We start from the raw sequence: 92,874 nt of genomic DNA on the forward strand, positions 1-92,874 counted from the left end.
AGGCGCACTCCCAGATGAACGTCCAGGAGCAGGCTGGGGGCGAGACAGACATAAACGAGGTTGCGCCGACTGTCCACGGTGTCGACCAGCTTCGCCAGTCGGGCGAGCTGCCGGTGCGCGGAGTCGCCCTGCGTCCGGATTCTTTCGGCCTGCGTGTGAAGCGCGGGAGCGGTCATCGGCCAGGTCGCGAGCTGCCGGAGCTGGGGGACGTAGGCGGCGAGAGCTGGGCCCATCGCCTCGACGTCCTTGAAGTCCGACGCCAGTCTCGCTGAGACCTTTCGCAACAACCAGAGTTGGCCGAGTCCCGGGAGGATCCACAGCGGCGGCGCGCCCAGGAACACGTGCCAAACGATGGCGACGATCAGCGCGACCGGGAGTGTGAGGGCCGCAGCGCGGAGCCACGACGTTTCGAGTGTCCACGCCTCTGCCTTCGCCCATCCGAGGAATCGGTCCAACGCCAGTGGGTCTGCGGCCGGTGCGTGGCGCCCGTGCGCGGAGAGTGTGAGACGGTCCTCGAGCATGTCCCTGAGCTCGCGAGCGGCCTCCGCCCGAGCCATGGCGACGGACGGAGATGCTGGCCCGAGCAGCCAAAGCAAGAGCGTCCGTCTTCCCGGCTCGGTCGTAAGCGGTCCGAAGAGGCGACGCAGAGACGCGTGCCCCTGGACGGCCAAGTCATGTGCGTAGGGGTGTTCCGGATCGACCGGGTACGCGCGTGACTCTCTCTCTGGCAGCATCTCGTCGAGGTCGTCCCACGCGCGATCGATTCTGGCGATGCCTTCGGCGCACAGATCCCTGAGAGTCCCATGCCAGCGCTCCTGTCGACGCACTCGGCGATGGATCACGACTTCGGCCACGAAGGCTGCCAGCAGAAGCAGACCGAGTCCGAGCGCGACGCTCGCGGGCGCACCGTCCAGGATGTCCCACAGGATCAGAGCCGTGGCGATGGCGACGAAGGTGGCCGCGCGAACGGTACCCAGCCGCAGCGAACGCGCCCGCGCGTCCTCATGCGCACTTGCGTGCAGTGCCCCGAGCTCGACGTACCGTGCCCGCGGGGTCATCTCATCCCCCTGGAACGCTGCTGAAGTCAGGTGATCGGGTGTTGGCTCGCGAGCGCGAAGAGAAGATCGATGTAGGCACGCTCGATCTCACGCAGCCCCGAGATCCTCGAACCCTCTTTGGGCGTGATCACCATGTACTCGTTCGGTGCGTGCGCCCCCGAGCCGTGCCCAAATCCGGCGAATACGAGCGGTAATCCGAGCCGTTCGGTGAATTGGTAGAAGGGCGCGCTCCCCGCCAGACGCGGGGAAATCTCAGGAGTCTGGCCGTACTTGTTGAAGACCCCGATGGCTGCCTGCACGAGGGGTGTGTCGACGCTCGTCTGCGCTGCCGGGTATCCGGCGAGCTTCCGTATCGTGATGTCCGAAAAGCCCTCGGAGTCGAGGTGCCGGCGGATCATCGCAAGCGCCGAATCCGGGTCGAGTCCGTACGGGAGACGCGAGTCGACTTTGGCGGTCGCTCGGTGCGGCAGGATCGTCTTCACGCCCTCGTCGATGTAGCCACTCCATATGCCGTCGATGTTCAGCGTCGGGTGGTACAGATACCGCATGATCGCGTCGCGCCCGGTCACTCCATCGATCCACTTCCTGACACCCAGGCTCGCTTGCTGCTCCTCGTCGTTCCATGTGTCTGCCATCGCATTGATGAGACGCTGTTCCTCATCGGTCGGTGGGCGGATCGGATCGTAGTAGCCCGGAACGAGGATCGTGTTGCCGTCCTTGGATACCAGCGAGGAGAGCGCCTGGACGAGGCGTAGAGTCGGGGAGTCCACGATCGCTTTGTAGGAGCCGTGGATCTCCGCCTGCGTCGGGCCTCCCCAGTCACCGCCCGTGTACTCGATCTCGATATACAGGATGCCCTTGACCCCGAGGCTCAAGCTCACGTTGCCAGCCGGGCCCTGCGAGTTGAACGGGAAGAACGCACCGTCGGCGGTCTTGAGCCGATCCTCGAACTGGTCGACGAGCTGACCGTAGTGCGGTGACCCCAGTTCTTCCTCGCCCTCGGCCAGAACCATCAGGTTCACCGGAAGCGTCCCCTCGACCGCGATGATCGATTCGATCGCGTTGAGGAAGGCGCGCTGCGGCCCCTTCTGATTCGTGGCGCCGCGCGCCATGAGGATCTCACCGAGCTCCGATTCGATGACGTTGGCTTCGAACGGGTGAGACTCCCAGTCCTCCGGGTTCACCGGCTGCACGTCGTACATCATGTAGACCATGAGCGTGCGTTCGGCGCCGGCGTCGTAGTAGCCCCAAACGCCGGGGTGGCCGTCCGTGGGCACCACCGCGGTCTCCGCGAAGCCGAGATCCTCCAGGTCGCCGCGCAGCATTTCCGCCATCTCCTGGATGCCGTCGTTCTGCGCGCTGACCGAGGGCTGGCGGAGCCACCGCTGCAGGTTGGCCAGATGCTGTTCGAAGTGCTCGTCGACATACGCGTAGATGGCGTCGTGACTGCCGGCGTAGGCAGTCGTCTGGGTGGCGTCGAGCTTCTCCTCGGTCGTGAAGCGGAAACGCTCGTCGTTGAGCTGCCCCGCCGCCGATCCGCCCATGAGCAGCGTGGCGAGGGCGGCCAGTCCGAGAGGGGTCGAAGGCTTCTTCATTTGGATCTGATCTCGTTGTGGAAAAACGAAGCGGCCCCACTAGGCCGAGCGGGCCGAGGGATGCCCGTCCAGTCTAGGAAGCACCCGCCGTCGGGGACAGGCGGGGGCGGCACCTCGTAGATACGAGCGAGTCGCCCCACATCCACATGTAAGACCAGCCCCCAACTACCACGCGTGCGTAAAGCGTGAGATGCGCCCTTCACGGCACCGCGCATCGAATTCCTCGGCGAGATCTCCCAGCACCGCTTCCCGGTATTCGGCGGGCAGCAGGAGCGTAAGTAGCCGAGACGCGAGTCGAGGCGGGCGGCGTGGGCGCTCGCTCATCACGCCGAGCTCGGGTCAAGCGCGGTTCCCACCCCCTGCCACATCCGCTCCAGGGTCGCCTTGGCTTCGCGGAGGGCTTCCGTTCCCGCGGGCTCGAGCTGGTAATACTTCTTGGACTTGCCGCCTCGTACCGGTGTCGGACTCGACATCCACGACCGCACGAAGCCACGGCGCTCCATTCTCGACAGAGCGACGTAGATGGTGGCCAGGCCGATCCGTTCAATCCCGGGCGCAGAGAGCACAGGGACCCCCGCACTGGCGGACCGGGGTCCAGTCGGAGAGGTCAGTCGGCGCGAAGTGCGACGGTCGGGTCGACGAAAGACGAACCGGGCCGCTACGGACTGCTCGAACGCCACATCACCGATGACATTTCGGCGGTCCTTCCGGACAACCTGCACCCGGCACGACGAGGTCGACATGGTCGGCCGGGGCCCGGCTGGGCGTCGACAAGCCGTCGCGCACGCACTGCGTCCGTGGACAGTACGCTACACCTCCCCGAACGCCCTTCGCGACAGGCTTTGTCGCTCCCCGCGGCCTCCTATCTCCTTCGGTGAACTCGACAAACCCCTGTCAGACGGCCACTTTCAAGTCTGAAATGGGGGCTGCGTCGGAGTGCTCGGCATTATCTCCCACTCGGCACTACCGAGACTGCTGGTGACGGCACGAGCCTTGCACCAGTACCCGCGTAGCTGCGAACGAACCACTTAGCGTAAGGATGACATCAGAATGAAGCGGCTGTGCGGGATGATTGGAATCACAGGCACTTTGACCTTGTTCCTCAGCGCACCGGCGTCGGCCCAGGAGACCGTTGTGGACTTCGAGTCCCGGGGGGCAGGCTGTAGTGCGGCGATCCCCAACGGATATGCTGGCTTCAATTGGACTGGGTGGGGCACCTGTGACACGACACTTGGCACCCCGGGGACGGTTGCCGCCATTATATCGGGGGAAATCGGGGCCTTTAATTTCAATGGCGGAAACACAGTCATCTCGGGGTCGCCCTTCAACTTCATTCGTGCGTATCTCAATTCCGGGTGGCTGACCGATCTCAACATCACGATCGTAGGGAAGCTGGGCGGGAATTCCGTCTTCGAGAAAACACTCCTTGGACTCAACGCAGCAACCTCGGGCGCGTGGTATGAATTCGGATACAAGATCGATGAACTTGCATTCTCCGCCGAGGCGGGGGGCTCAACATTCGAATCAGCATTCCCCAGCCTCTATGGGGGGTATGTCGGAACAGAGTTCGTGATGGACGACTTCACCTTCACCCACACCCCGGAACCATCGACTGTCGTGCTGTTGGCCACGGGTCTGCTCGGGCTGGGATTGTACCACCGGCGGAGGAAGCGAGACCTCGAAGGGTAGAGGCTACCGCCGTTATTCAGGTAGGGAAGCGGCGCCGGTGTTCGGCGCCGCTTTCTTAGTTGGTGACAGCTCCGGACCAGCTTGACCTCGTCTCCCCAACGGTTTCCATTCACGTTCCGACCGAGTCGGACGAGACGCGTAGACTCGATTCAGCGTGTCGGCCGTGGCACCTTGGACTGAACCGTGTCCGGCGTGGTATCCCCCGATCGTGGGAAGCGAGCACGAGATGAATGAGGAACTCCGAGACCGATTCAGGTCCGTCGCACGGGCGGTGTATCTCGTAGCGATCCTGCTCGTCGTGGGGCCCTTGCTCGACCTCGTGGCTTCGGTTTGGCCGCTGAGCCCGACCTCGGTGGCGTGGCGCTTCGCGGCGACGGGGCTGCTTTCCAAGGCCCTACTGGTACCGTTACTCGGATCCTTGGCCGCGGTGGTTGCCGCGCTCGTGCTCGAGCATCGCCGGTTCTTGCGGCTGCTCAGCTACGCGAATGCCGGAATCGCGATCCTATTGATCGGTGCCACCATCGAGTTCGTGCTCGATACCGTCCAACTTCGGAGCGGAATCGCTCCCGAGGTCACGAGTGAGTATGACGTGGCGGCTGTGAGGGCCGTGGTGAATCTCGTGTTGGTAGGAGCGGCGTTGGGCGGGCTTGGCATCAGCGGGTTCAGAGCGTCCAGGAGGACAGATAGGAAAAGGAAATGAGGACGGATGGGAAATCCATTGCAGGGCTGGCGCGAGGCCATGGGGACTCCGGGCGTAAAGCGGGTAAGCAAGCGTGTTCCCGGTAACAGAATCGCGAAATATGTCAGAGGGCTTTCACGCAGAGGGTAGGATCGTGACCAACGCCAACGTGGTTCGCTCGTCGATCCTGGTGACTCTGCTTCTTTCGGTTGCCACGGGTGTCCTGGCGCAAGAAAAAGTGCACACCGTGGAGTTCTACAGTCCGGCTGTGGAACGGACGATGAAGTACAACATCGTTCTGCCCGCGGGCTATGAGACCTCAGACGAGAGCTACCCGGTCCTCTATCTCCTTCACGGCCTGACGAGCAACTACACGGCCTGGGGCAGGATGGGGTCGGCGTTCTACGCCGGGGTCGCCGGGGACCTGATCGTCGTCATGCCCGACGGAGGGAACTCCTGGTACGTCAATTGGGCGGAGAACGCCGAAGGTCAGCGGAATGACTGGGAGGACCACATTGTTCGGGACGTGATCGGTCACGTCGACGAGAACTACCGGACCATACAGCGGCGAGAGGGCCGGGCGATCAACGGGCTCTCCATGGGGGGCTACGGCGGCATCACGCTCGGCCTACGCCATCCTGAGCTCTTCGTGTCGATTGGCAGCACCAGCGGCGCGCTCTCGTATGCCCGCAGCGCGGCTGCCCGGGCAAGGGGTGAGGTTCCACCCCGAGCGGCTCCTGAACGTACGGCGGAGGAGCAAGCAGCCCGGGACGCTCGTCAGGCCCGAAGCAACCCGAGCATCGGCATCGAAGGATTCAGCAGTCAAGCGGAGCGCTCGCCAGCCGGGCGGGCGTTCGTCACCGCTGAGGGTGCGGACGCCTACGACCCCTTCAAGCTGGTCCTTCAGGTCCCTCATGAAGATCTCCCCCACATCTATCTGGACTCGGGGACCGAGGACAACCTTATTCGCGTTGCCAGGGAGTTCGCACAGGTGCTGTTCGAGCACGACGTACCGTTCGACTTCATGCAGATGCCCGGCAGGCACAACGGGGACTACTGGATCCAGTCGCTCGGTCACATCGTTTCGATCCAGTATGAGGTGATGCGCCGGGCGCTCGGGGAGAGGCCAGTCCGTAGATAGCGAGACTGTCTTCATTGGGATCTGATACCGCTGTCTGAGAGTGAAGCGAGCAAGTAGAACGCGTCATCGTGCGTCATCAGAGGTACCCAACGGATCGGCCCACCGGCGTGCGGGAAGTTGTACCTGGACGGTCTACCCGTGCCAACCGAACACATTGACGCGCTCGACATGCAATCGGATCGCTGTGGTCATGACATTCCTGAATCCCCGGCAGTCCACCTGTTCACGCGCACCTTCGAGTGGTCGGAACGACCTTCGCGGTAATCGTGCACGCAATGGCCGCCGGCTTTTCCGCTGGGCGGGGCCCGCCAGGAGCCCAGGGCGTCCTCGGAACGCCACGTGGTGAGGTCCCCTCGGCTCCGCAAGCCCCCCGCTTGGCATAGTTCATCGGTGGCGACTCCGGGTCGCGGGCGTGTCATCACCATCATGTGGCGAAGCCCGGAGCTATGCACCAACGCCCCGAACTGATCCCGAGAACTGGAACATTTCGCCGCCGGGGGAAGAACTGATGCAGAAGATCAGGCCGCTGACGCGCAAGCGCAGGGCTGCCCTCGAGGACTTCATGGACCGTCCGGGGCACCCCGAGGGGACGCTGTCCTACCGGGAGATGCAGGGCTTCCTCTTCACCGTAGCCTGTGCGCCGGAGATGGTGGTGCCATCGGCGTGGTTGCCCAGGATCTTTGGAGAAAACGAGCCACCGTTCAACACGTCCAAGGAGGCCGAGGCCGTGATGGGCGGGCTCATGGCCCTCTTCAACGAGTTCGCCCCAAGAGACGGCGGGGACGACGCCCGTCTGCCGGAGGACTGCGCGTTCCGGGAGGATCCTTTGGCGAACCTGGAGCCGGATGCGCCCGTCGCCCAGTGGTGCCGGGGGTTCCGGCTCGGCCATCTATGGTTGGAAGAGAGTTGGGACGCGTCTCTCCCGGAGGAGCTCGAAGACCACGTTACAAACACACTGGCAGTGCTGTCGTTCTTCGCTTCGGGCAAAGCGGCGGAGGCCTTCGCCAGCGAGTTGGCCGCCGCCGGGCGTACGTTGGAAAGCCTGGCGACTGACTTTCGCGAGTTGTTCCCCAGGGCGCTGGCCAGCTATTCCCACGTCGGCCAGTCACTTTTCAAGGCCTCGATGGAGGCCGGGGCCGAAGCACGGGGCCCCGCCGTCGCAACGCGCGGCCCCGGCCGCAACGATCCCTGCCCGTGCGGCAGCGGTCGGAAGTTCAAGAAGTGCTGCGGGCGGCAGGTGCATTGAGGTCGTCGCCAACCCTTCTTTCGCGCCGACATCGAACCGCTGCTTTGTTCGGGCGTCGCGTGGGACTTCGATCTCGCGCTGGACGCCGTGCTCGAGCCCGTGGTCGCCGGCCGGCCCGGCGACGGATGGAAGGGTAGCTGAGCATCCGAGGGGCCTCCGCCGGTTCCCGCCGTTGCTGGCGCGTCTCCGAGTGCCCGGCCATTATCTCCAGGCCGTGTAGGCTTTGTTGCCCGACGGTGGGTTGGCCGCTCCGAAACTGGGGACGTGATCCATGGTGACCTTTACGCTGAACGGACGGCCCCACGAGGTCGAAGTGCCGGATGATACTCCTCTCCTGTGGGCGCTGCGGGACACGCTCCACCTGACCGGAACCAAGTTCGGATGCGGGATCGGTCAGTGTGGTTCTTGCACGGTTCACGTAAACGGGTCGCCGGTCCGCTCGTGTCAGTTCCCGGTGAGCGGTGCCGCAGGCGCCGAACTGACCACCATAGAGGGCCTCTCGCCTGATGGGTCCCACCCGGTCCAGCTGGCCTGGGTGGAGGAGCAGGTGCCGCAGTGCGGGTACTGCCAATCGGGCCAGATCATGGCCGCAGCGGCTCTCCTTGCCGTGGATCCCGAGCCGTCGGACGAGGCCATCGACACCGCTATGTCCGGCAACGTCTGCCGCTGTGGTACCTACGTGGCGATCCGGCGCGCGATCCATCGGGCTGCCGAGATCCAATATCAGATGATGTCCACAGATGATGCCGGTGGAGGTGACCGATGAGCGGGCCACCCCTCGACACGGGTCAGGACGCAGGCTCACGCGAAGCCGAGTCCAACGGAGCGGCCTCCCGCGTCTCGCGCCGCACGTTCGTGAAGATTGCGGGCGTGGCCGGAGTAGGGCTGACGCTCGGGGTGACTTATAAGGTGATGTCGGGTCCCAAACCGCCCTTCACCGACGCGGTGTTCGCGCCCAATGCGTTCCTGCGCATCGATACCGACGGATCGATCACCGTCGTGGTCGGCAAGTCCGAAATGGGGCAGGGCGTCTCGACCGCGCTGCCCATGCTCCTAGCCGAAGAGCTCGAGGTCCCGCTCGAGCGTGTGGCCTTCGAGTTCGCGCCGGCGCACCCTGCGTACGGCGCTGCCTTGGGCATGCAGGTCACGGGCGGCAGCACGAGCGTCGTAGAATCGTGGATCCCACTGCGAGAGGCCGGTGCAGCCGCGCGTTTGATGCTACGTGAGGCGGCTGCGCGCGCGTGGAGCATACCGGCCTCGGACATCGAGATGCGCGACGCGATGGCGCATCATCCTGACGGGTTGACGCTTGACTACGGGGAGCTCGCGGCCGCGGCGGCGGACGTGGACGTGCCAAAAGATGTTCCGCTCAAGGACCCGTCCGACTTCCGACTGATCGGCACACCCCAAAGGCGACTGGACATTCCCGTGAAGACGACCGGGGAGGCGGTATTCGGTATCGATGCCGGGCCGAGTGACGCGCGCGTCGCTCTGATCGCACGTTGCCCCGTCTTCGGCGGTTCGGTCCGCTCCTTCGATCCCGGGCCAGCGCTCGCTGTGCAGGGAGTCGACGAGGTGGTCGAGCTGAGCAACGGTGTGGCGGTGGTCGCCGACGGCTACTGGCCCGCGAAGAAGGGGCGTGATGCGCTCGTCATCGTGTGGGACGAAGGACACGGGAGCACGCTGAACGACGCGGAGATCACAAGGCGCTTCGAGTCTGCGATTCAGGCGGGAGGAGGAGTCGCCGAGGAACATGGTGACGTGGACGCGGCCTTGGCAGCCGGCTCCGATCCGATCCGGGCCACCTACGCTCTGCCGTACTTGGCCCACGCGACCATGGAGCCGATGAACTGTACCGCGGTGGTCGAGGACGGCAGGTGCACGGTGTGGGCACCGACCCAGTGGCAGAACGGCCCGTCATTTCTTGCGGGTGGGGCGCGGCAGGTTGCGGGGAAGATGTCGGGCGTGGGCGCCGACGACACCGTCGTGCATACGACGTTCCTCGGTGGGGGCTTCGGACGGCGCGCCGAGACGGACTTCGTCGCCGAGGCGGCCGAGTTGGCTGGATTGGTGGAAGGCCCCGTGAAGGTCATATGGTCCCGCGAGGACGACATGCAGCACGATTTCTATCGGCCTGCGTCCCACCACGAGTTTACGGCGCTCCTGGATGATGACGGCATGCCCGCCGCTTGGCGCCACGACATGGCGTCGCAGTCGATCTTGCAGCGACTCATGCCTGGATGGTTGCCGGCCTTCATTCGGAATCGCACGATCATGCCCAACGGCGTGGACCCTACCGCAGTTGAGGGCGCGTCGAACCATCCGTACCACGTGCCGAACTTCCGGATGTCGGCTGCCACGGTCGACCTCCCGATTCCAGTCGGGTTCTGGCGTTCCGTGGGGCATACGCACTCAGCGTTCGTGGTGGAGTCGTTCATCGACGAGCTGGCACACGCGGCAGGAAAGGATCCCTACCAGTACCGCCGCGACCTACTCGGCGAGCACCCTCGCCACCTAGCGGTGCTCGATGCCGTCGCGAAGGCGGCGGCTTGGGGTTCGACTGTGCCCGAGGGCCGGGCGCGGGGGATCGCGGTCGCTGAGTCGTTCGGCTCGTACGTGGCGGAGGTCGCGGAGATCTCTCTCGAAGATGGTCGGCCTCGCGTACACAAGGTGTGGTGTGCCGTGGACTGTGGCGTCATCGTGAATCCCGCGATCGTGCGGGCCCAGATGGAGAGCGGCATCATTTACGGCCTCACCGCCACCCTGTACGGCCGGATCAACATCGAAGGTGGCCGTGCGGTGCAGAGCAACTTCGACGACTACCAGATGGTGCGGATGCGGGAGGCCCCCGAGATCGAGGTTCTCCTGGTACCGAGTGGGGATGCGCCCGGTGGGGTAGGTGAGCCCGGTGTGCCACCGATCGCGCCGGCGGTCACCAACGCGCTCTTTGCACTGGAAGGTCGGAGGGTTCGGGAGCTACCTGTGCGATCGGCATGACTCCTGTGTTCAGCCTCTCACAGCCCGCTTCACCAGATTCTCCATCAGCGGAATCTTGAAGTGGTTGTAATCGAGTGGCTCGGCTTCCCGCACCGCCTCCGCACCGGCTAGGGACGCCGTTTCCTCACTGCGAGGCCGACCTCTTAGCAGAGCTTCGACATCGTGCAGGCGACGTGGAACGCACTGGACGGCTCCGCACACAATGCTGACGTCGTCGATCTGGGCTCCGCTCGTTCGGAAGGCTGCGGCAACGCTCACCAGCGCGAAATCCCAGCTGTTCCGGTCCGCGACCTTCTCGAAATAGAAGTCGGCATCGGCCCAGCTTGCGGGCAGGCGAATCGTCGTGAGCAGGTCATCCGGGTCGAGCACGGTCATGCGTTGGATATCTACCGAGGGCTCCATGAAGAACTCCTCAGCGGGAATGACGCGCTCGCCGCGCACGCTGCGCACGACCATCTCCGCGTCCAATGCTACGAGCGCGGGCGCCGTGTCCGAGGGGCTGACCGCTACACACCGGCTGGCACCGAAGAGAGCGTGTTCCCGGTTCATGGCGTCGGGTGCCGCGGCGTAGCAAGTGTTGCCACCCGCTCGGTAACAATCCACGCCGTAGCGGTAGTACCAACAGCGTGTATCCTGACACACGTTGCCGCCAAGCGTGCCTGCGTTGCGGATTTGAGGGCTCGCGACCCTGCGCGCGGCGTCGGCCAGCAGCCCATAGCGTTCACGCAGAAGAGGACTGCGCTCGACTTCGGTGAGTGTGGTCAGGGCGCCGATCTCGACACCGTCCGCGGTCTCACGGATTCCCTTGAGCGCATCCAGACCTTCGAGGTCGATGACTGCCTCAGGGCCCTTTCCACGGTTCTTGAACCAGTCGAGGGAGTCGTAACCACCAGCGAGTTTCCACCCGCGACTGCCGTATTGGTCGATCAGTTGGATGGCATTGTCCACGTCGGCCGGCTGGTAGAGCTCGAAGCCCGACATCATATCCTTCATCATGGGCTTTTCCTCACTGGGTGTTGACCTGGAGCGGGCCATGCGACTGCGACCGCTGCGAAGCGACGTTGATGATCATGTCGGCCACCACCGGTGTCCGATTGAAGTAGTGCCCTCCGAGCGCGTCCGAGATCGCGCACAGAAGCGCTGCGGCCGCGCATCCCATTACGGGCTCACCAATACCTTTCGCACCGACCGGATTATTCGGATCCGGCTGGTCGACCGCGTGCCAGTGCATCTCGGATGGCACGTCCAGGTACGAAGGCGGTTTCGCCTGATAAAAGCCGACAGACGCCGGCAGGCCCCAGTGCCGGTCGTAGATGTGGCGCTCCGAGACCGCCATGCCGAACCCCATTACGCCCCCGCCCTTGATCTGAGTCGCCAGCCCCTGCGGATGAAGAACGGTTCCGCAGTCGGCTACGCCGAGGTAGTGGAGGATCTCGATTCCGCCGGTCTCCAGATCGAGCTCGATCTCGATGAAACCGGCTGCGAGCGCGGGCACCATCCCGCTCTGCTCGAGGTTGTCTCGGGCGACGCCGATCAGGCCGGTGCCGGCCAGTCCAGCAACGGCGCGTCGTGTCAGTGAGTTGATGTCCTCTGGCGGCTCGTGGCCGCTGAACTCGCCGCCGATTTCGATGGCGGCCTGGGCGGCTTGCGCGTAGGTGAGCCTCCTGCCGGGGTTGCCTCGAGCGAAGACGGTCTCGTTGCCGATGTCGTAGTCGGACGCGGAGCCACCGAGTCGGCGCGCGGCGATCTCCTTGAGCTTTCGAACCGCGTCGGTCGCGGCCGCGAAATTCGTGCGCGTCATCGTGAACGATGTGTTGCTGCCGAACTGTCCGAGCGTCCAAGGCAGCCCTCGGCTCGAGTCACCGCGGACGATCTCGCAGTTCTCCCAGCGGCACTTGAGCACTTCTGCAGCGACCCGCGACGTCGTCGCGTACGAGTAGGTGCCGAGGTTTCCGACGCCGGAATGGATGTGCAGCTTGCCGTCCGGCGTGAGAACGAGCAGGCCGTCGAATCCGCTCGAGCCCGCTGAGTGGAACGCCTGCCCGACGCCGACGCCCCGGACCTTCGATCCGTCACGTTGGCCGCTCCGTGCGCGGCGCTCTTCCCATCCGAAGAGCTCGGCACCCTGCTCCAGGGCCTCGCGCATATAGGCGCTCGTGATCGCGCCGCGGTTACCGCCGTAGAGGGAGTCGTGGGTTGGCGCGTTGATGTGCCGAATCGCGACCTGGTCGAGACCGAGCTGCCTCGCTGCCTTGTCCAGCAGCGGTTCGACCGCGGTCGCGATCTGGTTCTGACCCGGGCCCCTCTGCGCCCCTCGAGGCGGCGTATTGGTCAGAATCGAGATCCCCCGATATCGCATGTTCAGAGGTGTGTATACGATGGAGATCGCGCTCGCCGCGGCGCCCATGTCGCCGCCGCCCTGGTTGGGCCCGTTCTCCTGCACGATGTACACGTCGACGGCCGTGATTCGACCGTCGTCCCGGAATCCCATCTTGATACGACCCTGGAAGCCGGGCCGAGCCGAGCCGAGGAAGTACTCCTCCGCGCGGCTGATCCTCATGAGCACCGGCCTCTGCGTCTTTCGCGACATGTGCGCCGGAATCGAGAGCAGGGGGTACGCCCCGCCTTTCGATCCGAAGCCGCCACCGCAGTACTCGGCGATGTAGACCAGGTCCTCCGGCTCGATGCCGATGTACGCGGCGATGGCCGGATGCACGAAGCTCTGGCTCTGGGTCGAGGCGTGCAGGTAGCACTTCCCGTTCTGCCAGTACGCCATCGCCGTACGCGGCTCCATCGAGTGATGCGACGTGCCCGCGGTGACGAACGTCTCATCCAGGATGATGCTCGCTTCGGCGAAGCCCGCCTCGATGTCGCCGTACGACCATTCGGTGCCGGGTTCGCCCATCGGCAACTCGCCCTCTCCGGCCGCCGCGAAGTCCTCCTCGGTCCACTTTACCTCTTGAACGCCTTCGCCCCGCACGACGGTGTTTCCGTCCGTGCGCGCGTTGGGGCCGCCCGGTCGCAGGCTCTCGAGCGGGTCTACGCAGAAGGGGAGCGGCTCGAGGTCGAGCTCGATGGCCTCGATCGCGTTTTGGGCGATGGTCTCGGTGACCGCGGCGACCGCCAAGATGGGCTCGCCGACGAAGTGAGGCTCGTTGGTCAGGATGTTGTTGGCCGGGCCGGGCTGCTCCGGCACCTCGTCCGCGGTCAGGATCGCGACCACACCATCCATGGCGAGCGCCGCGGACGAGTCGATGCCCAGCACACGACAGTGCGGCATCGGGCTCGTCAAGAGCCGGCAAAAGAGCATGCCGTCCATGCGGAAATCTTCCGCGTATTTCGCGCGACCCGTCACTTTCCCATGGATGTCGGGTGGCGTGAAGTTCTTCCCGAGTAGGTCAGCCATCTTATGCCTCCCTCGCGGCACGCATCACGCCGTTCAAGTAGTGATCGTAGGCGCCGCACCGGCACAGGTTGCCCGACATCGCTTCGCGGGCCTCCTGTCGGGTCGGATTCGGATTCGCGCGCAGCAGCGCGACCGCGGACATCACCTGGCCCGGTGTGCAGAATCCGCACTGCGGACCTAGCTCGTCGATAAACGCCTGTTGCACCGGATGCAGGGTGCCGTCCGGACTCTCGAGTCCCTCGACCGTCGTGATCTCTCGATTGCGCACCCGATGTGTAAGCGTCGAACACGAGTAGTAGTTCACGTCGTCGATCAGCACCGTACAGGCACCGCACTCGGCGCGATCGCATCCGAGCTTCGTGCCGGTGAGGCCGAGCTTGTAGCGCAGCGTCATCGCTAGCGTTTCACCCGGCAGAACATCGACGCGGCGCACCTGACCGTTCACGGTCAGGGAGAGTAGCCGCTCTACGCCGCCGGTTTGGGCTGGCAATGGTGTCGTACAACCAGCTCCGAAGTACGACATGCCAGATACGGATACACCGGACGCGATCACTCCCTTGATGAAGTCCCGACGCGACCAGCTCGATGGCGTGGTCGGGAGGGTGACCGTTGCGCCCGGTGCTTCTGACGAGTCCATCTCGCTCACGTTGCTACTCCCGTCTGAGGCACTAGGTGCATGGTACGCTGTGTCGTGAGAACGGACAACAGCGGCCGCGGGTGGTTGCCTGGCATGCTGACGGAGGCTCGGACACGCCAAGGCGACTGCCGATGGCCGGTGACATGGCTTTGCTCCTCGAGCGCCCGGCATAGGCCGACCGGGACCGTCCGCCGCTTCCGGCCCACGTCGAGTACTCGGCCCCGAGCGTCGTGGCTCATCACAACCGGCCCCGCATCGCACACAAGCCCCGCGACGTCTCCGCGGAAACGTGGAGGCCGCCTCCGTGGCGCGCGTCACCCCCCAAGCGCAAGACTACCTGGAAACGGTCGGCGCGTCTGCGGTGGCCTCTGACCAGGGCGCGCTCGTGGTCGAGTTCGGGCCAAAAGAGGGCCACGACGCGGTCGCGCCGGACGAAGCCGCCTGGCGCGGCATAGTGACAATCGACCCTTGCCGCGTACTCGAGCGCGACCCGGAGCCTGAGGGCGGCTACTTCGCCAACGCGCAGGCTGAGCGACGGAAGGAGTGGCGTCGCCACATCGGAGGACTCATCCTACTTGGCAACTGGGCGACTCCCCGCGAACCCACGCTGCGAGCATCTGCCACTCCGGATCGTCCTGAGACGTCCAGCGCCGCCCACCACCGTGGTATCCGTCTCCTCCCGCCTCGGGTGCGAGCGGATGCGTGAGGAAGCGGCTCGACATCGGCCAGCCGGGCTCCACGTAGCGCCGAATGATTTCGAAGTTCTCTTGCGACTCTTCCAGGTTCCAGTAGTCCCGGCCTTCCGGAAGCGCCTGTGCGAATCCGCGCCCGCCACGACTGTGGCAGTGCACGCACTCCATGCGGCCCTCGCGCTTGCTCTGGAAGATCTGCTGCACACACGTTCGGAAGAACTCGAAGTCGAGAGTCTGGGGCGGCTCCTCCGCGACCGGCGCGGCCGCACCGACCCAGGTCGCCATCGTCTGCCACTGAGGATCCGACTGGTTCTCGAAGAACTTGCCACCGACGTGGAAACGCGCTCCTCCGGAGCCCATTGCGAGTGCCTTGAGGAGGAGTCGGCTGCGCTCGGGATTGCCCGGGACTACCAAGCGCGACACCACCTCGAAATTCTGTCGCGACTGCGCCTCCGTCCAATACACGCTCCCGTCCCCCGCCTCTTGGAGTGGCTGGAGTCGGAGCGGTGTTCCGCTATGCACGTGGCACGTGACGCAGGGGGAAACGCTCGGTCCGTACCCGCCTCTCGGTGCGTAGAAGATCGGTTCGACTTGGCTTCGATAAACATCGAAATCCAGTGCCTGCGCCTGGGCTTGGCTCGGCGCCGACGCGAGTGACGTGACCGCTAGCGCGGCAGCCCACATGCCGGCGAACCGGCTGGGCGGGACCGAGACGCTGCTGCGTGATCCTACCGCGCTCATCGGGAGCCTCCGGGCAGGATCGCCGTGTGGTTGCGTTTGGGCACCTGTCCGACCGGAATACGCGCGACCTCCATGAGCGTCTGCGTGTCGACCGCCGATACGCTGTTCGAGCCCGCGTTGGCCGAGTAGATGTAGCGCCCGTCCGGGGTCATCGTGAGCCAGTCGGGGTCGTGGCCGACCTCGACGCCACCCAGGTACTCGAGGTCGGGCAGTGACCATGCATACAAGTGGCTGTTGGGTTTGCTCGTCGACCAGAGCTGAGAGCCGTCAGGTGAGACGGCGAGGCCGTGTCCCGGGGATCCTTGCATGGCGTCGTGGTTGACTCGTGAGAGCGGAAGCTCGGGCATCGTGAGCTTCTGCACGAGCTCGCGCCGGGCGAAGTCCACCACGTAGACGCCGTGGAATCCGGAGATCTGAACGAAGATGCGCTTGGTCGAGCCATCCGGGTTCACCTCGAACGTCATCGGACGCACTCCACCGTCGAACTCCAGCGACCAGGCGAGCTCATCAGTTTCTGTGTCGAAGACAGACAGGCTCCGGGCTCCGATCATCCCCGCGACCACATACCGGCCGTCCGGGGTGACGTACACGTTGTGTACCCCCCCCAACGTCGGGATGCTGCGCAAGCGTCTCTGAGCGCGCACGTCGATCACGTCGACCAAAGCGTCCCCCGCGATCGCGACGTACAGCTTGGAGCCGTCCGGCGTGATCGAGATGTTGTTGGGCCGGTCCGAGAGCGGGATCTGTTTGGTCACCTTCAGCGTCTCGGTGGAGACGATGTCGAGCGTGTGCTCCACTTCGTTGCTGAAGTAGTACTCGCGTCCGTCAGGGTGGGAGGTGACGCCGTGCGGGATCGGAATACCCGTGATGACGCCCACCACCGTGTTGGTGGCAGGATCGATGATGTGGACGTTGTCGCCGGCCGCGTTCGTCTGGATGATGCGCACCCTGACGTCTTGTGCCGCCACAGGGTTGGCGAGCAGCAGGACGCCGAGTGCGACGGGGAGAATTCCCAAACGATAGGCGCGTATCATTTTCAACCTCCGGGTTAGGCTCTGAATCGAAGCGCTGGTCGGGGCGGACGCAATGGACGAACCGCGGTGGAGCCCTACCTTCCACCACATGACTGAGTTCTTCCAGATCGAGTGGGTACAGCGGACCGTCCTCGTCGTTGGCGGTGCGCTCGTCGGCCTCCTTCTCGAACTCGTCGTTGTCGCGCGCGCCCACCGCATCGCACTGAAGACGCGCTTCAAGTGGGACGATCTGATCGTCGAGTCGGTCCGAGGCGTACCGACCGTCTGGCTCACCTGCGCGGGGATCTACCTGGCACTGAGTGTGGGAACGCTCGATGCGCTGCTCCTGAGCACGATGGAGAGTGTGCTCACGGTCATCCTGATCGGCTCCGTCGCGATCGCGGGCATGCGCGCGACGGGGGGCGCGGTCGAGATGCTCTCGGGCCGCGCCGAAGGAGTGATCGGATCCCCGACGCTCGTAGTGAACATGGCCCGACTCGCCGTGGGCGTGCTCGGCGTCTTCATCATCCTGCAGAACCTCGGCATCAACATCACCCCGCTCATCACTGCGCTGGGCATCGGTGGTCTCGCGGTCGCGCTCGCGCTGCAGGACACCCTCGGGAACCTTTTCGCGGGCGTTCAGATCATTCTCTCGAAGCAGGTCCGTCCGCGGGACTACGTGCGGCTCGACTCGGGCGACGAGGGGTGGGTCACGGACGTGAAGAGTCGCAATACGACGATCCTCACCTTCCCTGACGGCAACCTCTTGGCGGTGCCGAACACACTGCTCGCGTCCTCAGTGGTGAAGAATTTCAGCTTGCCGCGGAAGGCTCTTTGGGTCAGCGTCGAGGTTGGTGTGAGCTACGACAGCGATCTCGGGCGTGTGGAGCAAGTGACGCTCGACGTCGCGCGTCAGGTCCTCTCTTCCGTGGATGGCGGCGTCTCGGACGAGGAGCCGGTCGTGCGCTATCACACATTCGGTGACTCCAGCATCAACTTCGAGATTCGCATGCTGGTGCGGGAGTTCGAGAGCCAGGGGCCCGTCCGACACGAGTTGATCAAACGCCTGCACGAGCGCTTCAACGAAGAGGGGATCGAGATTCCGTTCCCCATCCGGACGGTGTTCATGAAGGGCGCCGAGGGAGCGTAGTTCTTCTCACTTGCTCCCCGTCACGCGGGGATCTATCTGTACCGTCCTAGAACCCTTGCCGAGGTTAGCGGGTTGGCGAATCAGCTGCGGCTCGCCACGGAGTCGATCGCGGGCCGAAGGCCGTATCAGGAAGACACCGTGCTCGCGCGGGCGCTCTCTGACTCACGCACGCTCGTTGCCGTCGCCGACGGGATGGGTGGCCACGCTGCTGGCGACGTCGCCAGCGCGCTGGCCATGGAGACCCTCGTAGCTGCGGTCGAGGAAGGCAAGAACCTGGCGGCGGCGTTCACGGCAGCGAACGAACAGGTGCATTCGAAGTCGAGGGAACCCGGGAAGCATGGCATGGGGACGACGATGGTCGCCGTGGTCGTCGAAGGAGACGAATTCACGGTGGCCAATGTCGGCGACAGTCGCTGCTACCTGCTCACCGACGACGGGATCAAGCAGCTGAGCGAGGACCACTCGTTCGTCGCCGAAGCGATCAAGCGCGGCCAGTCCGAAGAGGAAGCGCAGGCCTCGAAGTTCCGGGACGCGCTGACTCGATCCATCGGGATCGACGAAGAAGTCGAAATCGACACATTCGGTCCGTTTCCGGTCGAGAACAATACGGCGCTCTTCTTATGCTCCGACGGCCTCTACAAGGTCATGAAGGACGCTCGCATCCGTGAGCTGTTCGGTCAGTCCGGCAGCCCTAGAGGTGCGGCACAATCGATGGTAGCCACGGCGTACGAAGACGGTAGCGATGACAACATCACTGTGGCGATCGCCGAGTTCGGCGAGTTGACGCGCGACCGTGCCATGGGCACGGTCCCGATGGACTTCGAGCCACCTCCGGCCGAGCCCGCCGCCGGCGCGGGTGCGGACCGCGGTGGTGACGGGGTCGCAGCCTCTTCAGCGCAAGAGCCGCCGGCAAACGCGCCGGTCGAAAGCTCGCACGACGCGGCCGCTGGGCCGGCCGACGCGCGGGCTCTTGCGATGTCCAAGCCTCGTACTCGGGTAGCTACGATCGTGGTAGGCGTGACTGTCGCGAGCGCGCTGCTGTACTTCCTGTTGATGCGCTAGCAGCAGTAGGGCCCACCGCGGTCGGGTGGTGCTAGCCAGCGTAGGCTACGCGCCGCGCGCGGCCGGCAGCCGGGTCTGGACTTGAGCGCCCCGCTGCCCGACAGTGCGTGCCATGAGACGCACAGCCGCCATCGTCGTAGCCCTCGTTCTCCTGCTTCCGTCCTGGCCGGAGGCGCATGAGATCCCCGCGGACGTCACCGTGCAAGCGTTCGTCGCGCCGGAGGGCGGCACGCTGCGGTTGCTGGTACGCACTCCGCTCTTCTCGATGCGTGAATTCGATTTCCCGGTGCGGGACCCGGGTTACCTACGGATCGCGGAGTCCGAATCGCTGATCCGGGATGCCGCGATCCAGTGGATCGGGAACTACATCCGGCTGTACGAAGGCGCGGAGGCATTGCCCGCACTCGAGCTCGTCGCGGCTCGGATCGCTTTGCCCAGCGACGGCTCCTTCGCCAGCTATGAGACCGCGCTGGCGGGCGTGAGATCACCACCGCTGGCAGAAGACGTGGACCTCCCGCCGGCACAGGCGCTGCTCGATGTACTCTTCGAGGTCCCGATCGCATCCGATCAGTCGGATTTCTCGATCGATCCGCAGTTGGCCCATCTCGGCCTGCGTACCGTCACGGTGCTGCGATTCGTGCCCGCGGGAAGGCCGGAGCGCGTCTACCAGTACACGGGCACCCCGGGGCTCGTCCGACTCGACCCGCGTTGGTTCCAGGCCGCGTTCTCATTCGTGGCTCTCGGCTTCGAGCACATTCTGGACGGCATCGACCACCTCCTCTTCCTCCTCTGTCTGGTCGTGCCCTTCCGGCGCTTCTGGGCGCTCGTGCCCATCGTCACTTCGTTCACCGTGGCGCATTCGATCACCCTGATTGCCGCCTCGCTCGGCCTGGCGCCCAACTCGCTCTGGTTCCCGCCACTCATCGAGACCCTCATCGCGCTCTCGATCGTGTTCATGGCCTTCGAGAACATCCTCGGTGCGAAGCTGAATAGGCGGTGGCTCATCGCGTTCGGCTTCGGACTGATCCACGGATTCGGTTTCTCGTTCGCGCTCTCCGAGTCGTTGCAGTTCGCCGGCGCGCACCTGTTGACCTCGCTCCTTTCCTTCAACATCGGTGTCGAGCTGGGTCAGCTATTCGTGCTCGCGATCACCGTGCCGGTCCTGGCTCTGCTCTTCCGGAAGGTTCTGCCGGAAGTGGGAGGCACGGTCGTGCTCTCAGCGGTACTAGCCCACACGGGGTGGCACTGGATGACCGAGCGAGGCGGGCGGCTCTTGCGCTACGACTTCCGCGTGCCCGCGCTCGATGCCGCGTTCGGCGCGACACTCCTTCGGTGGATGATGTTGCTGCTCATCGTGGGCGGCGCAGCGTGGCTGCTGCGCCTCTCCTTCGACTGGTTGAACACTCGCCAGCCGGCCTCGACGTCTAGCAGCCCGTGAGAAGTACAGAGGGCCGCGCTCCGACTGCACCGCAAGGCCATTCCGAGGCAAGACCAACGTAGTCTGGCCCGGAATCGGTCTGATCATGCCTTGGGGCGCGGCTGCGCCGCCACCAGGTGGGGATCTCGTCTCCGACCTCCAGCCTTTGGCCCACCGTCGCTGGCCGGGATCGGCTCCCGAGACTCGAATCTGAACCGGGCCCTCGAAGCTGGCGAGCAAAGCCGTCTATTTCTCCAGCAGGATGTCGATTCCTTCTGCGGCCGCTTCCATCTCAACGGCACACCCTCGAGAGAGGGCATCATCGCGGACGCGGTTCACGATCTCATCCAACTCGTCGTCCGAGCGGGTGGGGTCGTGGTGGAAGAAGAGCAGCTTCTTGACCTCTCCTTCCTCGGCCAGTCGTAGCGACTGGTTGAACGTCGAATGTCCCCAACCGATTAGGGTCGGGTACTCGTCGTCGGTATACATCGAATCGTGAATGAGCAGGTCGGCACCACGCACGAACTCGACAAGCCGCTCGTACCAGCCGTCGTCCACCTCGTACATGTCGCCCTCGAGCTCGTTGTCGGGGACGAAGCAGATGACCTTGCCACCTACCTCGATACGGTAAGCGATGACGTACGAAGAGTGCTTCACCCTCATGGTGCGCAGCGTCGCGCCCGCCACTTCGAGGGTGCCCTCGTTGAGGTGATCGAACGACATCGTTGCGGCGACGACACTGAACGGAACGGGGAAGTAGATCGGACCCATCTGACCTGCGAAGAGGCTCCGCACGTCGATGTTGTTCTGCCTGGGCCCGACGATCTTCAGGTCGATCTCGGGATTGTACAGCGGGGCGAAGAACGGGAAGCCCTGGATGTGGTCCCAATGGAAGTGCGTCAAGAAGATGTGGCGGAATTCGCCACCGTTCTCGAGCAAGTCCAGACCGAGCGCTCGCAGACCGGAACCGGCGTCGAAGATCAAGCGTTGTTCGCCATGTCGAACCTCGAACGACGTGGTATTGCCGCCATAACGCGCTGTCTGGGGGCCGGGGCTCGGAATGGAGCCACGCGTTCCCCAACAGCGTGTGGTGACAGCGGCAACAGTGCCGGCGACCTGCGGGGCCGATGGCGACACGTCGGTCGCGGGATCCAAAGGCTACGTTCTCCAGAAGCTCGAGGGATGCGCGGACAGGTTCGCGCCCGCTTCTAATGTACATGTCAACTAGGAGAGATCGCGAGGATTTGTGACGACGACCTGAATGGCATTACGACGGCGTGGATCAATTCATCCAGATGGGTGTCCTGGTCGTGCAGGCGGAGGGCCTGGAGTGGGGAGGCGCCGGCCTGATCCTCGGCGCTGCCGACCTGCTCGCGCAGCTCCATGCGTGTGGAAGCACTAGCCGCTCTAAAGGGGGAGCGAGAAAGATGGCAGTGACAGAAAAGGACGTTCGCAAGGCGCTCAAGGCGGTCAAGGATCCGGAGCTCGGGCTGGATCTGGTGGTGCTTGGGTTGATCTACGACATCGAGATCGAGGATGCCGAGGTCAAAGCCACGATCTCGCTCACCTCTCCGTTGTGCCCGGTCGCGGGTCAGATCGTTGACGACGTGAAGACAGCGATCGAGGGGGTCGATGGCGTCGACGCCGTGGAGGTGGAGCTCACCTTCGATCCCCCCTGGACGCCGGAACGGATCGCGCCGCTCATCAGGGCTTCACTCGGTCTTTGAAGTAGGTGGTGTCGCTCCGTGACCATTGCCAGCCGCCTGGCATCTCATAGACTTATTACACTCTAGCGTTGATCGGAGTGAAAGTGTCATAAACAAGAGGGACCCATGGCGCCGTTCACCGAAGACGAGCTGAAACGGAAGGTCCATGAAGGCTACATCGTCGAGTCCTCTGAGGAGATGACCGAGGGGTATAGGAAGGCGTTGGTGGTTCAGCTCACCGTTCAGGCCGACACCGAGCTCATGAGTGCCCCGGCCTATTGGATGGCGGCGCGCCACGCACCGTCCACCAACACCCAGGTGAGCGCCCACGCGATCATTCAGGACGAGTTGGCCCACGCGAACATCGCGTACAGGCTGCTTGAGGATGTCGGCGAGTCCAAGGAGTACCTCGTCTACGGCCGTCAGCCCCACGAGTTCAAGCATCCGTACGGCTTCGACCAGCCCCTGGACAACTGGGCGGAGCTCGTCGTGGCTACCGGGTTCTTCGATCGGGCGGGCATCACTCTGCTCTCCGACGTTCACGAGAATACGTCGTACGGACCGTTGAAGCGCGCGCTCGTGAAGATCGGGATGGAGGAGACCTTTCACCTGCGCCACGGTGAAGTCTGGATGCGGAGGCTCACGAAGGCCGGGGGTGAGGCGAAGGAACTCGTGCAGCGGGCGGTGGACTGGATGTTCCCGATGACTATCGAGTGGTTCGGGCTTCCGGACGACCTGAAGCGTCACTCGGGTCAGCTCGAGTATAAGCTCAAGGGGCTTTCGAATGACCAGCTCCGGCAGGTTTGGATGTCCTCCACCGTTCCGCTTTGTGAAGAGCTCGGGCTAGACGCTCCGGCTCATTGGGACGAGCAGCGGGGGGAGTTCGTTCTCGAGTACCCGTTCCCGTGCCAGTACGATGCGGTCGACAAGCACTGGGCCTTCGACGAGGGCGAGATCTCGTGGGATGCCGTGTTCCAGCGGTGGAAAGGCCGCGGTCCCATGAACGAGATCTATGTCGAGTCTCTGCGGCGCTCCCGCGGTGATGTCGAGCGGTGGCTGAACGGCAAGGTTGCCTGACTGGAGTGAGCGACTCGACTCCCCTTCCAGTGCTGGGTGGACGCGGCGCCGGCCTGCCCACACATGTCTCGATTCACAAGAGCGGCGGCCGCGACGTGTGGACCGGACCCCTGGAGTCGGTGCCTGCTGATCCGCTCGCGGCGACCTGGGCTGCGCTCGACGAAGTTCTCGACCCGGAGATTCCCATCAGCCTGGTCGAGCTTGGACTGATCTATGGGGTGGACCTCCTCGACGGAGTCGTGATGGTCCACCTGACCTTCACCGCCACGGCGTGCCCCTGCATGGAGTTCATCCACGAGGACATCAGGGACCGCTTGGCGCCGGAGCCGTGGGTCGAGGGGGTCGAGATCGTGGAGGTGTGGGATCCTCCCTGGACCAACGACAGAATCACCGACGAAGGGCGAGCGAAGCTGAAGGAGCTCGGCGTCGGCGTCTGACCGACTTCGGTGACCGATACGGATCGATGATAGAGATCACCTACGACGTCTTCGCGCGTAAGAACCGAGGGGACCAGCTCTCACACATCGGCTTCGTGGACGCCCTCGACGACGAGACGGCGAAAGTTCATGCCTGGACCACGTATTCTGAAGAGAACTGGTTCGAGATGTGTGTGGTGCGGCGCTCTCAGATCATCCCAGTGAACCGCGACGATGGCCCGTTCGCGAAGGCTCGCGGAGGTGCGGCATGAGTGACGCGATCAGCGTCGAAGCGCTCACCGACGTAGGCCGAGCGGCGCTCGAGCGGCTCATCCTTTCCCTTGCGGACAGCAAACGGCTCATGGGGATCAGGTACTCGGATTGGATACTCGGCTCCCCGTCGGTCGAGACGGGGATCGCGACCTCGTCCATGACTCAGGACGAGTGGGGGCACGCGCGCTTGTTGTACGCGATGCTCAAGCAGCTGAACATCGATCCCGTCCAGGTCGAGCACGACCGGTCAGCCGAAGCGTATGCCAACCTGAGCGTGCTCGACGAGCCGTTCGATGACTGGGCGGCGCTGGTCGCTGCGATGGTGATCGTGGACGGAGCGCTTTCGGTCGCGCTGCGTGCGTTCTCCGAGGGTGCCTTCGAGCCCGCCCGGTCGCGCGTTCCGAAGATGCTCGCAGAAGAGCGGTTCCACGTCAGCCTCGGTGTCGCATGGTACCGGCGGCTCGCGGCCGCGTCGCACGACGCGCGGTCGTTGCTACGCTCGGCGACGGACCGCCAGCTCCCGGCCACGCTGGCTTGGTTGGGGGCAGACGATGCGGCCTCCCGCGAATTGGTCGAGCTCGGAGTCATGTCGCCGGGAGCGTCTCTCACGACCGCCTTCAAGGCGTCTGTGCGGGACGTCTTGTCGGACAGCGACGTGGATGTCGACGTGGTCAGGCCTGCTTCGGACTGGGACTCGGCGCGCGGCCGTGCACCGGGTCAGCCCGACACTGATTCTGTCGACCGCGCCCGGGGCGCCAAGAACCGCGCTCTGTTCGTCGAGTAGTGGCTGTCGAACCACCGGTCGGACGTTCCGACCCTTCGCCGGACCCTTCGCAGGAGCAGCAGCGCTCCTACGGCAGGGAGGCCCGAGAAGGGGAGACCCCTGGCATGATGCCGCGAAGCCCCCAATGCCCGTTCTGCGGAGGACGAGAGACGGAGATCATGAACGCCTTCGGGGCGCATGCCTCCGTCAGCTCATACTGGTGCCGCGCGTGCCGGTCGCCCTTCGAGATGATGAGGTGGAGGCCGTAGAACACGAGCTACAACCACGGGCTGCTAGGCCTCGATCAGCTCCACGTCTTCCAGGAAGTCCTTCAGCGGATTCGCGACAGCCACGGCCCGCTCGCGGATCGCCTCGGGCAGCGCGTCATCCGTGGGCTCCTCGCCCTTGAGGTGTCGAGAAACCGCTTTACCCAAGTGGCCGTCGGATTCCGCGGCGGCCTGGTGATACTCCGCGTACCGGGCGCTCACGCGCTGCTCGAAGAGGGGTAGCTGCGACTCGGGCGTGCCGTGCTCGACCATGTCCTCGAACACCGCCCTGTGCAGCGCGTCGAGCCCCTCGCGTATTCTCTGATCCGGGGCGCGGCCGAGAAACGCCAACTGCACTCCTCTCGTATGCGCCCACATGAAAAAGATCAAAGCCTCTTCGGCTGTGCGATGCGTGGCGCTTCTGTCGTCTGATAGCGTGTCGACGTCGGGCAGGGGCGTTTCAACGTCTTCCCGGGAGACGAAGTCGGAGAAGCTCTCCCAGACCAGGCGCGCCAGGCTGTCGCCCAACTCGCCGGGAGTCATCGTTTGAGGGGCCCTGAATTCGTGTATGTCGTCCATAATCGTGCCCGGGACGGCTCGTTCCCTTTACCTTGTTCGCAAGTAACCCATAATTCCGAGTCAGGACCGGGGAGTGTCAAGGTTTAAGATGATGAGGCCGAAGAGATAGATGACACTTCATTCATTGGGAGTCAGCGTGGACCATAGACGATCGGCCGCCCGGATGGTGGCCATTGGCATCGTGACCGTCCTCGCCGGCTGCGCCGCAGTGGGGCCTGAGATAGCCCCGCCGCGACCGATCATCATTCACTCGGGTGCGCGGCTTCGCGTCGAGCACGAGCGGATGATGGAGGTCAACGAATGGTTCACGCGCGAGCAGGAGAACATCGTCGAGGACCCCACGTTCATGATCGAGACCCCACCTTCCACCAACGAAGTCTACATCTGGGACGAGCTCGAGATCGTCGAGGGTGACACGGTGCGCACGCCCGTGAACGCCGGAGCCCCGGAGTCCCGGTTCGTGCACGAGATCTACGCGCACCTCCACTTGATGGTGGACATGGGGCGCCAGGACGAGTGGCTTCCCGAGGCGCCTGATGCGGTGGAGTACGCGCTCGAGCGCGCGATCCTCGCGCGGGTTTCCGACGCGTGGCTGCTCGGGCGCACAGTGTTCGACGTGGCCCCGTACGGACCCCTCGACGAGTTGATCTACGCGAACGAGGCGGGCTTCCTGGACGCATTCGTCTTCACCGCCCGGCCCTCGGAGTTCGCCCTGGCGCGCGCTGAATGGGCGAGGGCGAACCCCGGCGAGTCCGACCGCTACCGCGACTGGTTCCTGGAGACGTTCAACAGGGATCCTCCGGGGCTACGCTCGCGCTGAAGTGAGGGGAGCGGCGAAGCGTTTCCGGCTCGCCGCTCAAGAGGGGGTGACTTCCCAGCGCAGGCCGATAGGGCCGCCGTCGATCTCCTCGATGTGCACGTCGATGCGGCCGGTGCGCGCGAGCCGCTCGTCGCTCGGTTTCCCGCCGAAGAGCGCAAATCCCATCACTCTCAGCCGGCAGCTCTCTCCGTCGGGGCCCGTCGCGCGCAGCTCGGCGTTTCGAAGGGACTTGATGGACGGCGCTTCACCCGACTGGAGTCGCAGCCGTAGAATACGTCCGGAATGCGGGGCATCCATCGCGTCGAGCACGCGAAAGACCATGCCCTGGCCGGTGGAACCATCTGCAGACATGGAAGGAAGATTATCCGCATGACGTCCACCACGGAAGGCGGTGCTCGCAGCGAGCTCCACATGAAGCCAGACGAGATGTTGGCGTTGGCCCAGAGGGCCGCTGAACTCATCGTGGCGCGAATCGAGAACTTGCCCAATGAGCCGGCATGGAGGGGAGGGTCGCGCTCGGAACTCGAGCGGATCATGCGTGAGGATCCACCGGAAGAGGGACGTCCCGCGGAGGAAGTCCTCGAGCGCGCTGCGAGGGAGATCCTGCCGGTGGCGGGTCGCGTCGACCATCCGCGCTTCTTCGCCTTCGTTCCCTCGTCTCCGACTTGGCCGGGAGTGCTCGCGGACTTCATGGCCGCCGGGTACAACATCTTCCAGGGGACGTGGCTCGGAGCGAGTGGACCGAGCCAGCTGGAAGTGGTCGTCCTCGACTGGTTCCGCGACTGGATCGCCTACCCCGAGACCGCCGGCGGAGTCCTCACCAGCGGAGGGTCCGCGGCCAGTTTGGACGCCTTCGTCGCGGCACGGGAGGATGCGGGCGCCCCGGAACGCGCCACGGTCTACATGAGCGATCAGAGCCACACTGCGTTGAGCCGTGCCGCGACAATCGTCGGTGTTCGACCTGAGTGCGTGCGGAGAGTGAAGAGCGACGAGCACTTTCGAATGGACATGGACGATCTCGCCAGCATGATCGACGAGGATCGTGCCGCCGGGTTCAACCCGATCTCGGTGTGCGGAAACGCGGGGACAATCAACACCGGCGCCGTGGATCCGCTCGACGCGATGGCCGACTACTGCGAAGCCGAGGGCATCTGGTTTCATGTCGATGCCGCATACGGTGGTTTCGCGGTCCTCACCGAGCATGGGAAGAAACTGCTGAAGGGCATGGAGAGAGCCGACTCGATTGCGATGGATGCACACAAGTGGCTCTTCCAGCCCTTCGAGGTCGGATGCCTGATGGTGAAGGACGTGCGCAAGCTCGAGGCCGCGTTTTCGGTCCAGCCTGAGTACCTGCAGGACACCCAATGGGGTGCCGACCACCCGAACTTCGGGGACCGAGGCCTCCAACTGAGCCGTTCGTTCCGGGCGCTCAAGATTTGGATGTCGATCCAGACCTTTGGCATGGCGGCCTTTCGGCGAGCCGTGGGTCGCGGCATCGAGTTGGCCGCGCAGGCCGAGGCGTACGTCCGCGAGTCCGTCGTCCTTCAGATCGCGAACCCAGCGTCGTTGGGTATCGTATGCTTTCGGGTAAACCCGAGGGGCAGCGACCTCAGCGACGATCGACTCGAGAAGGTCAACGAGGCCGTTCAGGCGCGGGTCATCGAGAGTCAGGTCGCGATGATGTCGTCCACGCGCCTGCGCGGCCTCTATTCCCTTCGCCTGTGCATCTTGAACCACACAACCACGTGGGACGACGTGCGCGAGACGCTTCGCTCCATCGAGAAGTTCGGACGAGAGGCTCTCTCGGCATGAGTCGACTCAAGGACCTTCCTCCCCGCGTAACGGGCGTGCTGTGGCTTGGGGTGATCATGTTCTGGGCAGTGCAGCTCTCGCTCTACGTGCTCGCCGGCTTGCCGCTGTCGGATACGATCCTGCTTGCGACTCTGCTCATCGCGATGCCGGCGCTCGCGGTTGCACAGGTCCCACTCACGGCGGAGAGGCGGATTGAGCGGTTACCGGCCTACTGGAGCTCGATCGCCACGTTGTGGATCCTCGGCACGATCAGTTGGCTGGTCGGCACGCGCACCGACGGGCTCGCCGCGATCGGCGTCACGCTTCTCGCTCCGGCGCCATTCACCGCTTGGACGCTCGGTCTCACCGCGGCGGGGTTGGGCGTCATCGTAGTATTCCGACAGATCGCCATCGCGCTTCGCCTGCGCGAGAGTCCGCTGCTTCGAGATCTGATTCCGCGGACAGCCGACGAGCGCGGCGTCTTCGCGATCCTTTCGGTAGCCGCGGGCGTAGGTGAGGAAGTCGCCTATCGCGGCTACGCGATTCCAGTATTGATCCCGGTCGTGGGCTCTGTTGGCGCGCTCTTGCTCACCTCCGTCGTGTTCGGAGTGCTGCACGTCTATCAAGGGGCGCTCGGAATCCTCCGGACGACCGCGATGGGCGCGACTCTCGCCGGTGGCTTCCTGCTCTCGGGCTCGCTCCTCCCGGGGATGATCGCGCACACACTCATAGATCTTCTGGCGGGCATCTTCATGGCTGATAAACTGCTGCTACCTCTGACCGGCACCGGGGTAGAGAATGAGAACGTACCCCACTAGGAAAGCTGAGCATGGAAGTAGATCTCGCACTAATCGCTGACGCCGCGACGATCGATAACTCGGGCAAGCTCAGCATCCTCGGGATCTTCGATCGGATCGGGACGTCGTCGTTTCCTGCGAGGCATCCTCGTATGGTGCTCGTCCTCCGGTTCATCGCTGCGTTGAACGAGACCGGCAAACATCGAATCTGGATTACCTTGAGGGATCCCGACGGGAAAGAGGTTGTGGGGGTAGACGGGGAGATGCAGCTAGGTCCGGGACCGGCGGGTGATGGTGGTGGGATTCGGGTTCCTCACGTGCTGCACTTGGACGGCCTGGTTTTTCCCGTACCGGGCCAGTACGCCTTCGACGTGCGCGTGGACGGGCAGCATCATGCCTCGCTGCCCCTGACCGTGTATGGACCGGAGTCCTCTGCCATGGCTTGATCTAGATGGGGCGTGAGCGCCATCTCGAACTGCTTGCAGAAACACTCTGGAGTGCCGATATGTAGATATAGGGAGAGGCCGTGCCATGGGGGCGCGGATCACCCTTCGGAGAGCACCGTGATCTTGCACTTCTCTTATGAAGAGCTGATGGCCCTGCGGGCGGGCGCTGACGTTTTCCTGGAAGGGGAGGGCGCGGCGACCGGCCGGGTATTGGCGCCTTCGGAGAGCCGCGCGCGTGTCGAAGCGCTGCAGCCGCTCCTGCACGGTGACCTGTCGCTGTCGACGCTCGATGAGTTGTGGGGTGTCCAGACGGCGGTGACCGCCATCGTAGAATGCCTCAGAGCAGAGATGGAATCCCTCATCGTGGTGATGCACGCCGCGGACGAGGGTGCCGTCGCCGCCTACTTCGACTTCGCCCACGCCTTCATCGTCTCGCACCGCATCGGCGAGCTGGCGAGTGAGATGACGGCACTCATTGAACTCGTGACGGGGTCTCCCCCGTCGAACGAGACGGCGCGCGACTTCCAGTTCCCGGACTGACTTCAGCGTGGCCCCGAACCGCGCGATAGCACTCGAGAAGATGCTCGAGCGCAACCCTGAGGATTCTCGGCTGCGCTTCGGCCTGGCGCTCGAGTACCTGCGCGCAGGCAGATCCCAGGACGGCGTCCGGGAACTTCGCGCGTACCTCGCCGCTTCAGACGACGAGGGTAACGCCTGGGGCCGCTTGGCAGCGGTGTTGCACGAGATGGGAGAGCACGAGGAGGCTAAGGACGCCTACCGTCAGGGGATCGACGCTGCTTACGAGCACGGCCACCCGACCATGGCGGAGGAATTCGAGCAGACACTGGCAGGCTTGGACTCGTGATCGAGCCGAAAGAACTGACTGATTCGTCTGCGGACTTCGAGGCGGAGGCGCTCCCGCATTTGGATGCGGTGTATCGCTTCGCTCTGAGACTCTCCGGCGCGCCGGACCAGGCGGAGGATCTGGTCCAGGAGACGTTTTTACGGGCGTACAAGGCCTGGGGGCAGTACACCCGGGGCACCGCGGCCAAGAGCTGGTTGTTCACGATCTGCCGCAACGTGTTCCTCCGAGGGCGAGAGCGGCGCCAGCGACACGACGAGATCGTGACGGAGAACGTGGGGCGGGATGGTCCGGGGCCGAACCCGGTGAATCCGGTGTGGGTCTCGGTCCTAGGAGTGGACCCCGAGGGTGACTTCTTCGAGTCGATCGTGGACGAGCGCATCATCCAAGCGATCGACGATCTGCCCGAGGAGTACCGAACGGCGGTCGTGCTCTCCGATTTGGAGGGGCTTCCGTATGCAGATATCGCCGAATTGATGGAGGTTCCCGTGGGGACGGTGAAGAGCCGACTCTTCCGGGGGCGCAGACAGCTTCAGAAGGTATTGTATGACCATGCGGTCGAGATGGGATACATCGCGGCGCGCGCTGGAACGGATGAATAGCATCGATGTCATTCTTGGATAAACTCAGGTCGCTTTTCGTGGACACGCCTCAGGACGGTGGCGGTTCGGCGACGCCTATGATCCCTTGTGAAGAGGCGCTCAGCGTCGTTCACGACTTCTTGGACGGTGAGTTGCCGGGCGTGTCACACGAGCAGGTGAAGGCACACTTCGACGCTTGTCAGCGTTGCTATCCACACCTCCGTCTAGAAGAGCTGTTTCGGGAGGCGATCCGTCGCGCGGGGACCGAGGAGCGGGCTCCCGCCGGGCTCAAAGTGAAGCTGATGGAACTTCTTGCGGAGGCCGACGCCTAGCACCACGGGGTGCTACTCCCACCTCGGACCCACGCCGCTTGCGGCCCCCCCGGGAAGATGAGAACCTTGGGGCCGCGGAGCGGCCCCTCCCCGTTTTCAAGGGGCCTCCTATTGCCCCGGAGACGGAATGGCCACGGCCTCCAAACGGGAACGGATTGTTCCCCGCCTCCTCGAAGAGGAGATGCGGGAGTCGTTTCTCGACTACTCGATGAGCGTGATCGTGCAGCGGGCTCTTCCCGACGTACGGGACGGGCTCAAGCCGGTGCACCGCCGGATCCTGTACGCCATGTACGAGCTCGGATTGAACCCGGACCGACCGTACAAGAAGTGCGCGACCGTCGTCGGCGACGTGCTCGGCAAGTATCACCCGCACGGAGACTCCGGCGTCTATGACGCGCTCGTGCGCATGGTGCAGGAGTTCTCGCTGCGCATGCCCTTGCTGGACGGACAGGGCAACTTCGGGTCAATCGACGGAGATTCGGCCGCAGCGTACCGCTATACCGAGGCTCGACTGAAGGCGCTCGCGGTCGAACTTCTCGACGACATCCACAAGGAAACGGTCGACTTCCAGCCCAACTTCGACAATCAGCTCCGAGAGCCGGTCGTGCTGCCCGCGCGCTTTCCTAACTTGCTGGTCAACGGCTCCTCGGGCATCGCTGTCGGCATGAGCACGAACGTGCCGCCGCACAGCCTTCGGGAAGTCGCGGCGGCTGTTCGGCAGCTCGTCGTAGACCCTGGCTGCTCCATCGACGACCTCATGCGACACATGCCGGGACCGGATTTTCCCACGGGCGGGTTCATCGTAGGGACCGAGGGCATCAGAAAATTATACCGGGAGGGCCGCGGGAGGGTGATCATGCGAGGCCGCGCCGTGAAGGAGTCGCGCCGCGGCGGAAAGGAACAGCTCGTCGTCACCGAGCTGCCGTACACGGTCTCGAAGACCAAGATCATCGGGCAGATCGCGAAGCTGGCGAAGGCTGGGCGGGCCGAGGACATCTCGGATATCCGCGACGAGAGCGACCGCGACGGAATCCGTCTCGTGATCGAGCTCAAACGCGGCGCCGATGCCGCGACCGTGCTGCAGATGCTGCAGAAGCGTACCAGCCTTCAGACCACGTTCGGCGCTCATCTGCTGGCGCTCGACAAGGGACAACCGAAGGAGTTCGACCTCAAGCAGATGCTCGAGCGCTTCCGCGACCACCGCCTCGAAGTCATCCAGCGGCGCTCGAGACATGAGCTCGAGAGGTCCGAAGCGGAGCGCCATATCGTAGAGGGGCTGCTCGCGGCGCTCGAGCACATCGAAGAGGTCATCAAGATCATTCGCGGTTCGACGAACCGTGCACAGGCCTCGGAGAAGCTCCAGGATCGCTTCGGGATGAGCGACGTTCAGGCCGATGCCATCCTCAACATGCGGCTCGCCAAGCTGACGGCGCTTGAGCAGTCCCAGCTCAAGAATCGGATCGAAGAGCTCGAGGCGACGATCGAGGAACTGAAGGAGCTCCTTGGCTCTGAGGAGCTTCAGCTCCAGGTCATGCTCGACGAGTTGGCCGAGGTCGTGAAGAAGTTCGGCGATGCGCGGCGCACGGTGATTCTCGACGACAAGGACCAAGGGGTCGAGACCGCGTCTGTCGAACAGCAGCTCGCGGACGAGGACGTCGTGGTCACGCTCTCGCACAAAGGCTTCGTGAAGCGAATCCCGATGCACCTCTACCGCCGTCGTGAGGGCTCCGGCAAGTCGCTCGCGGGCATGGAGCGGTACGAGGACGACTATCTCGAACAGATCTTCGTCGCGCGTACTCAAGGTTGGGTCCTCACGTTCACCGCGGGTGGCCATTGCCACTTCCTGCCTGTGGCGGACGTGCCGGAGAGCGCGCGAGCGTCGAGAGGCCAGTCGGTCTACTCGCTGCTCGAAGGCGCGGACCGAAAAGACCGCATCGTGTCGATGATTCCGGTGGACGATCTCAGCGTTCCGGATCGCTTCCTGGTCTTCCTCTCCCGACAGGGAGTCGTGAAGCGAACCCCGGTCTCGGAGTTCGCCAACGCACGGGCTGGGGGCGTTAAGGCTGCAGGGGTGAAGACCGGGGACGTCATCCTCGATGTCGCTCTGTCAGATGGGACTGCGGAGGTCCTGCTGCTCTCCCGGTCAGGGAGGGCGATCCGATTCCCCGAGGACGAGATCACCGTCGTCGGCCGCAGCGCACAAGGCGTGAAAGGCATGACCCTCAAGGACGATGAGGTCGTGGGCATGTTGATGATTCGCCGCGACAGCACCGTGCTCACCGTGAGCGAAGACGGCTCGGGCAAGCGCATGCCGGTGTCCGACTTCCCGCTTCAAAAGCGTGGCGGCCTCGGCACCCTCGCGGTCTCGCGTGGAGCAGACGTTTCGCCGCTCGTGTGCGCGCTCGAGGTGCTGGAGGCGGACGAGGTCATGATCGTCACGGCGAGCGGGCAGGTGACGCGGGCCGCGGCGAACTCGGTGCCCCTTCAGGGCCGGCGGATGCAGGGCCGGAGCATGACGCGGATCGAAGCGGGAGACCGAGTCGTCGAGGTCACTCGCGCACGGGGGCGCGGCGGAGCGCCGGCGCGCGACGAAGTTCCTATCGATGCAGATGGACAGCTCGAGCTCCTCGGATCAGGACCGCCGGACCTACTCGAATCATGACCGGCACATGGCTGCCCAGGCCGGGTAGGCTGGCCGGCGGAATCGCACATCTCTGAGACGAGAAGGGAGAGTTGATGAAGTTCTTGGTGCTTGGTGGGGGCGCGCAGGGCTCCGCATGCGCGTTCGATCTAGTGCGTCGGGAAGGGGTGGAGCACGTCATTCTCGCGGACGCGGACGCAAGCGGCCCCAAGGACTTTCTGATGCCGTTTGTGGGGGGGAAGCTCGAGCTACGTGTCTTGGACGCGAGGGACGCCGACCAGGTGCGCAGCGCGATGGACGATGTCGACGCCGTCGCGTGTGCGCTGCCGTACTACTTCAATCTGGATATGACGCGGCTCGCGATCGACGTGGGCGCGCACTTCTGTGACCTCGGCGGCAACACCGAGATCGTCGACCAGCAGAAGAAGCTAGCGGACCTCGCCAAGCGAGCGGGCGTGTGCGCCGTGGCTGACTGCGGTTTGGCACCGGGTATGGTGAACGTTCTCGCCCAGGGCGGAATCGACGTGATGGACGAGACCGAGTCGGTTGAGATTTTCGTGGGTGGCCTACCTCAGAATCCCAAGCCGCCACTCAACTACCAGGTCGTCTATTCGATGGAGGGGGTGCTCGACTACTACACGACGCCCGTGCTCGTGCTCGAGAACGGCCAGGTGGTCGAGAAGGAGCCTCTCACCGGAACGGAGACCGTGACGTTCGAGGCCCTGGGGGAGCTCGAGGCGTTCTTCACAGCGGGGGGAATCTCGCGCATGCCGTACCGCTATCAGGGCCAGGTCACGTCGATGTCGTACAAGACGCTTCGCTACCCAGGACACGCGGCGCTCATGAAGGCGATGCGGGACCTTGGGCTCATGGACCTCGAGCCCCGCCAGGTGAGCGGCGTATCGGTCGTGCCGAGGGAAGTCTTCATCGACATTTTGGGGGAGCAGCTCCGCAACCCGGAAGGCGACGACCTGGTCGCCATGCGGGTCATCGTGAAGGGCACGAAGGGTGGCGTACCCAAGACCGTCACATACGAGCTGGTCGACTACCACGATGAGGATAACGGCATCACCGCGATGATGCGCACGACCGGTTACTCCTTGGCCGCCACCGCGTATCTGCAGGCCTCCGGCGTCATAGACCCGGGGGTGCATACGTGCTCTGAGTGCGTGCCCGTCGATGACTACGTCGCGGACCTGCGGGGACGCGGAGTGATGATCGAGCGCGCGGAGAGTTAGCCGATCGGCCTCTTGTGTGGTTCCCGCACCGGGACATCGCGATGAGTCCACGCCCCCTTGGATACGCCACGCTCGCCGTCTTGCAGGCGCTCTCCGACGGTTATCAGTACGGATTCGACGTGATCGACCACACAGGGCTACCTACCTACCTTAACTAGTCGACGTCGCCGTGGACGCTGTCCTGCGCGGGCGCGTCGACGCCGCCATGTCGCTCGTCGACCGACTGATGGAGAGGGCCGGCGTGCAGCCGATCGTCGACGCCGACCCCGCCATGCGCCACAACGGTCAACTGATGCTCGGCGGTGTGCCCGAGTATCAAGTCGGCCTGTGCTCCGATCAGACGGCGGCCCTGGCGTCCGTCATGCGGGAGGTGGGCCGTCGCTTCGGCTTCGACGTGCGCGTCATCCACGGCCGAAACATCGGCGGCGGCGGCCACAACTTCATGACCGTCCGGCTCGCGAACGGCACCCGCTACCTGATGGACCCGTCCCGGCACGGCCAGGACGCCCAGAGCGCTCCCTGGTCCGCCTTGGAGAACATCGACTTCTCGACCTTCGACTCGCGCTGGTGGCCCAACCGCGAAATCAACCGCTGGGGCGAACCGGTCAGCCACCCGATCACACTCCGCGGTCGAATCGGGTAGGGCGTAGCGGCGGCGGCCTGTAGGTCCGTCCCCTTAGGCAGTGTCCACCGTTTCCGGTTTCGTGCCCGTATAGGGTTCACCGTGGGTCGGCTCACCGCTACAACCCTCCCACACCACCGGACTTACGGTTCCGTATCCGGCGGTTCACGAGGAGCGCGCAAGTCTCCATTGCTCTTGCAAAAGGCTCACGAGGCCCATCTGGCTCAACAGTGTGGTCGGTACGGCCTGGTTCATGTTTCTCGAGCCCGCGTTCCACCGCTTGGCTTTCGCCGCACGGTTATATCGCCCGCCATACGGCGGGCCGCGCCATGCCTGGCGCACATCGGGAGAGCGATTCGCGGGGCGACCCGCTCGCTGGCAATCACCGAGACCAAGTCTCGAATGAGGCGCCTGCTTTCAGGACTGCGCCGGCTTCGCCCCGGGGTGCGCTTCGGCGTCCGCCTCAGCCCCCCTCTGACGCGGAGCGCCGAGCTGTGCAGGCGGTACGCACCCCGCCGTGGTCTGGCCGGGGTGCTCGGCCGCACTCGGGGAGGCGAAACCGTCGGACAAGCAGCCATGCGCGAAGCCGAGCGCGGGCGCGTTAGCGAAGGCCTTCCGCACCCAGGGAGGCGCCGGCCGAGGTGCCGTCAACGCACCACAATTCCCCAGCTCCCCAGCTTCGTTGAGGTGCTGAAGAATCGCTGCCTCACCTTGTCGATTGTTCCCGTGCCCTCCACTCGTCGAATCTCCACCAGACGGTCCACGGGCCGTAGCGGTCGCGCGGTAGATCTCGCCAGGGGCGGTCTTGGGAAGAGCTCCCGAAGCAGCAGCCGCTGCTCATTCGTTAGCTCGTGGCGCCCAGTCTCCTCAGCCGCTCTGTGGTCCCAGCGCGCCGAACCTTCGATTCCTAGCGTCATGGCGCCGAGCATCCCCCCCAAAGCAGGGGACACGCAGCGAGCCGGGATCTGGTCCAACCACTGGGGCAATGGCATTATGTGAGGGATGGCGTCCTCCCCTCCCTCGTCGAAGCCTCAGCGGCTCGTGCCCAAGGCGCCGCGCGAGACTACCGTCATGGTCATCGCAGGAGGCGTTTGGCAGGTCGATCTGATTCAACGTGCGAAGGGTCTAGGCTACCGAGTCGTCAACACCAACCTCTACCCGGACTCGCCCGGCTTTGCCCACGCCGACGTGGGCGTGGTTGCCGACGTCCTCGACCGCGAAGCGAACCTCGCGATCGCCCGCGAGCACACGGTGGACGCCGTCGTGACCGACCAGAGCGACATCGCGGTGCCGACGGTGGCGTTCGTTGCCGCAGAGCTCGGTCTGCCGAGCATTGGCCCCGACGTCGCAGCCCGCTTCACCGACAAGGGGTTGATGCGCGAGTTGACTCAGCGGGCTGGGTTCCCAACGCTCCCGTTCGCGCTGTGCGCCAGCGTCGGCGACGCGAATCGAGCCGCGGCGGCCATCGGCTTTCCCCTTGTGGTGAAACCGCCGCAGAGCCAGTCGAGCCGAGGCGTCACCATCGTCCGACACCCCGACGAGCTCCCCGCGGCGGTCGACGGCGCCAGGGACTTCGCCGGCGGGCGCCCCATCCTCGTGGAGCGCTTCATCGCCGGTACCGAACACACCGTCGAGGGGGTCGTCGTGGCGGGTCGCCACCACACGCTCTCCATCTCCGAGAAGCTGGCCTTCCCCGACCAGCCCACGATCGCGCGGCGCCTGACCTATCGCCACCGACACCCGGGGCGTGAGCTCGAGACGTTGCGCGCCCAACACGACCGGCTGGTGGAGTCTCTCGGCCTCCCGTTTGGCCTTACACACGCGGAGTACATCGACTCGCCCGACGGCTGGATCCTCATCGAGGTCGCGGCCCGTGGAGGCGGCACGCGCATCTCCTCTCGCGTGGTTCCCGCCATGACGGGAGTCGACACCCAGAGGCTCCTGCTCTCCATGAGCCTGGGCTACGAGCCGGAAGATCCCCAGCCTACCGAGTCCACTCCTGAGGTCGTCGCGCTCGACTTCCACGCCTTCGTGCCCGGCGTCATAGCGGATATTCAGGGCGTCGAGCGTGCGCGCGCGCTGCCTGGAGTGCTCGACCTCGAAGTCAACATGGCCCCTGGGGACGAAGCCCGCCCGGCGGAAGACGACCGCAGCCGCCACGCCCACGCGATCGTCCACGCGCGCGACGAGGAGCAACTCCAGAAGACCCTCGAAGAGGTGTGGGAAACCCTCGAGGTGACCTATGTTTGAGCACGGGCTGTTCGACTCGCTGACCCATCCGTCTCCGACCGGCGGTTGGCTCGATGACCGTTCGGACGGCAGCAACGGATTCGACGCCCTCCTGCGTGAAATGGACGCCGCTCGAGTTGACTGCGCCCTCGCAGTCGGTCTCGGACCTCGGCATGACGGCTACGACGAAGCAAGCTACGCGGACGCGGTGCGAGCGGCATCACCGCGGTTTTTTCCCGTCACGTTCTTCGATTTCGAGAGGGCGCAGGAGGTGGGCGACGCAGGAAAGTACGCACGTACCCTGCGGGACCATCAGTACGTCGCCGTAAAGATCCACCCCCGCCTCTCCGGGGTGAGCTACCTCGACCAACAGGTCGCAGCGTCGGTCACCGCAGCCGCAGACGCCGGCCTCCCGACCCTACTCTCCACCTACTGCTACGCCCGTGGGCGCCCCGGCCCCGTGGGCAACGAGCTCGACGTGGTTGCTGAGCTGCTCGAGCGCGTGAACGGAGCACCCGTGGTGCTCATCCATGGAGGGGTCCTGAGGGTCCTGGAGCTCTCGGGGATCGCTCGAGCATTCCCCAACGTCCTCCTCGACCTGTCCTTCACCCTGTGCAAGTGCGAAGGGAGCTCGATCGACGACGATCTGAGGTTCCTCTTCCGTCGCTTCGACCGGCGCGTTTGCGTCGGGTCCGACAGCCCGGAGTTCTCGCCGAGGACCCTGCGTCGACGGTTCGACGAGCTGACCGAAGGACGGGACGCCGGCCGAGTGCAACGCATCGGCCACAGCAACCTCGCAGAGTACCTCGGGTTGGCGGCAAGTTGAAAGCGCTCCCCGAAGAAGACGTCGAGCTGACGCGACAGCGCTACAGGCAGCGCTACGAAGACCACGGATACTCCCCCCGGACGCTGGGCTGGAACAAGGATCGGCAGGCGATTCGCTTTCAGTCGCTGAGCTCACTGTTTGACCTGAAGGACGCGAGCGTCCTGGACATCGGGTGTGGCTTCGCCGACCTCTACACCTTCCTGAAGGACAACGACCAGGCGCCGGCCGACTACCTGGGCATTGACCTCGTCCCCGAGCTGACCGAGGAGGCAATTCGGCGGCTCGCGGGCGAACCGATCTCGGTGCGGTGCGGCGACTTCCTTGCCGAGGACATACCCCCAGTCGACTTCGCCTTCGCGTCCGGCGTCTTCAACCATCGCTTCGCGCAGGGAGACAACGAGGCCTTCATCGAGGCCGTCATGCGCAAGGCGGCGAGGGTCTGCCGACAAGGTTTCGCGTTCGACTTTCTCTCCGACCGCGTCGACCGTAGGCTGGAGCACACCTTTCACTCCAGCCCGGAACGCATTCTGGAGATCGCCCTCAACCTGTCTCGACGCGTCGTGCTCCGGAACGACTACCTCCCGTTCGAGTTCAGCATCCACGTCTTCCTCGAAGACGGTTTTGATCCCGAGCGCGCGGTGTTCCGCAAGCCTCAAGAGAGAAGCACGCGATGAGCGAAGCGACGGCAGCTCTTGTCGATTACATCCGACGCAACCGAGTCTCCTCCACGGAGGTGGCCGATGCCCTCGGCAAGACCGGCGCTTTGCCCGGAATGACCGCTGTGACTCGGGGACACTTCCGAGTCGGCGTCGTCGAGTGGATCTACGCCTACGAGGAGAGCAACTGGCCCGTTCACGAGCAGATCCAGGACATTCCCGAGGCCAGCATCGTCCTGATTGAGGCCTTCGACTGCGCCGGCCGCGCCATCTTCGGCGACATCGTGGCGAAGTACATGCTCCTCTACCGCCAGGCCTCGGCGCTGGTCGTACAAGGCGCGTTGCGAGACGCGCACCGCTTGATCAAGGAGGGCTGGCCGATCTGGTGCACCGGTTTCAACCCCGTCGGATGCTTCAACCGCAAGCCGTCGGCGCCCCTCGATCCCGCTGTGGTGAAGCAGCGGCAGGAGACGCGACAGGGGGCCATCGCCGTGTGCGACGACACGGGAGTCGTGGTGATCCCCCCCGATCGGCATAACGAGGAGTTTCTCGAGCGCCTGCAGTTCATCGAAGAGCAAGAGGACATTTGGTATGAGTGCATCGACCGCAAGAAGTGGTCGACCTTTCGCACCATTTGCCTCAAGGACTACGAGAGCAAGGAGTAGGCGTGCCGCACCTCTCCGTCGTGGTTCCGGTCTACGAGAGCGAGGGGGGTGTGCAGCGAGCTCACCCGACAGCTCTTCGAGGCCGTATCTGCGATTTCGGAGGACTTCGAGATCGTGTACGTCGAGGACGGCGGCACGGATCGTTCGTGGGAGCTGATCGAGGCCGAGGCTGCCGCCGACCCTCGAGTGCGTGGCTTCCGCCTGAGCCGAAACTTCGGCTAGCATCACGCCATCACCGCCGGCCTGGATTTCGCGCGCGGCGATTGGGTCGTCTTGCTGGACTGTGATCTTCAGGACAGCCCTCGCTACATTCCCGAAATGTACGCGAAGGCGACCACGGAGAAGTACGACATCGTCCTGGCCCGGCGGACGGTACGGAAGCACTCTTGGCTCAAGAGCGCCTCGGCGAAGGTGTTTCTACGGCGCGTTCAGCTGCCTACCTAGCGGCACCGTCTATCCGGCGTTGTCGACCCTGACTCGGAAGGGACTCCTGGAGTCCCACTGGGAAGAGGAGGGCGTCGCGCACGCGGGCGGCGGCCCCAGGAGGAAGTACTACGAGGTCACGCCGCGCGGGTCGATCCGTCGACAGCGCTGCGGGACGAGCGCTGAGAGCGCGCTGCGAGCTGCTAGTTCCGTCTGCCCATCGTCACCGTCAGGGTGACCCGCTCGCCGTCGCGCTCCACGACCATGTCCACGACGTCGTCCGGCTTGGTGTCTTGCAGGGCATAGGTGTATGCGTAGATGTCGCCGATCGGCTTCCCGTTGAACTCGACGACCACGTCGCCGGCGCGCAGGCCGCCCTTCTCGGCGGGGCTTCCTTCGCGCACTCCGTTCAGTCTCAAGCCGAAGTCGCGGGGGGTCATGTCGGGGATCGACCCCAAGTACGCGTCGCCGTAGCCGCCACTCGACGATGAGCCCCCCGGTGCGGAGGGCTGGTCCTGCTCGAGAAACGTCATGCGCACGGTCTGCGCTCCACCGGCGGCGAGACGGCCAGCCACGAGGGCCGTGAGCTCGGCAACGCGGTGCAGACCGTCGGCGTTGATGAGTGGCCAGTCGTCCGACGGCCGGTGGTAGTCCGCGTGCGTGTTGGTGAAGAAGTGCAGGACCGGGATCCCCTCCAGGTAGAAGGACTGGTGGTCCGAAGCGCCGTACCCGTCGGGAGCCCGGGCGATCTCCAGGGGGTGGCTCATGTCCGCGCTCGCCAAGTCCACGATCCTGTCCCACTCCTCCGCGGTACCGAAGCCGAAGATGGTGACATTGTCTTCGGTCATGCGCCCGACCATGTCGAGGTTGAGCATGGCAACGGCGCCGCCGATATCGAGGGTGGGTTCCATGACCCAGTATTGCGAGCCCCACAGCCCGCGCTCTTCACCCGTAAACGTCATGAAGAGGACGCTCCGGCCGGGGCGCGGGCTTGCGGCCAGTGCCCGGGCGACCTCGATCACTGCGGCAGTCCCGCTCGCGTTGTCGTCGGCGCCGTTGTGCACGTCGCGGGAGTCGGGCGCAAGCGAGCCCTCCCCCCCGAAACCGAGATGATCATAGTGCGCCCCGACGATCACGTACTCGTCTCGGAGCTCGGGATCACTGCCCGGTAGGAGCGCCACGACGTTGCGGGCCTCCATGGTCGTCGTGCTGACATCGGTGACTACGTTCACGCGGGAGGACACCTTCGCGGCTGCGCGGATCTCGTCAGCCACGTCCCCGCTCACGACCGCCACGGGGATGTCCAGGGTCGCCCGGATCTCTCCCGCGAGTGACGGGAGCGGCATCCCCTCGGGGGCCAGCACCAGAACGCCTGCTGCGTCCCGTCCCGCCATAACCGTCGCTTTGAAGTGCGGGGTGCCATACATCGAGCCGTCGTGCGCGTCGTCGGGATCACCCCACTCGACCACGACGATCTTCCCCGTCACGTCCATGTGCGCGTATCGGTCGTCCGGATCGCCCGGGGGGCCAGGGCCGTGTCCCCCGTACACGAGCTCTCGTTCGAACCGGCCGCTGGCCGAGAAGCCGAGCGGTGTCCAGTCGATTCCTACGGCGTACTGAGTCCCGTCGATGACGAGTGCGTTCGCGTTCCCACGCTCGGACCCCTTTCGGAGTCGGAACGTTTGGAAGAAACTGTCGTCTCCGCCGGCGGGCTCGAGGCCGATCCCGCGGAACTGTGCGGCGATGTAGTCTGCCGCGCAGCGGGCGCCCCTGGTTCCGACTTCACGGCCCTCTAGGCGGTCGTCCGCAAGATACCGGATGTGCGCCATCGCCCGGTCGTCCACATTCGTGGTGTCGCCGGGAGTGGGGCACGCCTCCTGGGCAGAGGCGGGTGGGGCGAAAGCCAGCAACACGGCCGCGAACGCGGCTTCGACGTTTCTGAGCGACATCTTGGTCATCTGGGAAGGAAGCTTTTCGTGAATCATCGAGTTCTGTTTTTGACGGCGGCGATCGGTCTCGTTTCGGCATCGTGCGCGAGTGAGGAGGCCGCCGAGGCGGCTCCCGAGTCGGTGGAGGCCACCGCTAATCTGGCGACTGAAGGCGAAACGCACATCCGTAATATCCGCCAGTTGACGTTCGGGGGCGAGAACGCCGAAGCCTACTGGGCGTTTGACGGCTCGCGGCTGATCTACCAGGCCAAGAAGCCCGGCGCAGAATGCGACCAGATCTACATCATGGATCCGGAGACCGGCGTTTCGCACCTGGTCAGCACAGGCGAGGGTCGGACCACCTGCTCGTACTTCTATCCGTCGGGAGACCAGATCCTCTATTCGTCGACCCACCACCACGACGCTTCGTGCCCCGCGAACCCCGACTTCTCGTTGGGCTACGTGTGGCCGATCTACGACACGTACGACATCTTCGTGGCGAACATCGACGGATCCAACCTGCGCCAGCTGACCACTGAGGACGGGTACGACGCCGAAGCGACGTTCTCACCGACGGGGGATCGCATCGTCTTCACGAGCACTCGGGACGGCGACTTAGAGCTCTATTCGATGGCTCCGGATGGGTCCGACGTGCAGCGGCTCACCGACCGCATCGGATACGATGGGGGTGCGTTCTATTCGCCGGACGGCTCGCAGATCATCTGGCGTGCACACTACCCCGAACCGGGTCCCGAGGCCGACGACTACATGGCGCTGCTGGAGCAGGGCCTGATCCGGCCGGGCGAGCTCGACGTGTACGTCATGGATGCGGATGGGTCCAATCAGCGTCAGGTGACCGACCTCGGCGGTGCGAGCTTTGCGCCATACTGGCACCCGGACGGAGACAGGATCCTGTTCAGCTCGAACCACCACGACCCATCGGGTCGAGACTTCGACATCTACATGATCAACTTGGACGGCACCGGTCTCACGCGGATCACGCACGCCGAGGGCTTTGACGGTTTCCCGGTGTTCAGCCCGGACGGTCGCTTCCTGGTGTTCAGTTCGAATCGCAACAACGGAGGCACGAGCGACACCAACGTATTCATCGCGGAATGGGACGAAGGGGGTTGAGCTCCAAGAACTGATCGAGCATACGGTAGGTGAGGCCCCAAACGACCTCGCCGGCCACACGGTAGCAGGGGAATTCGCGCGGTCCTCCTGGCAGCGGGATCTCCACGGTCGAATGCACGTCGGGCGAGCGTAGTTCGCTGACTTGAATCCAGAACACCTCCGCCACCTCGGGGCTGCGGACGTACGCTGTGGCTTCGCCGGCGATGCCGAACACAAAGGGCGTGACCATCAGACGCGGCAGTCTTGGCGACGCCGGGCCGACGTCGCCGAGTCGGCCGAGCAGTTGCGCCCGCCGCTCCAGATCGAGACCGACTTCCTCCATCGTCTCCCGGATTGCCGTCGCGAGCAGCGTCCTGTCGTCCCCGTCCCGACGTCCGCCCGGCAACGCCATGTGGCCGGACCACGGGTCGCGCTCGGAGTCCGCACGCTTGATCAGCAGCACTTCCAGCTCTGGAGTGCCCCGTGCTATCAGCGCCACCGCCGCTTGCGGAGAATCCCCCTCTACGCGGGGCGTGTCGCTCCCGTCGTGCGTGTGCGACGCGAGGGCTTCGCTGAGCGCCGAGAAGCGGGGGTCGGTCGGTTTCGCCTCAGACGCCTTTGGCATCCGCTCCCCAGATCAATTTGTGCAGCTGAACCTGGAAGCGAACCGTGAGCCCGTCTTCCAGAATCCATCCCGCGAGCGCCGCCAGATCGATCTCGCCCCACACCGGTGACACGAGTAGCGCCCGCAGGGAGCCATCGTCCACACGGGCGTCGAGCCCCCGTTCCCGTATGGTGTCGCGCGTCCATTCGTAGTCGGTCCGATCCTTTACGACGAACTTGACCTCGTCACGTTCGGTGAGGTGATCGAGATTCGACCAGAGGTTACGCGCGCTTTCCCCTGATCCGGGACACTTGAGGTCCATGATCTTGTGCGCTCGAGGGTCGAGCGGCGCGACGTTGAAGGCGCCCGACGTTTCGACCAGCACCGTGTACCCGTCCTCCAGCAACATCTCGACGAGCGGAAACGCTCCCGGATGGGCCAACGGCTCACCACCGGTGACCTCCACGAGCTTCGCCGGATGGTCACGCGCGGTCTCCAAGATCTGCTCGAAGGTCATCTTCGTGCCGCCGTGGAACGCGTACTCGGTATCACACCACGTGCACCGCAGCGGGCACCCGGTCAACCGAATGAACGTGCAGGGCAGACCGGCCCAAGTGGATTCGCCCTGGACCGAGTGGAAGATCTCCGTGATGCGCAGGAAGTCGCCGGTCAAGGTCAGTCAGGGCCTCTGTGCTTGGGGATGGTCGCCGGATCGGAGGCCGCGCTGGCGCCCGATCGCTTGTTCGAGCAACTCCTGAACGCGGTGGAGCGACAGCGCCTTGAGTTGTTCGTCTGCCTCCTCTGTAGTCCTGGCCTCCACGAGCGTCTGGGTCTCGACGTGCCCGACGATGCCGACGCCGGTCTGCGCCCAACGGGGGAACACGAGATACCCACTGAAGGGCGCGCGGAGGTTCCCGGTGTGTTGGATTTCCATGGAGACGGTGTAGGGGTGACCGTCGGTCCCCTCGTACGCCGGGGGACGGTTGTGCACCGCGAAGTAGCCGCCGAGCGAATGGTCGGTGACCTCGTCGTGATTCGGTTCGGAGTCAGGGCCGGGTTCGGACATTTACAGGTCGTGAGAAAGGGCGGGGGCGAGCGGCACGCCGGCTATCAGCGATCGATCCTGGAAATCGATGCTAGAAGATGGCGCATTCGGTGGCCACTAGCGCTAGACTTTCGCACACCCCGACCCTCAGGAGCCTTCACCAATGCCTCGAAAGATGCGAGCCGCCCTCTTCGCAAAGTACGGCGGTCCCGAGGTGGTCGAGATCGGCAAGGTCCCGATTCCCGAGCCCGGCCCAGGTGAGGTTCGCATCAAGATCGAAGCCGCGGCGATGAATCACCTGGACCTTTGGGTGCGCCGCGGTCTGCCGATCGAGACGCCGATGCCTCACATCGGAGGCTCCGACATGGCGGGTGTGGTCGACGTCGTTGGCCCCGGCTCGGAAGCGGTGCCGGTTGGGACGCGAGTGGTTGTCGATCCCTCGGTCGGGTACGAGTGGTACCTCGGGCAGGGTCGTGGCCCGTCCATCGAGGACCCGCGCTTCCAAATCCTCGGGGAGCACACGCAGGGCGGGTTTGCCGAGTACGCGGTTGTGCCCGCCGCCAACGTGCTCGAACTGCCCGAGGACTTCCCAGCGGAGAAAGCCGCCGCCGCCGGTCTGGTGTTCGTGACAGCGTGGCGTGCACTAATGACGCGCGCCCAGCTCCGCGCTGGTGAGCGGGTCCTGATCACCGGTGCGTCCGGTGGCGTCGGCACCGCGGCGATCCAGATCGCGGTGAGCGCGGGCGCCAAGGTCTATGCGTTGACCGGGGGTGAGGAGAAGGTGCGCCAAGCGGAGGAGCTCGGTGCGCATGTGGTCTACGACCGCCACAAGGTCGACTTCTCTCGTGAGGTGTGGAGGGACACCGCCAAGAGCGGCGTTCATGTCGTGTTCGACACCGTGGGTGAGTCGCTGTGGCCCCAGGCGCTGCGCACGCTCAGTCACGGTGGCCGGCTGGTGACGTCCGGGGCGACGACCGGGTCTCGAGGGGTAACCGAGATCCGGCTCGTCTTTTGGAAGCAGCTCACGATCCTGGGCAGCACGATGGGCAGCCCCGCGGAATTCCGTCAGGTAATGCGGCTCGTCTTTTCCGGTAACTTGGAGCCGGTCATCCACGCGGTAATGCCGCTCGACGAGGCGCGCAAAGCCCACGAGATGCTGGAGGGTGGTGAGGTCTTTGGGAAGATCGTCCTGGTGCCCTGATGGATCTCAAGGACGCCCAGGAACGAGTCGACGCCTGGATCTCCCGATTCGACGAGGGCTACTGGCCCCCGCTCACGAACCTCGCCCGCCTCATCGAGGAAGTCGGCGAGCTCGCTCGCGAGATGAACCACCGTTTCGGGCACAAGACCAAGAAGACGGAGGAGCCCCAGCAGGATCTCGCGTTGGAGCTGGCGGACGTGCTCTTCGTGCTTCTGGTGATCGCGAACGAGCAGGGGATCGATCTGGATGAGGCGCTCGAGCAGGTGCTCGAGAAGTACCGTACGCGGGACTCTGAGCGGTGGGCGCCGGTGGAATAGAGCGCCTACTCCACCCCGCACGAGCTAGGCACAAAACGCCGCGAGCACGTGCAAGCATCGGTCGACTTCCTCTTCGGTGTTGTAGAAATGCGGGCTGACCCTGACAAAGCCGGGGCGGTGATCCACGATCACGTCATGTTCGGCGAGGTGCCGGACAGCCCCCGGCGGGTCCTCGTGGCGAATCATGACGATGGACGTGCGCTGTCCCGGCTCTGCCAACGCCATGGAGAAGCCGGCTGAACGGGCTCCGTCGATGAGGCGCTCCGTGAGCGTGCGGTTGCGTGCGACGATGGCGTCGATTCCGACCTCGTCGACGAGTTCTTGGCCGCCGAGCGCTGTATGCACCGTTGGTAGCGCCGGCGTGCCGAGCTCGAAGCGCCGCGCATCGGAACGGTACTCGAAGCCTTCCAGGTCGAAGTCGAACTGGCGTTCCGTGGCGAACCAGGACGTGATCCGCGGCCGCAACGACTGAATCAGCTCCTCACGGACGTACAGATAAGAGAGCCCTGGACCACCGCACAGCCATTTCAGCGGTCCTCCCGTGTAGAAGTCCACGCCCGTTTCGCACAGCGTGAGCGGGACTTGCCCGGCTCCCTGGTATCCGTCGATGAGAGAATACGCGCCGGCTCCCCGAGCGATGCGGGCCAGCTCCTCGATATCCTGCTGGAAGCCGGTCGTGAAGAACACGTGGCTCGTCGCGAGGAACAACGTGCGCTCATCGACGGCGTCCGCGAACTGCTGGGTATCGATGGTTACACCGTCCTCACTTCGAAGAATCACCAGCTCGATCTCTGGCTTCACCGCCCATTGGTACGCGAGCGTGGGAAAGTCGAGCTCGGTGCATACGACACGATCGCGTTTCCCGACTGGGATGCTCTCGGTCACCATGGCGAGCGCGGCGGACGTCGAAGGCAGGAGTGCGACCTCCTCCGGTGTCGAGCCCCAGAACGCTGCCACACGGCTGCGGAGGTCCTCGACCCGGCCGAGCCAGTGCCCATGCCACGCGGCTGCGCCCAGGTCGTGCCAACGCTCCCGAAACTCGTCGAGGTACATCTCGGAGCGCAGTGAGAGTGCCCCGAGCGAGCAGGAATTCAGGTACGTCCGGCGCGAGAGGATCGGGAACTGAGCGCGGATCGCTTCAAGGTCGGGCGGGGAGGCGTCGTCGGTCACTAGAGGGGACGTCGGGGTGCGGACGGGTTGGTTCGGACGGGGACGATAGGCTCGGAACACGCCCGGTCGCCAGGGTGGACTTTCCGCGCGCCGCCATGCACACGACTTTCGGCCCACGACCCCTCTGCCCCCGGCGCATGACCATCTTCCTGTTTGCGTTCCCCTGGATCGCAGTGTTGGTCTTCCTGTTGCTCGCTTCACTCACGTGATGCGCGGACCGCCACAGTACGGGTTCCTCTATCCACTCGGGGCGTTGGTGGGTGCATGTATCTTCCTCCGATCATGGAAGCGCGGTCAAAACGTCGAATGGGAAAGGAAGGCGGTACACAGTGCGAGCCCCCTCGGAGTGCCCCAGTGAGGGGAGTGCACTCACGTCGGTCTGTGAAGCCAGCGTGACGATCGACCGTCGGAAGCTTGCGGACGAGTTGAAGCAGCACGCCCTTGCCTCGGGGTTTTCGCTCGCCGGCATCGCACCCGTGGACGCGAGTGAGCATATGCCGGCCTACCGGGCTTGGATCGACGAGGGCCGACACGGAGAGATGGCGTACCTGTCGCGTGCGGACGCGGTCTCCCGCAGAGCCGACCTCGACTCCACGCTGAACGACGTGCGGTCGGTGCTCGTCGTCGCGCACGAATACTTCGTCGAGGATCCACCAGGGGTGCCGGAGGACGCTTCGCGCGCCGTCATCGCCCGCTATGCGCGGGGGGACGACTACCACGACGTCGTGAAGAACAAGCTGATCTCGCTCGCTCGGTGGTTGGACGCCAGGATCGATTCGAAGCTTCAGGCGCGAGCGTACGTCGACACCGGCCCTATCCTGGAGCGTGACCTCGCGCAGCGCGCCGGCCTCGGCTGGTTCGGCAAGAACACCATGCTCATCAACCCGCAACGAGGCTCCTACTTCTTCGTGGGTCTGCTACTGCTCGACTTAGAGTTGCCTCCGGACGAGCCGTTCGTGGAGGATCGTTGCGGGACATGTCAGGCGTGCCTCGACGCGTGCCCGACCGGCGCGTTGCTGGGCCGTGACGAGAGCGGCGCGCCCATCATCGACGCGAGGCGGTGCATCTCCTATCTGACCATCGAGCTCCGCGGCCCGATCCCCGCGGAGTTGCGACCCGACATCGGGAACCGCGTTTACGGGTGTGACATCTGCCAGGAGGTCTGTCCATTCAGCCGTAAATTTTCTGTGCCCTCGGAGGAGCCCGCGTACTCTGCGAGACCTGAGTTCGACGGACCGCCGCTCGTAGAGTTGGCGGAGAGGCTCTTGTCGTTGTCGGGGCGGGGATTCCGTCGGGCTTTCGCGGGCTCTCCGGTACTCAGGGCCGGGCGTAAGGGGCTGCTTCGCAACGTGTGCGTGGCGTTGGGCAATTGGGGGTCACCTTCGGGGGTAGCGGTGCTCGCTAGGGCATTGGTGGATCCGGCCTCGCTCGTGCGCGGACACGCTGCTTGGGCACTGGGGACTGTAGGCTCCCCCGAGGCGATCTCATTGCTCTCAGAGCGGGCAGCAGATGAGGCCGACGACTGGGTTAGGGGAGAGATCGAATTCGCGCTGTCCCCACCGAGCGGGACCAAGCGTGGATCAAGCGGGTCAGAGGCGAGGTAGACGATCGCGGTACGAGGATGGCCTCGCTTTCGGCCTTCGATTCTTCGAACTGCTATGAAGACTGCCACGACCCAGTGTTTGTAGATAACGCCCTTCTCTGCGAGCGTCAGCGAATCCCACATCTGATCGATGCCGGCCGTTTCATCGAGGATCTCCTCCGTTCGTGTCCAAGCGGTCTTGTGCGATGCGAGTGTCCGATTCGCCTCGTCAAGGGCGGCTTTCGCTTCCCTCAGTTGCGTCTCGATCAATGACAGCTTCTCGCGATATGGCTCTGGGTTCCGTCCGGCCACCACTGCATCGATCTCAGAATCGACGATCGCGCTTCTCTGGCGCTCCAGACTCTGGTGATGGATCCGCGCGTCTTGAGCCTGCTTCTCAGCTGACGTCCGGTATTGGTCAGACTCGATGGCGCGCTGGAGTTGCTCTCGGAACTGAGGGTTCGCGCGCTCGGATACAATGAGCTCGCGCAATACTTCTTCGAGTTCATCGGCACCCACTTCGTGGGCTTGGCAATCGTACTCCACGAAGAGCGCAAAGCTTGCCGGATCGAGGTGCTCCTCTGGAATACTATAGGCGGTAGGTCCTGGCCTTGCCTGAAGACACAGAGCGATTCGAGCCACGGAACCTTTTTCTTTTGCTTGGCGTACCGGCGTGCGCCAGGCATGGCGCGGCCCGCCGTATAGCGGGCGATATAACCGTGCGGCGAAAGCCAAGCGGGAAGTGACTTGGGGGTGAGAGTCCCCTGGGGACCCTGGTGGCTGGGAACCCGTCCTCCGCGAAAACTCGATCCGCGCGGATTCTTGGGCACGGATCGACCGATCCACCTGTTGATCGACAGTACGGGGCTCAGGATTCACGTCGGGCATCTACGGAAGCCGCCAAAGAACAGGGCTTGGAGGAAGCTGCACCTCGCGGTTGATGCCCGTACCGGTGAGATCGTCGGCTCGGATCTGACTGGCCGACGGACAGCCGATTGTGCGCGGGTGCCTGTCCTCATCGAGCAGATCGACGATCGGATAGCATCCGTCTCGGCCGACGGGGCCTACGATGCGGCGGCCGTTTACGAGGCGGCCCAGGTGAAGGGTGAAGGCCACGCTGTGAGAGTGCTCATTCCACCTGGACGCGAGGCTCAGCTGAATCCGAGGCCCTCAGCCGCACAGTACAGTAAGGAGAGGAACCGCAACATCCGCTCGATCCGGGAGCTCGGTCGACGCAAGTGGCACACGCGCTCCGGTTACAGCACGCGCAGCCTGGTGGAGAATACCGTCTTCCGATACAAGACGATGATCGGTCGAAGTATCAGAAGCCGAACCTTCGACGGACAACGAGTCGAGGTACGGTTGGCGAGCGCGATTCTCAACACGATGACCCGTCTCGGGATGCCCGACAGCTACCGAGTGGCGTGAATCCCGCTCGGGGGACGGGGGATCTGTCCTCTGCTCCGAGCCATGCAACAACGCTGTTGTTGGTAGTCGTTTTCATGGATGGAGTCTGCAGCGGCCAGGCTCAAGTTGACAATACCTCCCGTACGGGACGCTTTCCCTGGACAAGGGCGCGAAGACATACAATATTCCCGTACGGGATGAATTCGTTCTTTGAGGTGTTAAAGCCCCAATGCCCTACCGTACGGGAAGAGCGCCATGACGACTGAGGGCCAAATCCGAAACACAGCCGACCTGGGAAGATTACTGCGTGCCTACCGCAAATCTCGAGGATTATCGCAGGTCGATGCGGCCGCCCTGGCCGGTGTCGGCGAGCGCTTCCTCTCTGAACTCGAACGGGGCAAGCCGACTGCCGAAATCGGGCTCGTCTTCAGGGTCCTCGACCGCTTCGGCCTGACGCTGGTCCTGGCCACGCGTAGCGGCGGCAACCTGTTGGATGAGCGATCATGAATCTCGGCCTCCTGGTCGTTCGCCACTTCGGGCGTGATGTCGGGACGATCACCCGCACGAGCAGCGGAGGCCTGTTGTTCGAATATGCCGACAGCTGGTTGGCGAAACCCGGGTTCGCCCTCGCGACGAGCCTCCCTCTGGCCCAGGGGGCACACGAGACTTCATTCTTCAGCAACCTACTGCCCGAAGCCGGGGCGCGGGAGCGCATCGCCGGAAGCGCGGGCATCTCACCCGAAAACGATTTCGCTTTCCTGAGAATGTTCGGAGCCGACTGTGCCGGCTCCTTGGAGATCACAGATCCCGACGAGGAGCCGCAAGCCATCGCCGGCCCCGACTTTCTCCGGCTCACTGCAGAAGACGGTGAACGGCTAGGGACGAAGGCAGGGTTCGCGGGTCTCTTCCTTCCGGGGAAGCGTATTCGCCTCTCACTCGCCGGAGCCCAAAACAAATTGGCGGTGATCGAAACGGATGATGGGCTGGCCGTTCCCCTTGACGGGCGACCGAGTACGCACGTTCTGAAGCTACCCAACTCCGACTACAAAGGCCTCGTAGAAAACGAAGCGCTCATGCTCTCGCTGGCAGCGGCGGTCGGATTGCCTGTGGTCGACCACGAGGTCATCACTCTGGGTGAAACCAGAGTGTTGCTCGTGGCTCGCTACGACCGGGAGGTAACGGACGGCCAGGTTTTGCGGCTGCATCAACAGGACCTGTGCCAGGCCACCGGACTTCCACCCGACACCAAGTACGAAAGCGAAGGAGGCCCGTCGCTACAGACGGTTTTCGACCTCGTGAGACGAGAGGTCGCTGATCCACTCACCGCCGCCACAACGCTGCTGGACTGGGTCGCCTTTAATGTCCTCGTGCATAACGCGGATGCGCACGCGAAAAACGTCTCCATCCTACGAACGGCGGAGGGGCAGCCTGAACTTGCCCCGTTTTACGATCTTGTCTGCACCGGAGCTTATCCCTTCGACCACCGGATGGCGATGTCGGTCGGTGGGCAATTCGACCCCGGGGCCGTCGATAAGAACAACTGGGTGCAATTGGCATCGGATATCGGGATCGGCAAGTCACTGGTACTGAGCACCGTTGAGAGGATGGCCGACCGAATCCCCCGGGTCCTTGATGAGGAAATCACGAGGCTCCAAAATCGACTCGGCCGGATCCCCAGGCGCCAGCAGGTGGAACACACCATCAAACACCGCGTGAAGAGGACACTGGACTTCCTGGGTTGACTCTCGTGCACCGCGATACCCTCATCCGCCTTGTATTGGGGGATTCCTTTGCGCCTCATCCCTTGTCTTCCTGACGGTTCGGCGCCCCGTCCGCAACGGAATCTCAAAACAGGTATACCGGCAGGTCTGCCAGGAGGTGTGTCCGTTCACACGAAAGTTCTCGGTCCCGACCTCAGAGCCGGCGTACTCTCCCAGGTCGGAGCTCGATGGGCCGTCACTCGTTGAACTGGCGGAGCGACTCTTGTCGTTGTCGGGGGAGGAAGGCTTCTCCTGCGCGACCTTCACGACTACCAATTGCGACGCGCCGGAGGCGTGTTGCGCGTACCACAACGTATCCCGCGACAGCGGCAAGCGTTGGTTAGGCGCCGCTCACACCGTCTGTCGGGAAGAGTGTCTGTGCACGATCGCCGAAGCTGATCATGGTTCGCCGTCCGTACATGGCTGATCGGTTGGCACCGCAACAAGTAGGAAGTGCAGATCCACATCGTTGGACACCTTCACGAGACCAGCCGTGGACTCAGGTTCGATGCCGAAGTCCCGCTGGCGGACCCTCAGGACTCCGCTGAGCCGTGTTGTCCCGTCGTTCGGCGACTCGATTCGCATGGGCACCGAGACATCCCGAGTGATGCCGTGGAGCGTGAATCGACCGTATCCAACCAGGCTGCTTTCCCTGTCTGACGCGACTGAATCGATCGTGAGCACGATCTCTGGGTACGCCTGGGCATCGAGGTGTTCGGCATCCAGCATCTTACGCTGGATCTCCAAGACGTCGTCCTCGCCGGGCCCGCCGCCGAGCCCGGCAAGTGCGCGGGCGGAGTCGCTATCGATCACGAGGGATCTGGACTGTATTACAACCTTCCCGTGGGCCGACCGAGGGATTGGCTCAGCGAGGCACATCTCTGCTCTCCATTCTCCGGGAACGATGGCGTGCTCATGGCCGAAGAACGAGAGCAACCCCGCCCTGTGCGTTACCAGGAATAGCGACGATCGCTCCCGGTCAACCACGTACGATCGCGGCGCTTCCTGGGCGCCTGAGCGACCCGTCCCCGCCACGGCGAGGCAAAAAACGGCGGCGGCGACGCGAGCATTCATCGGGTATCATCCATGCTGGGTAGAGCGGTATCCGCCGGAACTAGACACCCACCGAAAGGGGATAGCCGCTCGGCGCACCGTCGCTCATTATCGATGGTGGTATCCTCGTCGCCTGCTGCGCAGCGTGCGGCGTGACGTCGTTCGACATGGGTACGGTATACGCCGGTACAGCTGAGGCTATCGGAACATGGACGGCTCGATCACCATGGCGATCTCCGAGACCTTGTTCGCGGGCAGACCTGCCCGGCGGGCGTGCTCGTACACGGCCTCTGGGTCAGGCGCCTCGTACTCGCAGTAGATCTTGCCCTCGGCCTCTGAGATATAGCTCCGGATCCAGACTACGCCGTCCATGCTGTCCAGAACTTCATTGGACTTGCGGCCCACGGCAGGCAAGTCTTCGAGGTTGATGTCGCCCACCTCCCTTTCGATGATGTAGCGCGGCATGCTTTGCTGCTCCTTGGTAGTCAATCAGGTAGGATGTGAGGACCCTTGGGGTCTGCCCCGCAGAGGGCTTCGAGCTCGGTGTCGTGGATCTCTCGGGCAATCGTGAGGGCCTCGGCGGCGAACGCTTCCGCCCGCTCGGGGGCTTCGGCCTCCACGGACAACTCGGCCAACCGGTGAAGGGCCCACCCCTCGCCCGCTCGGTCGTTGGCTGCCCGACGCTTCTCAAGGCATTGATCGTACCAATCATATGCCCTCGTCAAGTCGTCCGACGCCCGAAACGATGCGCCGAGGGCCGCCAGGCTGTCTGCCTCCCGGGCCACGTCCTCCACCCGTTGGTTGGCCTCCAGGGCCTCGAGAAGCACGGACCGGGCGTCGGCGTGGTGGCCTAGCTTGGCGAGTACGGCGCCCCACCCGTTCAGCACTACGCCCAATCCGTCCCGTTCGTCGTCGCTTCGCAGGCGCTTTGCCGCTGCCTCGTACTGGGAGCTGGCGCCCTCGAGGTCTCCGCCACGCCAGGCGAGGATCGCCAGGTCGTTCCGAATCCGGGCCTCCGCGGCGGCGTCTCCCAGCGCAGTGGCCATGTCCAGCGCGGCCTCCTGGAGTTGGCGTGCGGTGTCCGCGTTTCCCGCCTGCAGCCGTGCCTCATGCTCCGCGGCCTCCAACGCCCCGGCCCGGTCGTCCAGCGTGACACGCACTTCCTTGACCCGCCGCCAGGCGGCGGGTGCGTCGGTCCGTCCGGCGGCTTCGCATGCTTTCGCCAGCTTGCCCATGGTTTCCGACAGCGTGCCGTCGGTGGCGAGCTGACTCAGGATCGCCACGGCCTCCTCGTAGACGGGCACCGCATCATCGGCTCTTCCGGTGGTCATGAATGCGTCGGCCTGGAGGCTCAAGGCGTGGGCCAGATTGTCCGCACGGCTGGCGCGGCGCGAGAGGCGGATGCCTTCCTCGTAAGCGGCTAGAGACTCTTCGGTTTGGCCGATCTCCAGATGGATCGCCGCCATGGCCAGGAGGTTGAAGGACTGCGACACGTGTAGGTGGGCCTCGGTCGTGGTCGCGATGCTCTGGGCGAACGCCTCGAGCGCTTCCTCGCTTCGGCCCATCGCACGAAACAGATGGCCCATGTAGTTGTACGCGTACTGCCGGCTCATAGGGTTCGCCGTGGACTCCGCCAGGGCACGGACCTCATCACCTATGGTCTGAGCCTCGTCCCAATCACCCTGCTCCCGACGGACCCGCCCCAGGTTGATCAGGTCGCGCAGCAGAACCTCCGAGTGCGCGCCCTGGCGGTCGTGCTCCACGACCTCGGTCAGGGGAGCCACGGCTTCGTCGTACATGCCGAGGCGCCAGAAGCGGTGACCCACGCCGCGGAGCGCCATAGCTCTCTCGTCGTCGGCCTGGCAGGCGTCGGCGACCTCGATGGCCGCCGCGAAGGCCTGCTCGGCCGCGTCGTGCCGCTCCATCAGCGTGCACAACTCGCCCTGCCGAACGAGGACCGTGGCCTGCTCGGCCGTAGGCTCGTCCGGAACAAGCGTCAACAGCTCGTCGATGACGGCCTGCTGGCGACTGCGGCGACCCAGCGTCTCGAGGTGACGCTCCTCATCCAGGAGAAGACGGACCAGGGTCGCCCGGCGCTCGGAGTCGTCTCCTCCGCGACGCTCGACCCACTCGTGGATGCGCTCGAGCATGCCGACGGCCGCTTCGATGCGCCACACGCTGGCCGCTCGCTCGGCAGCCACAAATCCGTACCGCACCGCGCGGTCCCAATGCTCGGCGCCGGCGAAGTGGTTGGCGAGCCGCTCGGAGAACTCATCCAGGCGATCCTCGTAGATCGTCTCCATCGCCTGGCCCACCAGCGCGTGCCGTTCCTTGCGCTGGCGCTCCAGTAGGCTGTCGTAGGTCACATCCAGCGTGAGAGCGTGCTTGAAGCGGTAGGTGGGCTCCGGCACCAGGCTGGTGCGTTGGATCAGGCCTGCGGCCCTCAGCCCGTTCAGCGCCCCCTCCAGGCGGGAGGGGGAAGGTACGATGCGGCCCAGGAGCTCGAGGCCGAACTGTCGGCCGATGACCGAAGCGCTCCGGAGTACTTCCCTGGCTTCGGGATCGAGGCGATCCAGCCGCGTCTTCAGCACGGCCTGCACGGTGTCGGGAATGGCCAGGCGATCGAGCGACCCGTCCAGGCGGGCCTCGCCACCCTCCACGACGATGGTTCCGCTCTCCAGGAACGCGTGGCAGAGCTCTTCGATGAAGAACGGGTTGCCGCCGGTCTTCTCCCCGATGCGTTCGGCGAGCTCCACCGGCACGCGCGCGCCCTCGAGCGAGGCCCGCATGACCTCCACCGCTGACGTCGGGTCCAGTGGCGCCAGGTCCAGGTGAATCTGGCCCCGGGGGGATGGGCGCTGCGCGTCCAGTTCCGGTCGGGCCGTGACGACCACGAGCAGGGGGTACGCCGACACCATCTCAGCCAACTGGTCGAGCACGTCGCTGGATCCGCCGTCGGACCAGTGCCAGTCCTCGAGCAGCATCACCAACGGCTGGCCCCGAGACCCCAGGGTGAACAGAGAGACCAGCGCCTCGGCGACTGTCGCTCGCAGGTCTTCGCCGGCCAGGTAGTCCGGCAGGCGGTACTCGTCGCTCTCGATGGACAGTAGGTGGAGGAGCACGGGAATGTAGATCTCGAGCTCGGAGGCCAGCGACCGGGTTCTCTCCACGACATGGTCGTGCGCCTGCTCCTCCTGGGACCGGGCGGTCCCGAGCATGGCCTTCACACACTCGATGAAGGGGAGGAACGGGGTTAGGCTGCCGTTGGCGTGGCAGCGGCCCTGCACGTAGCGGATGCTGTCGTCAGCCAACGAGCTTCGGAACTCGTGGAGGAGTCGGCTCTTTCCCACTCCGGCGTCCCCGAGTACCGAGACCACGCGACCCGCCCCCGAGTTCGCGCCCTCGAGGGCCCGCATCAGTGTGCTGAGCTCGTCCTTCCGCCCGACGAAACGCGTCAGCCGGCCCGGCATCGATGCGTCGAGGCGGCTGTCGGCCTCGGATTCGCCGAGCACGGCCAGCGGCGTCACAGGCGGTCCGTCCGACGACAGCGTGACCGGCGCTCGTTCCTCCGTATCCACGAACGGAACCACCGTGCGGGACAGCTCGGCGGAAACCAGGATCTCGCCGCTGGCGGCGGCGGCGGCCAAGCGGGCAACGTCTCTTCCCACAGTGCCGCCGACCCGATAGCGGCGTTCGCCCGCTTCAGTGGCCTGGATAGCCACGTTCCCCGAGCCCACCGCACAGCGCAATTCGATTCCTCTGTCCACGCCGTGGGCTTTTGTGATCTCCAGCGCTGCCCGAACGGCTCGTAAGGCGTCGTCCTCGTGGGTCACCGGCACGCCGAACAAGGCGATCATCTGGTCCTCGGAGAACTCGTTCAACACGCCCCCATAGTCCTCGACTACGCCCTGCACGCGGGCCCGAAGCTGCGCCAACTCCTCATCGACCGCCTCCGGTTCGAGCGTATCCAGAAGCCTCTCGAATCCGCTGATGGCGAAAGCGAGGACGGTGATGAGACGCCGCTCCCCCTCGGGTGGCAGGCTGGGCGTCGAGTCCATGGGACTGCGGCTCTCCGGGTCGGCGATCAGCCGCTCCACGTCCTTGAGCAGACTCGCCGCGTCGGGATATCGTCGTACAGGATCCTTGTGCATGGCGCGTTCGACCAGCGCGGTCACGCTGGGCGGCAGGCCCGGCACCGCCTCGTCGAGGGGTACGGGGGTGTCGTGCAGGATCGAGTGGATGATGGCCTGGTCGGAGCCGCCCCGGAACGGACGCTTGCCTGAGAGCATCTCGTAGAGCACGACCCCGATGGACCAGACGTCGGTGCGCTGGTCCACGGTGTCGCCGCGGGTCTGCTCCGGGCTCATGTACGACACCGTGCCCATGCGGGCTCCGGTTCGCGTCAGATCGCCGCCCATCATCTTGGCCAGCCCGAAGTCGACGATCTTGACCGTGCCGTCCACGGTCAGCATCACGTTCCCCGGTTTGATGTCCCGGTGGATGATGCCCTGCTCGGCGGCTCGCGCGAGCCCACGGCTGATCTGGGCCGTAATCCCGAGCGCGTCTGCCACGCCGATCTGGCCCCGGCCGATTCGCCGCTGTAGCGTTTCGCCCTCGTAGTAGGCCATGGCGATGTGCATACGGCCGTCGTCCGCCTCGCCGATCTCGTGGATCGTGCAGAGGTTGGGGTGGTCGAGGGACGCCGCGGCCTGCGCCTCCACCACAAAGCGCGCCCTGGCCTCACGATCCGAGAGCAGGTGGGCCGACAGGAACTTGAGCGCCACCGTCCTCCCCAGGCGGGTGTCCCGGGCCTTGTACACGACGCCCATCCCCCCCCCGCCCAGCTTCTCCAGGATCTCGTAGTGGAGAACGGTCTCGCCCTCGAGGTCCGAAACCGAACGCGCCGGCTCGATGAGTGACGCCACCTGAGCCGGACTCGGGAGGTCCCGAACATCCTCCGCCGGCTCGATCGCTTCGTCCTGTGCTCCGCTATGATCGGCACCCGGGTCTGGTACCACGTCGAATGCCCAGGCCAGCGTCAGCGCCACGGGGAGGCCGAGGACAACGAGGACGGCCACGAGGTTGACCGTCCAATCGTCGAAACCGAGCGCGGGGAAGAAGATGCCCGCCCCTTCGGCCACCACGTATCCGATGGCCGCATACGCCAGGAACACGCGAACCACACGCCGCCGCTTCAGCTCCCCGGCGAAACGTCTAATCCGCTGGCTCATGGATCCGTCAGGCATCCGACAGCTCCCTTGTAACCGAGGCGCTCGACTCAGGACTCAGGTCGTGACTGGCCAGCGCGCTAGTTCACTTCGAAGACGGTGTTCTCGATGAGCTCCAGATACGACAGCGACTCGTTCGCCTTATACACGTAGCACGAGAAGTAATAATTGTCGGCGCCCCAAGTGAGCGTGCCCCCCGGATTTTGGCCGTTCAGTCCCCCGACGAGCATCCCGCGGATTTGACCGTCCACGTTCGACGATTGTGTGATCTCCCCCGCCAGGATGATACCCTCCCAGCGGAAGCTGTTGTCCGCGCCGAACGCCCCTGTGACGATGAGGACGCCCCTGCCGTTCCAAGCGCTGGTGAAGGTGTTGCTCCCGGGGTAGCGGGTCACCGGGTACGAGTCCGCCGGAAGCGCTGCGAAGTCGGGCGGCGTGGTCTGGTGGAAGTCGACGACGAAGTTGCTGTCGGACAGGACGTCCCAGCGAAGCCCCACCGAATCGTACATCGCCTGATACGTGCCCCAGGCCTCTTCCGTGGGACTGCCCTCCAGATTGCCGCCCGTCACGTCCTCGAGCGCGATCGCCCCGGTGATCGAGGAGGCGCCCCCGCCGGGGCAGTCGCCGGCGGTCGAGGAGTCAACCCCGTGCACGTCCGTGCCGCCTACGCCGAAATCGAGCGTGGGTATGGTAACGACCAGCGCGGCGTGGTGGGCGAGGGGACGCACGTGGTGGATAGCGTACGCTGCGACCACCCTCGTGGCGGGGATATCCGTGGAGAACACATCGCTGACTTGGGCTTCGGAGCGGATGTAGTAGAGGTGAGTGATCGAGTCCTGTTCCATCAGTTTCCGCGACGTGATGGTCACGATGCCATCGCCGATCGCGTACAATACCGAGTCGCCCACAACACCAAACTGCTCGGCGACGAAGCGATGGAGGCCGGCCCGCGCGACCGCGAGCGCCTCGGCGCTCTGCGCACTGTACTTGGCCATCATGAACTCGCTTCTGACGACCAGGTACCCGGTCGCCCCCGCCACCGAGATGGCAAACAGCATCATGACGACGAAAGCGAGCACGAATCCACGTCGCCGATCCGCCACAGGCTCCTGCCTATTTATTCCCACGGATCTTCCTCAGAGGTGGTAGCCCAGAAAGGAAACGTGGCTGTTTCAGGCGCGCCAGTCGTTGACCTCCACGATCCCGAAGAGGCTGCTGAAGTCGTCCGTCCATAGCGGGCCCGGCGCGGGCATCCTTCCCTCGTCCTCGCGCACGATCTCCAGATCCAGGAAGGCCTGGTTCTTCGCTGCCACGTTGTGAACGTCGCAGGCTGTGATGCGGGTCCTTGGCACTCAAGCACCAACGAAATGAGGCAGCCAGCTCGTTGGACTCCCCGTCAAGCCACTCGTACGTTCGCAGGAAGTGCCCGAGCAGTTGGCAGGAGGTGCCCCGAGCAGAAGGAGCGTAAGGCGTGATACTGAAGGAAAGCCGAGGCGTGTGGCCGTTGCTGTGCCTCTTGATGGCGACTGTGGCTGTCGACGCCCAAGAGCCGCTCCCGCGCGTGGCCCCCGAAGCCGTCGGTCTCGCCGCGCCACGGCTCGATCAAGTGACCGATCTACTCGAGGAATTCGTCGCCGCACAGCGGATCGCCGGAGCAGTAGTAGCCGTCGCGCGGCGGGGTCGGCTCGCGTACCTGGAGTCGGTCGGCGTTCAGGACCTCGAGACCGGTGCCCCGATGACGGAGCGGTCTCTCTTTCGTATCTACTCGATGACCAAGGCGGTGACGGCGATCGCCGCGATGATCCTCCTCGAGGAGGGGCGGTTCGATCTCTCCGACCCGGTGTCGGACTTCCTGCCACAGTTCGGCGAGGTCGTCGTGCTGAAAGAAGATGGGTCGACCCGCGCTCCCTCTCGTCCGATCAGGGTCGAGGATCTGTTCCTGCACACAGCCGGCCTGAGTCATCGCTCTTCCAGGGAGTACCGGGAAGCCGGTGTACGCTCCCGCGCCATCACGCTTCCTGAGTTCGTCGACAACATCGTGCGGGTGCCATTGAGGGACGATCCCGGTATCCGCTTCCGCTACAGCGCCTCTCCGACGGTGCTGGGACGTCTCGTCGAGATTTGGTCTGGGCAGCCGTTCGACGTCTTCCTCGAAGAGCGTGTCTTCGAGCCCCTGGGCATGGTCGACACGCGCTTCTGGGTCACGCCCGAGCAGCGCGGCAGGTTCACCGCCGTCTACGCGTCCTCCGAGGGTACGCCCCTGAGCCCGCATCGCATCGAGGAGGTCCCGTTCACCGAGTCGCCCGCGCTGCTCGAGGGAGCTGTCGGCCTAGTCTCGACCGTGCCGGACTTCCTGCGCTTGGCGCAGATGCTTCTGAGCGGCGGAACGCTGGACGGTGTGCGCATTCTCCGTGAGTCCACAGTGGCACGCATGACCCGGAACGGATTGAGCGAATCGATCCTGGCGACTCGCCGGGGCGGCTCGGGCTGGGCGCTCGCCAACGTGAGCATCGTCGTCGATGCCGAGGCGGCCGAAGAGGGCGCACACGCCGGCGAGTACCGCTGGGACGGGAGCGCCGGAACCGAGTTTTGGGTCGATCCCAGTACCGAGACGATCGTGGTCACGATGTGGCAGAGCTCGCCGGCGAACCCGGGAAGGTTGAGGCAACGGATTCGGGCGTTGGTCCGCCAGGCGATTCAGGACGAGGCTTCCGATGGTTCGTAAAGCGACGCTCGCTCTCGGACTCTGCACTCTCCTCGCCGCTCCTCTGGCGGGACAGCCCTTGCCGGTCGCCGAGCCCGAAGAAGTCGGCCTATCGTCGGTGCGCTTGCAGCGAATCGGTGAGGTCTTCCAAGGTTATGTGGACGACGGTCGCATCGCGGGCGCGATCGGCATGGTGGCGAGGCGGGGTCGACTCGTGTACGTCGACCAGTGGGGTAGCCGCGACATGGCGGCTGGAGACGCCCTCGAGGTGGACGACATCTTCCGCATCTTCTCGATGACCAAGCCGATCACGAGCGTGGCGGTCATGATGCTGCACGAAGAAGGGCACTTTTTCTTGTCCGACCCGATCGGTCGGTTCATCCCCGAGCTCTCTCAGCTCCGTGTGGCGCAGCTCGCCGGACAGCCGTCCCCCGACGACATCCCCACCGAGCGCGCGCGCCGCGCCGTCACGATCCAGGACCTTCTGCGACACACGTCGGGACTCAGTTACGGGATCTTCTCGAACACGGCGGTCGACCAACTCTACCGGCGCCAGAACGTCCTGGGCCAGGCAACGATCGCGGACATGGTGACCGAGTTGAGCCAGATCCCGCTCGTCTATCAGCCCGGTACCCAGTGGAACTACAGCGTGTCGGCAGACGTGCTCGGTCGGCTGGTGGAGGTCGTGTCAGGTCAGCCGTTCGACGTCTTCCTCCGGGAGCGCATCTTCGAGCCTCTCGGCATGGTGGACACCGGCTTTTTCGTGCCGGCCTCGAAGCGCGACCGCTTGAGCCGCCTGTACGGGCACACCGGCCCAGAGCGCTCGTTGGCGCTGGGTGATACGACCGGGTATACGGAGGCGGTCACGATGTTCTCCGGTGGGGGTGGCCTCGCGGGTACGGCGGCGGACTACCTGCGCTTCGCGCAGATGCTCCTCAACGGTGGCGAGTTGGAGGGCGTTCGGATCCTGGGCCGCAAGACGATCGAGCTGATGACGGTCGACCATCTCGGCGACGTGCCGACCAGCTGGCTCTCCCCGGGTTGGGGCTTCGGTCTCGGCTTCACGGTGAGGAAGCAGGCGGGTCTCGACGGGATGTCGGGGTCGGTGGGCGAATTCTACTGGTTTGGAGTAGCCGGGACCTCGTTCTGGGTGGATCCGGTGGAGGAGTTGATCGGCGTCTTCATGATTCAGATCCGCCCGAGCCGTGATATTGCCTTCCGCAACCAATTCAAGAAGCTGGTCTACCAGGCGTTGATCGGCTGAGGGGCCGGCACGCACGGCACAGTCATGGCTGACCAGGTCTTCGACGGCGTCATCGAGGAGGGTCGAGGGGGTGGGCGAGTGAGTTCTTCGACAGCCTTTCATTCACGCATCGGAAGGAGATGGCCGGTTCGATCCGAGAGGCCAAGAAGGAAGAGACGAGGCTCGGGAGGCTCAACTGGGCGATGACGCTGCTCCGGAATCGCCGGAAGCCGGTCTGAGGGGCAGTGTGACTCCCTTACACGTACTCAAGTTCGGCGGCACGTCGCTCGCTTCGGCTGAGCGCATCGGACGCGTGGGCCAGATCGTGACACGGGCAAACGAAGACGCCCGCGTCGTGGTTGTCGTCTCCGCCGTGGGTGGCGTGACGAACGACCTGACCGACGCCTCGGCGCTTGCTGCGCAGGGGGACGAAGCCTATCTGGCCGTGCTCGATCGCGTCATCGCTTCGCACGACGAGTTGCTGGCGTCGCTGGTGGCCGAGCAAGACCGCGAGCGAGTGCAGGCCGCGTACCGGGCCTGGGCCGAGGAGCTCGAGGACAGGCTCCACGGGATCTCGCTCGTGCGCGAGTGCACCGCGCGTACGCTCGACGCGGTACTGGCGTTCGGAGAGCTGGTCTCCTCAGCGCTGCTCGCCGCCACGCTACGGAAGTCGGGGATGGACGCCGAGGCGTGTGACGCCCGCGCTCTCATCGTCACTGACGATGCCTTCGGAAGCGCCCGGGTCGATCGGGAAGCGACCGCCGAACGCGTGCGAGGGCACTTCGCCGCGACCGACACGATGCAAGTAGTCACGGGCTTCATCGCCTCCAGCCCCGATGGCGAGACCACGACATTGGGCAGGGGCGGCTCGGACTACACCGCCGCTCTTTTGGGAGCCGACCTGTCCGCGGACCGCCTCGAGATATGGACCGACGTCGACGGCGTGATGAGCGCCGATCCCAGGCTCGTGCCGCAGGCATTCCCCTTGGCGGAGCTGTCGTACGAGGAACTCATGGAGCTGTCGCACTTCGGGGCCAAGGTCGTCTTTCCGCCGTCGGTTCATCCGGCCCGGGAGCGGCGGATCCCCCTCGTCATCCGCAACACGTTCAACGTCGAGTTCGACGGCACCCATGTTGGCGAGGATGCGGCGGCAGCGACGGCAGGACCGGTGCGCGGGATCTCATCGATCAACGACGTCGCGCTGCTACGCCTGGAGGGGGACGGGATGGTGGGCGTGCCCGGCGTGGCCGCACGGCTCTTCCAGGCTCTGGCCCGCGACGAGATAAGCGTCATCCTCATCAGCCAGGCGTCGAGCGAACACTCGATCTGCTTCGCGGTGTCCCCGGCCTCGGTCGCGCGCGCACGTAAGAGCGTGGAGGACGAGTTCAGTCTGGAGCGGACCGTTGGCATCATCGAAGATCTCATCGTCGAGGAAGATCTCTCGATCATCGCCGCCGTCGGCGAAGCAATGCGTGACACCCCGGGTATCGCAGGCCGGCTCTTCTCCGTGCTGGGTGAGTGTGGAGTCAACGTTCACGCGATCGCGCAGGGCTCCTCGGAGCTCAACATCTCGGTCGTCGTGGCGAAGTCTGACGAGGTCCGGGCGCTCCAGGCGCTTCACGACGCCTTCTTCCAGCCGCGTGCGTCGACCGCGCGGGTTTTTCTGGCTGGCGTGGGCAACGTGGGCGCAGCACTCCTGACCCAGATCGAAGAGATGGCGGATAGGTGTGACAAGCGAGGGGGGACGGTGCTTCGCTTGGTCGGGGTCGCGAGCAGCCGGCGTGGCCTACTCGACGGGAGCGGAGTCCCGATCGCCGACTGGCAGCGGCAGTTGGAAGGGAGCGACCGCCCGGCCGACGCCGTCATCGAACAGGCGCTCGAGCCCACCAGGGGCCCCAGGATCTTCGTGGACTGCACCGCCAGCGAAGAGGTCTCCGCGCGGTATGAGGAGCTCTTGGCCTCGGGGGCCGCCGTCGTCGCAGCTAACAAGCGCGCCTTCTCCGGTTCGATGGCTCGTTATCGGGCGCTCACGAATCCGGCAGCGGGCGGTGTGCGTGCCTACTTCGAGACGACTGTCGGCGCCGGGCTCCCTGTCCTACGCACCATCAGCGACCTCGTGGCGACAGGTGACGAGATCGTGTCGGTGGAGGGTGTGTTCTCGGGCACGCTCGGCTTCGTGCTCGGCGAGGTCATGGCGGGACAGAGCTTCAGCGAGGCGCTTGCCGAAGCTCGCGCGCGCGGGTACACCGAGCCCGATCCCAGGGAAGATCTGTCCGGGCAGGACGTGGTCAGAAAGCTACTCATCGTCGCGCGGGTCGCAGGCATGGTCATCGAGCCCACGGACGTCAGCGTGGAGTTGCTCCTGCCCGGAGACGGATGGCAGGACGGTGGTATCGACGCGTTCATGGCGAAGACGCGGGGGGTCGACGAGACCATCGCTCAGCGGCGGGCCAGTGCGATCGAGCAAGGACGACACCTCTGCTTCCTGGGCTCGGTCTCACGGGAAGGCGCGACGGTTGGTCTTACCGCTGTCGGCCCCGAGCACCCCTGCTTCGGGCTCCGGGGCACGGACAACGTCGTTATCATCCGCACGGCGCGGTATCCGACTCCCGTTGTGGTCAGGGGTGCCGGCGCGGGTCCGGAGGTCACGGCGGCGGGTGTCCTTGCCGATATTCTGGCAGCGGTTAGAGAGTTCACGAAGTAGAAGGCTGTTGAAGAAGTACAGTGGGCCGCGCACATGGCGCTTGCGCGGTTCAGGCAAGGAACGACGAGGAGTCGTAGCCGAGCGGGCACCGCCGCCGAAGGCGGTGGTCCGACGAGGAGAGACGATGGATCAACCGCGCAACCGCCATGTGCCCAACACTATGGCTGATACGATCGTACGTCTCTGTGGGTTGGGGTGGCACGGCCCCATCTCCGTCGTTGGAGCTCCTAGCCGTAGCGACGGCTATGGCGTCGCAGCTCCGCCTAGGATATGGGGCCGTGGCATCCCGGGTACCCGTGCGTTAGCACGGGTGGCGGCCCGCTGTACTTCTTCAACAGCCTTCTAGGTCGAATGGTGATGCCACTGACGGGGCGAATCCCGGTAGCGGTGCTGGGCGCCACTGGCAGCGTAGGACAGCGGATGCTGGCGTTGCTCGACGGGCACCCGTGGTTCCGATTGGGCTCGGTAACGGCCTCGGAGCGATCCGCCGGGCGTGTCTACGGGGAAGTGGCACGCTGGGTCCTTCCGACGCCGATCCCTGAGGAAGTCGCGGGCATGGAGGTGCGCGCGACGGGTCCGGCGCTGGAGGAGCGGCTGCTCTTCTCCGCGCTCGACGCGTCGGTTGCCGGGTCGGTCGAGACGGAGTACGCGGAGCGGGGTCACGTGGTGGTGTCGAACGCCCGGAACCACCGCATGGATCCGGACGTGCCGTTGCTCGTGCCCGAGGTCAACCCGGATCATCTGGATCTGGTGGCGCGCCAGTCGTTCGGAGGTGGAGCGATCATCACCAACCCGAACTGCTCTACGATCGGCATGGTGCTCGCGCTTGCGCCGCTTCACCAGGCGTTCGGCGTAGAACGCGTGAACGTGGTCACGCTGCAAGCGATTTCTGGCGCCGGCATTCCAGGTGTCGCCGGCCTCCAGATCGTGGACAACGTCGTCCCTTTCATCTCCGGTGAAGAAGAGAAGCTGGAGACCGAGCCTCTGAAGATTCTCGGTGAGCTGGCGGACGGGCTCGTCGCGCCGGCGCCGCTGACCGTGAGCGCCCAGTGCAACCGGGTGCCTGTCGTGGACGGCCACACGCTGTGTATTTCGGTCGAGCTCGGTCGCGCGGTCAGCGCCGAGGCGATCATCGACGCGTGGGATTCGTTCCGAGGCGAGCCGACCGCGCTGGGACTCCCGTCCGCTCCTTCGCGTCCCGTCGTCTACGTCGATGAGCCCGATCAGCCTCAGCCCCGGATGCATCGAGATCTCGGCAATGGCATGGCGGTGGCGGTCGGAAGGCTTCGCCCTTGCGCGTTGCTCGACTGGAAGTTCGTGACGACTTCGCACAACACGGTCCGTGGAGCGGCGGGCGGTGCGCTGCTGTGTGCTGAGCTGGCGGTGGCGCGGCGCGCGGTGGAGGGTCTTCGTGACTTCAAAGGAGGATCGCTATGAAAGTGACCACACCCATCGCGGTGCGAGTCGCGATCGCCACAATCGTAGCGGTGGGATTCTTCCCACCGACCCTCGCCGGCCAGCAGGTCCGCACGCTCTCGTATGGCGAGCCTGAAGATGTCGGCATGTCATCGGCGGGTTTGGCCGCGGCCGTGGAGATGTACCAGGAAGCTGTCCAGCGCGGGGAGCTCGTGGGCGCCGTGATCTTGGTCGCCCGCAAGGGGCGGGTGGTGCTGCATGAAGCAATGGGGTGGAGAGACAAGGAAGAGCGCCTCCCCATGGAGCGGAATACCATGTTCCGCATGGCTTCCAACACCAAGCCAGTGGTGGCCACCGCGATCGCGCAGCTGGTGGAGCAGGACGCACTCGACTACGCCGACGCGGTGAGCGAGTACATCCCGGAGTGGGACAATCACCAGGCGGGCTCCATCACGATCGGGCAGCTCCTCTCCCACGCCGCCGGTCTGCGCATCAGCAGCCTGTTCCTCAAGCCGTTGGCGGAGAACTCCACGCTTCAGCGAGAGGCGGCCCGCTTCGGGTCCGTCGGCGCAGCCGCCCCCCCGGGTGAGAGCTACAGCTACAGCAACCCGGGCTACAACACCTTGGGGGCGCTGGTTGAGCTCGCCTCGGGCGAGTTGCTCGAGGCCTATCTCGAGGCCGCGATCTACGAACCGCTCGACATGGTGGACAGCTACAACCACCGAGCGGGTCACCAACTCGAGGGGAAGCTCGACCGGATGGGAGCGGCCTACTATCGGCGGGGCGCCGACGGCCAGTGGGAGCCTGGCGGGACTCCCGGCGGTCCGGTGGCGTACCCGTTCGCGAGGGCTTCGGGTGGCATGATCTCCACCGCCTGGGACTATGCCGTCTTCGCGCAGATGTTCTTGAACGGCGGCATCTACGACGGCGTACGGATCCTCCAGCCGGAGACGGTGGAACTCATGACGACATCCAAAATCGGGACCTCCGGCGGAGGGGGCTACGGGTATGGCTGGCGCATCACCGATGGCACGTACAGTCACGGCGGCTCCGACGGAACAGACGCGTGGATCGATCCCGAGCGCGAGATCATTGGCCTGGTTTTCACTCAGACCCCTCGCGGGCGTCCCTCGGTGAGCGACTTTCGCCGCCTGATCAATCGTTCGATCGAGGGGGGATGACCCGGATCCTGTCACTGGGACGTGGGCCATCCGAAGCACCAGCCCGCGTTTGGTGAGCGGGCCGCGAATGACAAGATCGAACTCCAGATCCGGGTCGATTCGGTCGATGCCTGGGCCGAACGGCTGGCCGGCTCGATCGACCTCGAGGGGCCGGTCACACGGCCCTGGGGGAATCGCTACCTCTGGATCGGACGACCACCTGGTAGCGGGCTTCTTCGTGAGGCTGCCGAGCGAGTAGACCAACGGAGCTTGTTTGGAGTCGGCAGCGTCCCTCAAGTCGGCCCGACATCGTCGCGTGGCGCTCGTCGTACTGGGCGCCTGTCTGCTCAGGGTTTTCGTCGTGGATACCCGTGGGCTTTCGGACACCGCACAGACGGCGGCGTTCTTGGTGCTCGGGCTCTGCCTGTTGGGAACTGGTTGGCTCTACTCGCGATACTCAGAGGAGCTCAAGGATTGGCTCTAGGGGGAGAGTCTGTGCCAGATAGTGCGTGATCGCCGCATTCCGACTAGCTTGGCGCGCAATGAAAACGACACGACAGATCTGGCTGGTCGTACCACTCGTTCTGGCCGCCTGCTCGGCCGACGCCGCCGACTCGGCCGACGCAGTTCCGTTCGAGCTGGTGGCCGACGTCGGGCAGTTGATGAACACGGTCTTGGAGCCTGCCGCCGACTTCTATTGGGATGCGGTGGGGTGGATCATCGACGAGAACGGCACGCTCGAGATCGCTCCGAGCACGGACGAGGAGTGGGAGTTGGTGCGAAACGCCGCGTACGTCATCGCCGAGTCCGGCAACCTGATGATGATGAAGGGTCGCGGCGCGGACGAAGCGGCTTGGCGCGGCATGTCACTGGCGATGGTCCAGGTAGGACGGGTAGCCATCGCGGCTGCGGAGGCGCAAAATATTCTTGCCGTGTTCGACGCGGGTGCCGAGGTCTACGCCGTTTGCAGCAGCTGCCACGCCGCGTACGCGCTCGAGACGCTTCCGCCCAGCGAACTACCGGGGAATTAGCGACCCCTCTCGTGATCCTGCCTTTCCTCGAATGGATGGGCAATACGGGCTGGAGCGTCAGCCTGGTCGAGTCGCTCTAAGTGTGGCCGTTCGTGGAATCCACGCACGTGCTCACCATCTTTCTGGGGACGAACCGGTACGGAGCGCGACGAACGTTGCTGAGGCGCTCGACTATGCAGGCGATCCTCGGCAAGATCACCGCGGGGGCACCTGCATCCGCTACCAACTAACCTAGCGTCTACCCGTCGCTCGGTGGATCAACGTGGATTGGACGGCTCAGGTCATGGTGACGAGCGTGAACTACGGCCAGCCATAATACGGCCAGCCGAATCCCTCCGAGAGCGTCCGCATGATCGTCCATGCGATAAAAATGCCCGCGAAGCCTACTCCGAACACCAGAGCGAGGCGGCTGAAGGGTCTGTCTCCCGCCTTCCCCGCGAGTTCGCCCTTCGCCCCCTCCCCCTCGGACTCGTTGAGGCCGCTGTCCTCCACAGATCCCTCCCGGCATGTGTTCTCCGTAACATACGCGGGCGTCGCGCCGTGAGCATCCCCGAGATCACCCCTGACTCTGGCTTCTCCCTTGACCGCGACCAAACCGTGACGCGCCATCGCGTCGGGCGTGGCTGCGACGCCGCGCAGGCTGCGGCCGTGAGCCGGGTGCCGTCTTCTCGGACTCGAACGACGGGCGGCTTCCGCGCGTTCTCGACGACCGACGGAGCGCTCCTCTGGGAGTACGACACCAACCGCGATTTCGAGACGGTGAACGGCATTCCGGGAGTCAGGGCCTCGATTCTCGGACCGGGTCCGGCCATCGCCGGGGGCATGGTCTTCGTCAATTCCGGGTACGGGAGCCGTGGCGGCCGGCGCGGCAACGTGCCGCTCGCGTTCGGACTGGAGTAGTGACGAGGTACGAGACCGCGAGCACCCGTTACGAGAGCAGTCCGATCAGGCGCCCTTCCACGGCTACCAACGTCCAGAGGCCGATGGACACGAGCCCCACGACCTTGCCCCAGACCGGCCCCACCCTCGCCTCGTCCGCCATGGTCACCTTGTGTCGGAGCGTGAAGGTGAAGATCAACGCGACCAGAAGGAGCCGCATCTTCATCCAGAAGAACGGGCTGTGATACTCTCTGATGGGGAGGGACAGGACCTGCGGAATGCCGGTGAGCAGCATGCAGATGAGTGCTCCGATCAGCCACGGACGCGCATCTCGCGCGACTCTCGCTACCGGCTGCTGCGTCATCCCGCGGCCGAGCAGTCGCACGTCGACGATGAGCAGCGAGCCGAACAGGATGACCAGCGCCAGCAAGTGGAACACGTTGATCCACGGCGCAGCATATGATGAACTACTGATCCAGTCGCCGACCCGGAGGGTGTCCAACCACTCGAAGAAAGGTAGTAGCATGAGATCGGAGGCCTACTCGAAGGTCCACCAGTCGTAGGCGGTCAATCGGCCGAAGGCCACGATACAGGCCCACATGGCCAGGGACAGCACGCCCGCCACCTTCGCTCCGAGAGGCGGGCCGGCCGTATCCCACTTGGCGACCGAGCGATAGGTCGTGAAGTGAAAGAGGAGTGCGTTCACGCCAGCCAGCACGATCAACGCCATCTTGATCCAGTAGAGCACCTTCCCGAAGTAACGCATCGGCTGGGCGTAGAAGAGCAGAAGTCCGGCGAGGGAGGTCACCGCCATACCCACCATCTGCCACGGAAAGAGCCGCGCCTGGACCTCAGAGAAGGGAGTGCCTCGGTACGCCACGCCGAGGAGGCGTAGGTCCATCATCACGACGAGCCCGGCGAACATCACCAGCGAGATGACGTGGATCGTCAACAAGACCGGGAAGGCGTAGAGCGACTCGCGCATGGCGATGCTGCTTGGGAATGCGTCCATCCACTCGAACCAGCTACGCAGGCTCATGGGCTCATCCACACGGCGAGGTGTGGCTCAGCGCCGCCGGTTCGGGCACCGACTACCAGGCTGATGTCAGACGTTAGGCAAACGGTCAAGGCGTGCAGCGTGGTTCCACATCGCGATACACCTCGTGGCAGACATAACACGCTTCTACGACGTCGTTGGTGGCGTCACTCGCGGCTTCTTGATCTTTGGCCCGCGCCGCGACCAACATGACGTCCGCCGCGTCCTTCAGCCCCTGTGTGAACTGGGCCCAATTGGGCTGTGACAACGGCACCGGCCGACCGTTCTCGCAACGGCGTCCGGGGATCGTGATGAGGTTGGCCGCCTCGCCCAAGGCGATCGCCGCGTTCTCGATCATCTGCCATCCCCCGTAGATTCCGGAGAAGCGCGCCGTGGCACCTACCCCCGCGGCCACTGGCGGCGGATTGTCGGGATCGATCGACTGGACGTCGAACAGGATGTTGGAGTTCGTGAACAGGATGCCCCGCATCACCTGCGCAAGGTTGCCCATGGGTTCGGGAGCGGGCAGGCCTGCCGTGCTCGCGCTCGCGCACGCGGCGAGCAACAGTACAAGAGCGGTGCCGACGAATCGCATGGCACACCTTTCGAGGAAGACAGTGGGAAGGCGTTGGAACGCCTCAACAAATCGGCGGCGTCGGTGGTTGTCAATAGCCGCTCGACGACTCCAGCTTATGGGTCCTGCGTTGATGCCGAAAGGCGTTGAGCACTGCCATTTCGGGCGGTGAATGCACCCGCCACACATGTGAGAACCGCGTTGACGCCGAAAGGCGTTGAGCACTAGTCACGGGCCCTGGCGGGCTCACACCAATGCGAGGGGTCCGCTCGCGGTTTGGCAACCGCGTCCGCATCTTGAGCGCATGAGTGCCCCGGACCTCATCACCAGCGTAAACGCGATCGTGTTCTCCTAGTAGTTTCCTAGGCCGATCTGTCGCTCAGCACCTACCCCTTGCTCGCCGTGCAGCCAGGCGCTCGGCGTCACCTGGGGCACCCGTCCCGGACGAGCCCAAGAACATCTTGGTGCCGTCGGTGAACGTCACGTCGCGCCCGTTGGCACGCAGCAGCGAGTGGTCCTTCGCCTGGTATCCATCGACTATGAGCACGGTACCCGGCGACAGGCATTCGCGGGTGAGTCCGCGGCGAAGGAGGACGTTGGGTGTGCCCCCCTCCACCATCCAGACTTCACTCGTGCCGTCTGGCTTCTCGATTTCCAGGTGGATCCACGAGTGTGGGTTCACCCACTCGAGCTTCACGATCTTGCCCTCGAGTCGAACCGGAGCGTCCTTGTCGAACTCCGCACCGAAGGCATGGTGTGCCATGAGCGGAGCTGCCACCAGGCCGAGAGCCAGGGCGCCTATAGTCAACGCGGTGTACGTCTTTCGCATGTGATTACCTCGCATCTGGCTGATTGGGAGGGCCTTCACGTTCTTGTGCTCGCGCACCCCTTAACACGTTGGCGAGCGCGTAGTTCCCCTCGTGGCACGCGTATTCGTACACGAGCCCGTCCAGCGCCTTGAAGGGCACCTCGCCACTAAACGGGCCGCTGAGCATCGTGGGGTCGTCGATGGTGAACTCGTAGTTGATCGTGTGCTCGTCGGCCCGCGTAAACCGCTCTGTGACTTTGATGTTCTCGGACGGATTGAAGGCGGCCGGGGGATAGCCGGCGAGGTTCTGCTCGGGATGGATGTTCGTTGTCTCCACCACGAGGGTGTCACCCTGCCACCGACCCCACGAGTCGCCCATCCATGGACGCATGTGCGCCGGCAGTGGTTCGGGCGTGCCGAGCCGGATGATACGGACGTCATGAACCATTTCGGTCATGATCATCACGTAGTCGGCGGTCTGCACAATCGTGTAGTTGTTGTTGTAGAAATAGTTTGGCAGCATCGGCGGGCCGCCGTTGGAGCCGAATGACATGATGCAGCGCTCGGCGAGCCCTCGACTCTCCGGGTTGTCGTACTCCCCGATGCGTCGCTGGAATGCGAGGCGTTCCTCCGTGCGACGCCGGCCCTCCTCCGATAGAGGCGGCCTGCGGCCGTCGGGCGGATCGACGATCAGCGAGCTGCGGGCCTCCCCGTTGAAGACGGCGATGTCGTCGCCGCCATCGATGTAGAAGAAATTGTACCCCCCCACTGCACCACCACCCGCGTCGAAGAGGAGATTCCCTGTGAACTCGCCACCCACGGGGGGCAGGCCGCGATCGGGATCACTGTCTGCCAGCTGTTCCCGGATGAAGTCCTGCTGGCCGCTCTCGAGCGCGGCGACCTGCTCCGGAGTCAGCACGGGCCCCACTCCAGCTGGACGCAGCATCGGTGTCATGGTCGCGTTGGACCAGCTCCCCTGCAGGTCCGGGTGACCATCCGCGGTGCGCGGCACGACCCACTTGTCGTTCCTTTGCTGCGCCTCCATGGCCACTGGCGTCACCGCCGCCATCGAGACGACCGCGAGCAGCATAAGCGGTACGAATCGCCCGAGGCCCATCATTCTCCTATCTGCCGATGGGATTCTTGCGGAGATGTCCATAGATGAGCTCCTCTACGAACTCGACGCACTTGAACTGACCGAGTCGCGCGTCCGCGTTGATATGGCGGTACAGTGGCAAGCTGATGGTCCACGGGCGAGAGAACGTGTTCGGGTCTTCCAACGTCGCTTCGTAAAGCAGGTGGTCGGGGCCGGTCATGGTGTACCGCTCGACCACTTTTAGTGACGCGCTGAAGTGGTTGCCCGCCCGGTCCAACCAGGCCTGACCATTGAAGCCGGTGGCCTCGACCACGAAGACGTCGCCTTCCCACCGGCCGACAGACTGGCCCATCCACGTGTCGATCTGGGCTGGGCCCGGGTCCTCGAGATAGATGTCTCTCACGGCACCGGCGTATTCGTACACCATGAAGACCTTGCTCTCGCTCTGGAAGATCTGGAACGGGAACGGCATGTACGTCGCCCTAGGCACGCCGGGCAGATAGCACTTGATCTCCGGATCACGATCGAGCCAGTTCTCGCGGTTCTCATTCCGTAGAGTGAGCGCCGCGGGCAGGTAGGGGATCTCACCCCCGACGACGATGCCATTGCCTGAGGGGACCGAACCAACTGCGCCGAAAGCCACGATCTCGTGCCTGGGTACGGGAACGACCGGGCCTGGCTGCATCGCTAGCGCGGCGCGTGCGGTGTGGGGCTCGATGTCCCAGTGGGCGTTACCAAGCGCCTGCCAGATGCCGTTGATGTCAGGATTGCCAGAGGCAAGCCTCGGGATATCGCTGCGCTGGGCTCGAACCGCGGCTGGCACAAAGGCGGCCACGGCGAGGACGCAGATGACCGCTGAGCCCAGACGTGGCATCCGCGATCGGCTGACGCACGAATTCAAGTCACGCCTCCCGAGTCTGTAGTTGGAACGTACCGAAAGAATGTGCGGCGCGCCGCGGCATCTAGCCAGGGTGGCTGCAAATCATGACCTAGCGGGGGGGGGCAGCCAACTCTTCCGCGCGCCTGCCCATCCATTACCATTGCCGCGATGAACTACGCCTGTCGAATTTCCGCATCCAACAGCACATGACCGAAACGAAGAGCCTGGACATAGAAGTCATCTCTAGGGCTCCCCACTCCTGCAGATCACGTGCCCTCGAACTCGCAAAGCGCGAAGCAGTCACAGCCGAGGGCACGGAGTCGGTCCGCGCCTCCGAGGTCGGGCAGATCGATGACGAAGCAGGCCTCGACGACGGTGCCACCCACTCCTCGGATCAGCTCGACCGCTGCCGATGCGGTGCCTCCCGTGGCGATCAGGTCGTCAACGAGCAGGACGTCGTCTCCCTCCGAGATCGCGTGCGCGTGCATCTCAATGCGGTCGGTCCCGTATTCGAGCTGGTAGTCCGCGCCAACAACTTCACCCGGCAGCTTACCGGCTTTGCGAATGGGGATGAAACCGACCCCCAACTGATAGGCGACGGCGCTGCCGAAGATGAACCCCCGAGCCTCGATCCCCGCGACGAGGTCGATGCCTGCACCGGTATACCGCTGCACCATGCTGTCCACCGCCGTACGCAACCCGCGAGCATTCTCCAGGAGCCCGGTGACGTCTCGGAAGAGAATCCCATCGTGAGGGTAATCCGGGACGGTGCGGATGTAGGACTTGATCGAGCCTTGCGGCGGTTCGGGCGGGCGTGGCATCACATGCTCTTCGTCGCGTGATGCCGATGATCGTGACGGCCCTGATGAAAGACCACGTGCACGAGGCTGCCGCTCACGAAGGCCTGGTAGTACTCGACGCCGGTTCCGTGCTGGCCGCCGTCCAGGCCTGCGGCGAGCAGGTACCCGATCAGGGTCGCGAGCACGATCGTCGCGACGCCCGCAACGCCGGCCCACGTGCCGTGCCGAGGCCGGATGAGCCACCAAATGACCAGGCTGACCGGGATGCGGTGCAGGATCACGGCCAACCCGAACGCCAAACCGACCGTGCCTCCGGACCCGAAGGCGGCTCCTTCCAGAAGCGCGTGCAGCGCCAGACCGGAGAGCCCAACGATGATGGCGAAGTTGTCTGTGTGCGCCTCGAACGCGTGTGACGCCCGTTCGCACAGGTTGGGCAGGAGTAGGCCTGCCACCATGACCAGAGGCAGGAGGAGGCTACGATCTTCCCACGCGAACGGCACGATCTGCCACGCCACGAGCAGCGGTACCGCCAGATAGACGAAACCGTCAACCAGGCGTACGGCTTTGGGGTGTCCGTGGAGGCCGCCATAAAGCGCCGGCCCGATCGCTGGTGCCGCGAGTGCGGCGACGAGGAACAGCATGCGAGAAGATGGCCAGGATGAGCGCCGGCTGCGAGGCCTCCCGACCGGAACGCGTGGGCCCCTGCGGGGGAGTTAGGCTTGGTAAGAGAGGCTGCGAAGCGGCGTAACGGAATGAGGGTGAACCTCGAGAGATCGGAGCAGATTGCAGTGAATCTTCCTAGAGTAGATCGTCGCCTCCTGATGACGGCCGTGGCATTCCTCTTGGTCGGATGCACGAACGCGGAGGGTCCGCCGGTGTCTGCGACCGTCATCATCGAGGCATCGGTATCGGCAGAGGAGCCGCTCATTCTCACGGTGTCCACGAGTTTCGACGTCGTAACGAGTGGGGAGATCGTCTACACAAACCTCGACTCGATCACGATCACCGGGAACTACAACGAGCAGTTCGCTCTCAATTCTGAAGCGCGCTTCACAGCGAAGCTTCTGAACGAGCACAGCACCGAGGAACCGGTGCGGCTCTCGGTCCTGATCGACGGGGGTACGGAGTACGACGAGATCGTTGTGCTCGGACAAGGTGGCTTTCTGCAGTATGTGTACCGCTTTCAGGCTTTGGTGGGTTTCTGACGGGGTGATCGGAACAGCGTGGTGGGCCGCTCGCCACTCCCGTTCGATCGTGCCCGGTGGCTTCGACGTCACGTCCAGAGCCAGGCTGGTGATCCCGTCCAGGCTCAGAATCTGATCCCGCCTCTCGGACATCAGTCGGGAAGGCGATTCCACCGGCGTCGATCTGGCTCCGTAGATCGGCGTGCTCCACAAGACCGGGTTCGAGCTCGTGGGGGATGGCTCGGAAGGGCCCTTGCGCCCGGCGGGATGTTGTCCAAATTTAGGCACGCCTAAATTACGGGAGCCGCCTCCGGCGCTGGCTCCGTCCACCCAAGTCCGACATCCGTATGGTCAATCCCGCTCTCGCACTCTCTGTCTTCGCGCTGCTGGTCGCGGTCCTCGCGCTCGTCTTCTGGCCGCGACGGGGCGTGTACGCGCGATTCGCACACGTGGCGCTACTAACCGAGCGTGTTCGCCTCGAGGACGCGCTCAAGCACGTGTACACGTGGGAGCAAGCCGGCCGAGTCAGCACTCTCGAGAGCCTTGCTGGGCGTCTCGATATCTCGCGGGCGAGGGCCGCCACGCTGCTGAAGCGCCTCACTGAGCTGGGTCTGATCCGCACTGATGATGAAGGTCCCGCGCTATCTGAGGATGGACGCGAGCAGGCGCTGCGCCTCGTCCGCACACACCGTCTTTGGGAGCGTTACCTCGCGGACCGGACTGGTGTGCCCGCGACCGAGTGGCACGATGAGGCCGAGCGCGTGGAGCACAGCCTCTCCGCAGAGCAGGCGGAAGCGCTCTCGGCTCGGCTCGGACACCCGCGCTGGGACCCACACGGCGACCCGATTCCGACACCGAGTGGTGACTTGCCGGAAGTCGAGCGGCTGAGCCTCGCGGGAGCGCTCGCCGGGCGTACGGTCGAAGTAGTGCACCTCGAGGACGAACCGCGAGAGATCTTCGACGCGTTGCTCACCCAGGGTCTCAATCTCGGCGTGCGGCTCTCCGTCGTGGCACGCGACGACCGACGCGTGCGTATCGCCAGCGGGGGTCGCGAGTGGTCGGTCGATCTCGTCGATGCCCGCAACGTGACCGTGCGCGTGCTCGCCGAGGGCGAGAGGGCCAAGGGTCCCTCGGAGACGCTGGCCGACCTCGCGCCCGGTGAAGTGGGTCGGGTTCTAGACCTCTCGCCGGCGTGCCGCGGACAGCAGCGTCGGCGGCTGCTCGACCTCGGGGTGGTCAAAGGGACGGAGATTACCGCCGAGATGACGAGCGCCGCGGGCGATCCGGTCGCCTACCTCATTCGCGGTGCGCTCATCGCGCTGCGTCGTGGCCAGGCCGAGTGGGTTCTCATCGAGCGTGTCGAGACCGCGGCGGAGGTCGCTTCCTGATGCCCATCCTCGCCGCTAGCGCGTGCGGGTCCTGCGCCCAACATCGCACGCAGAGCCTCGTTCGGCTCGGCCTGAACCCTGGCAAGTGGGACTATTTGGTCGCGCTCGCCGGCAACCCCAACGTCGGTAAGAGCACGGTCTTCAACGCGCTGACCGGCCTCCGCCAGCACACCGGGAATTGGCCGGGCAAGACGGTGGTGCGAGCGGAAGGCGCGTTCGAGCACGAGGGGAAGCGCGTAAAGGTCGTCGACCTGCCAGGCACGTACTCGCTGCAGGCCGGCAGCGTCGACGAGGAAGTGGCGCGGGACTTCATACTGTTCGGTCGGCCGGACGTCACCGTAGTGGTCGTGGACGCTACGCGCCTCGAGCGGAACCTCAATCTCGTGTTCCAGATCAGGGAGATCACCGACAGGGTGGTGGTCTTCCTCAACCTCATCGACGAGGCCCGCCGGCACGGCATCGCGATCGACGCGAAGAAGCTCGAGAAGGAGCTGGGCGTGCCGGTGGTGCAGGGTGTGGCACGAGAGAGCGTCGGAATCGATGACCTGCTCGACGCGGTCCACGAAGTCGCGACAGGTGCTGGTTCCAGGCAGCAGATGCACATCGCGCGGCATGCACCGCGAGTCGAGCGGGCGATCGCTGGCCTCGTGCCGGTGATCGAGCGGGTCTTCCCCGAGGTACCGAACCCGCGCTGGGTCGCGCTGCGACTGCTCAACGCCGACGAAGCGGTAATGGAGGCGGTGCGCACGGGTGAGCTCGGTCAACTGTCTCGGGACGATTCAGGCGAGCTGGTCGACCTGGCGCCCGAACCGGGCCGGGAGCAGGTGCTCGACACCGCCATGCGACTGCGTTGGGACCTGCCGCCCGACTTCCACGACGTGGTCACGCAGCGCGCGTACGAGGCCGCGGAAGAAGTCGCGTCTCGCGTCCAGTTGGGCGGCCTCAAGAAGGCCGGATTCGCTTTCGATCGGAAGCTGGACGCGTGGCTCACGAGTCGGGTCTTCGGCTTCCCGCTCATGCTGTTGATCCTGGCGGTCGTCTTCTGGATCACCATCGAGGGTGCGAACGTGCCGTCGTCCATGTTGGCGACGCTGCTCGTGGAGAACGGCCGACCGTGGCTGCACGGGCTCGCCGCAGCGATGTCACTGCCATGGTGGCTCGACGGATTCTTGATTGACGGAGTGTATCTCGCCACGGCGTGGGTGATCGCCGTGATGCTGCCACCGATGGCGATCTTCTTCCCGCTGTTCACGCTGCTGGAAGACTTCGGGTACCTGCCCCGGGTGGCGTTCAATCTCGACTCGATGTTCCAGAAAGCCGGTGCGCATGGCAAGCAGGCGCTTACGATGTGCATGGGCTTCGGTTGCAACGCCGCGGGCGTCGTCGCTACGCGGGTCATCGACTCCCCGCGCGAGCGCCTCATCGCGATCATCACCAACAACTTCTCGCTCTGCAACGGGCGATGGCCGACACAGATTCTCATCGCGACGATCTTCATCGGGGCGCTCGCTCCCTCGCGGCTCGGCGGCCTGGTGAGCGCGAGCGCCGTGGTCGGCATCGCGCTGCTCGGCATCGTGATGATGTTCTTCTCGTCGTGGATTCTGTCTCGGACGGTGCTGCGCGGAGAGGCCTCGACTTTCAGCCTCGAGCTGCCGCCGTACCGCCCGCCCCGTGTGCTGCAGACACTCTATACGTCGGTCATCGACCGGACCCTGATCGTACTCTGGCGCGCCGTGATCTTCGCGATTCCGGCCGGTGCGGTCATATGGCTCATATCGAACATCTCGGTCGGTGGCCTGACCCTCGCGCACCACGCGGTGGGGTGGCTGGACCCGGTCGGCCTTCTGCTCGGGATGAACGGCGTCATCCTGCTCGCTTACGTCGTAGCGATCCCGGCGAACGAGATCGTCATCCCGACGATCCTGATGCTGACCGTTCTCACGGGCGCTGGGGCGGGAGGCGAGGGGGCTGGCGTGATGTTCGAGTTCGGCAGCGTGAGCGTGACCGGGGATCTGCTCCGAGGTGGAGGTTGGACGCTGCTGACCGCCGTGAGCCTCATGCTGTTCAGCCTACTGCACAACCCGTGCTCCACGACGATCTACACGATCTACAAGGAGACACGAAGCGCGAAGTGGACCACGGTCGCGACGCTCATGCCGGTCGTGATGGGCGTCACCGTCTGCTTCCTGGTGACCCAGGTCTGGAGACTGCTCGGGGCATAGGCGATCTTGTCGGCTCCCGCAGCGGGATGTGCATCTCCACGAGGTCGGCTAGCCCGCCACGGGACGCGGGGAGGTGCGGTGGCGGTGTCTTCCATGAAGGGACTGCGTCGCATACCTTAGTTGAGAGTCAATTTCATTCTCAGGTAGGGTCGCCCGTGGACACAGCTGTCCAGCTTCCGACAGTCCCCGTAACCGCTTTAGGCGGGGCGGTTGGGGAGCTGCGTCTCGGCCAGGTGCCCCTGCGTCAGACGGTGGAGCTCGTCAGCATCGATTTGCCTCCGGACCAGGCCGAGCCCCTACTCGAGCGTGGAATCCTTCCGGGATGTCGCATCTGCCCCGTCCGCTCGTCTCCGGCCGGAGACCCGATCATCTCCATCGACGGCTCGATAATAGCGCTTCGTAAGGAGACCGCCGCGTGTTTGTGTGTGCGTCTCCTCAATCAGTTCCGGGACGCGGACTGAGGCTAGCAGCCCTCCATTGGCTGAGCTGCACGCTGTCCTGGAAGGCGGACGCGTTGCCTCCGGTGTCGCCGTCCAAGAAGTAGCCCAGACACCGCTCGTCGCCCTGATCGGGCCGCCCAACTCGGGCAAGACCACCCTCTTCAATCAGCTTACCGGTCTCCGGCAGAAGGTCGCCAACTATCCCGGAGTCACCGTCGAGAAGAAGGTTGGCAAGGTCGCGTTACCGGACGGTGGAGAACTCGACCTCGTCGACCTGCCGGGTGTCCACGGATTCTCTGCGCGGACGCTTGACGAGAGGATCACGCGAGACGTGCTCGAAGGACGGGTCGAGGGCATCCGCGCTCCTGATGCACTTGTGCTCATCGTCGACTCCACGCGCCTCGAGAGCCAGCTCATGCTGGTCGAGCCCGTGCTCGAGCTCGAGTTGCCGACGCTGCTCGTGCTCAACATGTCAGACGAGTTGGAGGAGCGTGGCGGGCGAGTGGACGACGCTCCCTTGGCAGAGCGCCTGGGCGTGAAGGTCGTGCGCACCAGCGCCCGCACCGGTTTTGGGATGGATGCGGTGCGGGAGTTCCTTGCGGCGGATGTGGCCGTCGCCGACCCCGCAAGCGCTGTGCGGCAGCGGACCCTGACCAACGTTCCCCGAGGTGTCGCCCTGCCGATGGTGGACGTGTTCAAGGCTCGGCGAGCGAGGGTCCGCGAAGTCGTCGAGGAGGCGGGCTTCAGGCCGCCAGGTCCGTCCCACCTCAGCGACCGCTTGGACCACCTGTTCTTGCACCGGGTCTGGGGCCCTCTGGTCTTCCTCGCCGTGGTCGTCCTGGTTTTCCAGTCGATCTTCACGTGGGCGGTGCCGCTCATGGACGGTGTCGAGTTCGTCGTCGGCGCATCGGGCGGCTGGTTGACCGCGAACCTGCCCGACACATGGTTTCGATCGCTGCTCGTGGACGGTGTGTGGGCGGGTGTCGGGTCCGTGGTGATCTTCTTGCCGCAGATCCTCGTCCTCTTCCTCTTCCTGGGGGTGTTGGAGGACTCCGGGTACATGGCGCGCGCGGCCGTCATCGCGGACCGTATGATGTACCGGGTCGGGCTCCAGGGCAGGGCGTTTCTGCCGCTGCTGTCGGGTTATGCCTGCGCAGTGCCGGCCATCCTCGCCGCGCGCACGGTCGAGGACGAGCGGGACCGCCTCGCGACGATCTTCGTGACGCCCTTCATGACGTGCTCGGCACGGTTGCCGGTGTACGCTTTGCTGATCGCGGCCTTCATCCCGGACGAGCCGCTCCTCGGTCCAATCATGGGAAAGCGGGCCGCTGTGTTGCTCGGGCTATATGGCCTCGGAATCGTCGCGGCGATCAGTACAGCCTTCCTACTCAAACGCACGCTGCTCAAGGCCGAGCCGACGGCGTTCCTGATGGAGCTGCCACCATACCGCATCCCATCGCTCCGGTCGCTCGGGCTTCGGCTCCTGGACCGGAGCGGGATCTTCTTGAAGCGCGTCGGAAAGGTCATCTTCACTGTCGCGATCGTGCTGTGGACGCTGACGCAGTTCCCGCGCACCGAGCTTGGTCCGCCGCTGATCGAAGACAGTGTGCTCGCGAGCATCGGCCACGTCATCGAACCGGTGATCGCGCCCCTTGGCTTCGACTGGAAGATCGGCGTGGGCTTGGTGACCTCGCTCGCCGCTCGCGAGGTGATCGTGGGTACGCTTGGGACGATTTACGGAGTTGAGGGGGCGGGCGACGAGTCGTTCGCGTTGCAGGATGCGCTCGCCGAAGCCATGACACCGGCGGCCGCGATCGGGCTGCTGATCTTCTTTGCGTTCGCGCTTCAGTGCATGTCGACCGTCGCGGTCATGCGGCGCGAAACAGCCGGATGGAAATGGCCCGTGCTCCAGTTCACGTACATGCTCGTGCTCGCGTACGCGGGCGCGTTCATCGCCGTTCGCGTCTTCTAGGCGCGGCCCGCTTCACGCCAGGCACGGGCCGCTAGACTGCCGCCGCCTTCCACTTCCCACGCTCGAAGAGGGTGCCGCTGACGACTGCCAGTACCTTCCATCGGCCTGCCAGCACCGCGTATACTACGGTAGCCGAACGGGAGGTGCCGCTCCTGCCTGCGCGTCCATTCGTCCCCCATCTCCATCGATGGAAAGAAGCTGATGAGAAAAAGCATTCTGACCGTCTCGACCGTGCTGTTCCTCGCTGTCCCGGCTGTGGTTTCGGCGCAGGGACTTGGCATCGCCGCGCGCGCGGGCACACTGGGCGTGGGTGCCGAAATAGCACTCGGGCTCACGAACTGGTTTGTCGTCCGCGGCGGTGCCGGACTCATGCCATTCGAGCCGAGTACGAGCATCGAGGATATCGACGTCACGCTCATATTGCCTGAGTGGTTCAACGTCGGCGTGGACGTTTATCTCGGCGGTTCGTTCCGGATCGGCGGAGGCGTGCTGTTCAAGTCCGACGACCCCAGGGTCGAGGGCAACTTCACCACGGACCAAGACATCGGTGGGCGGTCCTTCACGCCCGCGGAGCTCGGTACGCTCACTGGTGTCCTCTCTTCAAGAGATAGGGCGCCATACGCGCTGATCGGTTTCGGCAATCATATCTCCTCAGGCATCGGGCTCTTCTTGGACCTCGGCGTGGCGTTCCTAGGTGAACCTGAGATCAACCTGTATGCCACGGAGGGTACGTTCCTGGATCGGGCCGAGCTAAACTCTCGCTTGGCCGCCGAGGCTCGCGACTGGGAGGAGTCGGCCGGTTCGTACCTGAACTATTGGCCAATCTTCAACCTCGGGGTGCGCATCGGCCTTGGCGGCTGATCCGTTCATACCGAAGGGCGGAACGGGTGCCCGCGCGGCTTCAGCCGAGCGAGCGTTCTCTCGTCAGGGGTTGGATGGCACCTGGGGCACACCTGTTCGGGACGATACGCGGGAGGCCACTATTGCGAACAGCGCGAGGAAAACCGGCTCGATCACGAACTTGAAGCGCAGGTTCTCCCCCAGCTCCATGGCGCATGCTATCACGATCGTGTAGGAGACGATCGTGGCCATGAAGAGCGGTGCCGCGTCATGGCGGATCCGTTCCAGAGCGTCCCGGGGACGCAGTTTACGCGTAAGCTGAAAGCCGTAGAGCAATAGCACGGCTGGAAAGAGTAGGAAGTAGAACGACCCGTAATAGCCTCTGCCGAGGGAGTTCTCCAGGCGTGCCACGAGCGGTCGGCCGAGGATCGTTTGCTCGACCGCAACGTGCAGCCTGATGTGATCCCGGTTGTCCGCCAGGTGCGCGAAGTCCGTCGAGGGTGTGGCAAAGTTTCCGTATGCGGTGATCACGTTGCGCAGGTACTGAGTCGGCGTGGCCTTGATGAGCAGCACTGCGCTAGAGCGGTAGTCCCTGGAAATCGCCGGGATGTTGATGTTGTGCGAGTCGTTCCCGGACAGCACCGGAATCGGGCTCTCTTCGTCGTATCCGAGGCGGCGGTATTCGATGGGTGCCGCGAAGGCCTCGACGCGCACGACGGGGCTCAGTGTGCCACTGTCGTAGAGGTCGTCCAGCACCGCGCTGTCCTGGTCGAAAAGCGCGGTCCTCCAGAGCCCCATTCCGTACCAACTGCTCGCGCCGAAGAAGCCGTATTGAATCTGATTCTTCCCGTACCAGGCGGTCGGTAGAAGCACGAGCACGAGCAGCAGGGCCAACTGCCGGCGCGTCGGTCGTCCGATGAGCAAGAGCGCGAGAGGGACGACCCCGAGCAAGAGGATCAAGTGATAGACGCTTCTGGTCATGATCAACGCGACAACAACGGCGACGAAACCCAGTGCGGCTCGTCCGCCCGCGTCTTCCTGCGCGCGCGTGACCAGATATGCCGCGCTCGTTATGAGAAACGCAGCGGCAGTGGTATACAGCGCGTATGCCTCGAACAGAAAGAGAGCTGGATGGAGCGCGACGCCGAGGCCGGTGACGAGCGCGACACGTGGAGCTCGGGTCACGCGACCGACGATCTGGACGCACAGGCCGGCGATCACCGCGCCGAGGGCGATGTGCAGAGCTTGCAACGCTTGCATGTGCACGGAGCCGAATAGCTTGATCAGCAGCGCGCCCAAGATGTTCCACAGTGGCGGTTGCCCGTGCATGTACCAGATGCTTTCAGCCGCACGGGTGCGTAGTAGCTCCGTCGGCAAACTCTGCCAGAACCAGCCCCACTTATCGGGGCCGAAGTCGTGAACGATCGTGACCCCGAGAACGAGCCAGTACAGCACCGCGACCACGACGTGCACGGTGCCCACGAGCACCGTGGAGCGTTTGAGCGTGTCGTGGTCGTAAGGCATGGCAGAAGATAGTGTTAGAGGATGTCCGCCCAAGCCACTGAACATCGATTCGTAGCGACGCAGTCCTCCGGAGAGGTGTCAGCGATTCTCGTGCGTCCTGAGACGGCTCGCGCTCTCTATAGTGTTCGGGCATGGGGCCGGCGCGGGTATGCGACACGTCTTCATGGAGACCGTAACCGAGAAGCTGGCGGAGCTGGGCATCGCGACGTTCCGATACCACTTCCCGTACATGGAAGCCGGCCGGAGAGGGCCGAACCACGCGCCGATCCTCTTGAAGACGGTGCGCTCCGCGGTGGCCGAGGCCGCATCGCTCGAGCCCGAGCTCCCTCTGCTGGCTGGAGGGAAGTCGATGGGTGGGCGCATGACTTCTGCCGCGGCCTCGACCCAGCCTCTGCCAGGTGTGCTCGGACTCGCCTTTTTCGGCTTTCCACTGCACGCGCCCGGCCAGGACTCCGATGAGCGGGGCGCTCACCTCGCGGACGTCGGCCTCCCGATGCTCTTCCTGCAGGGTACCAGAGACAGGCTCGCGAGACTCGACCTGCTCAAGCCGTTGCTGGGACGCGTGAAGCCGCGTCCGACGCTCCACGTGGTGGAGAGCGCCGACCACGGCTTTCACGTCACCAAGAAGTCCGGCCGCACCGACGAAGAGGTCCTCGACGAGATGTGCTCTCGCTTCTCCGACTGGATCTCGGAACTGGCCTAATCTGCGCTCAGCGCCTGTACCGGGTCGGTCCGCGATACCCGCTGGGCCGGGAGGTACAAGCCGACGAACGAGACCGCGGCGAGCACGAACGTCACCCCCCCGAATATCGCGGGGTCGGTGGGGCTCACACCGATTAGAATCCCTGACATCGCGCCACCCATCGCGAACGCGAGCCCAAGCCCGATCACGAGCCCGAACACAGCTCGCTTGGCTCCCTGGCTCACGACCATGCGCACGGTGCCGCCCCAGTTGGAGCCCATGAGCGGGTGGCCCTGCGTCGTGCCGACCGCGCCGACGCCGGGAAGCTCCTCGACGCGTGACGTCACGTCGGCCGTCGAGGCGGAGTAGTGCGATGAACGCTTCCTCCACTTCGTAGCCGTATCGCTCCCGGTACGCCTTTGCATCAGGTTGTGAAGCAGGAGGCGGTAGAACGTGCGTGCGCGGTCGTGGTCGTTCATGCCTGCTCCGGGTCACTCCCCACGTATCTCGCGCGCGCGACGCGCACGAGGGCGGCCAACAGCTCGACCTCCTCATGCAAAGCCGAGCGTCCGCTGCGAGTGATCGCGTAGAACCGACGCTTCCCACCTTCCCTCGGCGCACCCTCTGGCGGATCGACCTCGCGGATCAGGCTCTCGTCGGTCAACTCTCTGAGAGCGCCGTACAGTTTGCCTGGCCAAAGGCGCAGGTGACCCTCGGTACGCTCCAGCACTGTCGATCTGTTGACCCCTGGAGCAGCGGGCGGCATTGTGATCGTCCGGCCCGACGGGGACTTTTTTCTCGCGCCAAACCACGCCTTGGAGATGGACCGAATGACTTCCACGCATTCCCACCCGCGACATCGCTTTCGGCTCGTCCCTACGGCACTCTTGCTCGCCGCGTTGGGGCTCCCGGCGCTCTTGGCCCAGGACGTGCGAGCGCAGCAGACGGATGCTGGCCCTTCGACCGTGGAAAGCCTGTTCCAGGACATGGCCTTCCGGAACGTAGGCCCCTCCAGGGGCGGACGCGTGACGGCTGTAGCGGGGCACCGCGACCACCCCTACACGTTCTACATGGGCGCGACCGGCGGCGGCGTCTGGAAGACCGAGGACTACGGTACGACGTGGCGGCCGATTGCGGACGGCATCCTGGAGACCGGGTCGATCGGCTCGATCCGGGTGGCACGGTCGAACTCGAACGTCGTTTACGTCGGCACCGGCTCGGACGGCATCCGCTCCAATGTGATCGTCGGGCGCGGCGCGTACCGTTCGGACGACGCAGGCGCGACCTGGCGGAAGATCGGCCTCGAGCAGATGGGGCAGATCGGTTCCATCGAGATCCACCCTGAGGATGCCGACGTCGCATACGCGGCGGCGCTCGGGAACCCGTGGGCGAAGAGCATGGACCGCGGCGTCTACCGCACGAGAGACGGCGGCCGGAACTGGGAGCAGGTCCTCTTCACGTCGGACTCCGTCGGCGCGATCGACCTGGAGATCAACCCCGCGAATCCCAACGAGATCTACGCCGCGATGTGGCGCGGGCAGCGCCAGCCGTGGACGATCATCTCGGGCATGCAAGCATCGGGCGGCGAAGACGGTATCTGGAAGTCCACCGACGGAGGCGACACGTGGCGGATCGTCACGCGAGGTCTGCCGACGGGCCTGATCGGGAAGATCGATCTCGCGGTCAGTGCCGACGCGCCGAACCGCGTTTATGCGCTCGTCGAAACGACCGACCCGGACGAAGGACTGTACCGCTCCGACGACTTCGGTGAGAGCTGGACGCTCGTCAGCAACCAGGCGGGCATCATGAACCGCCCGTTCTACTACACGAACGTGGACGTCGACCCAACCGATGCGGACAAGGTCTACGTGAACAACGAAGGCATGTACGCGTCACAGGACGGTGGACTCTCCTTCGATAGCGTAGGCACCCCGCACGGCGACAACCACGATATGTGGATCAACCCCGACAACCCGAACATCTGGATTCAATCCAACGACGGGGGCGCCAACGTCACACTCGACGGTGGCGCGACTTGGTCTACCCAGCACAACCAACCGACCGCCGAGCTCTACCAGGTCGACGTCGACGACCGCTTCCCGTACTGGCTGTACGCGGGTCAGCAGGACAACTCGACGATCATGGTGCCGAGCGATCCACCGGAGGACGGCTCGGCGGGCGGCCACACGGGGAACTGGAAGTCGATCGGTGGCTGCGAGACGGGTCCGGCCGTCCCGAAGCCAGGCGATCCCGACATCGTCTACTCGAACTGCAAGGGCCGCTTCGGCCGCTACAGCCACACCACCGGTCAGGAGAAGCAGTACTACGTGGGCTTCGTGAACCTGTACGGCACGAACCCCGCGGAGCTGCCATTCCGGTTCCAGCGCGTCGTGCCCATCGAGGTGTCGCCGCACGATGCGAGCGTCGTCTACCACGGCTCGCAGTACGTGCACAAGACAACCGACGAAGGAGTCACTTGGGAGCGCATCAGCCCGGACCTCACCGCCTTCCGTCCAGAGCGACAGGTCGTGTCCGGCGAGCCGATCACGCGAGACATTACGGGTGAAGAGCACTACTCGGTGCTGTACGCGATCGAGGAGTCTCCGGTCCAGGCGGGCGTGATCTGGGCGGGCTCGAACGACGGTCTGGTTCAGGTGACGCGCGACGGGGGAGAGAGCTGGACAGACGTGACGCCGCCGGACATGCCGCCGGAGGGTCGTATTCAGACGATCGATCCCTCCCCGCACTCGGCGGGAAGGGCGTACTTCGCCGCATACCGCACGTTGTTGGGAGACTTCACGCCGTTCATCTACAAGACCGAGGACTTCGGCGAGAGCTGGACCCTGCTCACGACCGGTGACAACGGCATCCCCTCGGACTTCCCGACGCGCGCGATCCGGGAGGATCCTGTTCGCGAGGGCCTGCTGTACGCCGGGACCGAGTTCGGGATGTTCGTCTCACTGGACGACGGAGAGAGCTGGGAGCCGTTCCGGTTCAACATGCCGGTGACGCCGATCACCGACATCAAGCTGCACCAGGGCGATCTGGTCCTCTCCACGATGGGTCGATCGTTCTGGATCATGGACGACCTCACTCCGCTGCGGCAGTTGGGTGAGGCGATCGCCGCTGGAGGTCCCCACCTCTTTCAGCCGTCGGACGCTTACCGCCGGCGCGGCGGTGGCCGTGGTGGCAGTGGCGGCGGGTCGCCCGACCAGCCGCAGTACTCGCAACGTGGTGCCGTGATCGACTACATGCTGACCGTCGCGGCGTCGTCGCTCCAGCTCGAGATACTGAATGGCGCGGGGGAGGTCGTGCGTACGTTCGAGGCCGGAGGCGACAGCGTCCGGACCGAGACAGCTCAAGAGATGCGCGGTCCGTTCCAGCGCTCCTCGGGGCAGGCCCGCCTGGGCAACGGCCTCGGCGTGCATCGCTTCGTTTGGGATCTCAGCGTTCCGGGCGCGACCGGTTCTCGGCGCGCGGGCCCGACGGTGGTGCCGGGCACGTACCAAGCCCGCCTCACGGTGGACGGCCAGACTCACACCCGCAGCTTCGAGCTTCTGATCGATCCTCGTGTCGCGGCGGACGGCGTAACGCAAGCGGACCTGCAGGCGCAGTTTGACTTGGGGCTCGAGATCCTGGCGGCTATCGAGGATGCGAGTGGCACGATCGAGAAACTCGAGGGCGCGATGGCTCGGGTCGCCGAAGGCAGCAGCGTCGAGGAGCAACTCAAAGAGATCGAGGCCGCGCTCGTTACGGACGGGACGATCTCGAGCTACCCGCAGCCCATGCTCGCGGATCAGCTCTCGTATCTGTACGGCAATACGCAGAGCGCCGACCAGAAGCCTGCGGCAGACATGTATGGGCGGCTCGAAGTTCTCGTGACTGAGCTCGAGCAGCACAAGCAGCGGCTGGAGCGGCTGATGCGGACGATCGCCGACGGGTAGCGGGAGGCCTTCGGCCTGCTGGTCCCGCGAATGCCGGGCCGCTACTCCTCTCTCAGAGCTTCCGTGGGAGCGATCCGCGTGGCCCTCATGGCGGGCACCAGGCTCGCGAGCATGCCGATTCCCAGCAGCGTGAGCGGCAGCAGCGTGAAGCTGAGCAGGTCGGTCGACTCGACCCACGACATCTTCTCGAGAAGCCTCGTGGCGAACCACGCGGCCGCGATGCCGATCGTTATGCCTGCAACGACCGGCCTGGCTCCCTCACCCAAGATCATTCTCGTGATCTCCGCTCGTTCGGCACCGAGTGCGATACGAACGCCGATTTCCCGCGTTCGTCCCGCGACGGAGTATGAAATGACTCCGTAGATTCCGACGCCTGCCAGGATCAACGCGATCACCGCGAAAACGCCGAGTAGGTTGGTCATGATTCGAGAGCTGGAGAACGAGTCCGAGACGATGTCCTCCATCGTCTTGAGTTGGTACAAAGGGAGGTCTCGATCGAACTCGGCCACGGCGGCTCGCATGCCGGGTACCAGACTCTCGGGCTCCAGTCCCGTTCGCACTGCGATACCGAGCGACCGGGGAACGAAGTAGGTGGAAATCCCCGATTGCGACTGCGGCACGTAAACGTGCGGATACGGCTCGTCGGTCACCTGTGAGGTGACAGGGTCCGGTACCAGTCCTACGATCGTGATCCAGGGCACGGAGTCTTGCATCTGGTAGCCGAAACGCTTGCCGATCACGCTCTCGCCCGGCCAGAAGCGCGACGCCATGGTCTCGCTGACCACCGCCACCATCTCGTCGCGACGTCCGTCCTGGGGCGTGAGACTGCGACCCTCCAGGATCGGGATCCCGAACGTCTCGAAGTAGTCGGTGGCGACTCGGCTGATGCCGGCGTTCCAAGCGAGGGTGCCGTCCTGTCGCGGCGGACGGTCGTCGAGCTCGAAGTCCCACTGTCCTATTCCGCCGAACGGCAAGCTCGACGCTCCGGTAGCTTCCGTGACGCCGGGCACGGCGCGAAGTCCTTCCAAAAGACGCTCGAACTCGGACGGAATCAGTTCGGTGTCCGGGTACGCCGCCGTCGGCAGTGAAATCGAAAACGTCATCAGGTTGTTAGGATCGATGTGGGGATCAGTGTTGGTCAAGGTGGAGAAGCTGCGCACGACCAGACCGGCGAGAATCACCACTACCAGGCTGAGTCCGACCTCACCGGTCACCAGTAAGCGTCGCAGGGAGGCGCTCCTGCGGCCGCCCACGGTGCGGCTTGCCGAGCCCGCCAGTGAAGAGGCAGCTCGCTGTCCCGCGAGGAACGCGGGGGCGATTCCGAACAGGAGCGCGGTGAGCAACGCGACGCCGAGAGTGAAGAGCAGAACGCTTCCGCCCATCTCGACCTCATCGAGCCTGGGCAGTGCCTCGGGGTCCATCGCGATCCAGACGCTCGTTCCCAAATAGGCGAGCCCGAGCCCGAGCACGGCCGCGGCGCCCGCGAGCACGAGGCTCTCGGTAGCGAGCTGACGAGTGATGCGCGCGCGGCCGGCCCCGAGTGCAGTGCGCATTGCTACCTCGGAGTGTCGGCGTTCTCCGCGGGCGAGTAGGAGGTTCGTGATGTTCGCGCAGGCGATGAGCAGCACGAGGCCGACTGCGGACATCAGCAGCATCAAGCGCTCGGGCGCGTCCGCGACGACTTCCGTGTGGAAGTCGTTCGCCCACAGGAAGTGGGCCTCGTTGTGCTCGAATCCCGCTGCCCGACGTCGCTTTATGACTTCGAGCTCGGCGTGCACGTCCGCCATCGTCTTGCCATCCGCGAGACGTCCGATCGCGTAGTAGCCGTGGCTCGCACGGCCGCCCTCGTTGCTGCGGTCCAGTCCCAACAGCAGCCAGGCCATTGTACCCGAAGTGAACTCGAAGTCCTCGGGCATCACGCCGATGACCTCGGTGGAGATTCCGTTCATTACGATCGACGTTCCGATGATCGCCGGATCGGAGCCGTAACGCGTTTTTCAGAGGCCGTGGCCGAGTATCGTGACCGCCGGCCCGTTCGCCACGTCCTCCTCAGGCGTGAACAGACGTCCGAGGGTCGGTAGCACGCCCAGCGTCGGCAGAACGGAGTGCGAGACGAAGCCGACCCGGATCCGTTCGGCGTCCATCGTCTCCCCGGTCAGCGAGCGCGAGCCCGGCTCGAAGACTCCCATCGACTCTAAGGTCTCGGTCGACTCCGCGTAGTCCAGGTATTCCGGACCTGAGAGCGGGAACTTGTCGATGTCGAAGCCCGACGCCGGCAGGTATCTCGACCACAGGTAGGTCAGGTTTTCGGGCTCGTGGAACGGGAGCGGCTTGAACAACACAGCGTTCGCCACGCTGAAGACCGACGTGTTGGCTGCTATGGCGATCCCGAGAGTCAGGATCGTGACCGCCGCGAACAAGGGCGCCCGTCTCAACTGACGCACCGCGTAGCTGAGGTCCTGTCGGAACTCGTCCCACCAACGTCGCCGGTTCATGTGCACGTCCCTTCTCGTCCCCAGGTCCCGGCAGCTCCGTTTTACGCGCTCCATGTCACCGAATCGCCGGACGGCTTCGGCCCGCGCCTCCTCTTCAGTCCACCCCTGTGCGACCAGTTCACGGACGCGCATGTCGACGTGGAACGAGAACTCCTCGTTCACCTCGCGCTCCACCGACGGTCGCATGATCCTGCGTCCCATCATCTCCCCCCGTCGCTTCACACCAGCTCAGATCGGCCGTAGCACAGTGGTGACCGCCGCACTGAAACGGAGCCATTCGTCTGTCTCGGCGTCGAGCTTGGCCTGACCACGCTCGGTGAGGCTGTAGAACTTGGCTCGGCGCTCCAGCTCGGAGACGCCCCACTCCGATATCAGAAGGCCCTTCTTCTCGAGTCGGTACAGCGCGGGGTACAGCGAGCCCTCTTCGACCCGGATTGCGTTCCCCGTTTGCTCCTCGATCCAGCGCGCCACGGCGTATCCATGGCGGGGTCGGTAGGAGAGGGTCTTGAGGATCAGTGTATCAAGAGTGCCGTGCAGCAATTTGGTCCCGGCTATGGGCACAAGTGCCTCCTGAAGTATACCTAGATAGTCTGTGCATTAAGCGAACCGATGGTACCTAGATAGTCAAGGTATTGGACAGGAGGAAGAGCCGATGGGTTGCATCGGGGTCGTGGCGCGATATGCCGGTCGGAGAGGAAGTCCGGCGGCATGGCTTTCTAGCGGGTATACGTATATTTAGTATAATTATGTACGTATACTCGTGCTCTCTGGGATGCGGACGATCACCAACAGGCACGAGCCCAAGGCCGCAGCCCTCCCTCGATGCTGAGCCGGCTCGCCCCACCAACCCCGCTCGCGGGCACCCACCGAAGGTGGGTCTTGGGCCGTGCTGCTCGCTCGCATCTACGAGGT

Annotated in this window: 92 protein-coding genes and 2 pseudogenes; 56 read left to right on the plus strand and 38 right to left on the minus strand. The window is 64.7% G+C overall.

Annotated features, from left to right (window positions below; translation table 11 throughout):
• The 4 genes from IIB36_09655 to IIB36_09670 form a co-directional block, all read right to left on the minus strand.
• The coding region (locus tag IIB36_09655; protein MCH7532004.1) for a hypothetical protein at positions 1-1,058 on the minus strand (1,058 nt) is incomplete at its 3' end.
• A gap of 26 nt (positions 1,059-1,084) precedes the next feature.
• Positions 1,085-2,602 (minus strand): M20/M25/M40 family metallo-hydrolase, encoded by a 1,518-nt coding sequence (locus IIB36_09660; GenBank protein MCH7532005.1) that lies wholly within the window; start codon positions 2,600-2,602, stop codon positions 1,085-1,087.
• 216 nt (positions 2,603-2,818) lie between these two features.
• A complete protein-coding gene (locus tag IIB36_09665; protein ID MCH7532006.1) occupies positions 2,819-2,977 on the minus strand; it encodes a hypothetical protein in 159 nt (52 codons plus the stop codon).
• Positions 2,977-3,219, minus strand: a complete 243-nt coding sequence (locus IIB36_09670) for a PadR family transcriptional regulator (protein ID MCH7532007.1) — start codon at positions 3,217-3,219, stop codon at positions 2,977-2,979. Before IIB36_09670 ends, IIB36_09665 begins: the two co-directional genes overlap by 1 nt.
• Before the next feature lie 484 nt (positions 3,220-3,703).
• Between IIB36_09670 and IIB36_09675 the strand changes: the two genes are divergently transcribed.
• The 6 genes from IIB36_09675 (at position 3,704) to IIB36_09700 (ending at position 10,405) form a co-directional block, all read left to right on the plus strand.
• Complete coding sequence (locus IIB36_09675; protein ID MCH7532008.1) at positions 3,704-4,342, plus strand: PEP-CTERM sorting domain-containing protein; 639 nt, start codon at positions 3,704-3,706, stop codon at positions 4,340-4,342.
• Positions 4,343-4,568: 226 nt separating this feature from the next.
• The gene (locus IIB36_09680; protein ID MCH7532009.1) at positions 4,569-5,042 is read left to right on the plus strand and encodes a hypothetical protein; all 474 of its coding nucleotides are present in this window, start codon (positions 4,569-4,571) and stop codon (positions 5,040-5,042) included.
• Between the two features lie 133 nt (positions 5,043-5,175).
• Positions 5,176-6,162, plus strand: a complete 987-nt coding sequence (locus IIB36_09685; GenBank protein ID MCH7532010.1) for a hypothetical protein — start codon at positions 5,176-5,178, stop codon at positions 6,160-6,162.
• 508 nt (positions 6,163-6,670) lie between these two features.
• Positions 6,671-7,408 carry a UPF0149 family protein gene (locus IIB36_09690; GenBank protein ID MCH7532011.1) on the plus strand — a complete coding sequence of 246 codons (738 nt, stop codon included), beginning with the start codon at positions 6,671-6,673 and terminating at the stop codon, positions 7,406-7,408.
• A 271-nt stretch (positions 7,409-7,679) separates the two neighbouring features.
• Positions 7,680-8,174 (plus strand): (2Fe-2S)-binding protein, encoded by a 495-nt coding sequence (locus tag IIB36_09695; protein ID MCH7532012.1) that lies wholly within the window; start codon positions 7,680-7,682, stop codon positions 8,172-8,174.
• The gene (locus tag IIB36_09700; GenBank protein MCH7532013.1) at positions 8,171-10,405 is read left to right on the plus strand and encodes a xanthine dehydrogenase family protein molybdopterin-binding subunit; all 2,235 of its coding nucleotides are present in this window, start codon (positions 8,171-8,173) and stop codon (positions 10,403-10,405) included. The genes IIB36_09695 and IIB36_09700 overlap by 4 nt, the downstream gene beginning before the upstream one ends.
• A 9-nt stretch (positions 10,406-10,414) precedes the next feature.
• Here IIB36_09700 and IIB36_09705 read toward each other — a convergent pair whose 3' ends face one another.
• From IIB36_09705 to IIB36_09730, 6 genes are all read right to left on the minus strand, one after another.
• Positions 10,415-11,401: a xanthine dehydrogenase family protein subunit M gene (locus tag IIB36_09705; GenBank protein ID MCH7532014.1), complete on the minus strand. Its 987-nt coding sequence runs from the start codon at positions 11,399-11,401 to the stop codon at positions 10,415-10,417.
• Between the two features lie 10 nt (positions 11,402-11,411).
• Positions 11,412-13,811, minus strand: a complete 2,400-nt coding sequence (locus IIB36_09710) for a xanthine dehydrogenase family protein molybdopterin-binding subunit (GenBank protein ID MCH7532015.1) — start codon at positions 13,809-13,811, stop codon at positions 11,412-11,414.
• 1 nt (position 13,812) lies between these two features.
• Positions 13,813-14,448 carry a (2Fe-2S)-binding protein gene (locus IIB36_09715; protein ID MCH7532016.1) on the minus strand — a complete coding sequence of 212 codons (636 nt, stop codon included), beginning with the start codon at positions 14,446-14,448 and terminating at the stop codon, positions 13,813-13,815.
• 238 nt (positions 14,449-14,686) lie between these two features.
• Entirely contained in the window at positions 14,687-15,004 is a 318-nt protein-coding gene (locus IIB36_09720) for a hypothetical protein (protein MCH7532017.1), read from the minus strand.
• A 10-nt stretch (positions 15,005-15,014) separates the two neighbouring features.
• Positions 15,015-15,881, minus strand: coding sequence for a hypothetical protein (locus IIB36_09725; protein ID MCH7532018.1), 867 nt, complete (start codon positions 15,879-15,881; stop codon positions 15,015-15,017).
• The gene (locus IIB36_09730; GenBank protein MCH7532019.1) at positions 15,878-16,915 is read right to left on the minus strand and encodes a hypothetical protein; all 1,038 of its coding nucleotides are present in this window, start codon (positions 16,913-16,915) and stop codon (positions 15,878-15,880) included. The genes IIB36_09725 and IIB36_09730 overlap by 4 nt, the downstream gene beginning before the upstream one ends.
• 88 nt (positions 16,916-17,003) lie before the next feature.
• Between IIB36_09730 and IIB36_09735 the strand changes: the two genes are divergently transcribed.
• The 3 genes from IIB36_09735 (at position 17,004) to IIB36_09745 (ending at position 20,544) form a co-directional block, all read left to right on the plus strand.
• A complete protein-coding gene (locus IIB36_09735) occupies positions 17,004-18,044 on the plus strand; it encodes a mechanosensitive ion channel family protein (GenBank protein ID MCH7532020.1) in 1,041 nt (346 codons plus the stop codon).
• 72 nt (positions 18,045-18,116) lie between these two features.
• A complete protein-coding gene (locus IIB36_09740; protein MCH7532021.1) occupies positions 18,117-19,106 on the plus strand; it encodes a serine/threonine-protein phosphatase in 990 nt (329 codons plus the stop codon).
• Positions 19,107-19,218: 112 nt separating this feature from the next.
• A complete protein-coding gene (locus IIB36_09745; protein ID MCH7532022.1) occupies positions 19,219-20,544 on the plus strand; it encodes a HupE/UreJ family protein in 1,326 nt (441 codons plus the stop codon).
• A 225-nt stretch (positions 20,545-20,769) separates the two neighbouring features.
• On the opposite strand, the gene IIB36_09750 is transcribed toward IIB36_09745, so the two are convergent.
• Positions 20,770-21,507: an MBL fold metallo-hydrolase gene (locus IIB36_09750; protein ID MCH7532023.1), complete on the minus strand. Its 738-nt coding sequence runs from the start codon at positions 21,505-21,507 to the stop codon at positions 20,770-20,772.
• A gap of 443 nt (positions 21,508-21,950) precedes the next feature.
• On the opposite strand from IIB36_09750, the gene IIB36_09755 reads away from it, so the two are divergent.
• The 5 genes from IIB36_09755 to IIB36_09775 all read left to right on the plus strand — a co-directional run bounded on the left by IIB36_09755 (position 21,951) and on the right by IIB36_09775 (position 24,779).
• Complete coding sequence (locus IIB36_09755) at positions 21,951-22,250, plus strand: metal-sulfur cluster assembly factor (protein ID MCH7532024.1); 300 nt, start codon at positions 21,951-21,953, stop codon at positions 22,248-22,250.
• Positions 22,251-22,355: 105 nt separating this feature from the next.
• Positions 22,356-23,306, plus strand: coding sequence for a phenylacetate-CoA oxygenase subunit PaaI (locus IIB36_09760; protein ID MCH7532025.1), 951 nt, complete (start codon positions 22,356-22,358; stop codon positions 23,304-23,306).
• A gap of 119 nt (positions 23,307-23,425) precedes the next feature.
• Complete coding sequence (locus IIB36_09765; protein MCH7532026.1) at positions 23,426-23,743, plus strand: metal-sulfur cluster assembly factor; 318 nt, start codon at positions 23,426-23,428, stop codon at positions 23,741-23,743.
• Between the two features lie 26 nt (positions 23,744-23,769).
• Positions 23,770-23,994, plus strand: coding sequence for a hypothetical protein (locus tag IIB36_09770; protein MCH7532027.1), 225 nt, complete (start codon positions 23,770-23,772; stop codon positions 23,992-23,994).
• Complete coding sequence (locus IIB36_09775) at positions 23,991-24,779, plus strand: phenylacetate-CoA oxygenase subunit PaaI (GenBank protein ID MCH7532028.1); 789 nt, start codon at positions 23,991-23,993, stop codon at positions 24,777-24,779. The genes IIB36_09770 and IIB36_09775 overlap by 4 nt, the downstream gene beginning before the upstream one ends.
• A gap of 272 nt (positions 24,780-25,051) precedes the next feature.
• Here the strand turns inward: IIB36_09775 and IIB36_09780 are convergent, their stop codons facing one another.
• The gene (locus tag IIB36_09780; GenBank protein ID MCH7532029.1) at positions 25,052-25,603 is read right to left on the minus strand and encodes a hypothetical protein; all 552 of its coding nucleotides are present in this window, start codon (positions 25,601-25,603) and stop codon (positions 25,052-25,054) included.
• 136 nt (positions 25,604-25,739) lie between these two features.
• Between IIB36_09780 and IIB36_09785 the strand changes: the two genes are divergently transcribed.
• Entirely contained in the window at positions 25,740-26,423 is a 684-nt protein-coding gene (locus tag IIB36_09785; protein ID MCH7532030.1) for a hypothetical protein, read from the plus strand.
• 36 nt (positions 26,424-26,459) lie between these two features.
• On the opposite strand, the gene IIB36_09790 is transcribed toward IIB36_09785, so the two are convergent.
• Positions 26,460-26,774, minus strand: a complete 315-nt coding sequence (locus tag IIB36_09790) for a hypothetical protein (GenBank protein MCH7532031.1) — start codon at positions 26,772-26,774, stop codon at positions 26,460-26,462.
• 18 nt (positions 26,775-26,792) lie between these two features.
• Between IIB36_09790 and IIB36_09795 the strand changes: the two genes are divergently transcribed.
• The 17 genes from IIB36_09795 (at position 26,793) to IIB36_09875 (ending at position 40,770) form a co-directional block, all read left to right on the plus strand.
• Entirely contained in the window at positions 26,793-28,235 is a 1,443-nt protein-coding gene (locus IIB36_09795; GenBank protein ID MCH7532032.1) for an aminotransferase class I/II-fold pyridoxal phosphate-dependent enzyme, read from the plus strand.
• Entirely contained in the window at positions 28,232-29,032 is an 801-nt protein-coding gene (locus IIB36_09800) for a CPBP family intramembrane metalloprotease (protein MCH7532033.1), read from the plus strand. The genes IIB36_09795 and IIB36_09800 overlap by 4 nt, the downstream gene beginning before the upstream one ends.
• 11 nt (positions 29,033-29,043) lie before the next feature.
• The gene (locus IIB36_09805; GenBank protein ID MCH7532034.1) at positions 29,044-29,457 is read left to right on the plus strand and encodes a hypothetical protein; all 414 of its coding nucleotides are present in this window, start codon (positions 29,044-29,046) and stop codon (positions 29,455-29,457) included.
• A 117-nt stretch (positions 29,458-29,574) separates the two neighbouring features.
• Positions 29,575-29,997, plus strand: a complete 423-nt coding sequence (locus IIB36_09810; protein MCH7532035.1) for a hypothetical protein — start codon at positions 29,575-29,577, stop codon at positions 29,995-29,997.
• A 7-nt stretch (positions 29,998-30,004) separates the two neighbouring features.
• Positions 30,005-30,322: a tetratricopeptide repeat protein gene (locus IIB36_09815; protein ID MCH7532036.1), complete on the plus strand. Its 318-nt coding sequence runs from the start codon at positions 30,005-30,007 to the stop codon at positions 30,320-30,322.
• Positions 30,319-30,921 (plus strand): sigma-70 family RNA polymerase sigma factor, encoded by a 603-nt coding sequence (locus IIB36_09820; protein ID MCH7532037.1) that lies wholly within the window; start codon positions 30,319-30,321, stop codon positions 30,919-30,921. Before IIB36_09815 ends, IIB36_09820 begins: the two co-directional genes overlap by 4 nt.
• Positions 30,922-30,926: 5 nt before the next feature.
• Positions 30,927-31,232, plus strand: a complete 306-nt coding sequence (locus tag IIB36_09825; protein ID MCH7532038.1) for a zf-HC2 domain-containing protein — start codon at positions 30,927-30,929, stop codon at positions 31,230-31,232.
• A gap of 127 nt (positions 31,233-31,359) precedes the next feature.
• Positions 31,360-33,894, plus strand: a complete 2,535-nt coding sequence (gene gyrA / locus IIB36_09830; protein ID MCH7532039.1) for a DNA gyrase subunit A — start codon at positions 31,360-31,362, stop codon at positions 33,892-33,894.
• Positions 33,895-33,968: 74 nt separating this feature from the next.
• The gene (locus IIB36_09835) at positions 33,969-35,111 is read left to right on the plus strand and encodes a saccharopine dehydrogenase NADP-binding domain-containing protein (GenBank protein MCH7532040.1); all 1,143 of its coding nucleotides are present in this window, start codon (positions 33,969-33,971) and stop codon (positions 35,109-35,111) included.
• 169 nt (positions 35,112-35,280) lie between these two features.
• Complete coding sequence (locus IIB36_09840) at positions 35,281-35,754, plus strand: hypothetical protein (GenBank protein MCH7532041.1); 474 nt, start codon at positions 35,281-35,283, stop codon at positions 35,752-35,754.
• 1,050 nt (positions 35,755-36,804) lie between these two features.
• Positions 36,805-37,983 carry an ATP-grasp domain-containing protein gene (locus tag IIB36_09845; GenBank protein ID MCH7532042.1) on the plus strand — a complete coding sequence of 393 codons (1,179 nt, stop codon included), beginning with the start codon at positions 36,805-36,807 and terminating at the stop codon, positions 37,981-37,983.
• Positions 37,976-38,788 (plus strand): hypothetical protein, encoded by an 813-nt coding sequence (locus tag IIB36_09850; GenBank protein MCH7532043.1) that lies wholly within the window; start codon positions 37,976-37,978, stop codon positions 38,786-38,788. Before IIB36_09845 ends, IIB36_09850 begins: the two co-directional genes overlap by 8 nt.
• On the plus strand, positions 38,785-39,462 hold the full coding sequence (locus IIB36_09855; protein MCH7532044.1) for a class I SAM-dependent methyltransferase: 678 nt from the start codon (positions 38,785-38,787) through the stop codon (positions 39,460-39,462). Before IIB36_09850 ends, IIB36_09855 begins: the two co-directional genes overlap by 4 nt.
• Entirely contained in the window at positions 39,459-40,109 is a 651-nt protein-coding gene (locus tag IIB36_09860) for an RraA family protein (protein MCH7532045.1), read from the plus strand. Before IIB36_09855 ends, IIB36_09860 begins: the two co-directional genes overlap by 4 nt.
• A gap of 48 nt (positions 40,110-40,157) precedes the next feature.
• Positions 40,158-40,331 (plus strand): glycosyltransferase, encoded by a 174-nt coding sequence (locus IIB36_09865; protein MCH7532046.1) that lies wholly within the window; start codon positions 40,158-40,160, stop codon positions 40,329-40,331.
• Positions 40,332-40,340: 9 nt separating this feature from the next.
• Positions 40,341-40,553: a glycosyltransferase gene (locus IIB36_09870; protein ID MCH7532047.1), complete on the plus strand. Its 213-nt coding sequence runs from the start codon at positions 40,341-40,343 to the stop codon at positions 40,551-40,553.
• A 19-nt stretch (positions 40,554-40,572) separates the two neighbouring features.
• Entirely contained in the window at positions 40,573-40,770 is a 198-nt protein-coding gene (locus tag IIB36_09875; GenBank protein MCH7532048.1) for a PadR family transcriptional regulator, read from the plus strand.
• Here the strand turns inward: IIB36_09875 and IIB36_09880 are convergent.
• Positions 40,736-42,517 (minus strand): M28 family peptidase, encoded by a 1,782-nt coding sequence (locus tag IIB36_09880; protein MCH7532049.1) that lies wholly within the window; start codon positions 42,515-42,517, stop codon positions 40,736-40,738. The two genes, IIB36_09875 and IIB36_09880, sit on opposite strands and share 35 nt — an antisense overlap.
• Between IIB36_09880 and IIB36_09885 the strand changes: the two genes are divergently transcribed.
• Positions 42,509-43,594, plus strand: a complete 1,086-nt coding sequence (locus tag IIB36_09885) for a PD40 domain-containing protein (protein ID MCH7532050.1) — start codon at positions 42,509-42,511, stop codon at positions 43,592-43,594. The genes IIB36_09880 and IIB36_09885 overlap by 9 nt on opposite strands.
• Here IIB36_09885 and IIB36_09890 read toward each other — a convergent pair.
• The 3 genes from IIB36_09890 to IIB36_09900 are packed head-to-tail and all read right to left on the minus strand — an operon-like array spanning position 43,566 to position 45,243.
• Positions 43,566-44,198, minus strand: a complete 633-nt coding sequence (locus IIB36_09890) for a CoA pyrophosphatase (GenBank protein ID MCH7532051.1) — start codon at positions 44,196-44,198, stop codon at positions 43,566-43,568. The two genes, IIB36_09885 and IIB36_09890, sit on opposite strands and share 29 nt — an antisense overlap.
• Positions 44,182-44,850 carry a radical SAM protein gene (locus IIB36_09895; GenBank protein MCH7532052.1) on the minus strand — a complete coding sequence of 223 codons (669 nt, stop codon included), beginning with the start codon at positions 44,848-44,850 and terminating at the stop codon, positions 44,182-44,184. Before IIB36_09895 ends, IIB36_09890 begins: the two co-directional genes overlap by 17 nt.
• A gap of 6 nt (positions 44,851-44,856) precedes the next feature.
• Positions 44,857-45,243, minus strand: coding sequence for a hypothetical protein (locus IIB36_09900; GenBank protein MCH7532053.1), 387 nt, complete (start codon positions 45,241-45,243; stop codon positions 44,857-44,859).
• Positions 45,244-45,397: 154 nt separating this feature from the next.
• Between IIB36_09900 and IIB36_09905 the strand changes: the two genes are divergently transcribed.
• Positions 45,398-46,423 (plus strand): zinc-binding dehydrogenase, encoded by a 1,026-nt coding sequence (locus tag IIB36_09905; GenBank protein MCH7532054.1) that lies wholly within the window; start codon positions 45,398-45,400, stop codon positions 46,421-46,423.
• Positions 46,423-46,740, plus strand: a complete 318-nt coding sequence (locus IIB36_09910) for a nucleotide pyrophosphohydrolase (GenBank protein MCH7532055.1) — start codon at positions 46,423-46,425, stop codon at positions 46,738-46,740. Before IIB36_09905 ends, IIB36_09910 begins: the two co-directional genes overlap by 1 nt.
• A 24-nt stretch (positions 46,741-46,764) precedes the next feature.
• Here IIB36_09910 and IIB36_09915 read toward each other — a convergent pair whose 3' ends face one another.
• Positions 46,765-47,910 (minus strand): aminotransferase class V-fold PLP-dependent enzyme, encoded by a 1,146-nt coding sequence (locus IIB36_09915; GenBank protein ID MCH7532056.1) that lies wholly within the window; start codon positions 47,908-47,910, stop codon positions 46,765-46,767.
• A gap of 392 nt (positions 47,911-48,302) precedes the next feature.
• Here IIB36_09915 and queG point away from each other — a divergent pair, with 392 nt between their 5' ends.
• The 4 genes from queG (at position 48,303) to IIB36_09935 (ending at position 52,641) form a co-directional block, all read left to right on the plus strand.
• Positions 48,303-49,514: a tRNA epoxyqueuosine(34) reductase QueG gene (gene queG / locus IIB36_09920; GenBank protein MCH7532057.1), complete on the plus strand. Its 1,212-nt coding sequence runs from the start codon at positions 48,303-48,305 to the stop codon at positions 49,512-49,514.
• Positions 49,515-50,341: 827 nt separating this feature from the next.
• Positions 50,342-50,920, plus strand: a complete 579-nt coding sequence (locus IIB36_09925; protein ID MCH7532058.1) for a transposase — start codon at positions 50,342-50,344, stop codon at positions 50,918-50,920.
• Positions 50,921-51,154: 234 nt separating this feature from the next.
• Positions 51,155-51,406, plus strand: a complete 252-nt coding sequence (locus IIB36_09930) for a helix-turn-helix transcriptional regulator (GenBank protein MCH7532059.1) — start codon at positions 51,155-51,157, stop codon at positions 51,404-51,406.
• Positions 51,403-52,641, plus strand: a complete 1,239-nt coding sequence (locus IIB36_09935; protein ID MCH7532060.1) for a type II toxin-antitoxin system HipA family toxin — start codon at positions 51,403-51,405, stop codon at positions 52,639-52,641. Before IIB36_09930 ends, IIB36_09935 begins: the two co-directional genes overlap by 4 nt.
• 417 nt (positions 52,642-53,058) lie before the next feature.
• On the opposite strand, the gene IIB36_09940 is transcribed toward IIB36_09935, so the two are convergent.
• From IIB36_09940 to IIB36_09960, 5 genes are all read right to left on the minus strand, one after another.
• Positions 53,059-53,733, minus strand: a complete 675-nt coding sequence (locus IIB36_09940) for a YceI family protein (GenBank protein ID MCH7532061.1) — start codon at positions 53,731-53,733, stop codon at positions 53,059-53,061.
• 177 nt (positions 53,734-53,910) lie between these two features.
• Positions 53,911-54,177: a DUF4242 domain-containing protein gene (locus IIB36_09945; GenBank protein MCH7532062.1), complete on the minus strand. Its 267-nt coding sequence runs from the start codon at positions 54,175-54,177 to the stop codon at positions 53,911-53,913.
• 20 nt (positions 54,178-54,197) lie between these two features.
• Positions 54,198-58,958 (minus strand): tetratricopeptide repeat protein, encoded by a 4,761-nt coding sequence (locus IIB36_09950; GenBank protein MCH7532063.1) that lies wholly within the window; start codon positions 58,956-58,958, stop codon positions 54,198-54,200.
• 62 nt (positions 58,959-59,020) lie between these two features.
• Positions 59,021-60,043: a hypothetical protein gene (locus IIB36_09955; GenBank protein MCH7532064.1), complete on the minus strand. Its 1,023-nt coding sequence runs from the start codon at positions 60,041-60,043 to the stop codon at positions 59,021-59,023.
• 69 nt (positions 60,044-60,112) lie between these two features.
• On the minus strand, positions 60,113-60,253 hold the full coding sequence (locus IIB36_09960) for a hypothetical protein (protein MCH7532065.1): 141 nt from the start codon (positions 60,251-60,253) through the stop codon (positions 60,113-60,115).
• 158 nt (positions 60,254-60,411) lie between these two features.
• Between IIB36_09960 and IIB36_09965 the strand changes: the two genes are divergently transcribed.
• The 8 genes and pseudogenes from IIB36_09965 to IIB36_10000 all read left to right on the plus strand — a co-directional run bounded on the left by IIB36_09965 (position 60,412) and on the right by IIB36_10000 (position 69,198).
• Positions 60,412-61,665, plus strand: a complete 1,254-nt coding sequence (locus IIB36_09965; GenBank protein ID MCH7532066.1) for a beta-lactamase family protein — start codon at positions 60,412-60,414, stop codon at positions 61,663-61,665.
• Positions 61,655-62,908: a beta-lactamase family protein gene (locus tag IIB36_09970; protein ID MCH7532067.1), complete on the plus strand. Its 1,254-nt coding sequence runs from the start codon at positions 61,655-61,657 to the stop codon at positions 62,906-62,908. The genes IIB36_09965 and IIB36_09970 overlap by 11 nt, the downstream gene beginning before the upstream one ends.
• Before the next feature lie 74 nt (positions 62,909-62,982).
• Positions 62,983-63,126, plus strand: a pseudogene (locus IIB36_09975) (YdeI/OmpD-associated family protein).
• A gap of 8 nt (positions 63,127-63,134) precedes the next feature.
• Positions 63,135-65,591 (plus strand): bifunctional aspartate kinase/homoserine dehydrogenase I, encoded by a 2,457-nt coding sequence (thrA, locus tag IIB36_09980; GenBank protein MCH7532068.1) that lies wholly within the window; start codon positions 63,135-63,137, stop codon positions 65,589-65,591.
• Positions 65,592-65,942: 351 nt separating this feature from the next.
• Positions 65,943-67,028: an aspartate-semialdehyde dehydrogenase gene (gene asd / locus IIB36_09985; GenBank protein MCH7532069.1), complete on the plus strand. Its 1,086-nt coding sequence runs from the start codon at positions 65,943-65,945 to the stop codon at positions 67,026-67,028.
• Positions 67,025-68,188, plus strand: coding sequence for a beta-lactamase family protein (locus IIB36_09990; protein ID MCH7532070.1), 1,164 nt, complete (start codon positions 67,025-67,027; stop codon positions 68,186-68,188). The genes asd and IIB36_09990 overlap by 4 nt, the downstream gene beginning before the upstream one ends.
• A 295-nt stretch (positions 68,189-68,483) precedes the next feature.
• On the plus strand, positions 68,484-68,651 hold the full coding sequence (locus IIB36_09995; GenBank protein ID MCH7532071.1) for a DUF2339 domain-containing protein: 168 nt from the start codon (positions 68,484-68,486) through the stop codon (positions 68,649-68,651).
• 58 nt (positions 68,652-68,709) lie between these two features.
• Entirely contained in the window at positions 68,710-69,198 is a 489-nt protein-coding gene (locus IIB36_10000) for a hypothetical protein (protein MCH7532072.1), read from the plus strand.
• 300 nt (positions 69,199-69,498) lie between these two features.
• On the opposite strand, the gene IIB36_10005 is transcribed toward IIB36_10000, so the two are convergent.
• A complete protein-coding gene (locus IIB36_10005) occupies positions 69,499-69,792 on the minus strand; it encodes a hypothetical protein (protein ID MCH7532073.1) in 294 nt (97 codons plus the stop codon).
• Between the two features lie 3 nt (positions 69,793-69,795).
• Between IIB36_10005 and IIB36_10010 the strand changes: the two genes are divergently transcribed.
• The gene (locus IIB36_10010; protein MCH7532074.1) at positions 69,796-70,098 is read left to right on the plus strand and encodes a hypothetical protein; all 303 of its coding nucleotides are present in this window, start codon (positions 69,796-69,798) and stop codon (positions 70,096-70,098) included.
• Between the two features lie 28 nt (positions 70,099-70,126).
• Here IIB36_10010 and IIB36_10015 read toward each other — a convergent pair whose 3' ends face one another.
• The 8 genes from IIB36_10015 to IIB36_10050 form a co-directional block, all read right to left on the minus strand.
• Positions 70,127-70,603, minus strand: a complete 477-nt coding sequence (locus IIB36_10015) for a DUF2214 family protein (protein MCH7532075.1) — start codon at positions 70,601-70,603, stop codon at positions 70,127-70,129.
• A 12-nt stretch (positions 70,604-70,615) separates the two neighbouring features.
• Positions 70,616-71,116 (minus strand): hypothetical protein, encoded by a 501-nt coding sequence (locus IIB36_10020; GenBank protein MCH7532076.1) that lies wholly within the window; start codon positions 71,114-71,116, stop codon positions 70,616-70,618.
• Between the two features lie 85 nt (positions 71,117-71,201).
• The gene (locus tag IIB36_10025) at positions 71,202-71,708 is read right to left on the minus strand and encodes a cytochrome c (protein ID MCH7532077.1); all 507 of its coding nucleotides are present in this window, start codon (positions 71,706-71,708) and stop codon (positions 71,202-71,204) included.
• Positions 71,709-72,066: 358 nt separating this feature from the next.
• Positions 72,067-72,516: a hypothetical protein gene (locus tag IIB36_10030; protein ID MCH7532078.1), complete on the minus strand. Its 450-nt coding sequence runs from the start codon at positions 72,514-72,516 to the stop codon at positions 72,067-72,069.
• 4 nt (positions 72,517-72,520) lie between these two features.
• On the minus strand, positions 72,521-73,615 hold the full coding sequence (locus IIB36_10035; GenBank protein ID MCH7532079.1) for a hypothetical protein: 1,095 nt from the start codon (positions 73,613-73,615) through the stop codon (positions 72,521-72,523).
• Between the two features lie 4 nt (positions 73,616-73,619).
• Positions 73,620-74,414 carry a hypothetical protein gene (locus tag IIB36_10040; protein MCH7532080.1) on the minus strand — a complete coding sequence of 265 codons (795 nt, stop codon included), beginning with the start codon at positions 74,412-74,414 and terminating at the stop codon, positions 73,620-73,622.
• A gap of 323 nt (positions 74,415-74,737) precedes the next feature.
• Entirely contained in the window at positions 74,738-75,292 is a 555-nt protein-coding gene (locus IIB36_10045; GenBank protein ID MCH7532081.1) for an adenine phosphoribosyltransferase, read from the minus strand.
• The gene (locus IIB36_10050) at positions 75,292-75,912 is read right to left on the minus strand and encodes a hypothetical protein (GenBank protein MCH7532082.1); all 621 of its coding nucleotides are present in this window, start codon (positions 75,910-75,912) and stop codon (positions 75,292-75,294) included. The genes IIB36_10045 and IIB36_10050 overlap by 1 nt, the downstream gene beginning before the upstream one ends.
• 147 nt (positions 75,913-76,059) lie before the next feature.
• Between IIB36_10050 and IIB36_10055 the strand changes: the two genes are divergently transcribed.
• From IIB36_10055 to IIB36_10080, 6 genes are all read left to right on the plus strand, one after another.
• A complete protein-coding gene (locus tag IIB36_10055) occupies positions 76,060-76,476 on the plus strand; it encodes a hypothetical protein (protein ID MCH7532083.1) in 417 nt (138 codons plus the stop codon).
• Positions 76,477-76,802: 326 nt separating this feature from the next.
• Positions 76,803-77,843 carry a metal-dependent transcriptional regulator gene (locus IIB36_10060; GenBank protein MCH7532084.1) on the plus strand — a complete coding sequence of 347 codons (1,041 nt, stop codon included), beginning with the start codon at positions 76,803-76,805 and terminating at the stop codon, positions 77,841-77,843.
• Positions 77,843-80,065: a ferrous iron transport protein B gene (gene feoB / locus IIB36_10065; protein ID MCH7532085.1), complete on the plus strand. Its 2,223-nt coding sequence runs from the start codon at positions 77,843-77,845 to the stop codon at positions 80,063-80,065. Before IIB36_10060 ends, feoB (IIB36_10065) begins: the two co-directional genes overlap by 1 nt.
• Positions 80,066-80,220: 155 nt before the next feature.
• Positions 80,221-80,526 (plus strand): ferrous iron transport protein A, encoded by a 306-nt coding sequence (locus IIB36_10070; GenBank protein ID MCH7532086.1) that lies wholly within the window; start codon positions 80,221-80,223, stop codon positions 80,524-80,526.
• Between the two features lie 16 nt (positions 80,527-80,542).
• Complete coding sequence (gene feoB, locus IIB36_10075) at positions 80,543-82,477, plus strand: ferrous iron transport protein B (GenBank protein MCH7532087.1); 1,935 nt, start codon at positions 80,543-80,545, stop codon at positions 82,475-82,477.
• 201 nt (positions 82,478-82,678) lie between these two features.
• The gene (locus IIB36_10080) at positions 82,679-83,338 is read left to right on the plus strand and encodes a hypothetical protein (GenBank protein MCH7532088.1); all 660 of its coding nucleotides are present in this window, start codon (positions 82,679-82,681) and stop codon (positions 83,336-83,338) included.
• Positions 83,339-83,401: 63 nt separating this feature from the next.
• Here IIB36_10080 and IIB36_10085 read toward each other — a convergent pair whose 3' ends face one another.
• Positions 83,402-84,841 carry a hypothetical protein gene (locus IIB36_10085; GenBank protein MCH7532089.1) on the minus strand — a complete coding sequence of 480 codons (1,440 nt, stop codon included), beginning with the start codon at positions 84,839-84,841 and terminating at the stop codon, positions 83,402-83,404.
• 21 nt (positions 84,842-84,862) lie between these two features.
• On the opposite strand from IIB36_10085, the pseudogene IIB36_10090 reads away from it, so the two are divergent.
• A pseudogene (locus tag IIB36_10090) lies at positions 84,863-85,544 on the plus strand (alpha/beta hydrolase).
• Here the strand turns inward: IIB36_10090 and IIB36_10095 are convergent.
• The gene (locus IIB36_10095) at positions 85,541-86,002 is read right to left on the minus strand and encodes a hypothetical protein (protein ID MCH7532090.1); all 462 of its coding nucleotides are present in this window, start codon (positions 86,000-86,002) and stop codon (positions 85,541-85,543) included. The pseudogene IIB36_10090 and the gene IIB36_10095 sit on opposite strands and share 4 nt — an antisense overlap.
• Positions 85,999-86,253 (minus strand): helix-turn-helix transcriptional regulator, encoded by a 255-nt coding sequence (locus IIB36_10100; protein ID MCH7532091.1) that lies wholly within the window; start codon positions 86,251-86,253, stop codon positions 85,999-86,001. The genes IIB36_10095 and IIB36_10100 overlap by 4 nt, the downstream gene beginning before the upstream one ends.
• Before the next feature lie 100 nt (positions 86,254-86,353).
• Between IIB36_10100 and IIB36_10105 the strand changes: the two genes are divergently transcribed.
• A complete protein-coding gene (locus IIB36_10105; protein ID MCH7532092.1) occupies positions 86,354-89,467 on the plus strand; it encodes a hypothetical protein in 3,114 nt (1,037 codons plus the stop codon).
• A gap of 41 nt (positions 89,468-89,508) precedes the next feature.
• Here the strand turns inward: IIB36_10105 and IIB36_10110 are convergent, their stop codons facing one another.
• From IIB36_10110 to IIB36_10120, 3 genes are read right to left on the minus strand one after another with little or no spacing between them, the layout of a single operon-like run.
• Positions 89,509-91,416: an ABC transporter permease gene (locus tag IIB36_10110; protein ID MCH7532093.1), complete on the minus strand. Its 1,908-nt coding sequence runs from the start codon at positions 91,414-91,416 to the stop codon at positions 89,509-89,511.
• Positions 91,417-91,464: 48 nt separating this feature from the next.
• Positions 91,465-92,184, minus strand: coding sequence for an ABC transporter permease (locus IIB36_10115; protein MCH7532094.1), 720 nt, complete (start codon positions 92,182-92,184; stop codon positions 91,465-91,467).
• Between the two features lie 6 nt (positions 92,185-92,190).
• Complete coding sequence (locus IIB36_10120; GenBank protein MCH7532095.1) at positions 92,191-92,523, minus strand: PadR family transcriptional regulator; 333 nt, start codon at positions 92,521-92,523, stop codon at positions 92,191-92,193.
• Positions 92,524-92,874 lie beyond the last annotated feature (351 nt).

The organism is Gemmatimonadota bacterium (assembly GCA_022560615.1).
In the GTDB taxonomy this organism is placed as follows: Bacteria; Gemmatimonadota; Gemmatimonadetes; order Longimicrobiales; family Gaopeijiaceae; genus UBA1138.

Coding starts and splice junctions, on each gene's coding strand:
- IIB36_09660 (MCH7532005.1), bottom strand. CDS start 2,602: ATGGGCGGATCGGCGGCGGGGCAGCTCAACGACGAGCGTTTCCGCTTC.
- IIB36_09665 (MCH7532006.1), bottom strand. CDS start 2,977: ATGAGCGAGCGCCCACGCCGCCCGCCTCGACTCGCGTCTCGGCTACTT.
- IIB36_09675 (MCH7532008.1), top strand. CDS start 3,704: ATGAAGCGGCTGTGCGGGATGATTGGAATCACAGGCACTTTGACCTTG.
- IIB36_09680 (MCH7532009.1), top strand. CDS start 4,569: ATGAATGAGGAACTCCGAGACCGATTCAGGTCCGTCGCACGGGCGGTG.
- IIB36_09690 (MCH7532011.1), top strand. CDS start 6,671: ATGCAGAAGATCAGGCCGCTGACGCGCAAGCGCAGGGCTGCCCTCGAG.
- IIB36_09695 (MCH7532012.1), top strand. CDS start 7,680: ATGGTGACCTTTACGCTGAACGGACGGCCCCACGAGGTCGAAGTGCCG.
- IIB36_09700 (MCH7532013.1), top strand. CDS start 8,171: ATGAGCGGGCCACCCCTCGACACGGGTCAGGACGCAGGCTCACGCGAA.
- IIB36_09705 (MCH7532014.1), bottom strand. CDS start 11,401: ATGATGAAGGATATGATGTCGGGCTTCGAGCTCTACCAGCCGGCCGAC.
- IIB36_09710 (MCH7532015.1), bottom strand. CDS start 13,811: ATGGCTGACCTACTCGGGAAGAACTTCACGCCACCCGACATCCATGGG.
- IIB36_09715 (MCH7532016.1), bottom strand. CDS start 14,448: ATGGACTCGTCAGAAGCACCGGGCGCAACGGTCACCCTCCCGACCACG.
- IIB36_09725 (MCH7532018.1), bottom strand. CDS start 15,881: ATGAGCGCGGTAGGATCACGCAGCAGCGTCTCGGTCCCGCCCAGCCGG.
- IIB36_09730 (MCH7532019.1), bottom strand. CDS start 16,915: ATGATACGCGCCTATCGTTTGGGAATTCTCCCCGTCGCACTCGGCGTC.
- IIB36_09735 (MCH7532020.1), top strand. CDS start 17,004: ATGACTGAGTTCTTCCAGATCGAGTGGGTACAGCGGACCGTCCTCGTC.
- IIB36_09745 (MCH7532022.1), top strand. CDS start 19,219: ATGAGACGCACAGCCGCCATCGTCGTAGCCCTCGTTCTCCTGCTTCCG.
- IIB36_09755 (MCH7532024.1), top strand. CDS start 21,951: ATGGCAGTGACAGAAAAGGACGTTCGCAAGGCGCTCAAGGCGGTCAAG.
- IIB36_09760 (MCH7532025.1), top strand. CDS start 22,356: ATGGCGCCGTTCACCGAAGACGAGCTGAAACGGAAGGTCCATGAAGGC.
- IIB36_09770 (MCH7532027.1), top strand. CDS start 23,770: ATGATAGAGATCACCTACGACGTCTTCGCGCGTAAGAACCGAGGGGAC.
- IIB36_09775 (MCH7532028.1), top strand. CDS start 23,991: ATGAGTGACGCGATCAGCGTCGAAGCGCTCACCGACGTAGGCCGAGCG.
- IIB36_09780 (MCH7532029.1), bottom strand. CDS start 25,603: ATGGACGACATACACGAATTCAGGGCCCCTCAAACGATGACTCCCGGC.
- IIB36_09790 (MCH7532031.1), bottom strand. CDS start 26,774: ATGTCTGCAGATGGTTCCACCGGCCAGGGCATGGTCTTTCGCGTGCTC.
- IIB36_09795 (MCH7532032.1), top strand. CDS start 26,793: ATGACGTCCACCACGGAAGGCGGTGCTCGCAGCGAGCTCCACATGAAG.
- IIB36_09800 (MCH7532033.1), top strand. CDS start 28,232: ATGAGTCGACTCAAGGACCTTCCTCCCCGCGTAACGGGCGTGCTGTGG.
- IIB36_09805 (MCH7532034.1), top strand. CDS start 29,044: ATGGAAGTAGATCTCGCACTAATCGCTGACGCCGCGACGATCGATAAC.
- IIB36_09825 (MCH7532038.1), top strand. CDS start 30,927: ATGTCATTCTTGGATAAACTCAGGTCGCTTTTCGTGGACACGCCTCAG.
- gyrA (MCH7532039.1), top strand. CDS start 31,360: ATGGCCACGGCCTCCAAACGGGAACGGATTGTTCCCCGCCTCCTCGAA.
- IIB36_09835 (MCH7532040.1), top strand. CDS start 33,969: ATGAAGTTCTTGGTGCTTGGTGGGGGCGCGCAGGGCTCCGCATGCGCG.
- IIB36_09845 (MCH7532042.1), top strand. CDS start 36,805: ATGGTCATCGCAGGAGGCGTTTGGCAGGTCGATCTGATTCAACGTGCG.
- IIB36_09850 (MCH7532043.1), top strand. CDS start 37,976: ATGTTTGAGCACGGGCTGTTCGACTCGCTGACCCATCCGTCTCCGACC.
- IIB36_09860 (MCH7532045.1), top strand. CDS start 39,459: ATGAGCGAAGCGACGGCAGCTCTTGTCGATTACATCCGACGCAACCGA.
- IIB36_09880 (MCH7532049.1), bottom strand. CDS start 42,517: ATGATTCACGAAAAGCTTCCTTCCCAGATGACCAAGATGTCGCTCAGA.
- IIB36_09890 (MCH7532051.1), bottom strand. CDS start 44,198: ATGCCAAAGGCGTCTGAGGCGAAACCGACCGACCCCCGCTTCTCGGCG.
- IIB36_09900 (MCH7532053.1), bottom strand. CDS start 45,243: ATGTCCGAACCCGGCCCTGACTCCGAACCGAATCACGACGAGGTCACC.
- IIB36_09905 (MCH7532054.1), top strand. CDS start 45,398: ATGCGAGCCGCCCTCTTCGCAAAGTACGGCGGTCCCGAGGTGGTCGAG.
- IIB36_09910 (MCH7532055.1), top strand. CDS start 46,423: ATGGATCTCAAGGACGCCCAGGAACGAGTCGACGCCTGGATCTCCCGA.
- IIB36_09930 (MCH7532059.1), top strand. CDS start 51,155: ATGACGACTGAGGGCCAAATCCGAAACACAGCCGACCTGGGAAGATTA.
- IIB36_09935 (MCH7532060.1), top strand. CDS start 51,403: ATGAATCTCGGCCTCCTGGTCGTTCGCCACTTCGGGCGTGATGTCGGG.
- IIB36_09940 (MCH7532061.1), bottom strand. CDS start 53,733: ATGAATGCTCGCGTCGCCGCCGCCGTTTTTTGCCTCGCCGTGGCGGGG.
- IIB36_09945 (MCH7532062.1), bottom strand. CDS start 54,177: ATGCCGCGCTACATCATCGAAAGGGAGGTGGGCGACATCAACCTCGAA.
- IIB36_09950 (MCH7532063.1), bottom strand. CDS start 58,958: ATGCCTGACGGATCCATGAGCCAGCGGATTAGACGTTTCGCCGGGGAG.
- IIB36_09970 (MCH7532067.1), top strand. CDS start 61,655: ATGGTTCGTAAAGCGACGCTCGCTCTCGGACTCTGCACTCTCCTCGCC.
- asd (MCH7532069.1), top strand. CDS start 65,943: ATGGTGATGCCACTGACGGGGCGAATCCCGGTAGCGGTGCTGGGCGCC.
- IIB36_09990 (MCH7532070.1), top strand. CDS start 67,025: ATGAAAGTGACCACACCCATCGCGGTGCGAGTCGCGATCGCCACAATC.
- IIB36_10000 (MCH7532072.1), top strand. CDS start 68,710: ATGAAAACGACACGACAGATCTGGCTGGTCGTACCACTCGTTCTGGCC.
- IIB36_10015 (MCH7532075.1), bottom strand. CDS start 70,603: ATGCTACTACCTTTCTTCGAGTGGTTGGACACCCTCCGGGTCGGCGAC.
- IIB36_10020 (MCH7532076.1), bottom strand. CDS start 71,116: ATGAGCCTGCGTAGCTGGTTCGAGTGGATGGACGCATTCCCAAGCAGC.
- IIB36_10025 (MCH7532077.1), bottom strand. CDS start 71,708: ATGCGATTCGTCGGCACCGCTCTTGTACTGTTGCTCGCCGCGTGCGCG.
- IIB36_10030 (MCH7532078.1), bottom strand. CDS start 72,516: ATGCGAAAGACGTACACCGCGTTGACTATAGGCGCCCTGGCTCTCGGC.
- IIB36_10035 (MCH7532079.1), bottom strand. CDS start 73,615: ATGATGGGCCTCGGGCGATTCGTACCGCTTATGCTGCTCGCGGTCGTC.
- IIB36_10045 (MCH7532081.1), bottom strand. CDS start 75,292: ATGCCACGCCCGCCCGAACCGCCGCAAGGCTCGATCAAGTCCTACATC.
- IIB36_10050 (MCH7532082.1), bottom strand. CDS start 75,912: ATGCTGTTCCTCGTCGCCGCACTCGCGGCACCAGCGATCGGGCCGGCG.
- IIB36_10060 (MCH7532084.1), top strand. CDS start 76,803: ATGGTCAATCCCGCTCTCGCACTCTCTGTCTTCGCGCTGCTGGTCGCG.
- feoB (MCH7532085.1), top strand. CDS start 77,843: ATGCCCATCCTCGCCGCTAGCGCGTGCGGGTCCTGCGCCCAACATCGC.
- IIB36_10080 (MCH7532088.1), top strand. CDS start 82,679: ATGAGAAAAAGCATTCTGACCGTCTCGACCGTGCTGTTCCTCGCTGTC.
- IIB36_10085 (MCH7532089.1), bottom strand. CDS start 84,841: ATGCCTTACGACCACGACACGCTCAAACGCTCCACGGTGCTCGTGGGC.
- IIB36_10095 (MCH7532090.1), bottom strand. CDS start 86,002: ATGAACGACCACGACCGCGCACGCACGTTCTACCGCCTCCTGCTTCAC.
- IIB36_10105 (MCH7532092.1), top strand. CDS start 86,354: ATGACTTCCACGCATTCCCACCCGCGACATCGCTTTCGGCTCGTCCCT.
- IIB36_10110 (MCH7532093.1), bottom strand. CDS start 91,416: ATGAACGGAATCTCCACCGAGGTCATCGGCGTGATGCCCGAGGACTTC.